We start from the raw sequence: 112,751 nt of genomic DNA on the forward strand, positions 1-112,751 counted from the left end.
TCCCGATAAGGGAGCGCCAGTGGGTCGCGAGGATAATATGACCATCAACCTGAAGATGCCCGACATTCAGGAGCTGAAGCCACGCATTACGGTCTTCGGCGTCGGCGGCGCGGGCGGAAACGCCGTCAATAACATGATCACAGCTGGCCTCCAGGGGTGCGACTTCGTTTGCGCCAATACGGACGCCCAGGCACTGGCCATGAACCAATCCGATCGTCTCGTCCAGATGGGCGTGGCAGTCACGGAAGGTCTTGGCGCAGGTTCTCAGCCAGAGGTCGGCTCTGCCGCGGCTGAAGAAGTGATCGACGAGATCAACGACCACCTCTCCGGTTCGCACATGGTGTTCATTACCGCCGGTATGGGTGGTGGAACCGGAACCGGTGCAGCCCCGGTTATTGCCCGTGCTGCACGCGAACAGGGCATTCTGACGGTTGGGGTTGTCACCAAGCCTTTCCAGTTTGAAGGCGCGCGCCGTATGCGCATTGCCGACAGCGGCATTGAAGAGCTGCAGCGCAACGTCGACACGCTGATCGTCATTCCGAACCAGAACCTGTTCCGGATTGCCAACGCGCAGACCACTTTTGCCGATGCCTTTGCGATGGCTGACCAGGTGCTCTATTCCGGCGTAGCCTGCATCACCGACCTGATGGTCAAGGAAGGCCTCATCAACCTCGACTTTGCCGACGTGCGTTCGGTCATGCGCGGCATGGGCAAGGCGATGATGGGAACCGGCGAAGCCAGCGGTGAAAAGCGTGCGCAGCAGGCAGCTGAAGCGGCCATCGCCAACCCGCTCCTTGACGAATCTTCGATGAAAGGTGCTAGAGGGCTGCTGATCTCCATTACGGGCGGCAACGACCTGACCCTGTTCGAAGTGGACGAGGCTGCTACCCGTATTCGTGAAGAAGTCGACGCCGATGCCAACATCATTCTGGGCGCGACCTTCGACGAAACGCTGGACGGTATCATCCGCGTCTCCGTTGTTGCTACCGGCATCGACAAGGAGGAGGGCGTAGACGCCAATCCGTTTCCCTCACCAGCAGCTCAGTCCCTGAAGGCTGAAAAGCCCGCTGTGCCGCGCACGCCGGAGATCGCCACTGCAAAGCCGGCGGCTATGGCTGAAAAGGCCATCGCACAGGACGCGGCTGCCAAGGCTGTTGCAAGTCTTGAAAAAGAACTTGCGATTCCGGAGCCGCAGCCGGTTGCTGTCGCAAGTGATCCGGCCGTTGAAATCAAGCGGGTGCAACCGGCCAGCGCGACTTTGACCGGCAAGTCACCGATGATCGACCTTGAAGAGGATACGCCGGCTCCGGTCGTTGATGAGACGCCCCTCAGCCAGCCTTACATTCCTCCTGTTGCTGAAGAGCACAGCCCTGCACCGCGTATGCCGCGTGTAGAAGATTTCCCGCCGATCGCTCAGCGTGAAATCCGGGCTCAGCAGGCCTCCACTCCTGCTCAGGCCCAGGCCGCGGCTCCTCAGCCTGCTCCGGCACCTGCGCCTGCACCGGCAGCCGCTCAACCTTCAGCCTCGGCGGCAACGCTTGATGAGCACAGCGAAGATGACCGTCGTCCGATGGGATTGCTGCGCCGTCTCGCAAGCGGACTTGGTCGCCGCGAAGACGAAGAGGAACAGGAAGTCGAAGCTCCGGTCACCCGTGCGCCTCAGCTGCAGCCGGCTCCTGCCGCAGCTCCGCGTGCACCTCAGCAACGGGTCTCCGCTCAAGGCGCAACCGGTCAGCTGGACGGCACCGGACGGGCTGCCCCGAAGCCCGTAAGTGCTTCAGAAGACGATCAATTGGAGATTCCGGCGTTTCTGCGGCGCCAAGCCAACTGATTCGTTTTCGCGATCTTCTTCCCTGATCGCAACGGCCCGGAGCTCACGCTTCGGGCCGTTTCCGTAGGGGAAGCGATTTCGCTTTTCAATTCAGTATCTTGTAAGGCTGTGAATCGTTACAAACCGTAATAAAGCTTTATTTCGCTCTATCCGGGAACGGGACTATGTTCCCCACCGACTGGCAATCGTAAAAAGTCCGTAACCTTTTTAGGGGCAATTGAGGACGATTTCGCGATTGCGAACCGGAAAGGCAAGGCCGAATGACCACATATGTTGACCGACAGACTACACTCGCCGATCAGGTAACCCTGACCGGGATTGGCGTCCATTCGGGCAAACCAGCGTCAATCACCTTGGTGCCTGCCGAAGCTTGCGTGGGGGTTGTGTTCACGCGCACCGATCAGGAAGATGCACCGGAAATTCCTGCTATGTGGGACAAGGTTTCCGCGACGGCGCTCTGCACGGTTCTGGGAGATCCGACCAAGGATGGCGTTGCCACGGTTGAACACCTGATGGCGGCTCTGTTCGGTATGGGTGTCGACAACGTGATTGTCGAGATTGACGGTCCGGAAATGCCGATCATGGATGGCAGCAGCACGGTTTTCGTGGAAGCCATCGAGCAGGTCGGGCTGAAGAAGCTGGACCGTGGACGCCGGTACCTGAAGGTCAAGAAGACCGTGCGCGTCGACAATGGCAGTGCTTGGTGTGAACTCCATCCTCATGATGGCACCAAGTTCGACATCACCATCGACTTCGATACGCCGGTCATCGGGCAGCAGCGTTTCGAATCAGACATGACACCGGAAGTGTTCCGCGATGATCTCGCGCGCGCCCGGACCTTCGGTAATGTGAAGGATGTCGAGCAGCTCTGGAAAATGGGCTTTGCTCTTGGCTCCTCCCTGGAAAATTCCGTCGCGATTTCTGACGACAAGGTTCTGAACCCCGAAGGCACACGCTGGCCGGACGAGTTCGCGCGCCACAAGGCTTTGGACGCTGTTGGCGACCTGGCTCTGGCCGGGCTGCCGATTCTGGGTCTCTACCGTTCCTATAAGGGCGGTCATAAAATGAACCACTCCATCCTGGTCAAGCTTTTTGAAGATCCGAGTGCTTTTGAAATCGTCGAAGCACCGGCCTTCCGCCAGGTTGGGCAAGTCGATAAGGGTGGTTTGGCAGCTTCTGCTGCATTCGGACCGGACGTTTCCTGAATTTGATTGTCGGCCGCTTCCATGTAGCGGCCTTTTTTGTTTCAGCTGATTTCACCACAATTTGGGCCTGTTGCCACAAAATTGCTCAAAAAAACCGTCAGATGGCCGATGAAGGCGTGACGGGGACAGGTGATTTCCGCTAAACACTCCTGTCGATGAATTTCATGAGCCTTGATTATGCAGGGCTGTTTGGGTCGGAGCGGCTCGGGAGTATGGGTGTGAACGGAATTGATACTGGTTCTGAAGTGAGCGGAACCAAGGGTATGAAATTTTTCCTCAAGATGGCTGTTCTGGCTGCACCGCTCGCACTTGCCGCCTGTAGCGGCAAGGACGACTTGGACGAACTTGCACTCAATGATACGCCGCCGGAAGTGCTCTACAATGAAGGCTTGGCACTACGGGCCCAGGGCAAGCTTCGCGATTCGACCGAGAAGTTCGAGGAGCTCGACAAGCTTTATCCCTATTCGGAATATTCGAAGAAATCACTCGTCAACCTGGCGTTCCTGAATTATTCACGCGGCAAATATACTGAAACCGTGACCGCGGCGAAGCGGTTCGTCACACTTTATCCGGGCGATGAGGATTCAGCTTATATGCTCTACCTCGCCGGTCAGAGCTATTTCCGGCAGATGCCGGACATTACTCGCGACCAGGCGGTTACGCGCAAGGCCGGTGCCGCTTTCACCGAACTTATCCAGCGCTTTCCTGAATCCGAATACACACCGGACGCGGAGCAGAAACTCAGGATCATCAAGGATCAGCTCGGCGGCAAGGAAATGCAGGTGGGCCGCTATTATCTGAAAAAGCGCAACTACGTTGCGGCTATCAACCGCTTCAAAACAGTTGTTGTCGATTATCAGACGACCCGGCACGTGGAAGAGGCACTGTTCCGTCTGACCGAAGCCTATTATGCGCTCGGTGTCGTCAACGAAGCGCAGACCGCTGCAGCCGTACTCGGTCACAACTATCCTGATACTCAATGGTACAAGGATGCTTATTCTCTGCTGAATAAAGGCGGATATCAGCCAGCAGAGGACTCTGGCAGCTGGATTAGCCGCGCATTCAGGAGTATCTAACGAGTTCTGGAAAGACGACTCGACCCTCCTATATGGTGGTCGGAAATTTAGTCTAGGGAGCTCGCCTTCATGCTGGTCACGCTGTCTATCCGAGACATCGTTCTGATTGACCGACTTGACCTTGATTTCGCTGCTGGAATGTCGGTGCTTACCGGTGAAACCGGTGCCGGCAAGTCCATACTTCTGGATTCCCTGTCACTGGCCCTCGGGGCTCGTGGGGATGCTGATCTCGTGCGCCACGGCGAATCTCAAGGGCAGGTGACAGCCGTCTTCGATGTTCCGATGAACCATCCGGTGCGTGCGTTCCTGAGGGAAAATGACATCGACGACGACGGCGACGTGATTCTTCGGCGAATTCAGACGTCCGACGGTCGAACCCGTGCCTTCATCAACGACCAGCCAGTCAGTGCAGGTCTGTTGCGGCAGGCAGGCATCCTGCTTGTGGAAATCCACGGACAACATGACGACAGGGCACTGGTGGATCCGGAAAGCCACCGTGCGTTGATCGATGTCTTCGGTGGATTGACGGATCTGGCGTCAGGTGTTGCCAAGGCCTATGCGGGTTTCCGCGCCGCAGAAAAAGCTGTCATCGATCATGAGCGCCGCATTGAGGCTGCCCGTAACGAGGCAGATTTTCTACGTTCTTCCGTTGATGAACTTTCACGATTGAAACCCGAAACCGGTGAAGAGGAAAAACTCGCCCTGCGCCGGACCGACATGATGCAGATCGAGAAGATCGCCGGCGACCTGAACGAAGCCTTCGAGACCCTGAACGGCTCGGCATCACCAATCCCGGAACTGGCCAGTTTGTTGCGCCGCCTGGAGCGAAAGTCCGATCAGGTGCCACAACTGCTGGCCCAGCCCGTACGCACGCTTTCAGAGGCGCTGGATCATCTGGAAGAAACGCGCAGTGGCCTGGAAAGCGCCTTGCGCGAAACCGAGTACGACCCGCGTGAACTGGAAGCCGTTGAAGAACGCCTGTTTGCGCTTCGCGCCGCATCACGCAAATATTCGGTTCCGGTGGACGAGTTGTCTGCACTTTGCGCCCGCATGGCAGGCGATCTTGCCGATCTGGACGCAGGTGAGGACAAGCTTGCTGCTCTCGTCGATGCTGCAGCCAAGGCACGCGCGGATTACGATAAGAAAGCAGCTTCCCTTTCGCAAAAGCGTCAAAAGACCTCGCACCTGCTTGAAAAGGCTGTTGAAAGAGAACTCCCTGATCTGAAACTTGAGCGCGCCCGTTTCATCGTCGAATTGACGAGCGATCCGGAAAATCGGACCCGGTCCGGTATTGATCAGCTGGAGTTTCATGTTCAGACAAATCCGGGGACTCGGCCTGGTCCGATGATGAAAGTTGCCTCAGGCGGCGAACTCTCCCGGTTTCTCCTGGCGCTCAAAGTGTGTCTGGCGGACAAGGGGTCAGCGCCGACGCTCGTCTTCGATGAAATTGATACCGGAGTCGGTGGCGCGGTTGCCGAAGCGATCGGCTTGCGCCTCGCGCGTCTTGCAAGCAGTGTTCAGGTCCTGACAGTCACGCATGCACCTCAGGTGGCTGCGCGGGCGGAGGGGCATTTCCTGATCGCCAAGGAAGCGACGAAGCCGGATCGCGTTGCAACGCGCGTGCAGCAAATCGATCAGGACCATCGCAGCGAGGAAATTGCACGCATGCTGGCGGGCAGTGTCATTACCGAGGAAGCACGGGCCGCAGCCCGCAGACTTCTGACAGCGGCCGAATGAGGGTGGCATGAGCGAGAGCAAGTCGGACGATTCGTCCTTGCCGGCGGTAAGCGTCGACGAGCTGACAGCGGAACAGGCACGGGCGGAACTGAAGCGTCTAGCTGCGGAAATTGCTGAAAACGACAAGCGCTATCATCAGGAAGATGCCCCGACGATTTCGGACGCAGAATATGACGCGCTCCGGCGTCGCAATTCTGCGATCGAGGCACGGTTTCCGGATCTGGTTCTGGCCGACGGTCCGTCGGCCCATGTAGGCGCCGCGCCTGCGTCCGGCTTCGGCAAGATCACCCACAGGGTGCCGATGCTGTCGCTGGACAATGCGTTCAATGACGAAGACGTTCGCGACTTCGTTGGCCGCGTCCGCCGCTTTTTAAAGTTCGATCCCCTGATGGGCGCCCTTGCCGTTACGGCGGAACCGAAGATCGATGGTCTTTCTCTATCTCTTCGATATGAAAACGGCGAGCTGGTCTACGCGGCAACCCGAGGGGACGGTACCACAGGTGAAAACGTCACCGCGAATGCTCGGACCATCAAGGATATTCCCGAACGCCTGACCGGAAGCGTGCCGGAGGTCGTGGAAGTGCGCGGTGAGGTCTATATGGCGCACAAGGACTTCCAGGCGCTGAATGCGCGAATGGAAGCCAATGGTGGCAAGGTGTTCGCCAATCCGCGCAACGCGGCTGCCGGTTCCCTGCGTCAGTTGAAATCGGAAGTAACGGCGTCTCGCCCACTGAAGTTTTTCGCTTACGCATGGGGAGAGATGAGCGAAATGCCGTCTGATACCCAGTCCGGCATGGTGGAGGTTTTCGAGGCCTGGGGCTTCAAGATTAACCCGCTGATGAAGCGGTGCGAAACGGTTGAGGAACTGCTCGGCGTCTATCACGGGATCGAAGAGAACCGTTCCCAACTCGACTACGACATCGACGGCGTCGTCTACAAGGTCGACAGGCTCGACCTGCAGGAACGGCTTGGCTTCGTTTCGAGATCGCCCCGCTGGGCAATCGCGCACAAGTTTCCTGCCGAGCAGGCCTTTACCGTTCTCAACGACATTGAGATTCAGGTTGGCCGTACGGGAGCGTTGACGCCCGTTGCCAAATTGGAGCCCATCACGGTCGGCGGTGTTGTCGTTTCCAATGCCACCCTGCACAACGAAGACTACATCAAGGGCATCGGGCAGGACGGTGAACCGATCCGCGATGGCAAGGATCTTCGTATCGGCGATACCGTCAAGATCCAACGCGCCGGAGATGTCATTCCGCAGATTGTCGATATCGACCTGGACAAGCGTCCAGCCGATGCCGAGATTTTTGTGTTTCCGACTGTGTGTCCGGCATGCGGTAGCCATGCTGTTCGCGAGGAAAACGAAAAGACCGGGCGGGTCGACGCTGTCAGGCGCTGTACCGGTGGTCTCATTTGCCCGGCACAGGCGACGGAAAAACTCAAGCACTTCGTTTCCCGCAATGCCTTCGACATTGAAGGTTTTGGAGAGAAACAGGTCGATGCCTTTTATCAGGACGGGCTGGTCATGTCGCCAGCCGACATTTTCACGCTGGAGGAACGGGACAAGCGGGCACTTACCAAGCTTCGGAATCGTGAAGGTTGGGGGGCTGTCTCCGCCAGAAACCTGTTCGAGGCGATCAATGCCCGTCGGGATATCGATCTTCACCGCTTCATATTTGCTCTGGGCATCCGTCATGTAGGGGAGGGCAATGCCAAGCTTCTTGCCCGTGCCTACGGTTCTTGGATCTCGTTCTATGAAGCGATGCAGGCGGCACATGATGAAGCCGGAGAAGCCTGGGCGGAATTGAACGACATCGACGGGATCGGGCATATTGTTGCCGAAGCGCTGATCGAGTTCTTTGCCGAGGAACACAATCGCGGCCAGCTGGATGCCCTGCTTGAACAGGTTCGCCCGAAAGACGCGGAAAAAATCGATGCGTCCGGTTCACCTGTCGCCGGCAAGACTGTTGTTTTCACCGGATCACTGGAGCGTATGACCCGCGACGAGGCGAAGGCGATGGCTGAACGGTTCGGCGCAAAGGTCTCCGGTTCCGTTTCCAGGAAAACCGATCTGGTTGTTGCAGGACCTGGAGCGGGATCAAAGCTGAAAAAAGCCCAGGAGCTGGATATCGAGGTCATTTCAGAAGACGGTTGGTTCGATCTGGTGGGCGCCTGACGACGGTTCTCCGTCTGGTGCGTCCTGGAATCCAGTTTCATCATCGGCAGGCAGCGCGGTTCTGTTGGAAGAAATTATGTCATAGGCTTCGATGACATGTATCGAGTCGGAGTTCTGATTTGACTGACGTTCTTATCTGCGGGGCCGGCCCTACAGGTCTTGCACTGGCCATTGAACTGGCCCGGCGTGGTATAGAGGCGCGGGTGATCGAGCGTGAACTCATGCCGCCGACCAATCCACGCGCCTTTGTGCTCAAGCCGTCTACTCTGATCGCCGCCGAGCGAATGGGATTTCTGGAACGCCTGCTCGAAGAAGGAATTCGGGTGGATGCCATGTCCTACTTCTTCGAAGGACGTGTCATTGCAACGGCAACCTCGCCAAGCGAGCGCTGGCCCTGGCATCTCAATCTAGGTGAAGACAGGCTTATCCCGATCCTGACATCGCGGCTGGAAAGCCTCGGTGTTGTCATAGAGCGCGGCATCGAACTGACGGCCTTTGAAGAGATGCCGGATGGGGTTCGGATAGAGCTCAAGAACAGAGCAGGGCGGACGGAAAAACTGAAGACGGGCTGGCTTGCCGGGTGTGACGGGATACACAGTTCGATACGGGAAAAAGCAGGAATTGCCTTCAACGGGCACGAACGGTCGCTTCACTGGCACGTTCTCGACGCGCAAATCGAAGGCTGGCCTTACAAGGAAAGCCACGGTGTGCTCTTTTTCGAGTCTCTTATCGTCAGTGTCTATCGGACAAAGGAAGTCTTCAGGGTCTATTCCGCCTCATTTGAACCGAGCAAGGAAAGCTGGTCCAGAGTGCGGGACTTTCTGAAGAAACACGTTCCTTCAGCCAAGCTTGGTCCGGCGCTCAACGACACCGCCTTTCACAGCAAGTCCAAATTAAGTGCCTGTTTTCGTTCCGGCAGAATTGTCCTGGCAGGTGATGCTGCGCATGCAATGTCTCCCAGCGGTGGGCTGGGGTTGAACAGCGGCGTTCAGGATGCGCTGAATGTCGGCTGGAAACTGTCTGCGGTTATCAAGGGACAGGCAGAAGAGGCCCTGCTGGACACCTACGATCTGGAACGGCGCGCTGCAGCACAGGCCGCGCTGACGGTAAGCCAGGGCAACGATGATCTGTTCTCAGTGGCCGACCCTGCCGTGCGAGCGCGTTCCTTCCGCAAGTTCGGGGTCAAGATGGTTCACTACCTGCGCGGCGGGGGATCCGGATATGAAGCCGTCATGGGGCCTTATGAAAGAAGCATCGTCGCGTCTGGTTCCGAGCCTGATTTCGGTCCCGGTCCGGGCGTGCATTTTCCTTCAGACATTCAAGTCGCCCGGGCAGACGGCCAGCTTTGTTATCTCACGGGGGAACTGGGCACGCATTCCCATAACCTTGTGATCTTCATCGCAGATGGCGGCATAGAAGCGAAACTGCTTGTCGAAAGTGCGATCGGTCTTTGCTCGGCTTACGCAGAAGAAATCACGCTGACGGTGGTTGCACGAAGCATAGAAGGCGTGGCGGCTCGAACTGCCCTAGGTGCGGAAGGCGTTACACTGCTGATCGATCAGGAAATGACGGCACACAATCTGCTTGGTGTCGTTGAACGCTGCGCAATGTGGGTTCGGCCGGACGGTTGGATCGGGGCACGGCATGACGACGCCGCAAACGTTGAGGCGCTGAAAGGTGATCTGCAAGATGCTTTGCCCAACCTGTTCTGACGGGCAGGCCCCTTTGCCGGAATACACGCTAAGATATTAGAATCAAAGGATACTCCCGCACAATTTCGTAGTGCAATTGGATCAAATACACCGTAACTATGGGGAAAACTACCGATCACGTCAGGGAAAATTTCACCACCTGAAATTGATTCATTTGGCATTGGTCGGAAATGGTGTCGTATTTTGCCAAGTTTGAAACTGACGTTAAGTAACAAGTAATACGTACGCCCCAGTTTCAGGAGAACGATTGTTATTCTGGAGGGGCAACCGCTATGAAGCGTGTTAAGTTACAAATAGGATTGCTCGCTGCCGTTCCCATGCTCGCGGTGGTCGGGTTTGCTGCGCTCAGCGTTTATGAAAAAGTCGTGGAGCGATCAAACCACGCCTTCATGAAACCGATGACCCGGATTGCGGAAGACTCAGGTAACCTGATTCACGAAATCCAGACAGAGCGTGACAAAACGGTTGCATTCATCAACTCGGATTATTCGGCAGACGCTCGCACTGTGCTTAATGCTCAACGGCCGAAGACAGATGCCAAGCTGAAAGTCTTCGACGAGCATCTCGCTTCTTTGAACCTGAGCGATCAGGAACTTCTTGAGGACCTGCAGCATGTCGCTGAGGAGGTTCACAAGATCGACAAGTTCCGCAAGGCAATTGACGGGCAGAATATGTCCGTCGATGAGGCCATTTCCAACTATTCGAAGGAAATCGAAGAACTCATTCACGTCGTCGGAGTAACGACGGAAGCCAGCCCGTCAAAGGAAATCACTTCCGAACTGCTCCCCTATCTGACCCTGGTTGAAGCAATGGCAACAGGTAGCCTTGAGCGGGCAAACGGTGCTGCTTTGCTGAAGGAGTTCAATGCGACCGGCAAGGTCAATCAAAAGCTCTATGTCAAGACGATTGCCAACTACGGTGCGGAAACCGCTTTCGAAAAAGAATTCGAGTCCATCGCCACCCGTGAGCAGAAGGCGCTTTGGAAAGCAACGCTCAAGGGCCCGGCCGTCAAGCAGGCGCAGGAGATGCGCCTGATCATTCAGAATTTACCTGAAACCGGTGACGCTGCAGGACTGAGCGAGGCAGCCTGGTTTGAAACTGCAACCAATCGCCTCGGCCTCGTCAAAAAGGCTGCGGAGGAGTTCATTCATAGGGCAGAGGCTGCCGCTGATCACGACGTTGCTCGCTTCGATACCCAAATTCTCTGGCTGTTGATCGTTGCCGTCGTCTTTACCGCAATTACTCTAGCAATGGTCGTCTACCAGGTCTTCTCGATCACAAGAACGCTCGGTCGTCAGCGTGACACCATTTCAAGCCTGGCAAAGGGGGAGCTGGAGGTCGAGGTTTCGGATACCGACCGTCCAGATGAAATTGGCGATATCGCACGCGCCTCGGAAGTGTTCCGCGACAAGCTGATCCGCCAGAAGGACCTTGAGGAAGAAGCCGAGCGAGGCCGTGTGTTGCGCCGCCAGCGGGCTGAAAAACTGGAGCGAGCGATTGAGCACTTCCAGATGTCCGTAACTTCCATTCAGGAACAGCTCAACGGCGAAACGGAAGGCATGCGTTACAGCGCCGACGAAATGGTGAAGATCGCCATGCACGCTGATGAAAGTGCACGTGCTGCCAACGCAGCGACCGAAGAAGCGACAACAAACGTTCAAACGGTGGCTTCAGCCGCAGCTGAACTGTCGGCTTCCATCGGGGAGATCTCGCGTCAGGCCGCGACGGCTACGGAGATTTCCTCCACTGCGGCTGAAACAGCTGTGGCCGCGGATCGTGATATCTCGATCCTGGCAGAAACCGCCGACAAGATCGGCGAAGTGGTCGAAATCATCCGGGCAATCGCGGAACAAACCAATCTGTTGGCGCTGAACGCGACCATCGAAGCTGCCAGAGCCGGTGAAGCCGGCAAGGGATTTGCGGTCGTCGCGGCGGAGGTGAAGGAACTTTCGACCCAGACCGCACGGGCGACAGACGAAATTGCCAGCCAGATTTCCGGCGTTCAAAGTTCAACCCAGAAATCCGTGACCGCGATCCGCTCCATCGTCGAGAAGATCGAAGAAGTCCGCTCCGTCAGTGAAACCATCTCAGTTTCGGTAGACGAACAGAATGCCGCCACGAGCGAGATCACGCAGAGCATCACGCTTGCATCCGACGGGGCCTCCTCAGCAGCCTCCAACGTTGCCGGTGTTTCCGGATCGATCGATCAGACACGGCAGCAATCGGAAACAATGAGCACGTCCGCAGAGCAGCTGGGGCAGGTTGCGACCAACCTTTCGGCGTCGGTCAGCCAGTTCCTGAGCGAGGTGCGTGAAGACGAGGCGGCCTGAGGAGCAAAGTTCCGAGTTATTGTTCTTTGGCCGTCCTGGAGGCCGGGGTCCCGCAACCCCGGCCTTTTTCGTGCGGCTTTCAGGGTTCTTGTCCCCACTATTTCCGGGAAATCCGTCTCGCCAAGAACATTTTGTTGCTATATTGTTCTCCGAAAGATCTTTTGACATTCGGACCAGTAAATCATGGCAGACCCGGACGGGTACGACGATCCTTTTGATGATCCCTTTCAGCCGATCGGTACCCGGTCCGATCCTGCCCCTGTCCCGCAGCGGCCGCAGGGAGGGATCGCCGCGCGCGCCATGGCTGCACGCAAGGCACCGGACTATCTCACTGGTCTGAACCCGGAACAGCGGCTTGCAGTCGAGACGACCGAGGGACCGGTGCTGGTGCTTGCAGGTGCCGGGACCGGCAAAACCCGGGTTCTGACCACCCGTATCGCCCACATTCTTGCGACAGGGCTTGCACGTCCGTCTGAGATCCTCGCGGTGACTTTCACCAACAAGGCTGCTCGCGAGATGAAAGATCGCATTGCCGGTTTCGTCGGCGGCAATGTGGAAGGCATGGCGTGGCTCGGAACCTTTCACTCGATCTGCGTCAAGATCCTTCGAAAGCACGCCGAGTTGGTCGGATTGAAATCAAGCTTTTCGATCCTGGACACGGATGATCAGATCAGATTGATCAAGCAGATCATTCAGGCTGAAGGCCTTGATGACAAGCGTTGGACCGCGAAGGCGTTTGCCGGCATTCTGGACGGCTGGAAAAACCGTGCGCTGACGCCGGACATGGTTCCCGAGGGTGAAGTAAGAGCTTTTGCCAATGGCCGGGGACGGAAGCTCTATGAAGAATATCAGGAGCGGCTTTCGATCCTCAATGCGGCCGACTTCGGAGATCTGCTATTACATGTCATCACGCTGTTCAAGACGCGTCCGGATGTCCTGAAGGAGTATCAGCAGCGTTTCCGCTACATGCTGGTGGACGAGTATCAGGACACCAACATTGCGCAGTATCTCTGGTTGCGTCTGCTTGCACAGGGCAATCCGAATGTCTGCTGTGTCGGTGACGACGACCAGTCTATCTACGGTTGGCGCGGTGCGGAAGTCGACAACATCCTGCGCTTCGAACATGACTTCAAAGGAGCTGTCGTCATTCGGCTGGAGCGCAATTACCGCTCCACCAGCCACATTCTGGCAGCGGCCTCACATCTGATCTCGTTCAATGAAGGACGACTGGGCAAGACGCTTTTCACCGATTTTGAAGAGCCCGATCACGATCTTGTCTCTGTAGCCTCCGTCTGGGATTCAGAAGAAGAGGCCCGCACTATCGGCGACGAAATCGAAGCCCTTCAGAACAAAGGGCACAGTCTCAATGAAATGGCGGTTCTGGTCCGTGCTTCCTTTCAGATGCGAGAGTTCGAAGACCGCTTCGTCACCCTCGGTCTCAACTACCGTGTCATTGGCGGTCCGCGCTTCTACGAGCGAATGGAGATCCGTGATGCGATGGCCTACTTCCGCTGTGTCGTTCAGCCTTCTGATGATCTGGCGTTTGAACGGATCGTCAACACACCCAAGCGCGGACTCGGGGACGCCACTTTGAAGCTGGTGCACGGGCTTGCTCGTGCCGAGCGCATTCCGTTGATGCAGGCGGCGAGCCAGCTGATCGACACCGAGGAACTGAAACCGAAACCGCGCAATGCCCTGAAGACCGTGCTTGACAATTTCGAACGCTGGCGGCGGCAGCTTGATCAGCTCAAACATACCGAGCTTGCGGAAATCATTCTGGATGAGAGCGGTTACACCGAGATGTGGCGGCAGGACCGCTCGGCGGAAGCACCGGGACGCCTCGACAACCTCAAGGAACTTGTTCGCTCCATGGACGAGTTCGAGTCTCTGTCGGGCTTCCTGGAACACATCGCCCTGGTGATGGATCGGGACAATGCGGACGCCACTGACGCGGTGTCCATCATGACGTTGCACTCGGCCAAGGGGCTCGAGTTCGACACCGTCTTCCTTCCCGGATGGGAGGAGGGACTGTTTCCGCATCAACGGTCACTTGACGAGAGCGGCCGGGCGGGTTTGGAAGAAGAGCGCCGGCTTGCCTATGTCGGCATCACACGCGCCCGAAAGCGTGCCAAGATCTATTTCGCTTCCAACCGCCGGATCCATGGATTGTGGCAATCGACCGTGCCGTCCAGGTTTCTGGACGAGCTGCCGCCCGATCATGTTGAAATTGGTGAACCTTCCTCCAACTACGGCGGCTATGCCGGAGGAGGGTATGCACCATCGCGTTTCGACAGTGCCGATCCGTTCGAGGGAGGAAGCTACTCGACGCCGGGATGGAAGCGGGCGCAACGTGCCCGTCAGTCCTCCGACGGCTTCTCAGACAGCGGTCGCGGTTATCAGTCCGCACGCATGAAACGCCAGGGGCCTTTGACCATTGAGGGCGAGCTGGTGGCAAAATCGGTCAGCGAAACGCCTTCCGATTACTCCGTCGGCGAACGTGTGTTTCACATCAAGTTCGGCTACGGCGCCATCAAGTCAATTGAAGGCAACAAACTGACGATCGATTTTGAAAAGGCCGGCGTCAAGAAGGTCATCGACAGCTTTGTCGAACGCCATTGACGGTTTGTTGGCACTGATGTTTAGGGGGGAACCGGCCACAGGGGATGAGGCCGGCCGGTTTCCGGTGAACGCTTTAGCTAGGAATGCCGCGGGCAGCTCCTACAGGCTCTTGGGAAACCTGGCCTGACCGGGTGGTGGGCGGTCAGGCTTTCCTGCGCAGCCCGTCAGACCTTGAAATCCGCGAGCAGAGACGAGACGTTTGCTGACGACCGGTCACCGCTGTCATCATAGCCTGAGCTGCCTTGCAGCTGTTCCAGAACAGCGTTCATCAGTTCTTCCATCACGGCGCCGGACTGGCCGGTGGAAGATTGTTCAAAAGGCCCTGCATGTTCTGGTTTGCCCAAGTCACCTTCTTCGAACATCTCTGAAAGATGATCGGCCTGCTCCTGGCTGATTGTGCCGGCGTCAACCTGATCGGACAGCAGGGTTTCGAACCTCGCCTGAACCTCATCACTTGAAGGCGGCCCGGAACTGAAATCAGGTCTTTCCGTTGCCTCGCGCTGTGTTTGAATCGCGTCGAGGGCTTCGATCACCGCTTCCTGGTCATCGGCGGTGATTTCACCTGCCTCGACCTGTGAGCTCAAATTGCTCACCACCTGATCTCGCGGCGATGCTCCTGGCGGCATCATGGGCGTCGAGCCAATGGACGTCATTGAATTTGCTCCCGAATTGACCTTTACGCCGGTACTTCAAGGACCGTTGGATGGTAATGGTTAACAGGTTCTTAACCGGTTGATGAGGTTGATTTCGGGGTGTTTCCGCGCTCCTTGCCAGAAACATTCGGATACACAAAAGCTGAAAAACCGGATGAAAAATTTGAGTTTTCAGGCATAAGTTTCCGCATGCAAAGACAGCATCATATCCTGATTGTCGAAGACGATCCCGAGATCGGTCTGCTGATCAAACGGCATCTGATCGCCAACGAGTTCAAGGTCACCCTCGCACGCGATGCGTTCGAGATGGACCGTCAGCTCGCCAGAGACCGTATCGATCTGATCGTGCTGGATATCATGTTGCCGGGGGAGGACGGTATCAGTATCTGCCGCCGCCTTCGTGCTTCAGGCAATGTTCCGATCATCATCGTTTCGGCCAAGGGAGAAGATATCGACCGGGTAATTGGACTGGAGGTCGGTGCCGACGATTATGTGCCCAAGCCATTCAATTCGCGTGAGCTTGTTGCACGAGTGCGAGCCTTGTTCCGAAGAGTGGAGCTGGACGGAGCGGCATCTCCGGTGGAGAGCGTCCGTTTGCAGTTTGAAGGCTGGCTCATGGATTGCCGCACCCGTCAGCTTTTCAATTCGAATGAGGTTTTGATTTCGCTGACGCCTGCCGAATTTGACCTGCTCAAGGTCATGGTCGAACGGGAAGGACACGTTCTCAGCAGGGATCAGCTTATCGACCTGACCCTTGGACAATTCGGTGCCTCCAACGGGCGGAACATCGATATTCTTGTCAGCCGGTTGCGATCCAAGCTTGAAGCGGGAGGGGCGACCTACAGGTTTATCCGAACTGTTCGGTCAGGAGGCTATGAGTTCGTTGCGCCCGTGGAGCGTGATGGCCAGAATGATTAAGCGATTTTGGCCGGAGACAATGCGCAACCAGATCCTCGTTCTGATGATCTGCGCGAGCCTGTTCATGATCCTTGTCGGGGTTGTCACGCTCTACTTCGTCAAGCAGGCGTTCGAAGGTAATCCGACGATCATGAACAGCCATTTCGTAAGCGTCGCGGTTACGAAGCTGAACGAAACACCTGCGGAAGATCGTGGCGCCGTTCTCATCGAGCTTTCAAAAGAGCTGCCGCAGCTCAAAATAGAACTTGTCGACGAAGAGGTATTGACGACGGCAAAATCGACCACTGAAGGCAAGCGATCGGGTCCCTTTGCGTTGGGCGAAACGGTGTTCGGAATGCGTATTGAGCATGTGATCGGTCCGTTGGAACGAGGTTTCGAACCGCCTCTTGTCTACATGCGTCTGAGCGACGATAGCATCGTCGCCGCTGAGTGGGGGCTTCGTCCGCCACCGGCTTCCATAATCGGCCTGCCATTCTATCTGTTCTTCGGTTTTCTTGCCCTGACGTTTCTGGGGCTGATGATCTGGGCGGCAAAGGGACTTGTGCGTCCTTTGTCTGAACTGGCAGCTTCGGCCAAGACATTTGGGGAAAGCTCGGTAAATCCGATTCCGATCAGGGAACAGGGACCGAGGGAAGTGCGTGTCGCGGCCCAGGCGTTTAACCGCATGCAGCATCGGATCAACGACTTTCTCGAAAAACGCACACGGATGCTGGCTGCCATCAGCCATGATCTTCGTACACCGCTGACCCGGTTGCGGCTGCGGCTCGACCTTCTGGAAGACGGTGATATCCGCAACAGGAGCCTGGAAGATCTGAATGTCATGGAAGAACAGATCGATGCGGCACTCACGTTTTTGCGGGACGGTTCAGGTTCCGGACCGGTGCAGCGAATAGATGTTGCAAGCCTGCTGCAATCCCTGTCCGATCAGTATTCCGATCTCGGGTTTTCCGTCAAACTACGCTGCTTGGGGAGCGCCACGATCGAAGCGTGCAGCAGCGAGATCACGCGCGCGCTATCGAACCTGGTCGACAATGCGGTCCAGTATGCCTCTGGTGTCGAAATCGACTTTGCTGGCGAACATCATGCCGCAAGAATTGAAATCATAGATCACGGACCTGGAATTCCAGCTTCTGAGCGTGCGCGTCTGCTTGAGCCGTTTGAGCGCGGAGATGCAGCTCGGCAGATCCGGAAAGGTACCGGGTTCGGGTTAGGCCTTGCAACGAGCAAGGCGATTGTTGAGGCTGCTTCCGGAACACTGGAACTACAGGACACACCTGGCGGTGGACTGACCGTACGTCTCGTATTTCCAGTCGCATAGCGGGGAACGTATCAAATTCGTTACGGGTAAATGAGGAACGCTTCCGTCAGAGGTCCATGCCCTTTGGCTCGATCAGCAAATTGCGCTCTTTTAGGTAGGGGTGAATCTTGATCGCCTTTCGAAGGACCTTCTGACCCAGCTGCACCCGCCCCATCGTCATGAAGATGATTGCCTTTCCCGACAGAGCTCCGAAGTGACGCGGTTCCAGAGCAAGGGCGCGCTCGATATCCTCCAGGCTGGCTTCATAGTTGCCTTGTAGAAAATAGACGAAGGCACGCTGGTTCCAACCTTCGGAGTAGTCAGGCGCTTGTTCCACGATGTCATCGAGCAGTTCTCTGGCGCCCTGCAGGTCATACATATTGCGCCGTTGCATGGCGGTATCCAGCTTGGATCTGATTTCTTCCGACGGGGCGGCGTCCAGCCAGGACATCCATATGTCATTTTCGATGAGTTGAGCTTCGGCCTCGTTGGGAGCGTTTTTCAAGGCCTCGAAAAGGGCATCCCGATCCTTTGGAGGGGAGGCGGCATGCGCCGGAGAGAAGACGTTGCCAATGGCTGCGAAGACGCAGACGATCATCGCTGCGAGAAAACCCGCAAGAGCTGTTGTCCTGTTGAACTGCCGAACTTCCGTCATGGAACACCTTGCTCAAGTTAGCGGGTGTCATCCCGGAATATGTGGAGCGCGCAGGAAAAAAAGCCAGCTTTCTCCCGCGTGCGAGATCAGATCAAGGTGAACAAGCAGGTCATGTCTCGTTCTTGAAAGACGACATTGCAGCCTTGGTATCCTCCAAAGAACATCTTGCGCCCGTCTGCAGATACTCCATCGCATTCAGGGCAGCGTCATGTGCCTCAATGGAAGAACCGGCGACACAATCCTCGATAACGCGGCAGAAATAGTCATGTTGATGACCGTCCACGAATGTGTAGTGAACACAAACGTCGGTCAGGCCTCCGCAAAGCAGCAGTGTGTCTGTTTTCAATCCCTTGAGCAGGATTTCGAAATCAGTGCCGAAAAACGCGGAATACCGTCTCTTGCGGATGTGCAAGTCGTCGGGACGAAAATCCATTTCCCTGATTGCGAGCTCTGTTCCCGGTTGACCCTCCAGACAATGCACGTCCTCCTGTCCGTCCAGTTCACGGCCGAAGTCGCTAAGATCCGGCCGGTGAACTTCCTGAACGAATATAACCGGAATGTTGCAACTGCGTGCCGCGTCGATTGCCTGGCGGGAATTCAGCATTCGTTGTCTGTAGCCGGGCATATTGTCGATTGACCGGTGCTCGCTGTCATCGATGAACGTACTCGCTTGAATATCGATAACAACGAGTGCCGGGTTGCCTTCGATCAGATTTCTTTTGGTGCGGTTTGTGTTGACCATTTGTTTCCTCGGATACCGGTTTGATCGTGTTATGCAGCCGCTGACAGTTTCATCAGAACGAGACCCGCAACAATCAGCAAGATCGCCAGCAACCGTTCCAGAGTAAGTGCCTCGTTCAAGAACACGACCCCTGCCGTGAATGCGCCGACCGCACCCAGTCCGGTCCACATGGCATAGGCGGTTCCCAGCGGCAGGCTACGCATTGCAAGGGCAAGGAACCAAAAGCTAGCGATCATCGTCGAGACGGTGATGAGGGAAGGGGTCAGGCGCGAAAAACCATCAGAAGCCTTCAGCGAGAAGGCCCAGACGACTTCGAACACGCTGGCGATGAGTAGAAAAATCCAGGACATTTCCGTTTCCTTGGCCCGGGTCGTCCCGGGGAAGGCTGCGCTGCGATCCCTCTGGATCGGCGCCGGAAGTCGTCCACCTGAGGCCACAGATAAGGTCAGGACTATCCGCGGTCAAGGTCCGGGGCGATGCAGGGGGCGGTCAAAACACGTTTTGGATACACTCAGCATGGGGAAAAGCACTGGCTCTTCTCAGTATGTGAAGCTATACCGCTCGCCTTGAGACAACTATCAAAGGCACACAGGGTCATGAAAACCATTCGGGTGCGGATTACTGCCGAAGAACTGGAAGCCAAGCGAATTTCTGATGTTCTGGAACGCGCGTTTGAGGACGACGGCAACCCTGTGACCGTCTACGAAGCGTCACCGGACGGGCTTATCTGGTCTGCAGAGATCCTGTTGTTCGATATGGAACCGGAAGAAGCTGCCGCAACTGTTCGCGATAGGGTGGGAGCAGACGCATTTTCTGCTCCGCTCGAAGCGGAGGAACTTCCGGATATCAACTGGGTAGAGAAGAGCCTTGAAGGTCTGAAACCGGTTCAGGCGGGGCGCTTCATGGTTCACGGCGGGCACGACCGTGATAAGGTTCCCCCTGGTGCCATCGGGCTTGAAATCGAAGCGGCTCTTGCATTCGGAACCGGACATCACGGCACCACTGCAGGATGCCTGGAGGAAATCGACCGGCTCTTGTCGGTACGCGAATACGATAGCATTCTGGACCTTGGAACAGGAACCGGCGTTCTGGCAATTGCGGCGGCTCTCAAGGCCCGCCAGGCGGTACTGGCGACGGATATTGATCCGGTTGCCACAAAAACCGCATTGGAAAACGCAAGTCTGAATGGTGCGCGCCATTTGGTGCGGGGCTTTACGGCCAACGGGATGGAGGATCGGCGGTTCGGGCTTTACGGCCCGTTTGATCTGGTGATCGCCAATATCTTGGCCAGACCTTTGATGAAAATGGCGAAATCCATTGGCGAGCACATGACACAGACGGCCACGCTGGTTCTGTCCGGACTGCGTGTCGAGGACGGTCCCAGGATCTTGTTCGCCTATCGCTGCCAGGGCTTCGTGCTCGATCGGCGGCGGGAAAAGGATGGCTGGTTGACCCTAACGCTTGTCAGGGGGCGCAAAAACGCCTGAGAAGCGTACCCGATATCGAACTGAAAAAAGAAAAGAGCCTGTCAGATCAACTGACAAGCTCTTTTTCCGTGCACAGTACTTTATTATGTATTCTTAGTGCCTGAGCCCCTTAAAACGCGCTCGTGCTTGCGCCTTCACGCTCTAGCTGCTCGCGGTTGTAACCGTGTGCTGCCAGCGTCGCATCATCCAGAGAAAGCAGGTAACCGTTGACGTAACGGCGAGCCTGAACGGAGCGTGCTTCGATCATGCGATCGAGTGCGCGGCGCATGAAACCGGAGCGAGTAGAAGTGCTTGTTGCGATAGTCATCGTAGTCATTCCCGTTTGAAGATTAAGACTTCCCTAGGGAGAAACGTCTTGTTCTTTTGTTGCTCCTTATATGCCGCTAAACCGGCTGTTTCGGTAGGTCTGCAAACGCATGACAGCTTTGCGCTCTTCGCATATGCGAAATGAATGCTGCGATGCGAATTGCGGTGAATATGTTTCTGCGATGGGGTGAAGTCCGGAATAATTATCCGGGTTGATCCGCAGAGGCGGTCAAACTACCGTTCGGCCATGTTTCAGTCATTCGATGATCTAAGTGATCCTTCCTGCGGAGCGCCGCATGCAGCGCTTCTCAGGGCCGAATTGTCCCGCCGTGGTCTCGACGGCTTTCTTGTCCCGCGTGCGGACGCGCACCAGGGAGAGTACGTCCCGCCACATGATTGCAGGCTGCAATGGTTGACCGGCTTTACCGGGTCTGCGGGTGTTGCTGCGGTTCTCGATGATGCGGCAGCGATATTTGTCGACGGCCGCTACACCATTCAGGTGCGCGAGCAGGTCGACATGGAGGTCTTTCCGGCGCAGCATCTGATCAACGAACCGGTGAGCGAATGGTTGGCGGCGCGATTGAAACCGGGACAGAAGCTCGGCATCGACGCCATGCTGCACACGGTACGGGAAGTCCGTCGGCTAAAGGAAATCTGTGAAGAGGCAGGCGCAGAACTGGTGTGTCTTGACGACAATCCCGTCGACAGTGTCTGGTCAGACCGGCCTGAGCCGCCAATCGGGCAGGTTTCTGTTTATCCTGTCGAGCTTGCGGGAAAGGCGGCGCAGGACAAGATTGAAGAAATCCAGGCGGCGATCTCCGACAAGAAAGCCGACGCCTGCGTATTGACCCAACCAGATTCCATCGCCTGGCTGTTCAATATTCGCGGCTCGGATGTCAACCACACGCCGTTACCTCTTTCCTTCGCGACGGTTCCTGCAGAAGGCAAGCCTTCGCTCTATATCGATGGCCGCAAGCTTTCCAATTCTGTTCGAGACGTGCTTGTGGATCTGACGGACCTCGCAGAACCGGGAGACTTCAAGGCTGGTCTTCAGGCTTTTGGTGAAGCGGGCGCAAAAGTCATGATCGACCCGGCGCTGGCTGGGATTGGGATTGCGGACGCCATTACGGATGCCGGCGGTTCGCTGGTGGAAGCACAGGATCCTGTGCTGTTGCCGAAAGCCGTGAAGAACGAAACGGAACTCAAAGGCGCGCGCGTTGCGCATATCCGTGATGCCGCAGCCTATGTACGTTTCCTGTGCTGGTTTGACGAAGAGGCGCCCAAAGGTGAGCTGGATGAAATCAGCGTTGCGCAGAAGCTTGAAGAGTTTCGTCTCGAGACCGGCAAGCTGAAAGACATCTCGTTTGATACGATCTCCGGAGCCGGACCGAACGGCGCCATCTGCCACTACCGTGTCAGCCGGGCCAGCAATCTCAAGATCTCCATGGGCAAGCCATTCCTGATTGATTCAGGTGCCCAGTATGAGGATGGGACAACGGACATCACCAGGACGCTTGCCGTCGGCGAGGTCAGTGCTGAAATGAAGAAGCATTTCACGCTCGTTCTGAAAGGCCATATCGCGATTTCTACGGCTAAGTTTCCTCAAGGGACCTCAGGTGCACAACTGGATACGCTCGCGCGTATTGATCTCTGGAAGGCAGGCCTCGATTTCGATCACGGCACGGGACATGGGGTTGGCGCCTATCTGGGTGTGCATGAAGGACCCCAGAGACTGGCCAAGACGGGAACCACACCGTTGAAACCGGGTATGATCCTCTCCAACGAACCCGGATATTATCCTGCAGGCGAGTATGGCATCAGGCTGGAAAATCTCGAAATCGTTACCGAGGCCAGGGAGATTCCAGGTGGAGACAGACCGGTCCTGGGATTTGAGACCATTACTCTGGTGCCGATGGACCTCAGGCTTGTCGATGTGTCCTTGCTGACTACCGCTGAGCGGGATTGGCTCAACAGCTACCATGAAAAGGTGCGTGAAGAGATCGGCCCGCTCGTCGGTGCAAAAGAGCGAATCTGGCTGGAACACGCAACCAAAGCCATCTAGATTATGCAGGGCCGGTCTTGACCGGCCCTGTTGTTTTCGAAACATTTTTATTGAACTTTTTCATGAGGCTTGGAGATGCGCACAGCGGATATCCTGAAGATGCCCCTGTTTGCTGCCGAACTTGCGACTGGCGCGAAGTCTTTCTGTGACAATCCGATAATCGGCAGTCGTCAGTTGAACGAGGCGGGGCTGCATGTGAAGCGCATCAAGCTGGCGGAAAAAATGGCAGACTCCCGACGCCGCAGACTGAAGCATCTGGTTTGCGAAACCGACCGGACCGCTTACGAACGAGACGGCTTCATCGCCAAACGGAATGTGCTTTCGGACGAAGATCTTGCCGGGCTGCGGCAGGAGATCGAAACGACCCGGTTTGACGCTTGGGACATGCGTCAGGGAAACGCCGTGACGCGGTTCATTCCATTACCACCGAAGGTCCTGAAGAACCTCCCGCACCTGCGTTCCCTCGTGTGGGGCAAACCCTTTCAGAACGGGCTTAGATATGTCGCTTCCACGAATGGAGATCCGCTGGTCTATCTGCACATTGTGATGACCAACCCTGAAGGAAAGCGGAAGGCGGATCCGCAGACTGCGTTCCATTCCGACACGTTTCATCAGACTGCCAAATCCTGGTTCTTTCTTTATGATATCGACGATGCAGAAGGTCCCTTTACCTACATTCCGGGATCACATCGACTGACAGAGGAAAGACTGGCTTGGGAATACGAACAGAGCCTGACTGCCTCGCATGACAAGAACCGGCTTCATGCCCGCGGATCGTTCCGTCTGCCGGCAAACCAGCTCGGCAGACTGAAGTATCCTGAACCCGTCCGATTTGCCGTCCCGGGGAACACGCTGATAGTCGCAGACACACACGGGTTTCATGCGCGTGCAGTCAGTGACAAATCCTCCGTGAGAGTGGGGATCTACGGTTCGTTGCGACGAAATCCCTTCTTGCCATGGGCCGGTTTGGACCCATTCAACCTGCCTGGGCTCAAAGGACAGCAGGCGCGTTTGTTCGTCGCCTTGAAAGACCGGGAGTACCGCCGAAAGGGGAAGGCATCACACAGGTATGCCGGAAAGATAGTGGTGACCGAGCCTTCGAAATTCTGACCGCCCCGTAGCTAGTGGTGCTCTTCCTTTGTCGCCTTGATCAGGGCGGCATTGAAATAGCGCAGGCCCCTGACATGGCGGGCAAGACCGATGATCTTGGTCGCGTCGCCCTTCTGGACAACGGGAAGCGTTGCCTTGCCGCAGGAGTCAAAACTTTTCAAGGCGCTTTCCAGAGTGTCGGTGTCGTGCAGATAAGGTCCGTCCTCTCCCGGGTTGAAGACCCGTTCTTCTTCGTTTTCCGGAGGTGGATCCATGAAATCACTGACCTTGACGGTTTCACTGAGAAACTGGTGAACTCCTTCGTTCACGAAACAGCCACGCATTCCCAGTTGCCAGTGAAAGTAGGATTTGCCGTGTACGGCCTGTGTCAGGCCGGTCGCGATCGAGACGGACAACAATAGTGCAATGGAAAGGGCATAGCCGCCGGTCAGCTCAAACACGATCACGGTGGTGGAAAATGGTGCCCCCAGGACAGCGGCGGCAACTGCGCCCATGCCAAGGATCGCGTAGAGGCCATGGCTGGAAGCCATTTCCGGAAAGACGGAAGCGGCAATGAGGCCAAAGGCACCGCCGGTCATTGCGCCAAGATAAAGGGTGGGGGAGAAAATACCGCCGCCGAAACGCGACGCCAGCGTTATCGCCGTTGCCGCCGTCTTGACCACCAGCAGCGTCAGCATGGTGCTGATCGGCAGGGCATGCTTCAGCGCCAGGTCGGTGGCTTCATATCCAACACCCAGAATTCCCGGAAAGAAAATGCCCAGAGCCCCGACCGCCAGACCGCCAATGACCGGTCGGAACCAGAGTGGCATGGTGATGTTGCGTGCCGTCCAGTCCGTTCCGATCAGAGCGAACTGAAAAATTATGGCGACGGCCGCACATGTCAGGCCGAGAAGTGCGAAGGCAGGAATCTCAAGATAGGATGTGATTTCGTATTGCGGGATCTCAAAGGCTGCCACATTGCCGAACCAGAGCCGCGACAGGAGCGTGCCCATAACAGAGGCCAGAACAATCGGCACGAAGGCGGATACTGCATAATGTCCCAGAACCACTTCGTGCGCGAACAGAACACCGGCAATGGGCGCGTTGAAGGATGCTGACACACCACTGGCGACCGCGCAGGCCAGCAACATGCGGCGGGCGGCATCAGGCAAGTGGAAATATCGGCAGACGGCAGCCCCGAGCGTTGCTCCCAAATGGACGACCGGCCCTTCACGACCGGCGCTTGCGCCGCCTCCAAGCGATATCGCGGTCACGAGAGCCGACCAGAGGCCAGCTTTCAGGGGCAGACCGCGTCCGCCGTAGGCGCGCGCCTCTATGACATCGGCAACACCGCCCGCGCGCTGATACGGGTGAAAGCGATGCAGAATCCAGCCGACGATCAATCCGGCGACTGCCGGAGCCAGCAAGATGACCCACCACGGTTGCTGTGCTGCCGCCTGCATGGTGAGTTCGGTTGTCGTGCGAAGCCAGGGCCATTGAAAAAGACCAATCGCCGTGCGGAATGCAATTGCGGCCAGGGCGACCAGCGCGCCGACAAAAATAGCGACAAACCAGACAAGGTGCAGCCGGTTTGCGCGAAACTGGCGCACGTTCGGGGTAATCCAGCTGATGAGGATTTCTGGAAGTTGACCGGCGGTTTCTATTATTTTGCGCATCAAGCGGGCCGATTGTGAGCAGGCATTGTCTTTGAAGGTTATTTTGCCCGAGTCGCAGAGAAAGAACAGGCCTGCAAACACACTCCAATGCTTAAATCACTCCAATTTGTCCTAACTAGGCTCCGGAAGTGTTCTTTTTGCGGATTGCAATGTGCCTGCCTGCCCGCTCAGGGCGGGGCAGGTTTGCTTGCGCTGCAAACAGAGCCTCGATGTTGGTCAGGATGTCCTGTGGCCAAGGCACCACCTTGCGGGCGTTCATGTCCACGTGAAGGCTCATCTGTTCCGAGGTTGCCGACAGCCAGCCTTCTTCGGCGTGACGCAGTTCCTGGTAAAAGTGAGCGCGCTTTGTGTCAAAGTCGACCAGCTGCAGCGTAACGATAACGGGCATGCCGGCGCTCAGTTCCCTGAGATAGCAGACGTGCACTTCACCGGTGAAGAAGGAAGCATCGCGGGCTTTCACGTAGTCGGGTCCGAGGCCGAGCCGCTCAAAAACCTGATCGACGGCCGTGTCGAAGAGAACATTGTAGTAGGCCATGTTCAGATGGCCATTGTAGTCGATCCAGTCTTCCTTGTCTGTCATGACGTCACTTTCTACCGGTTTTTCCGCCCAGATTTCCGTCATCGTCCATCCTTTGAGTGTTTTCCCGCAAAGTGTTGCCGCCAAAGCCGGATTTGGCTTTGACCTTTTGGGACCGGGCTAACATATTCAGTTTTGACAGCGTGGCCAGAGCCGCGCGCGCGGAGGAAAGATACATGCCGGACCTGGCTGCCCAAACGGAAGCGAAACGAAACACCGGCGAGAGCGGAAACCTCTCAGAACTTGTCGCGAGGCTGAGCGAGCGTTTCGGTGAGCGTTGCTCTACGTCGCAGGCGCTTAGAGAGCAGCACGGACACACGACCACATGGCTTGAGAATCAACCTCCGGATGTCGTTGTTTTTGCAGAGACTTCAGAAGAAGTGGCAGACGTTGTGCGCATGTGCGCCGATCGTAAAGTTCCGGTTATTCCCTTTGGAACAGGCTCTTCCCTTGAAGGGCATGTGAATGCCCCTCACGGAGGAGTTTCGATCGACCTGAGCCGAATGAACCGGATTTTGGAGGTCAACTCGGAGGATCTGGACTGCCGTGTTGAAGCCGGTGTGACACGAAAACAGCTCAACAGCTTTCTGCGGGACACCGGCCTTTTCTTTCCGATCGACCCGGGGGCGGATGCCAGCATAGGTGGCATGGTGGCCACGCGGGCATCGGGAACCAATGCGGTACGCTACGGCACGATGAAGGATGCTGTGCTGGGGCTGACCGTCGTGACGGCTGACGGGCGCATCGTTACAACGGGTGGCCGTGCCCGGAAGTCGTCCGCCGGATACGATCTGACCAGGTTGTTTGTTGGATCCGAGGGGACGCTGGGGGTCATTACCGAAATAACATTGCGTCTTCACGGACAACCTGAAGCAATCTCTGGTGGGGTTTGTCCTTTTCCCGATGTGCACTCCGCCTGCAATGCCGTCATTTCGACCATTCAGATGGGAATTCCCGTCGCTCGCATCGAACTGCTGGACAGTTTGCAGGTAAAGGCCTGCAACACTTATTCGAAACTGCAGCTTGCCGAGACTCCGACCCTGTTTCTTGAGTTTCACGGTTCAGATGCCGGAGTGCGCGAGCAGTCGGAAATGTTCTCGGCAATTGCCGACGAATTTGGCGGCGGTCCGTTCGAATGGGCAACGATTGCCGAAGAACGTACAAAACTCTGGACCGCTCGCCATGATGCCTATTGGGCCGGCAAGACCCTGAAGCCTGAGGCGGACATCATGGTGACGGATGTTTGTGTGCCGATTTCCCGCCTTGCCGAGTGCGTCAGCGAAACCGAACAGGATATCCGCTCCAACGGATTGCTTGCACCGATCGTTGGCCATGTCGGTGACGGTAATTTTCATGTTCAGATCCTGGTCGATCTCGATGATCCTGAGGAAAAGCAGAAAACCGAAGCTTTTGTTGAGCGATTGGCGATCAGAGCAATCGAGCTGGGCGGGACATGCACCGGAGAGCATGGTGTCGGTCAGGGCAAGCAAAAATACCTTCGCCGGGAACACGGTGAAGGGCTTGATCTGATGCAGTCAATCAAGACGGCTCTTGATCCTGACAATGTGATGAATCCAGGCAAGATCCTGCCGCAGTCATGATATTGTATCGAATCAGTTCAATAAGCCTGTTCCTGACGACCGCTGCCTGTTTCAGCAACAACCATTTGCGAAAGATGCCGGAGCTGTGTTTGCAGTGCAGCAAGGATGGGCTAAACCTACCTGGTAGGATTTCCGGTGAACAAGGAGAAAAGGCCTGAACTCCGTCTACATCACTTTGGGAATTTCCGTCATTCTGGTGCTGGTGGCAGCGCTGGTCGGGCCGTTTTTTATCGACTGGACGGTTTATCGCTCCACGTTTGAAACCTATGCGGAACGGGCGCTCGGGCACAAGGTAACCGTGCTTGGTGAAGCGGATCTTCGCCTGTTGCCTGCTCCATCTATCAGTTTCTCCGATGTCCGGGTGGGCGAGGCGGAAGATCCGCTCCTGGTCGTGTCGCAGTTCAAGATCAGGATTGAGCTGCCGCCCCTTCTCAAGGGGGAGATCCGGGTCATCGATATGGAACTCGACCGCCCGCATCTCGCCCTGTCGCTGGATGAAGAGGGCAGGCTTGACTGGTTGACCGCCAGAACATCCGATGGAGCGATTGCAAAGCTGGCGCCCGAAGATGTCGCTTTCGAAAATGTCAGAATCCGTGACGGCGCCCTGTCAATCGTGGATGCCCGTTCAGGTGAAACGCATCGGATCGACAACAGCAATCTATCCGTCAGCGCCCGCACGCTGGAAGGACCTTTCAAGGCGACCGGCAGCCTGACGATCGAGGATGCTCCCTACAATGTCAGTCTGGCAACGGGCCGGGCGCAGAAGGACCTTGGTCTGCGGATCAAAGGAGAGCTGACCCCGACCGACTGGCCGGTCAATTTCGGTTTTGACGGAATGTTGAACCAGTCCGATGCAGCGCCCGCATTTGAAGGCAGTTTCAATATTGCATCGGTGGCCCTTGATGAGGGCGATGAAAACAACTGGGCCGCACAGGGTAAATTTGCCGCGGATATTGCTGAAGTGGCCGTTCCCGAGTTCGAATTCCGCTATGGCCCTGAAGACAAGCGCCTCAGTCTGACCGGTAGCGCGGATCTGGTTTATGCGGGAAACAAACGCTTCGAGGTTCGCGCCCAGTCCAAACAGGTCGACCTGGACCGGTTGCTTGGCGGAGGGCCTCAGGCCCCTGTCGAACTCAACACCGCAAGCAATCAACTGATCACCGCACTGCGCGCCGTGCCGCTACCGCCTGTCGAAGGCGCGATTTCGCTGGATGTCCCGGCTGTCGTCGCCGGTGGCGGTATCGTTCAAAATGTCCGGCTTGATCTGGAAACCATGCTTGGTGGATGGCGTGTCGCGCGCCTTGCCGGAAGATTGCCAGGCCGTACGCTTGTCGCAACACAGGGCGATCTGGGACTTGAGCCCGCTTTGACCTATCGTGGAGCGATCTCCGTCAGCTCCGACCAGCCGGGATCCTTCCTGAGCTGGTGGCAAAAGAAGGATACAGGCGTCAAGACAATCGATCCGGTTTCCCTTGAGGGACGCCTGACCCTGGTGCCTGAAGGCGCGGCACTCGACAACATGCGGCTGACCTTGTCCGGTTCACAAGCGAAAGGCGCACTGGCCTACAGAAAACCGCGTTCCGGCAACGCGGAATTTTCTCTCAATCTTGACGCGGAACAGCTTGACCTGGATCAGATCGAAGGCCTTGCCGCGCTTGTTCAGCCAGAAGATGGCGCAGGCAACCAGGTCGCCGGTCCATCAGATCTGGATGTATCTGTCCGCGTTCGGGCCAAAAAGGTTGTGGCACGGGGTGTCGACGGAAAAGGCCTTGCGCTGGAAGCAGAATATTCCAATGGCGGTGTGCGGATCGATCGTCTGTTTGCAGAGGATCTTGCAGGAGCACGGCTTGATGTAAGTGGTCAGGTGAAGAGCCTGTTTTCAGCTCCCGAAGGTGGGCTGTCGGGAACGCTTGACGCCCGCGATCTGTCAGGTCTTGTCGCTTTGGCCGGAGGGCTTTTCCCGGAAAGCGAAATCACCAGCCGCCTGGAAAAGGCGGCTTCGAGCCTGGTCCCTGCAAAGTTCGATGCCGAGCTGAAGGCAGCTGCCGTCGGCGACGATACGGACATGACCCTTCGCCTTGAAGGGATTGCGGGAGGATTGCAGACAAAGCTTGGTGCATCGCTTCAAGGACGGGTTGATGCATGGCATCAGGCCGGCATCGATCTTTCCGCCGACTTGAAAGGACCCGATGGTGGCAAGCTTCTGCAGCAACTTGGGTTCAGTATCATTCCGGTCGAGACGGTTGGTGCCGGGCAGCTGACCGTTACCGCGAAGGGCATCCCGGAAATCGGCCTTTCCATCGAGATGAATGGTGCGGTCGGTGAGTCAGAACTTCTGGCTCTGGGTTCGATAACCTTGAAAAAGGACGATGAGCCGGAATACCGGATGTCCGTGAACGCAAACACGCAGGATCTTGCGCCGATTGCTTTGATGGCAGGCAAGGTCTTGCCTGTCATGACCGGAACCATCCCGGCGGATCTGACGCTCAATCTGGAAGGCGTTGGCACTGCTGTTGCTGTTACCAGTGCTTCAGGCAGGATTGGCGGGACCGAATTTGACGGTCGACTGGAAGGAGATTTGCAGCCTGCACCTGGTGAACGTAACAGGCGTTTTTCGGGTGAGATTACCCTCAATCAATCCAATCTCAGGGGGCTGTCGGAGCTGGTACTTGGACCTGATCAGTGGTTTTCAGCTGGCGATGGCTCGAGCATCTGGCCAACTGCAACCTTCGGCGCACCGCTACTGGATGACGTTGATCTGACATTACAGTTCAATGCTGATCGTTTGCTCCTGGACGAGACAACGGCGATCCTGAACCCGAGAGCCGAGCTGCGACTGACACCGACACTGCTCAGACTTGATGGACTGAACGGCGCGTTTGCTGGTGGCCAGTTCAGTGGCAGCATGTCCCTTCGACGATCTGATGCCGAAGCGGCGATATCCGGGCGCTTCAAGCTGGATGATGCCGATCTCAGACAAGTCGCGTGGCGGCCTGATACGAGAGCCGTGGCTGCAGGATCACTCGATCTGTTTCTGGAGTTTGAAGGCGCAGGGCGGTCAATTTCGGCAATCGTCACCGGACTTAGCGGAGGCGGGACCTTTTCCATGGAAAAGGGGGACTTCCGCGGACTGAACCCGCAGGCATTTCCACTTGTAATTCGAGCGGTGGATGCGGGCCTTGACCTGCGTGACGAAAAAATCCGCGAGGTTTTCGTGAGCCATATGGCAGCCGGAAACTTGCCGTTTGAGCGGGTAGACGGCACGTTGACACTCGTCGGCGGTCGGTTGAGTGCCCGCAACGTTGTGGTTGATTCTGAAAGGGCCGAGATATTCGGGTCGGCGGAAGTGAACCTTGGCACTTATGATCTTGACGCGGACTTCTCCTTGAAAGTTGATCCTGGAGAAGATGCTGTGACCGGTGCGGAGCCCCAGGTAGGGCTTCTGTTCGAAGGCCAAGTGGAGGCACCTGACCGCCGAGTCGACATCACGCCATTTACCGCTTACCTGACGCTTCGCGCCTTCGAGCAGGAAGTTGAGCGAGTTGAAAAACTGCAGGCTGAGATTCTGGAAAGAGACCGTCTCGCACGCGAGCTCAAAAGGCAGAAAGAAGCAAAAGGGCGCAGAGAACGGGCCGCACAGGCGGCAGCTCTTGCTGCCGAGGAAGAACGGCTCCGTCTTGAGCTGAACCAAACTGAGAACCCGCAACCGGATGCCACTCCGCAAAGCATCATTGAACCGCCACAGGGCACCGGTACGCCGCCTCAGCAGCAAAGTAATGCCGGACAACCTTCTGACACCGGACAACCTTCTGACACCGGACAGCCGTTTGCGGAACGCATCCGCGCTGTCTTGGGAGCAGAGGCGGAAGAGACTGAACCGACCTCAGCGGAAACGACACCGGTCGCTAAACCCTCAGACGGTTTGCCGCCACTTGATCCGCCGGTCTCCATTGAAGATCTGATCACCAGGGAAGTTGGTGGTGGACCTTTGGTTCTTCCCGGAGCAGCGCGGCCGTAGAGCTTATGCTTTCCTACCTTGAAGTCAGACTCGTCCGGGAGACGAGAGCGAGCGCACTTGAGTTGCAATTCGCTGCTTCAACGTATGTCGGGAAAGTACTCGGCCGGTGAAACCTGAACCTGAACCAGATCGGGGCTTGAATTTGTCAGAAGCCGGATCCCGGGTCCGATCAGTTTACCATCCCGCTGGTCAGAACCGGTGGAAGTAACCTGCCTGAGTGCCAGCGCACCCTGCATTGCCGGATCATCGAACGGTGCCGCCAATACACTGCCGTTCATCAATCCACGCAGGACTGTGTGACTGATATAGGTTGAATACAACCGTGGAGAGTTTGAATTTGCACTGGTTTCGAGCAAGCCCATGGCTGCTTCGACGGCCGGTGCGCTTCCGATCAGGTAGTCGACATCCGGATAGCGTTCGAGTGCCGTTTCGACCAGTTCCAGCTGCTGTCGCAAGCCGGTATCCGCTCCCATGACCTCCAGAATCTCAACCGAACTCGAACTCAGAGCTGAACGTAATCCTTCTTCCAGCGGACCTGTCCAACCAGCTTCTCGCGGGCCTGAGACAAGAACCGCCGTCTTTGGTTGTGATCCTTCAGGATGCCTTTCGGACAAATGGAGGCCGACAGCCGACCCCATGTCGCGCCAATCGACACCGATACGGGCATCGAGTGAGGCTGAGTGCAATTCGTTGACCAGACCGATGACAGGCTGACTTCTGGATGCCTCTACCACTGCGCTTGTCAGATCTGGGTGGTCGGATGTGACCGCTCCGATCAGGATCGCGTCCACACCTTGTTTAACACATGTTTTGATCTGTCCGATTTGCTGAACGCGGGCTCGGTATCCTCCTGCCTGATAAAACAAAAGCTCGAGTCTCTGGTGTTCAGCTTCCTGCTCCAGTCCATAACCGACGCTCAACCAATACTCATCCTTGAAATGAGGAACCAGCACGCAGACGGTCTGACCCGGAGCCGCGGTTGCCGCCGTCAACCAAATCATTCCCCCCAGACCAATGGCCGCAATTGTCGGGGCTGGAGACGTTTCGTAATATCTCGACATGCGACGTACGAAATTTGACACGCGGTTGGTCCAGATCATTTCTGCCATGGGAGTGCTTGCAATCCTGATTGGTATAGCTGCCATCGGCGTCAATCGATACTTCGTGAGAATCCATAGTGAGCTGATCCGGACGGATCTGCCTGCGATGGAGTTGGCGAGCCGCATTGGTGCATCCGCTGAAGTTGTCGGCTCACTTGCCGGCACATTCGTTCAGGTGGATACCAGGCAGGACCTCGATGAGGTCTCTTCGGCGTTGATGTTCACGGTCGAAGACATTGAAAGCGGTGCCCGAAATTTGCAGGAGATGACTGGAGGGGATGTCACCTTTCAGGAAACACAAGCAAGCGCAATCGTCGCCAGAATGACCGGAAATGCACAGGAAGAACTTAGACAAAGGGAAAGCGTCGAACAGGAAAAAGCCGAATTCGCAAAACTTGGAGCCCGATTGAGCGCACTGCTTGAAGTTGAAACTGATCTCGCACGCTTGAAAATCACCGCCGGGATCGCCGGAATTTACTCCAGACCGGACGAGAACCCGCAACCTGCACTCGACGAACTAGCCGATCGGCACTTCTTCGCCTTTGAGCGGTTGGCGGAACTCACACGCTTGATCGATGCGGTTCAGTTAAAGCTTCAACAGTTGCCGGGGATCACGTCATCGGAGGAAGTCGACAAGATCCGCTCCGAGGTTTCAGATCAGATAGCCTTGGCTTTGCGTCGCGTGAATTATCTGCCTTCTCCTTCAGCACAGGAAGAAGCGAGGTCACTCCTGCAGCGTTACGAGCAAGCGACTTCATTGAAAGGGTACATTGACCACCAGCAATACAGGATCGCGTTACAGGGGGCGATTGCTGAAGATACCAGCCGGTTGCGGCAAGTCGTTTCGCGGTTGACCGGGCAGGCCTGGAAGGCTCGGGATGCGGTTCAAGCTCGAGGCGTGGCGCGGATCAGCGCCGCAGAGCGGCGGTTCTCGCTCATGAACCTGGTGCTTCTTGCCGTCGTTGTCTCATCACTGCTTATAGGGGCGATGCTCTGGGCTTACGCACGCAGGCAGTTTGTTGAACGCCTTGGCAACCTGTCGCGGCGGATTGTGTCGATAGCAGAAGCCGATTATGGCCAGCCGCTGTCGATTAGCGGACACGACGAGATCGGACGCATGGAAAAAGCGCTGAATGTCTTGCGTCACAGGGCGCGCGAAGCAGTCCGCCTGCGTGAGCATCTGGAACAAACCGTTATTGCCAGGACGGGTGATGTGGTGGCGCAGATGAGGGAATCAGACGCGGCGCGCGCCGAAGCCGAGGCCGCCAACCGCAGCAAGACGGAATTCCTTGCCAGAATGAGCCATGAAATTCGCACGCCGCTCAATGGCATCATAGGAATGCTAAGCCTTCTGGAGAGCGAAACGACTGGCGAAGAAAAAATTGTACGGGTACGTATCGCGCACCGTTCGGCTCGAGAATTGCTGAACATCACCAACGACATCCTGAACTACGCAGGCAGCGAGGATCAGGCGAACCGCGGAAATCCGGTTCATTTCCTGTTGCGTGAACTGGTCGGGCAAATGGGGCAGCAACTGCAGGCACTTGCCGCAGAAAAGGGGATCGAACCCGTCATCGACTTCGTTGACACCGAACCCATGGTTCTGCTGGGCGATGTCGTGAAAATCCGGCAGGTTGTGAGCAACCTGATCTCGAACGCGGTGAAATACACCAGGTACGGAACCGTAACTCTCTCCGTAGACCTTACGATGGCGGACGCAGGCGGGCAGGTTACAGTCAGTTTCACTGTGGCCGATACGGGCCTAGGGATGACCCGCGAAGCAATCGATCGGGCGTTCGATCCCTATATGCGCACCGGCACCGCGATGCGGGCGGGGATCGAAGGGCTTGGTCTGGGACTTGCGATCTCCCGGAACTTGACCGAGGCGTTGGGCGGTACGTTAAGTGTCGACAGTGAGCCTGGTGTCGGCAGCCGCTTTACCCTTACCGTCCCGCTGATGCCGGGCGATATCGAACTGTTTGCAGAAGATGATGTGCTTCCGAACGGAAAGCCACATGAGCATAAGGTCCTGGTCATTGACGATCATGCCGTCAACCGCATGGTTGCACGCGGCTACCTGGAACGGCTTGGGTGCTGCGTTAGTGAAGCAGAGACCGGCGCCGCCGGCCTGAGTGCCAACGGAGAAACACGGTTCGATCTGATCCTGATCGATCTGGACCTGCCTGATATGAGGGGGGAGGAAATCGCAAAACGTATCAGAGCGAGCGGTGATGTTCCTTTGCTGGTGGCTGTGACAGCACATCTGATCGAAGATAACAACGAAAACAGAGCCCGGTTGAACGTAGCTCGAATTTTGCCGAAGCCGATATCACCACGGGGTCTTGCAAACCTGCTTACAAGCTCTGACGCCGTTCCGGAGACCGATGGTGGCAAAGAGGTGCTGGACAGCCTGCGTGAAGACATTTGCGATCTTGGGCAGGAAGCAACGGGGCGGCTTGTCCGGGAGTTTCTTGAAGATCTCCCCGCGGCCGTCGAAACGATCCGTATGTCAACAGCCGATTTGCAAACCAAAGCCGCCCACCGGTTGAAGGGCGCGGCTTCCAATTTCCGGCTCGATGAATTCTGCAAGACGCTGGCAGAGGTTGAGAAACAGCAAGGCGGCGTGAGTGAAGACCTGATTTTCAAAGTGAGCGAAGGCGCAAACATCGCGGCTGAAATGCTGGCGGACGCAGCAGTGAAGGCCGGACTTCAGGACGAATTAGGATCAACAAAGTGATAGCCTTGACCGTGCTCCGTCAGGATCCACTCCGGATTGGCCGGATCTCTTTCAAGTTTCTTGCGCAGACGGCCCACAACGACGTCGATCATCCGGTCGTTGGAGTGCCGGGAGCCGCGACCGAGCAATTCGGACAAGCGAACGCGGGTCAGGGTTTGTCCGGGATGGGCGGCAAGCGCTGACATGACTTCAAATTCCTGGGGTGTCAGCGGCTCAACGCGTGCGGACGAAACAAGTCTTCGGCGAATGCGGTCGAAGCGCCAGGGTCCGAAGGTGTCCACCGCCGGTGCTCCCTGAGGGGCTTGTCCGATATCGGAAATCCGTGCCAGCAGGTTCTTTACCCGGGCGGCCAGTTCGCGTTTGTCGAATGGTTTGGTGACATAATCGTCGGCTCCCATTTCGAGCCCGACAATCTTGTCGACCTGATCGTCCCTGGCCGTGAGAAGAATGATGCCGACCTTTGACCTGGATCGTTGCTCCCGGGTGATGGTCAGGCCATCCTTGCCATCCAGATTGATGTCGACCAGAAGAAGTTCGGCCGGGTCGGAGCCGATAATGTGCTCCATCTCCTCGGCATCTTCGGCCTCGCTGACGCGATAGCCCAGTCCTTTCAGGTAGGCTGAAAGACGCATGCGCGTCGTCCGGTCGTCTTCAACGATAAGGATGTGATGGCTCATATCGCTTCTTTACATTTCTTTACATTTTCGAACAAGCCGGATTGCGGCCGGTCAAGTTCCGAATAGGCCTCGGAGACCTACGGTGCGAAACGTAATCTTCTTCAGGAGGCAATCATGTCTTTCACCTCTCCGAGCCGCCGCGCATTCCTGCAAGGTGGCGCTGCCGTATTCGGTACAACTGCGCTGATGAATTCAACCGCACTGGCTGCGATCGATCCGAACTCCTTCGCCGGCCGTGCGTTCCACGCGACGCATTTTGGTCCGTTCGAGGGTGTTGTTCGCGATGGCAAGCTCGTCGGCATCAACAACATGATGGAGCTTGATGCCAGGCCGACCGAGATGTTGAGCCATGGCATCCTGGACCGCACCTATGACAAGACCCGTATCAACTATCCCATGGTGCGAAAGTCCTATCTGAAGGGTTGGGAGAGCGGCGATATCAAGCCTGAGCTGCGCGGCAAGGAGCCTTATGTTCGCGTCGATTGGGACACCGCATGGAGCCTCACCGCGAAGGCTCTGCTGGACACTGCTGTCAACCACGGCAACGAGTCGATTTTCAGCTCGTCCTATGGTGGCTGGTCAAACGCCGGTGTCTTCCGCCCGAATGTGCTCCAGGGGCGCCTGTTGAATCTGATGGGCGGCTGCACGAACACCCAGGGCGACTGGTCGGCAGGTGCCAGCCAGATTTCGCTTCCGCACATCATCGGCGACATGGAAGTCTATTCGGCTCAGTCGGCGTGGGAGACCATTCGCGACAACACGGAAGTCTTCGTTCTTGTCGGCTGCGACCCGGTCAAGAACAATCGGGTGGAATATCGCGTGGCAGACCATGGAATGTATGCCCATTGGGAGGAAATCCGGGACGCCGGCGTCAAATTCATTTCGATCAACCCGCAACGTACGGCGTCAGACGAATATCTGAACGCGGACTGGGTCAGGATCATCCCGAATACCGATGTCGCCCTGTTCCTGGCAATGGCCTGGCACGTGCTTGAGAAAGGGCTTGAGGACAAGGCCTATCTGAAAAAATACACGGTCGGCGCCGACAAGTGGATCGCCTATGTGAAAGGCGAGACCGACGGGGTGAAGAAAACGCCTGCCTGGGCTTCTGCGATAACAGGCATCGAAGAAACCCAAATCGTCGAACTTGCCGAACTTCTGGCCAATTCGAAAACCGAAATCGCCGGAGCCTGGTCGTTGCAGCGTGCGCAGCACGGCGAGATGACGCACTGGGCGATCATCAATTTCGCTGCTCTGACCGGCAAGATCGGTAAGCCGGGCCAAGGGGTGGGCTTCAGCTGGCACTATGGCAATGGCGGCATGCCGCAAGGCGGAAATGCAACGCCGTCCGGACTGAGCCAGGGCCGGAACTGGGTCAAGGGCATCTGTCCTGCAAGCCGCATCACCGAGATGCTGGAAAATCCCGGCGCTGAAGTTTTCTACAACGGCAACACCTACACCTATCCAGATGTGAAATTGATCTTCAATGCCGGCAACAACTTCATGTCTCACCAGCAGGACACCAACAGGCTGATCCGGGCGCTTCAGAAGGTAGAAGCCATCGTCAGCGTTGATGTCTGGTGGACCGCGGCAACCCGCTGGGCGGATATTGTATTGCCGGCTTCGTCAACGTTGGAGCGTGACGACATCACATCCGGTGGAACCTATTCCAACAACCGTGTCTACGCGATGAAGAAGGTGATTGAACCGCTGGGTGAGAGCAAGTCCGACTACGAGATCTTCGAGGGGTTGGCGGAAAAACTCGGCCTGTGGGCACAGTTCACCGACAGCGAAGATTACATGACACACGTCCAGCGCGCCTATGAAAGGTCGACTGCCGCGAAACACACTCCGTTCGAGGAGTTCTGGGAAAAAGGCTATGCGCTGATGGGGACACCGGAGGAGGCCCGCAAGTGGACCCGTCATGGTGCCTTTTACGAAGATCCGGACGCGAACCCGCTGCACACCAGCTCCGGCAAGATCGAAATGTTCTGCGAGACCATTGCGAAAATGGAAATCGACGATTGCCCGGGCATGCCCATGTGGATGGAAAAGCACGAATACCTCGGCAACGCGGGGGAGGGGCAACTGCACGTGGTCTCGCCACACCCCTGGTTCCGTCTGCACAGCCAGATGGATCAATCTGCCACCTTGCGTGGCCTGTACAAGGTTCAGGGCCGGGAGCCGGTGCGGATAAACAGCGAGGATGCAGCTGCGCGCGGTATCGATGACGGCGATCTGGTCGAACTCTATAACGACCGTGGAACTGTCATTGCCGGGGCGGTTGTCAGCGATGACATCATGCCCGGTGTCATCTCGATCTATGAAGGGTGCTGGCCACAACTTGACAGCAAGGGGCGTTGCAATTCGGGTCTGGTGAATTTTCTGACTTCTACACAGCGCAGCTCCGGGCTGAGTGAAGCGACATCCGTCAATACGGTTCTGGTATCCATGCGCAAGTGTGAGGATCCGGAAGGTCCGAACCTTGCCTACGAAAAGCCGGACATTATCGATGACGTGGCGCTGTCCGCGATCGATGAGGACAAGCTCGGGCTCGATCGTCTCTATGACATCACGGAAAATCTCTATGCGGACATGGAGCCGGGTGAAAAGATTTTCTACGAACGGTGCACGGTTTGCCACGGACCACGCGAAGTCTCTCACTTCACCCGACAGCAGTGGAAAGGCATAACGCCATCCATGTTTCCGCGTGCAGGGCTGGATGACGAGGAAGCTGCGCTCGTCACGGACTTCCTGATGAAAAACGCCGCCGACGCGATGTAGCACAGGCGATCCGGGTGGCCGTCCTGAGCGGCCGCCCGGACGTTCCCGAAGTGTCGGAAGAGCGTACTTGATCTGCGGGGCTAGGTTCCGGCCGCCTTGACCTGATGAAGAGCCCAGACCCTGACGGCGGAGGAAAGCGGGTCATCCGGGTCGCGATTATCGTCTATTTCGGCGATCAGGCTGGCAAGAGAACGCCTTTCGGTGCCGGTAAATCCGTCCACGACTTCCCAGAATTCCGGTTCCAGAGCAAGACTGGTGCGGTGGCCATGTAATGAAAGGGACCGTTTGACAAGTGCCATCTAACGTCAGTCCGGTTCGTTGCCGTCTGGATGATCATTGGTCTCCAAACGGTGACCGTCCACGTGGTTTTCCAACTCGTCGCGGCGGCGACGCGCAGCCTCACGCTCGGCTTTGGTACGACCGAACTTGCGCCGGTTGTCTTCCGCCGCCTTGTCCCTGTCCTGGCGTTTTTTCTGCTTGCGCACCTGGCGCAGATTGATGATCTCCGCGCTCACGAGACACTCCGGTTGTCAGGTCTTCTTGCGGAAGGCGTCCAGAGAGACAACTTCGCCGCCACCATCACCACCGGATGGGGGCGTTTCAGGTTTGTCCTTGCCGTCTTCTTCCTTGGATGTCACCTGGAGAGGTTTGGTCTCCTCTTCCGATTTGGCTTCGCTTTCGGCGTGTTCCTGCTCCACCTTGGCGAGCTCTTCAACGGCTTCAAGCAGTTCCTCGGGAAGTTCCTCAGCCGTCTTGCCCGGATCGAACTCAAGCGCGAATTGCACGGAAGGATCGAAGAAACCTTTGATGGCCGAGAAGGGGACAAGCAGCTTTTCCGGTACACCGCCGAAGGAAAGCCCGACTTCGAATGCGTGTTCTCCGATCGCCAGATCCCAGAACTGGTGCTGGAGAACGATCGTCATTTCCTGCGGGTAGCGTTCCTTCAAACGCTGGGAAATCCGGACCCCGGGCGCGTTCGTGTCGAAAGCGATGTAGAAGTGATGATCCCCGGGAAGGCCGGTACGCCCGACTTCGGCAAGTATTTTCTTAACCGCGCCGCGCAGCGCGTCCTGGATCAGAATGTCGTATCGCAGAAGGTCTTCAGACATCAGTTTTCGTCGAATCTCGCTGGGAATCTTGTCTATCAGGACCAATTTGACGGTCTGGAGCCAAAAAGGAAAGAACCTTTTCCCTCTGATACCGGATTAATACGCCATTCCCGGTTAAGTCACGTCAATTGACCCGTACAGCTTGCATGTTTTCAGGATTGGACACCGGAAACTTTAGTGGAGGCTTCTGTTGCCAGGTGCCTCCGGACCCCGCCTGCCGGTGCTAATCCAGCAGGGCTTTAAAGGACTACCGGCACTGCATTACGCAGCGACAGCGTTGTCCATAGCATAGTTGTCGTTTGCAACTATTAGAACAGCCCGATAACGGTGGTACAATGCCGAGCAAAAGCACAGTCTTTACGCCCTCGTCGATCCTATTTCGCCCCCGCCGAAACCCATGAGAATTCCGTAATCGAGCCCCATGGGCTTGGGTGGAGGCGCCGGGTACCGCCCCCGGGTCCGATAGGTTTATTGCACTGACCATTTATTGCCATAGCTGGCGAACCAGCACCCTCGATATAAGCGCTTTGATGCTGAAAGGAAAGGGGAAGCATCGATTTGCCACGAAAACATAAAGGGAAATTCCGTCGACCCGAAAATGCAAAGACGCATGACTTGACGGCAATCAGATATGAGATTAGTTAGAGTGACTAACTAAATGGATGTTACCTTGGATCTCGCAGGATTTATTGAACTGGTACACAGGCATGCGCACCGTCATTGGAGCGCCATGGCAGCCGATGCCGGAGTGTCATACAGCGAATTTGAGTATCTGAGCGCCATCAAGGACCAGGAATACCGCAAAACGGACAGGCACGATCACGGCCAGCATCTGCAGGATGTTGTCGAGGCGATGGGTGTACGCAAGGCGTCCGCAAGCGTGATGGTCGTCAAACTGGAGGAACGAGGCTGGGTGCGCCGGGTTCCTTGTCAATATGATGCCCGCGCGCAGCATATTCTTCTGACCGGGGAAGGCGAGGCCAGGCTGGAGAAAGGAAGAACCATCTACGCAACCGTCGTGCAGGCGGTTCTGTCTGAACTCAATGAGACGGAACGGCGAGCGCTTGCCGGTGTTTTTGGAGGCACCGTCAATCCTTGAAAGGCGAAAGGCGAAAGGCGAAAGGCGAAAGGTGGCAAAAATTTATCCAAAATAGTCAGTTAAACTAACTAACTATGAAAATTGAACCTCGTGCCGATGTTGCGAGGTGGTGAAGAAACGAAACAACGAAGCGAATTGAAAAGCGAGGACACATGACCTTTGAATTGATGTTGGTAGGCACGGCGATCCACATACTCGTTTGGGAAAAACTCCCCGAATGGGGCACATGGTTCCAGACTCTTTTGCGGCTCCTGCCGCAACCTTTGCAGACGCTTTACGAACAATGGCGATGTCCCTATTGCGCCGGTTTCTGGATCGCTCTGGCGCTGCATGCGGTGACTGGTTTCTGGACCATTCCTGCGCTTGCCGATCTGCCATCTTATCTTGGCCTGTTTCGCGAGCCTGTTGCCTGGACACTTGATGCACTGGCAACCGCTACCTTGATCTATGTGGCTGTTTTGGCGGTCAAGGCAATCGGCCTGCCGGCCATGCGGGCCCACATCATGAAGGAGGAGTTCATGAAAACCGCCTTTCAAGACCAGGCGCCAAATGATGCGAGATGAGGGCTGATTGATGGCTTTCGACTATGACGCGCTTTATCGCAAGGCACCGCATGCGCTTGGCAAACCGACCAAAGCCTTCTGCGAATTTTTCGAGACATACCCGAAAAAGGGCGCCCGCATCCTGGACGTCGGGTGCGGGCAGGGACGGGACGCACTCTTCATCGCCAGATTGGGTCACCTGGTTACGGGCGTGGACCTGGCGCCCGCCGGAATTTTGGATTTGCTGGAAGAGGCAAAGCGCGAAGGGCTTTCGATAAAGGGATTTGTCACCGATATCGTCGACTACGATCCTGTCGGCCTGTTTGATGTGATTGTCATCGACCGCACACTTCACATGCTGGATCGAGAGCCGAGAAGGGAGGTGCTTCGGAAACTGACAAATCAATTGAGCACTGATGGTTATCTGCTGATCGCAGATGAACCCTCCAATCTTCCGGACTTTCGAAATGTGCTTGAAACCGCTCCAGGAACATGGCGCATATGCAAGGCCTCGAAGGGCATCTTGTTCGTTCAAAGACAGTCGGAAGAACGCCCGATTTCCAGGCAAACTGTTGATGTTGATGATGAGACTTGACGTGCCGAACATCCGCGACACTGATGCTTGGATCTGGGGAAAGTCCGGCTGGAGGGGCTGCGTTTTCCTGAAAATCTGCGAAGTTAGCAGTCCCCGCTAGAATTCCCACCGGAAGGTCCGCGCCATGCAGCAATATCTCGATCTCTTGGCAAAAATCCTCGACGAGGGTGTCGATCGGGGCGATCGCACAGGAACAGGCACGCGTTCCATCTTCGGTCACCAGATGCGGTTTGACCTTTCAGAGGGTTTTCCCCTGGTGACCACCAAGAAGCTGCACCTGAGATCGATCATACATGAGCTGCTCTGGTTCCTCGCGGGTGACACCAACATCGCCTACCTGAAGGAAAACGGGGTCAGGATCTGGGACGACTGGGCAGACGAAAACGGCGAGCTTGGCCCGGTCTACGGCTATCAGTGGCGCTCCTGGCCGGCCCCGGACGGGCGGTCCATCGATCAGATTGCCAATCTTCTGAAGATGATCCGCACCAACCCGGAAAGCCGACGGTTGATCGTGTCGGCCTGGAACCCGGCGCTGGTCGATGAAATGGCGCTGCCGCCGTGCCATTCGCTGTTCCAGTTCTACGTTGCCGACGGCAAACTCTCCTGTCAGCTTTACCAGCGTTCAGCGGATGTTTTCCTGGGTGTTCCGTTCAATATCGCTTCTTACGCGCTGTTGACGATGATGGTGGCGCAGGTGACAGGTCTCAAGCCGGGAGATTTCGTCCATACGCTCGGCGATGCTCACCTTTATTCGAACCATTTCGAGCAGAGTCGTGAGCAGCTGAAACGCGCCCCGCGCCCGCTGCCGCAAATGAAGATCAATCCGGACGTAACCGATCTCTTTGCATTCAAATACGAGGACTTCGAGCTGACCGGCTACGATCCGCACCCGCACATTGCGGCGCCGATTGCGGTATAAGCCAAGACCCAAGCTTGAAATTAACTGACCTCAAACCATGTCGTCATTCCCGACGCCGCGTGGCCAAGCATGTGGCAATGGATCAGCCACTTTCCCGGATTGTCGGCAACGAAGGCGATCTTGACGGTCTCGCGCGGCACGGCTGTGAATGTGTCGCGCCAGTCCGGGTGCTCCAGTTTCTTATTGTTTCGCTCCAGAACCCGGAAATGATGGCCATGGATATGCATGGCATGGGCGAAAGCAGTGTCATTGCGGCTGTCAAGAACGATGGTCTCGCCGCGTTTGGCTGAAAACAACGGTTTTTCTTCCATGCCGGCGACCCCGTTGAAGGCCCAGAACAGTCCGGCCTCCATCATCTGGCGCATGTCCATCTCTTTGCCATCCTTCATCAGCGACCGCATGCCGCCCATGGCGCCACCTTCCATGACAAGTGGGAGTGTACGGGCCGAGGCAAGATCCGGCTCCGGCAGCGCATTCGCTGGCGGTACCACAAGTGGCAAGGAGGGAACTTCTGCGTCAACCACCTGGAAATTGGCAAAGGTGAAGGGTTTGCCAGTCATCGTCTCAAACGGAACCGTTCCGGTTTGTTGTGGACGCAGGATCAGGTCCATTCGCTGTGCCGGAGACAGCTGCAGTGTGCCGTCAATCTCGCGAGGGGCAGAAAATGTCTGGCCATCCAGTGCGATCAACTGTGCTCCGAAGCGGGCAGGCGCAAGGTCGAGGATCCGCGAGGCAGAGGTATTGATCAGGCGCAACCGGTGCCAATGACCCTTCTTGAGCGGAATGTCAGGCATGGACTGTCCGTTTATGGTCAGCCAGTTGCCGAGGCGCCCGGCATGGGAGAAATCCATTCGGGCCCCGAAGCTTGCCGTTTCCAGTGCTCCGTTTTCATCCAACCGCCAGTCGTTCAGAACCATCGTGACGTCTGTGCCTTCTGCGAAGAGCGGCTTGTCATCCTCGATGATGAGCGGGCCGGAAAGCCCACGCGGCACCTGGTTCCAGCTCATGTTGTGGGCGTGATACCAGAAGGTTCCGGCATCCGGTGCGACGAAATCGTACTCGAAGCTTTCACCCGGTTGCACGGCAGGTTGGGTCAGACCGGCAACACCGTCCATCGCGTTGTCAATGCGGATGCCGTGCCAGTGAACTGAGGTTGGTTCGTCGAGGTTATTGGTAAAACGGACCCTGACCCGCTCGCCGCGCCGTGCCCGGATCTCAGGCCCTGGCAGTTGGCCGTTGTAAAGCCAGAGATCGGAGGTCGCGCCGTCCTCTCCATAAAGCCGTGCCTTGCCCTTGCTGGCTTCAAGTTCGAATGAACCGTCATCTGCCCGCGCCAGTGAAAGGCGGGGGAGCAACGTCGCGGCGCATGTTGCTGCGGAGGCTTTCAGAAAAGACCGGCGATCCAACGATTGGCTCCTGATGTTCGATTGAGATGAAATCGCTCGTCAGTCCTATGGTGTCTCCAGCCGCTGGAAGGTCAAGAGAGAAGGTGAATATATTGACTTCCTGCGTGGCCGGCATGCGGAGGTTGGTGATCGGGTTTAGCCGGCGTCCAAGCCGTCAGGGTCAGGGCTCAGGATCGGCAGCACTGCCTGCCTGAGGATATCGTTTACCTGATCCGGTGCTTCCAATGGCGCATAGTGTCCGCAATCCGGAATGACGTGAAACGTTCCCTGAGGTGCAGCATGCGCCTGTTCTTCGCTGGTCGCCGGACCCGGAGCAATGTCCTCAGCACCTGAGATGACGGCAATCCCGCGCGGAAAGGTCTGAAGAACAGTGTTACGGCTTGAGCGGGTGTGGAACACCTTCGTGCCACTGGAGAGCTCTGCATCAGTGCGACGACTGAAGATGTCTTTTGCAGTCGCAAGAGCCGACTCAGGTGCGTGCTCGGAGAAGAGAGGCTGCCAATAGGTTTCCCAGGCGGCTTCCGCACCCTGGGTTTCGATGAGGGTCAGAGCAGACGACAGGAAAGCTGGATTCGGTGTGCGCACCGCCTTGGTTCCGATAAGGATCATTGCTTCCACCCTGTCTGGGGAAAGGGCCGCTATTTCCAACGCACACGAACCACCGACCGAGCAACCGACGAGTATCAGACGATCTTCTTCAACGAGGTCCAGTGCGGTCTCCGCCCATGCCTCGATGCTGTCGCCTGATCCGTAGAGCGTAGGGGTGTATGCCGGAACGGGAAACAAGCCTTGCTGATGTCTCCACATTGTTCCGTCCAGCGGAAGCGCGTGGAGAAAAAGCAAGGCAATGGAGTTGGGAGGCGTCACGTGAAGCCAACCTGTCACGCGTCCGAACTCAACGCGACCAGCCAGGACCAGAACGGTAATGTTGGTCTCCAGGCGTCCGCAAGAGAACCCGCCGCATCTTCGCCAGCCAACAGGCCGGTATCATCGATCGTTTTCCAGACCGCGAGGCCCTTGTATCGTGCAAGGTTGGCGTAGGGATGATCCTTTGGAAAACCTCTTGGTGCTTTCACAAGGTCGGGTGCGGATCGTTCAAAATTTCCGGTGGCCAAGGCGTTCAGCAAATCGTCGATTTCGTTGCCTTTTCCGCTTTCGAGGGCTCGCAGATAGATGCCTAGTACCGGCTTCGAAAATGCCATGCAGCCGGTACCCAAACGGATATGGTCCGGTTCCACCGACAAGAAGAAGCTCGGTGGCTGCGCGTCTCTGCCTTCAAATGCGGTTCCCTTTGGCCAAAAGGCCATGCGGATATGAGTATTGTAGGGCGTCTTGTCCTTTGAAAAGCGCAGATCGCGATTGATGCGGAACTGCTTGGAGGCGATTTCATGATCCGTCAGCGTTGAGAGTGCTCTTTCCAATTCAGCTCTGAAGCGGTCAGCCGGTTTTTTGACGGCACGCTGATAGTCGGACTTGTTGGCCTCGAACCACTCTCTCGTGTTGTTGTTGGAAAGATTCTTGAGGAACTCGAATGTCTCAGGCGGGAAACCGTCGGATATCATCTGGCAGCCTTTCCGGTTTTTGCTTTTTTCGGTTTGGCCTGCTTCCGGGGAAGAGCGCAGACATAAGTTCTGGCCATTTCGACCCAGCTCTTCAGGTCTTCGTCTGTTTCAATGCCTTCCGGCTCGATCCTGATGAAGCCGGGCATGGGGCGTCCGGCTGGTTCACAAGGCGAGGCATGGGGTCTTGATAGAGCCTCACTTTCCTGCTCCGCGCCGACCCTGGCCATCAGTCCGCGTTTGGAGGCGCAGACCAGCATGTTGCCGTTGACCATGAAGCAGGTGGAGCCGAACATGCGCTTCTGTTCGACGTTCTCGTCCGGAATCAGGGACCGGGTTCGTTCGATCAGGACAGTTTCCATTAGGTCGGACATGATTTGACAATCTCCAGAATGAAACGGTTCTGTCTGCAAGGACGGTGTGGAACGCTTGAAACCGACAGATGAACGAAAAAGATATCAACCGCGGATTTTCCTCCTGCCTGAAATCCATGCTAGGAGGCGATCTGCAAAATGAAAACCGGATTCGGAGAGAAACTTGCCGGAAATTGTCGTGTTCGCCGCGGTCGCGCGGAACGGAATTATCGGGGCGGAAAACGACATGCCCTGGAAGCTTTCGACCGATCTGAAGCGTTTCAAGAAGCTGACCCTCGGCAAACCTGTGATCATGGGAAGAAAAACTTTCCTGTCCTTCGGTGGACGTCCCTTGCCGGGTCGGCCTCATATCATCATTTCACGCGATCCCGATTATGCACCGCAGGGTGCAGAAGCGGTGACGTCGTTGGAAGCTGCTTTTGAACGCGGCAGGGAACTGGCCGTTGAAATGAATGTCGATGAGATCATCTGCATGGGCGGCGGACAGATTTACGCTCAAGCGATAGAGAATGCCGATCGGCTGGAACTCACCGAAGTCGACGCGGAGCCCGAAGGAGACACCCGCTTTCCTGAAATCGACCCGAAAATATGGCAAGAGGTTTGGCGGGAAACCGGAACGCGGTCAGACAAGGACAGTGCGGATTTCACCTTCGTGACTTACCGCAGAATTGCCTGAAACAGTCGAGCTGAAGTTTCATGAGATTTCCCGACACTTTGTCCGTAACCTGTTCCAATTTCGATCAGCTGACGCCGCATGACGTTCATGATCTCTTGAAGCTTCGCCAGGACGTGTTCGTTCTGGAGCAAGCTGCTCTTTACCCGGATATCGACGGTCAGGATCCGGCTGCGCGGCATGTTTTTATCCGGGAGACGGCATCGGGTAACCTGATCGGCGCGATCAGACTCTTTGTCACGCCTGATGAAGGCACGGCACGTATCGGCAGGGTTGTGATTGCGGAAAGCGCACGCGGATCCGGGTTGGGCCGGATATTGATGCAATCGGGCATCGACAAGGCCGAGGAAATTCTGCCGGGTTGCACAATTCATTTGGGTGCTCAGGCTTATCTTGAAAAATTCTATAAATCACTAGGGTTTACAACGGTTTCTGAAATTTATGTCGAAGATGGCATTCCTCATATCGACATGGTTCGCACCGGTTCAGAAGAGTATTAACCATATGTAATCGGACCGTAACGGTGCTGCCTTGACTCTGCCGCAATTAAACCCCACCTGCGGCACGGGAAAAAATACAGGTTTTACAAGGGCTGCGCACCGGTCTTTTCGTTGAAAGCGATCGGTAACCTCCCTATAACCAACGGTGAGTCAGAACGGGCGTTGAAAGTTTGAAATGCCCTGGTCCGGCAGATGCCGGATATCAAAGAAGGAAGTTTTGATGCCTTGGAGCAATCAGTCAGGCGGCGGTGGCCCCTGGAAGGGTGGCGGTAACAATGGCGGCCCTTGGGGCGGCGGCGGAAACAACAACGGCCCCTGGGGCGGTGGCCCCAACCGGGGCGGCGGCGGAAATCCACCCGACCTGGAAGAGCTGCTGAAGCGTACCCAGGACCGCATGAAAACCGTGCTGCCCGGTGGCGGCGGTGGTGGTCTGGGTTTTGTTGGCATCCTCATCATCATCTGTATCGGTGTCGTCGGTTGGCTCTTCACGGGCATCTACACGGTTGACGAAGGCGAACGCGGCGTCGAGCTCGTGCTCGGCAAGGTTGTCGGTCTGACATCGCCGGGTTTCAACTACAATCTGCCTTACCCGATCGGTGAAGTTTACAAGCCGAAGGTTGAGCTGCAGCGTGAAACCACTGTTGGTGTGGAAGAAACCTACTCCACCTCCGGCGCGGTGCGCGCGCGCGATATTCCAGAGGAAAGCCTGATGCTGACCGGCGACGAAAACATCGTTGATGTCGGCTTCAAGGTTCTCTGGCGGATCCAGAACACAACGGATGGCATTACGGACTACCTGTTCAACATTCAGGATCCCGATGCGACGGTCAAAGCCGTTGCCGAAAGCGCCATGCGTGAAGTGGTCGGTGGATCGAACATCGATGCGATCCTGACCGAAAACCGTGTGTCCATTCAGAACGACGTCGCGTCTTTGATGCAGAAGACACTTGATTCCTACAATGCGGGTATCGAAATCGCCGAAGTGCAGATGCAGCGGGTTGACCCGCCGGCACAGGTCATCGACGCGTTCCGGGATGTTCAGGCGGCTCGCGCCGACCAGGAACGTATCCGCAACGAAGCCCAGGCTTATGCAAACCGGATCGTTCCGGAAGCACGCGGTCAGGCAGCTCGCGTTCTGGAAGCGGCAAACGGTTACAAGGATCAGACCATTGCGGAAGCAACCGGTCAGTCCCAGCGTTTCACCAAGATCTATGAACAGTACAAAAACGCACCGGATGTAACCCGGGAGCGTCTGTATCTCGAAACCCTGGAAAAAGTTTTGGGTTCCAACAACAAGATCATCATCGACAGCGATACCTCGGGTTCCGGCGTGCTGCCGTTCCTGCCGCTGAATGACCTCAACAATCGTGGCACTGTGCCCACGGCACGGACGGGAGGAAACTGATCATGCGTAGCGGTTTTCTTGCTATTGTTCTCGTCGTTGTCGCGGTCGTCGGCTACCTTTCGGTCTATGTCGTCCATCCGACGCAACAGGCGCTCGTGCTGCAGTTCGGTAAGATCATCGAACAACCGAAGACCGAGCCCGGCTTCTATTTCAAGATCCCGTTCGTCCAGAATGTCGTTTATCTGGACAAGCGGGTCCTGAACCTGAACATGCCACCTCTGGAGCCGATTTCCTCGGACAAGAAGCGTCTGGTCGTGGACGCATTCGCCCGGTACCGGATTTCCGACCCGGTTCTGTTCTACCAGCGTGTTCAGAACGTGCTGACGGCAAATCGCCGCCTGTCGACACTTCTGCAATCCTCGCTGCGTTCCGAACTCGGACGGACAAGCTTCGTCGCACTTGTGCGTGATGACCGCTCCGGCGTGATGGACGCGATCCGAAACGATGTCAGCGCCAATGCGAAGGAACTCGGTATTGAGGTTGTTGACGTGAAGATCCGCCGCGCGGACCTTCCGGACGCCAACTCGCAGGCGATTTATGCGCGCATGCAGACCGAACGTCAGCGTGAAGCGACTGAGATCCGTGCACAGGGTGAAGAGCAGTCTCGCCGTATCCGTTCCCGTGCGGATCGTGATGCAACGGTTATCGAGGCTGAGGCGAAGCGTGATGCTGAGATCGTCCGCGGTGACGGTGATGCTGAGCGGAACAAGATCTTTGCTGAAGCGTTTGGTGAAGATCCGGAGTTCTTTGCTTTCTACCGGTCCATGCAAGCCTATGAAGCCGGGCTGCAATCAGGCGATACCAGCCTGGTTCTGTCGCCGGATTCCAGCTTCTTCCGGTTCTTCAAGGATCCGGCCGGGGTAACGCCTCCGGCAGCAGGCAATGACAATGGTGGATCCGGAATTTCGACCGGTGCACCTTCGCTTGCCGCTCAATGAATGATCTGGTGACCGCGCTTGGTCTGGTTCTGGTGTTTGAGGGGGTGCTTTACGCGCTGGTGCCCGGTGGAATGAAATCCATCATGCGCAGTGCTCTTGAAACCCCGGACCAGACCTTGCGTACAACAGGTCTGGTTGTTGCCGCAATCGGACTCATTCTTGTGTGGATCATACGCGGATAACGAAAAGTTTTCGGGCGGGAGGCGCAAAAAACTCCCGCCCGTTCTATATTCTGACTACAAGACTTATGTACCCCATCGACTGTTTCAATTTGGGCTCAAGTCCCGAACGACAGTCCAACCGGCTGGGATGAGGAGAAAGCCCTATGGCTCCAAATTTTGTTCGCCGTCGAATGTCTCGTATCGCTTTTGCGGCTGCGGGCCTCGTACTTGGCGGAATGGTAGCTTTTCAGCCTGTTCAGACCGCTCAAGCGCAGGGACCTGTGTCCGTTGCCGACCTGGCGGAAAATCTTGCTGATGCCGTTGTGAATATTTCGACAGCCCAGACTGTTCAGGGCAGACGTTCCGTTCCGATGCCACAGGTGCCGGACGGATCACCGTTTCAGGAATTTTTTGAAGAATTCTTCAATCGTCAGAACCGCGATAATGAGCAGGCACCGCGCAGGGTCCAGTCGCTGGGTTCCGGCTTTGTCATCGACGGCACGGAAGGCATCATCATCACCAACAATCACGTGATTGAGGGTGCGGACGAAATTACAGCCAATTTCAATGACGGCACAAAACTGAAGGCGGAAATCATCGGAACCGATGAAAAGACCGACCTCGCGGTTTTGAAAGTTGAGCCGGAAACGCCATTGAAAGATGTCAATTTCGGTGATTCCGACTCGATCCGTGTCGGCGACTGGGTGATGGCGATCGGTAACCCGTTCGGCCTCGGTGGAACGGTGACTGTCGGGATTGTTTCTGCTCGCAACCGCGATATCAATTCCGGTCCCTACGACAATTTCATCCAGACCGATGCGTCCATCAACCGCGGGAATTCCGGCGGGCCTCTGTTCGACATGCAGGGTAATGTGATCGGCATCAACACGGCGATTATTTCACCGTCTGGCGGCTCGATTGGCATCGGCTTTGCCATTCCGGCGAAAACCGCGATGCGGGTTATCGATCAGCTGCGTGAATTCGGCGAAACGCGTCGTGGCTGGCTGGGTGTTCGCATTCAGGAAGTTACAGACGAGATCGCGGAAAGCCTGGCCATGGATGAAGCCATGGGTGCGCTGGTTGCCGGCGTCACCGAAGACGGACCTGCCGCCAAGGCAAAGATCGAAGCAGGTGACGTCATCATCAGGTTCGATGGACGGGATGTCGAAGAGATGCGCGAACTGCCGCGTATGGTTGCCGAGACGGCAATCGGCAAGGAAGTTGAAGTCGTTGTTCTGCGCAAGGGCGAGGAAGTCACCATCAGTGTTACCCTTGAGCGCCTTGAGGAAAATGCGGCAACCGAAGCCAGCGCGACCACCGAAGGCCAGCCTGAAGAAGAGCCTGCCGAAAAGAGTGAAGTTCTCGGCATGATGCTGGCAGAACTTGACGATGCCCTTCGCGAGCAATTCTCCATCGATGAAGATGTGACAGGTGTTGTTGTTACCGAAGTGATGCCCGGTTCTTCTGCGGAAGAAAAGCGGGTCACAGTTGGCGATGTTATCAAGGAAGTTGCCCAGGAACCGGTTGAAACCCCGGCTGACGTTGAAGCGGAAATCAAGAAACTGAAGGAAGACGGCCGCCGTTCTGCTCTGCTGCTGCTTGCCAATCCGACCGGCGACGTTCGTTTCGTTCCTGTCAGGATTGAGGACGAATAGACCGCAGACTGGATTGCGACAATGAATGAGAAGGCGCCCTTTGCGGGCGCCTTTTTTCATTTGTAGGTGAAGACTTCTTAGCTCTGTTCGGCGTTGGACGAGTGCCTCTGTCGCTCATCCAGACAGCATTCGCTCTGAAGGAACGCGATGACGTCCCACAAGCGGCCGTATTGCGGTACGCAGCGCAGGACACGACCCTCACGCTGTTGATGAATTAGACCCGCGTCGACCAGGGCAGCGACGTGGTGGGTCATGGAAGAATGCGGGATTTCGAGGTCTTCGCGCAGGATCCCTACCGGCAAACCATCGAAACCGGCTTTTACCAAACGCTTGAAAATTCTCAGCCTCAAGGGGTGTCCGAGATCCTTCAGTACCCTGGCAACTTCTTCGACGTCCATGATCGTGCCACCTTCAAATATTATTTCGATATTACCGGTAATATATTGACATCAGTCTTTGGAATCAATATTTCGACAAAACCGGTAATATAGATTTGAAAGGGTTCCTTATGTCTGCCGAGATATCGTCTGCCCTCATGGAGGCGGGGGGAATGTTCGTGTTTCTTGCTGTGGAGCTGACAGCCTTGTTCCTGCTGATCAGCTATGGTGTCGGCGTGTTGCAGGAATACGTTTCTCCTGAACGAATTCAGGCCGTTCTCACTTCCAGAAACGGACGCGGTTACGTCGTCGCCGCATTGATGGGGGCGATTACCCCGTTTTGCTCCTGCTCAACAATTCCTTTTCTGAAAGGGTTGTTGCGCGCACGCGCCGGATTTGGACCGATGATGGTTTTTCTCTTTTCCAGTCCGCTGCTGAACCCGGTGATCATCGGTTTGTTCGCTGTGACGTTCGGCATAAAGGTTGCAGTTGTCTACTTCCTGATTGCCATGGTGGTTTCAGTGGCAGCTGGTGCGCTTCTGGAGGCACTGGGTTTTGAGCGCCACGTGGAAGCATCTGCTTACGAGACACCGCGTCCAAGTGGCTGCGCAAGTTCCTGCAGTGGCGGGGTTAAACCGGAAAGTCGCTGGATGCGCATCTGGAAAGCAACCTGGAAAGACTTTCGAACCGTGTTGCCCTTTCTTCTCGGCGGTATCGCGATCGGGTCTTTCATTTACGGTTTCATACCAACCGATCTAATCACCCGTTATGCCGGCAGTGACAATCTGACGGCCATTCCGGTGGCAGCGATTATCGGGATCCCGTTATATATCCGTGCCGAAGCCGTCATTCCGCTGTCTGCCGCTTTAGCGGCCAAGGGGATGTCTCTTGGCGCGGTAATGGCTCTGATCATCGGCAGCGCAGGTGCCAGCCTCACAGAAGTCATCCTACTGCGTTCAATCTTCAGACTTCCGATGATCGTGGCCTTTCTGGCCGTCATTCTGACGATGGCTGTCGGTGCGGGCTTTCTCTACGCCCTGACGCCGTTGGGAAATGCTGTAACGGCAATGGGTTGATGACAGCTGCAAACAGGCGTGACCTGTTCGGTAGAAACGGGTCACAGCCTAACTGAGAACAAAGTCTTTTTCGGCATAACCCTGAAGATAGAGCAGGGCGGTCAGGTCTCCGTGGTCGACACGGAAATTGGCCGCCGCGGCAACAGCAGGTTTGGCGCGATAGGCAACACCGGCACCTGAGCGTTCGATCATCGCGAGATCGTTTGCACCGTCACCGACGGCAAGCGTTTCGTCAAAGGACAGGCCTTTTTCGGCCACCAGAGCTTCCAGGCGCTCGCGCTTGGCCTGCCTTCCGAGGATTGGCTCACCAACCTTGCCGGACAGTTTTCCGTCTGTTTCTAGAAGCGTGTTGGCCTGATTTTCATCAAAACCTATCATGTCGGCAACGGCGCTGGTGAAATGGGTGAACCCGCCGGAGACAAGAGCGCAATAGGCGCCGTTCGCCTTCATGGTCTGCACCAGTGTGCGGCCTCCCGGCATCAGCGAGATACGGTTGCTCAGAACCACGTCGATCGAAGAGACCGGCAGGCCGGCCAGAAGAGCGACACGCTCCCGCAACGCCGGCTCGAACTCGATTTCTCCCCGCATGGCCCGTTCGGTGATGTCCGAGATACGATCCTTCAGTCCCAGTTCGGCTGCAAGTTCATCTATGCATTCCTGCCGGATCATGGTGGAATCCATATCCGCGATCAGCAGGCGTTTGCGGCGGCCTTCAACCGGCTGCACGAAGACATCCGCCGGTGCCTGTCCGACAATTTCCCGTAAAAGCGTGTCCGCAGCGCTTGCATTCGGCCCCTCAAAGCGGATATCGGCTGCAACGCCGGGATTGAGTATTCTAGATGTTCCCGTGACACCGAGGGCATCTTCAGCCCGGCGTACCAATTCCGCGTCGACAGCAGGTGCAGTCGGGGTAGATACCAGAGTGGCGACAAGAGACATGAATGATTCCCTGCAAAGCGTGAAGGAGCAAACGGAAGGTAATCGAGCCATCCTGATAGCGGGCCCAACGGCTAGCGGCAAGTCTGCATTGGCGCTGGAACTGGCCAAAGCGCGCAACGGTGTGATCATTAATGCCGATTCCATGCAGCTTTATGAAGACCTCCGGCTTGTGAGCGCCCGCCCAAGCGTGGAAGAGGAAGCGCAGGTTCCTCATCGTCTTTATGGTGTTCTGCCGTCTTCAAGAGCCTTTTCGACGGGTGCCTGGTTACGTTTGGTGGCTGAGGAGCTGGAAGCCGTGCGTGCGCTCGGGCAATTGCCTATCCTCGTCGGCGGAACCGGCCTCTATTTCAAAGGGCTTACGGAGGGCCTTGCCGAAATGCCGGAGATACCGGAAGAGATTCGCACAAAGGCGAGATCGTTGGGCGATCTGGAAGGAGTGAAGGGTCTCAAGGCTGCATTGATTGAGGCTGGCGATGAAGAGGCTGCGGAAGGATTGAACGATCCGCAACGCCTCGCCCGCGCGCTTGAAGTTGTTCTTGCTACGGGCAAAGCCCTTGCAGTCTGGCAGAACGAGCAGCAATCTGTGCCGTTGCTCAATGCTGATGACTGCACACGAATCGTTCTGGCACCGCCACGTCCGTGGCTACACGAGCGGATTGCAATGCGCGCAAGACTTATGCTGGCCGAAGAAGGGCAGCAGGAGGTGAAAGCTCTTCTGGCAAAGGGGCTGTCCTCCAAATTGCCGGCGATGAGAGCTATTGGTGTTGCCGAGATTGATGCCTATCTAAGCGGCAAATGCGATCTGGAACAGACCATCCACAAGCTGACTGTTGCAACGCGGCAATATGCCAAGCGGCAGGAGACCTGGTTCCGTAATCAGATGGCTAACTGGCAACGGGTTGATCCGTCAGCTGAAATCACCCTGAAGGAGATTTATTGACCGAGCAATCAACAACAGGTCAACCTATGGGATGTGCGGTGCAGCGCGCAATATCACCATAACTTGTTGGTAATACGAATATATTTTCGCCACTTTTATTCTTATACTCACGCCTGCCTTCGGGTTGGCACAATTCTGGGTTTCAAGTCTGGCGCGTGAAAAGAAGGAAGCTGAAAGCTTCTTTCCGCAGCCGGACCAAATCCAATTGCATGGGAGGATCACGGTGCAGACGATATTTCTCGAATGCGACTCAGTTCAGCTTGTTCCCTTTTCTCCAACCGATATTAATCTCGTTAAAGACCTTCACGCAGATCCCTACGGAAACCAATGCACTGAATACTCGACCAACTGCACCGTCGCCGACGCGAGCGAGCTGGTCAGGTCCGCATTGCAGAACCAGGCAGACCTTGGATTCGGCAAGTGGAAGGCCGTGGCCGAAGATGGCCGGTTTCTCGGCTGGGCCGGATTTGCACCAGTAAGCGAAACCTCTGAAATCAGTCTGAGTTATTGTCTCTTGAAGGAGGTTTTGGAGCAGGACCGGAACCTTGCAAAGAACCTGTGCTCGGCTTTGGCGAAGTGGTTCTTCAAGAACACTTATTTTTCCCATCTTGTTGCCGTTGTGCGCACCGATAACCGGGATATGCGTGACGTTGTGCAGGAAACGGGCTTCTATCATCGGGAGAGCAAGGTGATTGAGGGCATGCAGGCTGATGTATTCCAGCTGCTCAGTCCCTCGATGCAGTCCTACCTGATGAGTGCTTAGACAAATCCTCTGGAGTGACAGCATACCAGAGACCTTTCCATGGGCCGTGTGATCGCACGGCCCGCTTTTTTTGGATGAAACCGAATTGCCCGAAATCCTTCTGAAGACAGCCCGGTTGCAGATCCTGCCATTTGAAGAAGTTGACTTTCCATTGCTTCTCGATCTCCACTCCGATCCTGAGGTTAACCGCTACCATTCACCCGGGCCCGTGCCCATGGCGCGGCGAGAAGTCCGGGAGCGGTTGAACAACTATGTGCAGATGCATCGGCAATCAGGGATCAGCAAATGGAAGCTGGAAACGCTCGATGGGGAATTTGTCGGGCGCGCTGGTTTTTCCTGGCAACAGGATCCGGCTGGATATGAGCTCGGTTACTGTTTGAAGCGCTCGGCGTGGGGCAGGGGCTATGCCACTGAAATTGCCATAGAGCTTGTCCAGTGGTTCTTTGAAGAAACCGATCAGGACCATCTTCTGGCATATGCAGTTTCAGAAAACAGCGCTTCCTTGCGCGTGATGGAGAAGGCTGGCCTGCGCTATTGGATGGATATGGACAAACATGATTGTCCTTGCAGGTTTTACCGCGTCGACCGTAGCGAGTTTGAACAACTCTGCGATCAGAGCCAGGTTTGACGCTCGGAAGGACGAATGAGGCTCTCATAGGCCTGCACCCGAGGTTCCGGGTTCCGGCGGTCACATCACCCATTCGAAGATGTAGCCGGCCAGAAGAGATCCTGCGAGCGCCAGCGAAAGAAAAAGCAAAAACGGCTTTAGCTTCAGGACCGGAAAAATCGCAAGCGCACCCCAGATGCTGACAACACCGCCGGAGACGAGAAAGGCCAAGGCAGCTCCTTGGGACATGCCCTGATCGAGCAATCCGCGTGCAAGAGGCAAAGCGGCGTAGCCGTCGATATAGGCCGGTGCGCCAACCAGGACGGCTGCAGGAATCGACCACCAATTGTCTTCCCCCATGAAACCGGTAAGGGATCCCGGGGTCAGGGCTGCATTCAGGACGTATTCCATTGTGAATGCCGGAAGCAGGCAAATCACAATGAGCCGGGTTGTTGCCATCAACTGCTTGCGAAACCGATCTAGCCGTTCCTGATCTTGCCAGATACGTCCATTGAAGGTCGCTGAACACCCGCACTGGGCCTTGCTCGACTGCGCGGCCAGTCGATTGTCCCGAAGTGCATTCAAGGACCAGTCGCGACTGGAAAAAGCTGCCGTCGTCAGTCCTCCCAACAATCCCAATGCGAATGCGGCCAATGTCTTGCCGAGTGCAAACGAGGTTCCAAGGGTTGCAGCTGTCGTTGCGAGCATCGCCGGATCCGTGACAGGGGAAGACAGCCAGAACGCCATGATGGGAGCCAGGGGGACTCCGGCCGCCAGAAGGCCAGCCATCAGCGGCAAAACCGTTACACCGCAAACCGGTGTAATTGCGCCGATGGCCGAAGCAGCCAGGACTGCGTGAAACGTCCTCCGTCTGAATGCACCGGCAATGCGGGAATCCGCTCCACTGGCAACGATCCAGGCCGCGAGAAAGATGCCGGGGATTACGAGAGGCGAGACCTCCACCAGGCCCCAAATGGCAAAAGAGATTGCCTGGAATGAATGCACCGGCCAGGTCCACACGAGAGCCAGCACTGTGAGGCCTGCCAGGACGGCAATGAACGGATATCTTGATTTTGCGGTTTCTGCGCCGGAGTGATCGGCCATTCTGGTCTCCTGTCCTTGATTGAAGGGTAGGAGCTACAGTGGTATTAATGAAACAAATAGTTTGAATAACAGAAATTTGAAAATCGAATGGAAAACCTCGACAGTGATCTTCTGAGAACTTTCATTGCGGTGGCTGAAGCCGGCAGTGTTACAGATGGCGCGGAACGGATTTTCCGATCACAGTCGGCAGCCAGCATTCAGATCAAGCGCCTGGAAGAGGTGCTGGGCCGCAAGGTATTCGAGCGGCACGGCCGTGGTGTCGTGCTGACCGAGACCGGCCAGCGCCTGTTACCGGTTGCCCGCACTGTCACGGAACGGCTGGATAGCGCCTTGCGCGAGATTGCATCGGACGGACTGAGTGGAAAGCTGCGGCTGGGCCTGCCCGACGATCATGGCCGCGACAAGCTTGCACGGATTGTCGGAGCCTTCACACAGTCCCACCCGTTGGTCGAACTTGAAGTGACCTGCTCGCTGAGTGCGGGCTTTCCCGAAGCATTGGCAAGGGGACAGCTTGACCTGGCCGTTTATGAGGTCGAGATCCCATCTGCGATCGAGGAACTTCTTTTCGAAGATCCGACTTGCTGGGCAGCCTCCGCGGTTCGCGATTTCAGTTCGGTGGAACCACTACCGGTTGCTCTCTTTGACCATGCCTGCTGGTGGCGGGACGCGGCACTTCACTCGCTGGAGCAAATGGACCGGCCCTACCGCGTGGTCTATTCCAGCCAGAGCGTTGCCGGTGTCATTGCAGCGGTTGAAGCAGGCGTTGGAGTCGGATTGCTCGGACGCTCTTCCCTGAATGACAGAATGAGGGTTTTGGGAGAGGCGGATGGGTTTGGCGCAGCACCGGTTTCAAAACTTGTTCTCGGAGTTTCTGACAAGGCCCGGTCTGAGAGCGTCGAGGCGATGATGTCGGCAATACGGACCGAGTTCCGGCGGTGAGCTATTTGAGGTATGATCGTGTGCTTACCGCTAAGCCCAACCGTCGTTTTGTTACGCAGCCGGCGCTTCCGTCAGTCTTGTGAAACGACATACAGGGCGGCGGCAGACGCTGCTTTGGCGGCCTCCTCTGCCTGTCTTTCGCTTGCCATGGCGCGCGCTGTTGTCAGGGCGCCGATCAGGATGCTCAGGAAAGTCGGGGCAGGAGAACCCTTGAGGATTTCAGCGGAACCTTCAGCAGTTATGGCTTGGTGGACCTGCGAGATCCGGAGGACCTTCAGGGTCTTGTCCGCTATTCCGGGGAACTGTGCAAGTAGACGGGATCACAGAAAAGGGCCGCAAGATGCGGCCCTTCATTTTTACTATGCCGGGAAGTGCGGGGTTGGCTTAAACAGCCTGTAGCGCACCCGGGTTGCTGGTCTGCTGGCGCAGGGCCAGCTTGTTCATGGCCGAGACATAAGCCCGTGCCGATGCGACCAGAGTATCGGTATCGGCACCCTTGCCGGTCGCGATGCGGCCTTCTGCTTCCAGGCGAACAGACACTTCCGCCTGTGCGTCTGTGCCTTCGGTCACAGCGTGAACCTGATACAGCGACAGGGTCGCTTCATGTGGCACGATGGACTTGATTGCGTTGAAAGTCGCATCCACAGGGCCGTCGCCGGTTGCTTCCTTGGTGATGTGTTGACCGTTTACATCCATCGTCAGGATTGCCTTCTGCGGCCCGCCCGTTCCGGCGATGACGGTCAGGGCGATAACCTTGGTGCTTTCGCCCAGGATGTTGATTTCGTCCTCAACCAGCGCTTCGATGTCTTCGTCATAGACGTGCTTCTTGCGGTCGGCCAGGTCCTTGAAACGGCGGAATGCATCCTGCAGGGCATTGTCGCCCAGCTCGAAGCCCAATTCGCGCAGCTTGTCGCGAAAGGCATGGCGGCCTGAGTGTTTGCCCATCACCAGCGAAGTGGCTTTCACGCCGACATCTTCCGGACGCATGATCTCGTAGGTTTCGGCATTCTTCAGCATGCCATCCTGGTGAATGCCGCTCTCATGGGCAAAGGCGTTCTTGCCGACAATGGCCTTGTTGAACTGAACCGCGAAACCGGACGCTCCAGCGACCATCTTGGAGGCGCGTACCAGGTATTTCGGGTCGATCTGGGTTTCGTAGGGCAGGACGTCGCCGCGCGTACGGATTGCCATGACGATCTCTTCCAGCGACGCGTTGCCTGCGCGCTCTCCGAGGCCGTTGATCGTGCATTCGATCTGACGGGCGCCGCCGTCGACACCGGCCAGCGAATTGGCAACCGCCAGGCCCAGATCGTCGTGACAGTGAACGGAGAAGATCGCCTGATCGCTGTTCGGCACCCGCTCGCGGATCTGCTCGAACATGGACTTGTACTCGTCCGGTGTCGCATAGCCGACAGTGTCCGGCAGGTTGATGGTTGTTGCCCCGCATTTGATGGCGGCTTCCACGCAGCGGCACAGATATTCGATCGGTGTGCGGGTGGCGTCCATCGCAGACCATTCGACGTCATCGATCAGATTGCGCGAACGCGTCACGGTATCGGTAATGATATCCAGAACCTGTTCTTCCGTCTTGTTCATCTGGAATTTCAGGTGGATGGGAGAGGTGGAAACGAAAGTATGGATGCGGCCTTTTTCGGCGTGTTTCACCGCTTCGCCGCAGCGGTCGATATCGGCATGGATGGCGCGGGCCAAACCTGCGATTACGGAGTTTCGCGAGCGTTTGGCGATTTCACTGACCGCCTCAAAGTCGCCGTTGGAGGCGATCGGAAAACCGGCTTCGATGATGTCGACGCCCATGTCGTCCAGGATTTCGGCAATCTGCAACTTCTCTTCCAGAGTCATGGACGCGCCAGGCGATTGTTCGCCGTCGCGCAAGGTGGTGTCGAAGATGCGGATCTGGTCCTTCTCGGAGGTGGCAGTCATTTTGTTTCGTCCCTGACTTGGATCGACGGCCTGATGGAAATGCAATGGAGGCGACGCGCGATCCGATTTTCGTGATGCGTTTTTTGAAGTATCTCCCCTAAGTGCCCGTTCCGCCAGTCACAACGCGGATCAGCCGACGCTCAGGGGCATCTAAGAAGGAGGAGATCGCCAAGTAGGATAAGGCCGCCGCGCTTCGCCTGCGCGTCGAGAGAAGAACCAGTTATGCCGCGTGCCGCGATCATGGGTCTGTCTTTGGCCTTTGGTCGTCGTATCCTGATACCCTTCCAAGGTGACGCTAATGCATGACCCGAGGGTTAACGGTTGCTGTTCTTACGGCAGGAATCCGTTTGATGCAATAGGCATTTGAGCTGGGGATGGAATTTACAGGAATGCAACGGAACTCATCTGCGGAGAAATACACGTTTAAGTGCTTCGGGTTAGTCGGCTTTGCTCCTAAACAGATTCAGGGCGCCTTGCCCCGATGGTGCGGAGATGATGGTGCTCAGTAAGTAACTGAGCCGATCTCGGCACAGAACTAGCAGGGCGTTTGAGAGATATTTGCCGGTAAAGAGTGTCAGGTTCCAAATGCCTGTGTTGTGATTTTACATGTGTATGTAGATTTTAGTTATCTCGTAAGTAATTTATAGCGTAGTTTCATTTCTTCGGTGGTTTTGTAAGTAGTTCATCAAATTTCTAAATTGATACAAAAGTTACAATAGAGAAATTGTTGATACAATGTACAAATTGATCGTCTCTTTGTCTGTAGGTACTTAGCTTTCCTTAAGTTTGTTGAGGAAATGGATTGCTGCGGTCTAAGGGGATGTAGATGCTGTGTTATTGTAGACGAAGCCTGAGTTCGGTCTTGCTTCTCGGGACATCATTGTTATCGACAATTGCCATCGCAGAAGATGGTAGCTCTTCCAACTGGTACATAAAGAGCGAAGCCGGTGCCGCATTCAGCAATGATGCGGGAACAACAGACATGTCGTTCACCCACGGTCCGCAAGTTACGGTAAATGACAGTGATCTGGGGGTTAGTCCCGTTTTCGGCATCGGCATCGGTCGGCAAATTTACAAGAATTTTCGTGGCGATGTAACGTTCAATTATCGAGGCGGATTTGAACTCGATACGGAATCTACAGACTCGTTGCCGGCCTCGCCACTTGACGCCGACATCAAAAGCTACAGCCTTATGGCCAACCTCTATTGGGATATTTACAGGTTCGATGCCGGACAATTGGCGATTACACCTTATCTTTCAGGAGGTGCCGGTGTCGCAATAAATCAGACCGATGATATGCTTCTGATCGCAGGTGGGACTAACGCTGCCGAGATCAGCGGTGGAACGAAAACCAACTTTGCATTTCAGGTAGGAGCAGGGGCGGGGATCGAGATGTCTGAGCACCTTACTCTGGATCTCGGGTATCGCTATGTGGATCTTGGTGAATTCCAATCGGGCAAAAACCTCCCTTCAGTGCCTTCTGTGAAACTCAACGATCCGATCAAAGGAGACCTGACCTCCCACGAAATCATGATCGGTCTGAGATACAACTTTTGAGATTTTCAGAATATTTCCCAACGGCTGACACGAAGCCGGATTTTGCCGTTGGGTCTATCTGAAGAAAACCAGACGGCGACGTGAGTTGTGTGGCCGGAACTTCAAGCGGCTTCGAAATCGTAGCCGTGTTATCCACGTTATCTACCCGGCCTCGCGAGATGGACGGCCACCTTCTCCGAGAGTTTGCCTTCCGGGTGCTGTTAGTCGTTTTCCCAAACATGTCCTGCCGCCTGACCCAGGCCATCGAATAGGGTAGACATTCTGCGTGCCGACGCTGGGAAGCTCTTCACTGACCTGTCAAATGAGCAACCGCTTGTGATATTTTCGCAACCAAGTTTGTGTTTCGCATCAATCTTGAAATTACCGGTTGAAATTGAAAGTGCCGCTCGGTAAGTGCTTGTCATCACGCGCCGTGGAATTGGCGCAATGAGGAGAAATGCATTGCAGGTGAGAGACACCCTACCGGGTCTGCGCTTCGTCGCTTTCCAGTCTCTGCCGTAAGCACATCCCATGTGCTGCGGTCGAGGCGAAAGCAGAGTCGGCCGCGCAACCCCCAAACAATTGAAAAACTAGTCGGGAAATCACATTGAGCAAAAGCGCTCTGTGCAAACCCGATTTGGGTCATGGGACAATCATGAACGAATATCAGTTGGTGAAAGCCATGCTGCTCCATGTGAGCCGCGGGCTTTCCGAAGATGCCCCTTTGGCGAAAGCGCTAAAAGACTGGGCACTCGACAATCTGGCCTGGCTCGGTCTGGGCATCCGTAAACGTGACGCGAAGAACTGGGATAGCTTGCAGCAAGCGCTCCAGCGATGGCGGCTGCCTGAAACGCCCGTGCCTTATGTCATGGAAATTTCCGATACGCTGGCCGAACTCCTCGGACTGGATCATGAAAACAGCACCTTGCTGGCGTTGCTCATCGGCTGTGATCGCTTGCCAAAGTTGCAATGCCTTTCGGAAGTTGTAACCGGCAAGGGAGTCGATCTGCCGGTAATGCTTGCCGAACTTTGTGGCGTTTCAACACATGAAGCATTGCGTTTTGTCAGGCGCAGTCCGGTGTTTCGTCTGGGGTTGATCGGATTTGAAGTGTCTCGCTCGGGATCTGTTTCAGTTGAGATCAAATGGGCCCTTGAAAAACTGCTTGATCGTGCTCCGAGCCAGGGCGAGGAGTTTGTTGATGCCCTGATCGGCCCGCGTCACGAGACCAGCTTGTCCATGATGGACTTCGCTGAAGTCAAAGACGCGCCGTTCATCGCAAACCTGCTTGCCGGCGCAGTCAAGGAACGGGCGAGGGGGATCAATGTGCTTGTTTACGGACCGCCCGGCACCGGCAAAACGGAATTGGCGCGCGTGCTCTGCCGCGAAGCAGACTTGCGTCTTCATGCCGTGGGCGAAGTCGATGATGATGGAGAAGAGCCGACGCGTTACGACCGCGTCAGCGCGCTTATGCTTGCGCAGCGCGTTTTGGAGGACAGGAAAGAAGCCGTCATTCTGTTTGATGAAATGGAAGACTTCATCGGTGACGCCCAACGTAGCGCAGGCGACTGGATGATGCGCCGTGACGGGAGCAAGGTTTTTGTCAACCGAATGCTCGAAAGCAACCCGGTTCCTGTCATTTGGACAACCAATGCCGTTGGCAATATCGATGACGCGATCCTCCGCCGGATGAGCTACGTGCTTGAACTGGACTACCCCTCACGCAAGGCAAGGCAGCGCATTGCGCAAACGATCTGCAAAGATGAAAATGTCGTCTTTTCGGAAGAGGTCGCGAAGCTTGTCGAGACCGCTGAAGAAACAACGACGATCTTGCGCAACGCGGCCAGGGCCTCAAGGTTGGCTGGCTACGCAGGAGAGGTCGAGCAAGTAAGCGCGGCGCTTGTCAAAACGCTTCGCGGCGGAGAACTGCCGAGCCGGGCATCGCAAGAGATTGATTTGGGTCTCTATAACACCGAGCCTCCCTTGGGTGCGGTGTTGGAAAGCATTGCGGAGTGCGGTTACAGCGATGTTTCTCTGTTGCTTAGTGGACCTCCCGGTACTGGCAAGACAGCATTTGCCCACCACTTTGCCACGCGTCTCGACAAACCCCTGCTGACCAAACGAGCGTCCGACCTTCTCTCCAAGTGGGTTGGCGGAACCGAGCGCAATATTGCAGAAGCTTTCGCAGATGCGCGGAAGGAACAAGGTGTCTTGTTTTTCGATGAGGCCGACAGCCTGATGTACGACCGAGCGACCGCGAGTGCGAGCTGGGAGGCGGGCCAAGTCAACGAGCTGTTGTCGTGGCTTGATCGTCACGACCAGCCTGTCCTGGCTGCAACCAATTTTGCGTCAAAACTCGATTCGGCCACTCTTCGCCGTTTCGACTTCAAGCTTGAACTAAAACCGCTTGACCGGGCTGGCTTGTGCTACGCGTTTCGTAAGTACTTCGGGACTGACGCTCCCGCAGAGATCACTCAGCTGTGCAACATAACACCTGGGGATTTTTCCGTTGTCAAAAAGCAAATGCGGTTCAAGGAGACCCCGTCGGTGCAAGAGATTGCCTCAGCGTTGATGAGGGAGGCTGAATTGAAGCCCGAGACCAGTATGACGATTGGGTTCCTGTGAAAGTATGAGGCGTTTGCCAACGAAGCGGACTAATTGCGGATTGGTGTCTGGTCTCTGGAACATGTCGCACTGCAGGAACCTGATCTGCGGACCGATCATTTCCAGAGACAGACTTTGGGAGGGCCCGGGAAAGTGCCGGATCACTCCTCCACGCCGTACATGTCCCTCCGGCGGACCCAGGCCATCGGGTAGGAAAGGCCCTCTTCGTGCCGGCCCATCGGGGTGAGGTCGAGCAGGTTATAGGCCATGTTGAGGATGTCGAGACCCCGCCCGTAAGTGGAGTAGCTGTGTCCGATGCGACCGTCATCAAGCTTCAGGAATGTGCTGACACCGGGAAGTTCTTCACTGAACACTTTTCCGGAGTAGTTGTAACCTTGGCCTGTCGGATCTTCCTTGCCGGGAAACGTAACGCCATAGTCGACGTTGAAGCCGTTGCCGTTGGTGGACACCCAGTTGAAGGTCCAGCCCAGGCGCTTTCTGTAGGCCAGCAGCTTTTCGAGCGGTGCGTTGGAGATTGCCAGGAGCGCAGTGTCGCGTGCAGCCAGATGGGCATCAAGTCGCTCGTAATTGTCCGCCCAGAAAGAACAGCTCGGGCACCCTTCTTCCCAGGTCTCTCCGAACATGAAGTGATAGACAACCAGTTGCGGATGAGGACCGAAAAGCTCGGAAAGGGATTTCCTGCCGTTCTCCGTGTCAAAGACATAGTCCTTTTCAACCAGCACCATCGGCAGTTCGCGCCGGGCGGCAGACAGCTCGTCCCGTTCCTTTGTGAAGGCCTTTTCACGCGCGAGCAGTGCCTTGCGGGCGTCGAGCCATTCTTCGTGGCTGACGAATTTTGGAGATGACATGGTCTTCCTCCTGTCGAGTTGGAATTAGTCCGTGACGAAGGCTGCAAGCCGGCCAAAGCAGCCGTCCCATCCACCTCCGACACCCCGGCGCGCATCCTCGGTCTTGATGGCTTCATGGCGAAGCTTCACTTCCGTCGCCTTGCCCATTTGTGTGAAAGTGACGGCAACCTTTGAAGAGTCGGTGGCTTCGCGCGTCCCATCGGCAAATTCCTGCACGTGGCGCCAACTGAACTCGAGTCGGTTCGGGGCGTCGATCACCAGGTACTCGCCTTCAAAATGGATTTGTTTTTCCTGCGTCTTTTCAATGACAAAGCACCACCTGCCACCGACCTTCAGATCGATGTTTACGGAAACGAGGCCTCCCGCTTTGGGAATAAACCAGCAACTGACTTCCTCAGCATCGGTGAACGCCTTGAAAACGCGTGCGGCTTCAGCCCTGAAGAGGCCTTCAACAATAACCGGCTCCTGGCCGGGGCCGGACTTCAGAAATTCCCTGACGGGTTGCTGTGCAGTCATTTTTCTGAATCATCCTTTGCTAAATGGCGGGCAAGGGCGTCGAACCTGTCGATCCAGAAAGTTTCGTACTTGCTGAGCCAGTCGACAGCCTCCTTGATCGGGGCGCCTCGCAAACGGCAGTGTCGCGTGCGTCCGCGCTTCTCGATGTCAACAAGTCCGGCATCGGAAAGCACGCGCAAATGCTTGGAAACTGCCGTCAACGACATGTTGAAAGGTGCGGCAAGGTCCGAAAGGGTGGTTTCACCATCTGCGAGCCGGGAGACGATGGCCCGGCGCGTGCCGTCGCTCAGAGCGGAAAATGTGGCATCGAGTTGTGGCATTTGCTGCACATTCATAAAGTGAACCTTTTGGTTGACTATCATATTGTTTCATTATAGTCAACTAAATGGTTGAGTAAAGAGTCTCCAAAGAGGCAGACCTCGACATTGACCGCACTCGGACTGTCCGGGCGCGCGCTGACAACAGGAGAAGTAGTGATGGAACTTTATGTAACCGACTTGTCCCCAAACAGCCGCCGGGTTCTTGCCGTCATTCATCACCTTGGACTGGAAGGGGAGACCGACATTCGGAAATTCAACATCATGACCGGGGAACACCAGACCGATGCATTCCGGGCGATCAACCCGAACGTGAAGGTTCCCGTACTTGTCGATGGCGATTTCCGTTTGTGGGAAGCCAACCCGATCATGATCTATCTGAGCGATCGTCAGGGTGCGGAGACCTTTTGTCCTTCCGGCAAGCGGGACCGGATCGAAGTCCTGCGATGGCAATCATGGGAAGTCCAGCACTTCAACCGGGCTCTTGGAGACATCGTTTGGGAGACCGTGGCGAAACCGGCATTCGGCATGGGGGCTCCAGATGCCGAGAAGATCGAGACGGGTCAGCAGAATTTCCGTCGTTTCGCCGCCGTATTGGATGACCATCTGAACGGCAGGGACTATGTTCTCGGTAACGACGTGACGGTTGCCGACTTTGCCGTCGGCAGTCATTCCGCCCTGGCGCTTCACCCTCAGTCCCAGGTGCCGCTGCCGGAATTTCCCAACGTGCAGACTTGGCTGCACAGGCTCGAAGGTCTACCCGCCTGGGCAAAGACCGCGCCGCAGGCACCTGCTGACGCCGCCGAATAGGCAATTGGCTGCCGGTGTACTTCACGGCGAGATCAAACGATCACCCGCGGCATGGCCCGGCTTCGCTCAGGTCATGATTGCCGATGACAGGGCTAGCCGCTAGGCTGGCTTCTGTCATGAGGCGTCTTTATGTCATTTCTCTTTGCTTCGGCTTTATCGCCGCATTTCTGATGGGATTGAATGCCGTCTTCGTGAGGTATCTGACAGTAGACATGCATGGTCTGCAGATCGCAGTGTTTCGGCTTTGGATCGCATGCGGTGTCATCTATTGCCTGTTGAAACTGGCGGGTCACAAGTTCAGCTTCTTTCCCTATGGCCGATATCAGTATCTCGCCGTTGCCGGCTTCACGCTGAATTACATCACGTTCCATATCGGTCTGGAAATGGCCAGTGCAACAAATGCAATGGTTCTGGAAAACACCGCACCTTTCTTTGTACTTGTGTTGCTGGTCGTGGCCCGCCTTGAAAAGGTTCGATGGACAGATGGCGTGGCAACCGTCATGGCTCTGACCGGAGTGTATTTTACCGTCCGGCACGATTTTCAGTTTGGCACGTCCGGCCGTATTGGTGACCTGTGGGAACTGGGGGCCGGTCTCAGCTGGGCCATGTTTACAATCGGCAGCACAGCATCAGTAAAACAAACCAGATCGACCATGGACCGAATGGCGGTTCTGCTGAAAATACTGTTGCCATGTGGGCTTGTCTTGACACCGTCTCTGGCGTTTTATCCGCTCAGGGCAGATGTAATGGACATTTCCGTGCTGCTGGCGCTGGGCGTCTTTTCAACGGCCTTCGGGTACTATGCTTGGTATGAAGCAATGGCGGGCATCTCCACGGTCACGGCATCGCTGTTGGTCGTTCTGTCCGTCGTGTTCACGTTTGTTGTCGCTTACTTTGCCTTGGACGAGCAGGTCACGCGCGACATGCTGATCGGTGCAAGCTTGATTGTTGTGGCTGTTATTCTGCCGGGCCTCTTGGAAACCAGGCGGTCAAAGGAAGCCGTCGACAACGCGGAATGACCGACTGGTAGCGATGGAGTTCGTTTGGCATTCCGCGATGGCGGTTTGACGTTGGTATGAGTGCCTGAACCTTGGTCAACAGGTGGCAATCCCTGACCCTTGATCGTTTACGTTGTCGGATCGTATTTCGTCCGGTAGCATCCAACAATGGACGTAACCTCTTCAAAACGAGCGCTCGGGTTCGGGGTTCTTGCCGCTCTGTTGTTCGGCACGCACAGTGTCATTGCCCGTTTCCTGACGAGCGATCTTCACGGCCTGCAGATCGCCGTTCTTCGGCTGTGGATCGCAAGTGCCATTCTTTTCCTGATCCTGAAGGCTCAGGGGCAGCCGGTGTTTCCGATCCGTTTCGACAAGTACAAGCTTTTGGCGATTGCTGGATTTGTTTTCAATTACATCTTCTTTCACGTCGGTCTCGAACAAACCAGCGCGACAAACGGGATGGTGCTTGAAAACACCGCGCCGTTCTTCGTGTTGCTCATGCTGGCGAGTGCCGGCATCGAACGTGTGCGCCGGGTAGACGTGATCGCAACCGTTCTCGTGATGGCCGGCGTTATCCTGACGGTCAGGCACGACTTCGACCCCGGCGCGACGGGATTGTTTGGCGATATCATGATGGTCGTCGCGGGCTTTACCTGGGCAATATTCATCATCGGCAGTACGCAGTCGGTGCAGAACACCAGCAATCCGATGGAACGGCTACAGCTCTTGTTTCAGATCCTGCTGGTCAGTGCAGTCGTCCTGACACCCGGCTTTTTCCTGTTCCCGTTCGAGCCAACGGCCGCCGACTTGATGTGGCTGGTATTCCTGGCCGTGTTTCCGACCGCGATCGGCTATTACCTCTGGTACGAGGCGATGGCGGGTGTTTCGACTGTTACCGCAGCACTGTTGTTCGTTCTGTCGGTGGTCTTCACTTTCATCAACGCCGCCATCTTCCTGGGTGAAGAACTGACGCCCGGAATGATTATCGGCGGTGCGCTGGTAATCGCATCCGTAATCACACCTTCACTTTTTGGCAGCAACGCCGAAAAACAGGAAGACGAAACCGCCTGAGGGCGGTCCACGCCTTTGGTCGATCAGACGTAAAGCTCTCCTCGAGCGACGATCGTCGCCTGTCCGCCGATCCTCACTGCATGCATGCCGCCGTTTTCGATGTCGATTTCCAGGTCAATCAGGGAAGGGCGCCCCATTTCAAACCCCTGCTCGATACGAATGTGGTGAGTGCCGGCGGTCAGGCCGTCATAAAAATGCACGACACCGGCAAATGCAGCTGCTGCCGACCCGGTCGCCGGGTCTTCGGGGATGCCCATTTCAGGGGCGAAAAGACGTGCGTGGAAGGCACTGTCATGTGAGCGGGTTTCACGGCAATAGACATAGGCATCGTTGTGCACGTCCTTGCCAAAACCGGCCTTCCACATGGCTGCGACCGGTTTTGCCCGGGCAAGTGCATCAAGGTCACGGACCGGCACGAAATTGAAGGGAGGCCCTACCTGGAACCGGGAAGGGGCGTGGTTCTCAAAGCCGATATCGGATGGCTCGAGGTCCAGGGCGGCGGCAATAAGCTCGACATTGTGAGTCGGTCCTGCAGGTTTGGGTAGGCTGGGTACGTCAAATTCGGCAAAAGCGGCGGCGTTTTCACGCAGGATCACGGCGCAGCGCACGGTACCAATTTCTTGCTTGAGAACAACCACTGCGTCCTGTTCTCCCGAAACATCGCCAAAGCGTTCCGTCGCCATCAGAATGGCGGTGCCCACGGTCGGATGCCCGGCAAACGGCAGTTCCAGTTTCGGTGTGAAAATACGCATGCTGGCTGACTGCCCGGGATTTTCGGGAGGGAAAACGAACACCGTTTCTGAAAGATTGAATTCGCCTGCAATCTTCTGCATCTGCTCATCACTCAGCCCCTCGGAGTCCAGCACCACGGCCAGTGGATTACCGGCGAGGGACTTATTCGTGAAGACGTCCAAGATCGCGTAGCGGCGGCTCATATTATTCTCTCCCTGGCGATTCATTCGGATGTGATATCCGAGGTGAGCGGACTTTTGCATTTTAAGGCAAGCCCTGCCAGTGGTTAGTGATCTTTCATAGTGAACAAAATATTGTCATCGTCATGAAGGGGGAAAGTCATTCACGCCAGCAGATATTTTCCGATCTCACGGGCGTAGGGAACGATAGCCGGATCGTCCAGATCTTTGACCGACCGAATGACCCTAATGTCGGAAAGTTCCTGCTCTTCACTGGCCATTGAAAACTGCATGATCCTTTCGCGCAGTTCTTCGGCTATCTCGTTTACGTCGAAGATCTGCGAAATCGAAATTCTTGGCCCGTCAAAGGCAACCAGAAAGTCCCCGTGGCGACAGTCATTTGCAGTCAAACCGGTTTCTTCTTCGAGTTCGCGGCAGATCGCGCCGACAACATCTACCTTGCCATCTTCGGTTCTGTCCGTCGGATCCAGGTTGCCGCCGGGAGGGTAGATGAGACCCGCCGTTGCCGTGCGTTCGGACATCACCCCAAATAGGAGTGCTCCATCATTGGAACGGATGATTGCGGAGCCAAACAGGTTGAAGGCCGAGCTGTCCGGAGCTCCCCAATCCCGCCAGGCGAGGAAAGCTGCGAAGGCGCATTCCTTGCAGGTGCCTTTGAATACGCCGTTTTCGAACGCATAACCGGTCAACTTCAGGGTGCGCCCGTTCCAAAGAAGTGCGATGCGTTTTTTCGCTTCTTCGAAATGGTTCTCAATCGCTACCGCGTTTTCAACTTCGAAGGCCCATGGAGCGTCAGACAGCGAAACGTCAATAGAAGAGATCTTGTGGACCGAAGGCGGCAGGATCTTTTCCATCATCGGAATTTCCTTGTCTGGTGACATCTCGCTCGGCCGGGTCGTTAATGTTCGAAATCCGCGTTTTTCGTAAAAGGGACCGGCGTTAGCGTCCGATTCCAGGTAAAGGCGGGACAGATTGTTCTCGCGCGCATGATCCTCAGCCCTCACCAGCAACAGGTCGCCAACACCTTGTCCTTGCGCTTCCGGGGAAACGAACAGAAAGTCGACCAGAAGCGTATCATTGCCTTCGGGTGTCAGGCCGGAAAACCCGACCGGCACACCGTCAATCTCTGCAACCGTCATGTGAAGCGATTTCAGGGTTGCTTCGGAGATACGCCAATGTTCACGAAACTCAGCCATCTTGTCGTCCGGATATCCCCAGGACGCCTTGGCGCGATGGAGAATATCGGTGAGAATGGCGGCATCTTCGATTGTGGCCGGGCGTAGAATGAGGGGCATGGCTGTCCAGTCGCTTGAGTTCAAGACAGCCCTAGCCAGTCATTGTGAAACTTACAAGGCAGAGGTTGCACAAGAATGACAAGGTCACGGCATGAGTGCCGTGACCAGTCAGTGCCCTTTCCGGCGAAAAGGGTCAGCGAATGAACGTACCCTTTTGCAGTTCGTTGAAAGCCTGAACGAGCTCTTCGCGAGTGTTCATCACAATCGGGCCGTGCCAGGCTACCGGTTCCTTGATTGGCGCGCCTGAAACCAGGAGAAAACGGATGCCGTTTTCACCGGCCTGTACGACGATTTCGTCGCCTGACCCGAATATGACCAGCGACCGGTTGCCCGTCTGATCACGAATTTTCAGCTCTTCGCCGCCGAACTCCTTTTCCGTCAGAACTCCGAAGGGATCTGAGGCGCCCTCAAAAGTTCCCGAACCTTCGAAGATATAGGCGAAGGTCTGCTTGTACGTGTCTACCTTGATACGCTTTTTCTGTCCGGCGGGCACATGAATGTCGAGGTATTGGGGATCGGCTGCGATTCCGTCCACCGGACCGCGCTTGCCCCAGAAATCTCCGCAGATAATCCGCGCGGATGCGCCGTCATCGTCAACAACAACCGGGATGTCCCGGGAGGCAACGTCCTGATAGCGCGGCTCGGTCATCTTCAGGGAGGAGGGAAGATTGGCCCAGAGCTGAAATCCGTGCATGCGGCCGCTTTCGTCACCCTTTGGCATCTCCTGGTGCATGATGCCCCGGCCGGCAGTCATCCATTGCACGTCTCCCGCGCCCAGGTTGCCTGTGTTGCCGAGACTGTCGCCATGCTCGACGGTTCCCGCAAGCACGTATGTGATGGTTTCAATGCCCCGGTGCGGGTGCCAGGGAAAGCCGGAAAGATAGTCTTCAGGGTGTTCGTTGCGAAAGTCGTCGAGTAGCAGGAAAGGGTCCAGCATTTCCGGATTCTGGAAGCCGAAAACTCTTTCCAACTTGACGCCCGCGCCTTCCAGCGTGGGCTGTGTCTTGCCGATATGCGTAACCGGGCGGATAGACATTTGGATTTTCCTTCATCGAACGTGTCGTTGTCCGAAAAATAGCGGCGTTTTGCTGAAAACCTATATCGCGGGCCGCAGACGCAGTGTTTCTTGTGATGAAACAATTGGCTTTGAGTCGAAGGTTCCTGACATGGGATGTCAACAATCCACCGGGCTTGCATCTTGCGGGTTGTCTGCCCACATGCGACTGTGGCTCGCTTATTTGGCCGTCTGGTCAAATCACTTTATTCTTTGAACCGGTTGGAACTTCATGGCTCCGATATTGTCCGTCAGGAACCTGGATAAAACCTATGAAGGTGGCTTCCAGGCACTCAAGTCTGTGTCACTGGATATTCAGGAAGGTGAAGTCTTCGCGCTGCTTGGCCCGAACGGTGCCGGCAAGACGACCTTGATCAGCACCATATGCGGATTGGTGCGCCCAACATCGGGCAGTATTTCTGTTGGTGGTCACGACGCTTTGAGGGAATACAGGGCCGCGCGTCAGTTGATCGGTCTCGTGCCTCAGGAAATGCCGACGGCACCGTTTGAAATTGTTGGAGACACGGTCGCCCTGAGCCGGGGACTCTTCGGGTTACGGCCCGATCCTGATCTGGTGGAACGCATCCTGAAGGATCTGACGCTTTGGGAAAAACGCGACAACCCGATCATGGCTTTGTCCGGCGGTATGAAGCGAAGGCTGCTCGTCGCCAAGGCGCTGGTACATGAACCAAAGATCCTGTTCCTGGATGAACCGACCGCGGGTGTCGATGTGGAACTGCGCCATGACATGTGGCGCATTGTGGGAGAACTGAAGGATCGGGGTGTCACGATCATCCTGACCACCCACTACATAGAAGAAGCCGAAGAAATGGCCGACAGGGTCGGGGTCATCAACAAGGGCGAGATCATTCTTGTCGAGGAAAAAGCCGAGCTCATGCGCAAGCTTGGCCGCAAGCTTCTGACCCTGAGCCTGACCGCACCGCTCGCCTGCATACCAGACGGTCTGTCTCAGTATCACCTGATACTCGAGGATGACGGCAACAGCCTTACCTATACCTATGACACCCATGCCGAGCGCACTGGCATCACTTCGCTCTTGACGGACCTTGCCAAGGCAGGTGTGCGGTTCCAGGACCTTCAGACCGATCAGTCTTCGCTCGAAGACATCTTTGTGGATCTGGTCAAACAGGGATAGCTTTCGAAATGGCGAAAGAGTTCATCATACGCAGAGCGAGATTGGCCGACAAAGACGAGCTGACCGATCTTTGCATGCGCTCCAAGCAATCCAACGGGTATGAAGAAGCGTTCATGGAAGCGTGCGTTGAAGAACTGCGGGTCCGCGACAGTTGGATTGAAAATGACGACTTCTGGGTCGCGGAAGCGACCGACGGCCAGCTGATAGGGTGCATCCGTCTGTCGATGGCGCTGGCGAGTGCGGAAGGAGAGCTGGAAGTCTGTTTCGTGGATCCGGATTGGCAGGGACAGAGCATTGGCCGAAAACTGTTCGATGAGCTCTTTGCCAAAGCGAAATCGAGTGGACTGAGGAAGATCGGTGTGGATTCCGATCCGGAGGCAGAACCTTTTTATGCCCGAATGGGCTTTCAGACGATCGGTCGGTCTCCTTCCGGTTCCATACCAGGCAGGACCTTGCCGAGAATGGAACTGGTGCTGAACAACGAGCCGATAGCAAAGCCGAGTGGGGCAGGGGCGAAATGAACTTCGAAGCGGTCAAATCCATCTATATTTCCGAAATGGCGCGTACCAGACGCACAATCATGCAAAGCGTGATTTCGCCGGTCATCTCGACAGTGCTTTATTTCGTGGTCTTCGGCGCGGCGATCGGTTCGCGCATCACGGAAGTGGACGGTGTCAGCTATGGGGCCTTTATCGTGCCTGGGTTGATCATGCTGTCGCTCATGACGCAGAGCTTGTCGAACGCTTCTTTCGGAATCTATTTTCCGCGTTTCACCGGCACCATTTTCGAAGTGCTTTCAGCCCCCGTATCCTTTCTGGAAATTACGATTGCCTATGTCGGTGCCGCAGCCACCAAATCCATTCTGGTTGGGTTGATTATCCTGATCACTGCAAATTTCTTCGTGGATATCGAGATCCAGCATCCGTTCTGGATGGCGGCGTTTTTCATGCTGACGGCAATCACGTTTGCACTGCTTGGCTTCATCATCGGTATCTGGGCGGACAACTTTGAGAAGTTGCAGTTCGTTCCGCTTCTGATTGTCACACCACTGGCTTTTCTGGGCGGGAGCTTTTATTCCATCAACATGCTGCCGGAGTTCTGGCAGACTGTGACGCTGATCAATCCGGTGGTGTATCTCATCTCGGGATTCCGCTGGAGTTTTTATGGCCAGGCGGACGTCAGTTTGTGGCTGTCCCTGTTTGCGACGATGCTCTTTCTCGGAGGTTCGCTCGCGATTGTGCATTGGATTTTCAAGACCGGGTACCGTTTGAAACCTTGAGGCGGTACCGGAGAAAAGCGCGAGATTTGTAATGCGTTTCAACGCTGTTTCAATAAAGGTTTCCGCCCTTCTTCTGGCTCTGTTCCTGGCAGCCTGTCAAACCGCACAGGCGCCCAAGGCTACAGCGCCATCTGCGTCCACAGCTGCGGCCTCGGTTCAAACAGCATCGCTTCCGGTTATCAGCTACGCGCCGCAAACCGCTGTTGAACGCGGGTTTTCAGCGCTTGTTCTCAATGCATCGACAGGCGGGGAACTTTACGCGGTTGATGCGGACTCGCCCCGCTTTCCGGCTTCGCTCACCAAGATGATGACGCTCTATCTTCTGTTCGATGAGGTCTCCAGCGGGCGGTATTCGCTGTCGTCGCCATTGAAGGTCTCTGAAAATGCAGCCTCGCAGCCACCGGCTAAAATCGGGTTGAAAGCGGGCTCGACCATCACGGTCGAGCAGGCGGCAAGGGCTCTGGCAGTGAAATCGGCAAACGATGTCGGCATCGTCGTTGCTGAAAACATTGCCGGAAGCGAAGCTGCCTTCGCCCGGCAGATGACCCGTCAGGCGCGGGCGCTTGGGTTGACCAAGACACGCTTTGTCAACGCAACCGGCCTACCCGATCCGGCCCAGGTGACCACAGCGCGGGATATGGCCAAGCTGGGTCTCGCTCTGAAACGGAGATTCGCGCAATATGCCAGCTACTACCGCGCGAAGTCCTTCACTTATAACGGCCGTACTTTCCGCGCGACCAACAATCTGCTGGGCAAGGTGTCCGGTGTTGATGGGCTCAAGACCGGGTACATTCGCATGGCAGGTTACAACCTTGTGGCAACCGCTCGACGAGGTGGAAAACAGCTGATCGTCGTTGTCATGGGCGGTAAGAGCGAGGCAGCGCGCGACAGGGAAGTCACACGGCTGATTGAAGCTCATTTCTGACTTCCGAGCAGGGTTTCAGGAACGTTTTCAGTCCTGAAGCTGTTTTATTGGGCGCTTCCAAGACTTGGTTCGGCGAAGGTGATGCGGTTGCGGCCACTGTTTTTCGATTCATAGAGGCTCTTGTCGACGGCCTGCAACAGATCTGTCGTGAGCAGCTGGCTGCCGTCTCCATGATAAATTCCGGCCGAGGTGGTGATCCTGAACTCCTCCGGTGCGAATTCAAAGCGGAGCTCGGAAATCTTTTCTCGCAGCCGATCGGCCACCTTGAAGGCATTGTCCCGGGAAATACCTGGCAACAAAACTGCGAACTCCTCGCCGCCGAGGCGGGCAAAGCAGTCGTCCTGTCTGAGGTGCGAGATAACGGTCTTGCTGACCTTTACCAAAGCCTCGTCTCCGGCTGGATGGCCGTATTCGTCATTCACCTGTTTGAAGTGGTCCAGGTCGAAATGGACCAGACCGAAATTGTCCCTGGGGGTCGCCTGAAGCAGTTGTTCCAGCCGAATTTGAAATTCCCTGCGATTGAAAGCTCCGGTCAACGGGTCTCTGCGTGCAGCCTCCCGGTGTTTGTAGGCGACCTGTTCAAAAGAAACAGCCAGTGAAAATGCTCCCGTCAGGCTGACGAAAATGAGGGCGCTCATCAGGTGAATGTCCTGAATCATGTCGTTCATCATGCCGGGGCCGGCAGGACCGCCGAGTGCCAGGCCATGGACGGTTCTAAGAGCACCTTCTGCAGCCAGCAGGAAAAAAGCCAGGATCAGGCCGATTGCCGAGATGAGACCTCTGAAAACTGGTGATGTGTAGGCGCTGATGGTTGTGATGCAGAGTAGAGTGAAGATGACATTGGCCGCGGCATAGGCAAGGGCGAAGTTTGATACCTGGTAGGCGACAACGGCCACCAGCAAATAGGCCGTTGCGGGCGCCAGGACATTGCTTGCCTTGCTGGGCAGATGGGCAAGCTGTCTTGCCGCATGCAGATGGAACCCAAATCCCAACAGCAAAAGCGTGTTAGGAACCAGGTAGGCCACCAGTTCAGGAAGCCAGGCCTCACTTGCAAAAAACAGCAGCGCCGCTGCCAAAAGGGAATTGGCTGCCGCCCAGCTTCGCCAATGACCATGCGGATTGACGCGGAGCGACATGGCCAGAAAGGAAATAGCGAACACCGACAGGACAAGTATGTTGGCCGAAAACAGTGTCGTCAGATCCATTTTTCGCGGACTCCACGGGTTGGTTCGTCAGTGGATGAGGTGAACGTCATGACGATATAAAATCAGGTCTTGCGATCCAGTTAGAGAATAAAACCCGGTTTTTATAAAATTTTATCTTTGCCTATTTGGGACTAATTCTTTCAGGTGGTGTCGCGTTGGTGCACCGACATATTTCGATATTCTTTCTAATTTCCAAGTATTGTTCCGGTTGTATGTTTTTTTGATCAAACTATTGCTTTAACTTCGAATTCTTGACGCAGATTGCCGAGATCGATCGAATTATCGTTCTGCTTTCGCGGTCGGTAGAGCAGGCACTCTTTGTAATGCTGTGGGTCGGTCTGCCTGTTGCGATCGATGAGGGCGTCGTCCAGTTTTCAAGATGCTGCAAGTCCTGGTGGAATGCTGGTGAAGTTTGCAATGGAGTTGTTTATGTGCGGCCCTCGCGATATGAGTTTGAAAGTACTCTGGAGGCTTCCCGAAAGCCGATGGAGGCATAAGGGCAGGACCATGCGAACCCACCGGAAAACAGGTTGAGAGTTGCAGGCAAGTGGAGTTGATCCGGGGGTGTCGATGAGAGTTCTGGGAATAGTTGTTCTTGCCTCCGGCATCGCAATCGGGACAGCAGGTTCTGCGCTCGCCAAGAGCGGTGACTTCAACAAAGCTCAGGGTTGGCAGCTGGATGGTTCGGGGCAATCCTCCGCTTTGGCCGGGCAAACTGAAAAAAGTTACGAGGGAAGCCTGCCGGATGCGCAGGAACTCGAAAGGCTTCTGGCACGGGAAGCTGCAGGTGATCCGGAGGATCTTTTCAGGCTAGGGCTTGCATACGAGAACTCGGATCTCTGGGAACCCGATTACGAAAAAGCCTTTTCCTATTTCAAGCGTTCGGAAGCCATGGGCTTTCCTTGGGCAAAAGCTCAACTTGGCTACTATTACGAAACGGGGCTGGCCGGTCCCAAGGATTACAGAAAGGCAGTCTCCTATTATCAGCAAGGAGCGGATTTCGGCGACAATTGGAGCGGATTGCGTCTTGGGTATCTTTATCTTGAAGGCCAGGGGATCCGGCAAACCGACGATCAGGCATTCTTCTGGATTCAATGGGCAAGCCGTGGAGGACTGCTTGAGGCAACATCAGCGCTCGGCTGGCTTTACGAAAACGGACGCGGGACCGAGGTTGATCTGGAAAAGGCGGCAGAACTGTACCGGAAGTCTGCGGAAGCCGGATATCCGAATGGCTGGGTGAATCTCGGGCTAATGTATGAGCAAGGCGTTCTGGGTGAGCGGGATGAAAAACGTGCTGCCGAACTCTATAGAAAAGCCGCCGAAATGGATTATCCCAGAGGCATCCATCATCTGGGAACCATGTATCACTGGGGTTTGGGTGTAGAGCAGGATCAGGAAATGAGCATTTCTCTCTTTCGCCGCAGCCTCGGTCTTGGTTATGCCTACTCTCATGTATCGCTCGGCCTTGCCCATGAGCAGGGCAAAGGCGTCGAGCAGGACTACGCACAAGCTGCCACACATTATCGACAAGCGATTGAGAAGGCCGGATCATCACGTGCAATGGGCTATCTGGGATGGCTCCATGCAGAAGGTCTTGGTGTTGAGCAGGACTATCGCAAGGCTCTTGAGCTGTATGAAGAAGCTGTTGAAGCCGGCGATGAGTTCGCAGTGACGGAGCTCGGTCTTTTGCTCGTGGATGGAACACCTGTCACAGGACAGGACGTAAACCGCGGACGACGGCTATTGTCGCAAATGGCGGAGAAAGATGACCTTTCAGCAATCCTGTCCCTAGCGAAAATGTATGAACACGGGATTGGTGTAGCACAGGATCCTGTTGACGCGATGTCCTGGTATCGCAAGGCACAAGATCTGGGCAGCTCCAGAGCGCTCATCGCTTTGGGCAACTTCTATGAAGAAGGCGCGGGTGTCGAACAGGATGCCGATCGGGCCAGCGAACTCTACAATCAGGCCCTGAAGCAGGGGGACCAGAACGCGCTGCTGGATCTGGGCGTTTTGTTTTCGAAGGAAGCTTGGAAGAGGCATGATTTTTCCAAGGCTCTGGATTATCTGAAAAGAGCGGTGGACGCAGAAATTGACGGTGCGGCGGCGGTTCTGGGCATTAGCTATTTCGAAGGCGAATGGGTCACGGAAAACCTCGAACTTGCTCGCTCCTACCTGGAAAAAGCAACAGAAAACGGTAATACGGTTGCCGCTGCCTATCTGGGGTACATGGAAGAGGAAGGTCTCGGAGGGCTGAAGGAAATATTCGAAGCCATTCGTCACTATGAGATTGCGGCCGAGGGCGAAAACCTCTACGCAGCCTTGCGTCTCGCAGACCTGTTCACCAAAGGTGAGGCTGTCACACAGAGCCGGAAAAAAGCACTGAGGTGGCAAATTCGCGCCGGCGAGCTCGGCGACACCGACGCTGCATATCAAGCAGCAGAAGTTCTCTACAAAGATCCGCGCCACGAAGACCGTGAAAAGGCATCTGTTCTCTTTCGGGTGGCTGCCAGCGAGGGAAATCTGGACGCATCGGTGAAATGGGCTCGGATGCAGATCCTGGGCGAGGTGAAGGGAGCCGACTATTTCGCTGGCCTGGGTGAACTCACCTCCATTGCGCAATCCCAACCTCTTTCCGCCCTGGGCCCGTTGTCGCAGCTGATTTCGTCAGGCAGCGAGAACGAGGCGAATTCGGTTAGCGGCCAGGAGCGGGCCCTTTTCCTGGGGATCGCCTATACGAACGGCATCGTGGTTCCAAAAGATGTCCGGCAGGCGGAAACGCATCTTCGCAAGCTGATCGAAGCGGATCATTACCCGGATGTGGCACCATTTGCTCTCGCGCAGGCTCTCATGCTTGGGCCGGAAAGCGAGGACACGAGCGAGGAGATTGTCACACTGCTCGAGCGATCGGCCAACAGGGGCGTTGCAAGTGCGCAATTATATCTGGCCTATCTTTGGGATTGGGGAGTCTATCGGCCGAGAGCTATGAAAAAAGCCGCGTTCTGGTATCGGCTTGCCGCGAAAGATCTGGTTGCTGCCGAAAGACGCCTGGCTGAGCTCGAGTTTTACGGACAGATTCCCGACAGCGATACCGACGCAGCATACGAGGTTCTGGTCGACCTGGCGGAGGCCGGTGACGGCGAAGCGGCCCAGATTCTGGCGGCCGGACTTACGCATCCTGATGCGAAGTTGAACTACGCAGAAGCAGAACGGTTCGCAAAAAAGGCGCTTCGTTTCGGCAATATTGATGCCAACTCTACCCTCGGATGGCTGTACCTGAACGGCAAGGTCGAAGGATCGAACTGGCAAACGGCGCTCAGTTACCTTCAGGAGGGGGCCGAAAAAGGCAGTGTCTACGCGATGTATGTGATGGGAGACGGCTATGCCTGGGGAACGATCGGAAAACGGGATTTTGAGCTTGGTCGGCACTGGCTGGAGCAGGCGGCCGAAGCAGGCAGTATCGAGGCTCAGATTTCGCTTGGAAGCCTGCTGCTTTCACCTCCTCAACGCGATGAAACCGTTTTTCAGGATGGCATCCGCTGGCTGACGGAAGCCGCCGCTCAATCAGATGTCTATGCGTCCTACGGTCTCGGAATGGCGATGCTCAGGGGGCAGGGCACGGCAAGGGATACGGCTGGTGCCCTGAAACTTTTCGATAAGGTAAAAACCATCAATCCCGCTTTGGGGGAAGCGGCGATTGGAGACTTCTACTATTACGGTGGCAACGGGCAGCCCGATTACAAACTGGCGACCGAGCACTATCTGCGGGGTGCCGAACTTGGAGAGAACTTTGCGTGTCTTTATGCGGCGTGGCAGCTCCAGTACGGTATCGGTGTCCCTGTTGATGTTGCACATGCCGCCAGACTGCACCAGGCCTCGTCCCGGAACGGCTTTCACTACGGGACGATTGAACTGGCCAAGCTATACCGGGATGGAACCGGTGTCAGGAAAGATCCGGAAATGGCAGTGAGCCTGCTGCGGCAGATCAGTCAGTATGGTTCGGTTCAGGCAAAGGCCAACCTGGGCTGGATGACACTTCTGGGTCTGGGCACCGAGCAGGATGTCGAGAAGGGACTGGCCCAAATTGAGGAAACCGCCGAGCAAGGCGACGTGGATGGCATGTTCTACCTGGCGTCGATACTGGAAGAGGGGCGCTTCCTGCCAAAAGATCTTGACCGGGCAATCATCCTTTACAAGCGTGCCGCCGACTATGAAAGCTACCCGGCTTTTGCGGCCCTGAAGCGCTTGAATGTAGCGCATACGATACCCGGAGGCGGAGTGCCCGAGAAATTCAGGGTCGTTTCCAACTGAGATCGCCGGAGTTTCCGGTAGGCAACAAAAAACCCGGCTGTGAAGCCGGGTTTTCTTTTCAACGATAAGCGGGAAGCTTAGTTCTTGGTCTTGTCGACCAGAGCGTTGGACTTGATCCACGGCATCATGCCGCGCAGCTTTTCGCCGACTTCTTCGATCTGGTGAGCGTCGTTCAGACGGCGGGTTGCCTTGAACTTGGCTGCGCCTGCACGGTATTCCTGCATCCAGTCGGAAGTGAACTTGCCGTTCTGGATGTCGGTCAGGACGCGCTTCATTTCAGCCTTGGTTTCAGGCGTCACGATGCGCGGACCGGTGACGTACTCGCCCCACTCAGCAGTGTTGGAGATGGAGTAGTTCATGTTGGCGATGCCGCCTTCGTAGATCAGGTCCACGATCAGCTTAACTTCGTGCAGGCACTCGAAATATGCCATTTCCGGAGCGTAGCCGGCTTCCACCAGGGTCTCGAAACCAGCACGGATCAGCTCGACAAGGCCACCGCACAGAACAGCCTGTTCGCCGAAGAGGTCGGTCTCACACTCTTCCTTGAAGGTTGTTTCGATGATGCCGGAACGACCGCCGCCGACGCCACATGCGTAGGACAGGCCGAGGTCGTGAGCGTTGCCGGAAGCGTCCTGGTGAACGGCGATCAGGCACGGTACGCCGCCACCCTTCTGGTATTCGCCGCGCACGGTGTGGCCCGGGCCCTTCGGCGCGACCATCAGAACGTCAACGGTGGACTTGGGCTCGATCAGGCCGAAATGAACGTTGAGGCCGTGAGCGAATGCGATTGCTGCACCGTCACGGATGTTGCCTGCAATGTGGTCCTTGTAGATGTCGGCCTGCAGCTCGTCCGGCGTTGCCATCATCATCAGGTCGGCCCAGGCAGCAGCTTCTGCCACGGTCATGACCTTGAAGCCGTCAGCTTCAGCCTTCAGGGCAGTGGTGGAACCTTCGCGCAAAGCAACGGCGAGTTCGGTGCAACCGCTGTCTTTCAGGTTCATGGCATGGGCGCGGCCCTGGGAGCCGTAGCCGATGATGGCGACTTTTTTGGATTTGATCAGGTTGAGATCAGCATCACGATCGTAATAAACGCGCATGGGTTCCTTTCTCCCGTTTGCATTCCGTTGTTCTTCAAAAAGCCGGTCTTCATTGCCGGTCTTTGTTGTTTCTGGTGGTTCCCAGTTTATCCAGCGCCGGTTTTTATGCCCCGAACAACTGGTAAAAGCGGTCGACGGCCGTTTCGGCCTGTGATTTCAGATCCTGTTCGGCGGGGCTGGCAGCTTCGCCGAGAAGTAGCCGGACGTGAACGTCGCGGATTGCAAGGCCATAAAGCACCTGGTAGGCGTCCTCGGCCTTGTCGAATTTCAAGAGCCCGTGCCGGCGGCCACTTTCCAGCATGGTACGCGCACGTGACGAAATCATGTGCTTGCCGCGCATCAGCAGGAGCTGGCCGAGCCGGTTGGAATTTGTGTTGGACTGACCGATGGATAGCCGGTTCAGCGCCAGCGATGTTTCGGAAAAGAGAACTCCCAGCAGGGCTTCGACGAAGGCAGCGACATGCGCGCGGAACGTTTCCGCGTCTGCTGTTGCCCCTGCCTCGGAGGGAAACTGAACCTGGCTGGCCTGGTAGGCAACGACCGCAGCCAAAAGGCCATCCCGGTCACCGAACCACTTGTAGAGGCTTTCCTTGGAGCAACTGGCAGTGCGTGCAAGCCCTGCTGTCGTCAGCGCTTTTTCGCCTCCTTCCACCAGCAATGTCAACGCATGCTGCAATACCACCTGCTGGCGCGGCGAAAACTCGGGCGCTGCGTCCGGGCGGGAAGTGGCAATGTCAAAAGCGGCTGCTGGCATGTCTTCAGGTGTCGGTCAGAGTGTAGTGGAGACGAATGTCTTTAGCGGGTGAACCGTACCGTACGGTTCGGATTGTGTTATGGCACCGGCGTGCGGGCAGGTCAAGAGGGGAGAAGAAGAAAAAACGATGGTGGTTGCGGTCTGTCCGTCTTGAAACCCAAAGAGGTCATTGCAATATGAAATTGGCAGGTGGTTGGGGAGTGGAATTGTACGACCACAAAGAAAAAATCGCTTGGTGGATGCGCGCTGATTTCCTTCTAAGGGAGTTAATTCTACCTGGCTTGGTGCTGACTTTGGTGGTTGGCTCCAACGTTCTTTATCGAATTGATACTGTTGAGGTTCTCGCTGTCGCAACACGCGTTGAGCAAAGGTGCACTGCCAGTAAAACTCACTGGGACAGGCGATCGGTGCTGTTCAGAAAAACCGATACCCGTTCGATAGATTGTGCGCTTATTGGTACTTCGGTCGCCGAGCAGTTGGAGGATGATGGTTTCCGCCTCGCCGAAACAACTCGGGTCTGGTTCAGCTATCGATCACCAGAGGACAGCAAGATGCAGCAGGGACTTTCCGAGGTGAATACGTCGGACTTTTCAGTTGGCGATGTCATCAAGATTGAGGTGTCTCACAAGTGGCCGCATGTTGTCGACATTGTCCAGTAAACCCTTCGACTGACCGGAATTGACAAGGTTCCGACAGGATCCACTTCAGCCAGGGCATAGCGGAAGAAGGGTCTCGCTTGACATCCCTTCACTATGGTTTTTCGCTAAAGATTGATGCGCGAAGCCGAATACGGCTATCGGTTTGGAAAATTTCTGGAATGGGAAAATGAGAACAGCTGCCTTCCATGATTGTGCGTTGGATCCAAGAAAATCAGGTGTCAGCTGTCGGTTGTGTAGTTTCTGAAGCGAGTTGAATTTTCTGGCACTGGTTCCGGAGTTTCACTTTGTGCTGTCATCCTCATCCAGTCGATTACCACCTGCGCCGTTTCCACGTTTCGGCTACGGTGCGACAGGGTTATGTAGAACCGGCTCTTTGGCCGCATGACAGGGAGGCCGATCGGTACCAGCAGGCCCTTCTGGACATGATCACCGTTGGTCGAACGCCAGCCAAGCATGATGCCGTGGCCGGACAGGGCTGCCTGTGCGGCCTGGACGTAGTTGGAAAACTTGAGACCCTTTGAGGTGCCTGCGGGTTTCTGACCGGTCTGAACGAAGTAGTCGGACCATGTCACCCAGTTGGGGTCCGGAAACTCCACATGGATGAGCTGGGCCGAGGCGAGATTTCGATCTTCCTTGCGAAGACGTTCTGCCAGCACAGGAGCGCAGACCGGTTCAATGATCTCATCAAAAAGATGCTGCATGTCGCCGTCGTTCCAGCGCCCGTCACCAAAGCGCATCGCGATGTCTGTGCCGGCAGGCATGTGCGGCACTTCCTGCGGCGTTGTCTGCACGTTTACGGCAATGTCCGGATGATCGAGATAAAAGGCCTCCAGCCTCGGCATCAGCCAATAGGTGGCAAAGCCGACCGTGCAGGCGACGGTCACGGAGGCCCCCGATTGCGTGGTCAGCGCCTGAATCTCACTCAAGGCTTCTGTCAGGCGGTCGCGGTTTTCGATGACTGCCTTCAGCAGTATTTCGCCGGCCTCGTTCAGCCTTGCGGGGCGTGTGCTGCGGTCGAACAAAGATGTGCCGATATGCTCTTCCAGCTGCCGAAGTGCCTGGCTGACTGCGGATAGAGAGACATTGAGCTCACCGGCTGCCCGCTTGGCGCTACCTGCGCTGTGCACGGTTTCGAAAACATGGAGCAACCTGAGGGGCGGAAGACGGTTCATGTGGCGCTTAAGTTTAGCCTCAAATTAAGTTAACTTCTGTTTTTATCACCTTTTCAAATCGTGCACACAAGCGCATTTTCCCGAAACTGACCGCAGATCGAGTGGGTTGGCGAAATTGTGCCCGTCGTCTGCAGAATTCGAGCAGGTTAAGTTATTTGGAGGGAATGATGCTCGGAACTGGTGAAGCCGGTGTGTTGTTGGGTGAGAACGGCATGGATGTGCCGCTGACCAGCGGCGAAACGGCCTATTTCAATTATTACTGGCTTAGGGACAATTGTCCGTCGTCTTTCGACACTGAAACCCGCGAACGCGTCTACGATATTTTTGCCGAAGAAGGTGCACCCAAGGCAGTGTCCGCGTCGATTTCAGCAGGGCATCTGGAAATTGCCTGGGCCGGGTCTGAACATTTGACGCGCATGCCCCTGGAAACTCTGGCCGGTTACGCCAAGGGCGCCAAACGTTCCGACAGCGCCAATCTTTCGCGCAAACCCTGGTATTCCGATCACTACGAGGAGATCGGGCGGTTCTCCTACGCGGATCTGACGACGGACAAGACCCATATCAGGAATTGGGTCAAATCCATGCTGACAGATGGCGTTGCCTTGCTGACCGGATTGCCGGACACCGATGAGGCGCTTCTGGACGTTGCCAATATGATCGGTCACGTGCGCCCCAGCTATTTCGGCCGGGTGTTCGAAGTCAAAACCCATATCAAGCCAACAAACCTGGCGTTTACCTCCAAGGCGCTGGAGCTGCACACCGACCTGCCGTCGGAAGATGCGGCTCCCGGTGTTCAGTTTTTGCATTGCCGGGCAAATTCGGTTGACGGCGGCGACAGCCTCTTTGTCGACGGTTTGGCGGTGGCCGAAGATTTCCGCAAACTTTATCCGGATGAATTCGAGCTGCTGGTCAATACGGATGTTCCCTATTACTGCGAGCACGATACGTTCGATATGCGTGCCCGCCAGCGGGTGATCGAGCTCGATGAATACGGCAACATCTCCGGCGTGACCATCAGCCAGCATCAGGCCGACATTTTCGATCTGCCGCAAAGGGATCTTGATCGCTACTATCCGGCATTCTGCCGCTTCGGGCGCCTGATGCAGGACGACAAGTACCTGATGCAGTTCCGGCTCAATGCAGGAGAATGTATCGTTTTCGACAATCATCGGATCGTACATGGACGCGCCGCCTATTCCGCCACGAGCGGTGACCGGCATCTGCGCGGCTGTTATATCGACAGAGGGGAAATGCGTTCAACCTTCCGGGTCCTGTCCGGGGAAGGACGCTTCAAATAGGAGGAGAGACGGTCATGACCATTGCAGAAGCGCAGACCCGGAACGAGCAGGAGCTGCGCGAGGACCTGGCGGCTGCATTCCGTCTTGCGGTGAAGTTCGGCTGGCATGAATCTGTCGGCAATCACTTCAGTGTTGCCGTGTCGGATGACGGTTCCAAGTTTCTGATGAACCCGAAATGGCGGCACTTTTCCGAAATCAAGGCCAGCGATTTGTTACTGCTGGATGCGAAAGATGATGCCGTGATGGAGCGCGAGGATGCTCCGGACCCGTCCGCATGGTGCATTCATGGCACGGTTCACCGGACCAACCCGGCGGCGCGTGTTCTGTTCCATTGCCATGCGCCCAACGCGACCGCGCTTGCGACACTTCAGGACCCGACGCTGAAGCCGATCGACCTCAACACGGCGCGATTTTACGGCAAGGTTGCCATCGATCTGGGTTTCGGCGGAATGGCCGATGAAGCCGAAGAGGGGCGGCGGATTGCCGAAACCCTCGGCAACAAGCCGATCCTGGTCATGGGCAATCACGGTGTCTCTGTTGCCGCAGCCACGGTCGCGGAAGCGTTTGAGCACCTTTATTTCTTCGAACGTGCCGCCGAGACGCTTCTGAAAGCCTATTCGACCGGGCAGCCGCTTGCCGTCATGTCGGACAATCTTGCCGCCAAGACCGCGGCGGAGTGGGAGCCGTATGTCGGTATGGGCTATGCGCATTTCGCTCATTTGCGGCGCGAACTGGATGCGACGCAGCCGGATTACAAGGACTAGCCGCGCTTGAGTATTTGTCATCCCGGTTTGACACGTTAGTGGCAAGACCGGGGTCCAGTGATCCGGAGTGTTGGCTGTAAAAAATGCCAGTTCAGAGGATTACTGGATCCCTGCCTTCGCAGGGATGACAATTGGGGCGGTTACCTGTCCTCCGAACGTTGGTTGCCGGACATGAACCGCCTTTCGTCAAACAAAATGCACTTGTAGTACTCGCTTATTACCCGCTCAAACACTTCGCCTGCTAGCGTCCCCTCATCGCGACATTCTGATGGGAGGACAAGGCGTGAGCGCAAAGATCCTGATGATCACCGGTGACTTCACCGAAGACTATGAAACCATGGTGCCGTTCCAGACACTGCTTGCCATGGGGCATGAGGTTGATGCGGTTTGCCCGGGCAAGAAGAGCGGCGAGACTGTTGCAACCTGCATCCATGACTTTGAAGGTGACCAGACTTACACCGAAAAGCGCGGTCATAACTTTACGCTGAATGCGAGCTTCGCCGACATCGATGTTGCCTCCTATGATGCGCTGCTTATCCCGGGTGGCCGAGCACCTGAGTATCTGCGTCTGGATGCCGAAGTTCTGGCTGCCGTGAAGCATTTCATGGACGAGGGCAAGCCGGTGGCGGCGATTTGCCATGGAGCTCAGATCCTGACCGCTGCGCAGGTTGTCGATGGTCGGACTGTTTCAGCCTATCCGGCTTGCCGGCCGGAAGTGGAACAGGCTGGTGCAACCTACGCGGAGATCGCCATAGATGCTGCAGTGACCGACGGCAATCTGGTGACGGCTCCCGCCTGGCCCGCGCATCCTGCCTGGCTGGCGCAGTTCAATAATGTGCTCAAGGGTAAGGATGCCGGCGCGCTGGCTGCCTGATGGCGCTCATCCAATTTTTGGGATGAGAGCAGCTAGCCGAGCGCTAACGGCATGAACGATCGGGCAGGCCCGCTTTGGCACGTAGGACAAAGTCCTTACCTGTCATTGCCGGGCTTGATCCTGCAATCCATGCCGTGGATTATTCAGGCAATCGGGAGGGGAAACTTATGTGCAAACTCTTCATTGAGGCTGATCCCAAGCTTTGGGAGAGTACGACGAAATCCCTGCGTATCGATGGCATGGTCACATCGGTGCGGCTTGAGGCGTTCTTCTGGAACGCACTGGAAGAAATCGCCGCACGAGACGGCATGAATGTCGTGCAGCTGATCACCCGTCTGCATCATGAAAGCATCGATGCGGGCCATGACCTCGGTAATTTCACCAGTTTCCTGAGAGTGTGCTGTGGCCGCTACCTCGCCTTGCAGCTTTCCGGCGACGTGCCGACCGACAAGCGCCTGCCGATTGCGGGTCTGGACGCCGATGGGATTTTGGAGAATGAGAGCGGTCGGGTGCACTGAGGCCTTCGAAAGAATGACTTCCAATTGGACGGCTTCAGCGCGTTTATGATTTTGCAGGCCGTTAGAGGTGTTCAAATCAGAACGTCAAAGTGGTCAAGCGAAGCGCAAGCCGGAGATGAAGCGCTTCAAACCTGCAATTTATTTGCTCCTGTCCGAAGACTTCAGGCTCGGCAGTTCCAAGCTTCTCAACTTAAACGCCCGGCAACCTCATCACCAATCGCCAGCGCTGATGTCAGGCCAGGTGACTCAATGCCGTAAAGTGCGACCAGTCCGGTGAGGCCGTGTGCTTCCGGACCGTCGATGCGGAAGTCGGCTGCTGGTTCGCCGGGGCCGACGATCTTGGGGCGGATGCCGGAATAGTCGGGGATGAGAGACGCATCCGGCAGGTCAGGCCAGTAGTTCCGGATAGCGGCGTAGAACTTTTCGCCGCGTGTCGGATCGACCCTGTAGTCGAAGCTTTCCACCCACTCCACGTCCGGTCCGAAGCGCGCCTGATGCTGAAGGTCCAGCGTCAGGTGAACGCCAAGCCCGCCTGGTTCGGGAACCGGATAGATCAGAGTGGAGAAGGGCGCCTTTCCCTGCAGCTTGAAATAGTTTCCCTTGGCGAGATAGGCCTTTGGCGGATTTGCCTCAGGAAAGGCCGACATCAGGGCGGGGGCCCCATGACCGGCCGAAACGATCAGCTCCCGGCAGGTAATGGCGTAGTTTTCCGCTCCATCAGTTTCGACCTGAACGCGGTAGCCACCCTCAGGCAGCGCCTCGATCTTCTCAACCTTGGTGTTCAATACGACTTGCCCGCCATGTGCCTCGAGCCCACCTTGCAGAGCCAGCATGAAGCCATGACTGTCGACGATGCCGGTTGATGGCGACCAGAGCGCCCCGGCACAATTCAGGGCCGGTTCCCGCTCACGCAGTTCGTTGCGGTTGACAAAGACAAGATCCGTGACGCCGTTTTCGGCTGCTTTCCGTTTGATTTTCTGAAGTTCGTCGAGCTGTGCATCATGTGCGGCAACGATCAGCTTGCCGATATGTTCGTGACCAACGCCGTTTTCGGCGCAGAACCTGTAAAGCTGGTGCTTTCCGTCCACGCAAAGACGCGCTTTCAGGCTGCCGGTCGGGTAGTAGATACCGGCATGTATGACTTCGGAATTGCGGGCACTGGTCTCGGAGCCGATCAGATCATGCTGCTCCAGCACCATGACCTCGCGGCCGGAGAGGGCCAATGCGCGCGCGCAGGCCAGACCAATGACACCGGCACCAATGACGAGGGTTTCAATGTCGTGCATGGCAGGTCTCCGGTCCAGGTCAGGGATCGCTGGGGCGGTCGCCTGGTACGGCGTCCGATTCTAGTGGATCTTCAAATAAGCAGACGGGCGGAGGAGATTGCCGGGCCCCTGGTGATGCAAGGGCCCGGACGAGGGGGCGTTAGCCCCACCAGTTTTCCGGTTCGAAGGAACCCGCGGCGTCCTCGATTACCTGGCCGACCTGGAAAAGCGTGCTTTCATCGAACGGTTTTCCGATCAGCTGCAAACCAAGCGGCAGTCCGGACTTGTCGAGGCCGGCTGGAACGGAGATGCCCGGAAGACCGGCCATGTTCACCGTGACTGTGAAGATGTCGTTCAGGTACATCTTGACCGGATCGGAATGCAGGTCCTGATCGGCAACGCCGAAGGCTGCCGACGGCGTTGCCGGGGTCAGGATTGCATCGACACCGTTCGCCCAGGCCAGATCGAAGTCTCGCTTGATCAGGGTGCGGACCTTCTGAGCCTTGAGGTAATAGGCGTCATAGTAACCTGCAGAAAGCACATAGGTGCCGATCAGCACACGGCGCTTCACCTCTTCGCCGAAGCCTTCGGCGCGGGTGTTTTCGTACATCTCGACAATGTCCTTGCCCGGAACGCGCAGGCCGTAGCGGACACCGTCATAGCGGGCGAGGTTGGACGAGGCTTCGGCCGGAGCAACGATATAATACGCGGGCAGGGCGTATTTGGTGTGCGGCATGGAAATGTCGACGATTTCCGCGCCGGCATCCTTCAGCCACTCGATGCCCTGTTGCCACAGTTCCTCGATCTCGCCGGGCATGCCATCCATGCGGTATTCCGCAGGAATGCCGATCTTCAGGCCTTTGACGGATTTTCCGATCGCGGCTTCATAATCCGGCACTTCGACGTCGACAGAGGTTGTGTCCTTGGGATCAACGGAAGCCATTGATTTCAGCAGGATGGCGCTGTCGCGCACAGTGTGAGCGATCGGGCCTGCCTGGTCGAGCGAGGAGGCAAAGGCGACGACGCCCCAGCGAGAGCAGCGGCCATAGGTCGGCTTGATGCCGACGGTGCCGGTGAAGGCGGCTGGCTGACGAATGGAGCCGCCGGTGTCCGTCGCCGTGGCACCCATGCACATGCGGGCAGCAACTGCCGCGGCCGAACCGCCCGAAGAGCCGCCTGGAACCAGATCCTGGTTGGAGCCCTTTTTGCGCCACGGGTTGATCACATCGCCGTAATAGGAAGTTTCGTTGGAAGAGCCCATCGCGAACTCGTCCATGTTGAGCTTGCCGAGCATGACGGCCCCATCCGCCCACAGGTTGGACGTGACAGTGGATTCGTATGCCGGTTTGAAGCCGTCCAGAATGTGGCTGCAGGCCTGGGTGTGCACGCCCTTGGTGGCGAACAGGTCCTTGATGCCGAGAGGAATACCCTCAAGCGAACCGGCGTCGCCCGTTCCGAGCTTTTCGTCGGACGCCTTGGCCATGTCACGGGCCTGATCGGCGGTAACGGCCACATAGGCGTTCAGCGAGCTGTTGGCTGCTTCAATGTTTTTCAGGAACGCCTCGGTCAGTTCAAGCGAGGTGTAGTCCTTGTTCTTCAGGCCCTCGCGGGCTTCGGCGATGGTAAGTTTTGTGAGGTCAGTCATGACTTTGTCTCTCGAGCGGTCCCAAGGGACCGGGAATAGAAAACGGAATAGGGGCTTTCGGGATAATCGAGCACCGGGCCGCATTCGTTGAACCCGGCCTTTTCGTAGAGGCGTCTGGCGGCCTTGTAGTTGTGGCCGGTTTCGAGAACCAGCTCGGTGAAGCCTTCTTCGATTGCACGCTCGGTGATCGCGCTCAGGATCTGACGGGCCAGTCCGTGTCTGCGATAGGACGGACGCGAATAGAACCGCTTCAACTCGCCTATGGCATCGCCGTGGCGGTGCAAGGCGCCGCAAGCAGCGGCTTTGCCGTCAACTCTTGCAACGAAGAGTGTCGTCTCAGAGCCGGCCATTTCTTCTGCGGTCATGCTGTAGTTGGCTTCTTCCGGCGTCAGCGAACGCAGGATGGCGTTCAATTCACCGATCATCGCGCGCATGTCGTCGCTCAGCGGACTCTCAATCGCAATGGAGGTGGAAGCGGCGGTCATCCCGATGGAAATCCCTGTTATTCGACCACTTTCGGAACCATGAAGAAGTTGTCTTCAGAGGCCGGGGCGTTGAGCGTGATGTCATCCGCCTTGTTGCCGTCAGTGATGCCGTCGGCGCGCTTTTTCATCGTCTGTTCAACGACGGATGTCAGCGGCTCGACACCTTCAATGTTGACTTCGTCCAGTTGCTCGACAAAGCCGAGAATGGCATTGAGCTCTCCGGTCATCCGGGTGGCATCGTCTTCGCTCACCTTGATGCGGGCAAGCCGGGCAACGCGTTTTACCGTTTCGGTATCAACAGACATGTTTTTCCTCGTCAATTCGGTCTGCCGGCGTCAGGCCGCAGCCTGAAGGCAGGTCGACGTCTGTGTGCTCCCTCGCGGCCGGAAAAACAAGAAAGGTGGTTTGATTTCAGGTCTCAAATTTACTATTACGGAACCGAGTGGTACCGTAATTCAAGTAAGTGTTTTCGATACGATGAGCACGGCAAAGTCGAATGCAGGCCGTCCCAGGGATGACAGGGTGACAGAGGCCCTTTACGCGGCGACGCTCACCGAACTTTCCCTCCATGGCCTCGAAAAAACGACTGTATCGGCTGTTGCCACCCGTGCCAGAACCAGCAAGCAGGCGGTCTACCGGCGCTTTAAAGACAAGACGGACATGATTGCCGCGGCTGTTGAGAATGCGACCGCTGCAATGGAACCCGTCGCGCCGCAACGCGGAAACGTTGCTTCGGATCTCAGGCGATGCCTGACCGGTATGGTTGAAGCCTTCCAGAACACTGACCTTGGCCGCGCGCTCCAGACCTTGATCGCATGTCCTGATATTTCACCGTTTCACCGGATTCTTGAGGATATTGAGGAAAACCAGCGGCTGGTCCTGCGCCAGATTTTCATTGCAACGCCGTTCGAGGCCGATATGGAAACCCGCATCGATCTGTTGCTTGGTCTTGTCTATTACCGGGTGCTTTTCCGAAAGGAGGATGTCACCGAACCGGAGATCGAGGCAGCAATCTATCTGGTGCTTGGACTGGTCGCACCGCGCGACCCGACACCCGATTCAGGTGCCGGTTCCGGTCTGCCAGGACTGTGAAAACCAGCTCTTCACAATTTTCTAGCGACCTGCTGTCGGCTCTGTGATCAAGGGTGATTGGATATCCGCTGCGTCAGGAGACATTTTCCAACCAGTGCGGTGCATTCGCGCACCGCTCAGGAAAACGCCTTCTCACATCCTCTATGGAGTCGTCCATGCCGCTTTATACGTCCAAGTCCGTTCTTCTGGGTCTGACGGCCCTTTTTTCAGCCGCCGCCTTTACTGCTTCTGCAGATGAAATCACCACGTTCACCAAATCCGGCGTGGCGATTGGAGGCACGGATCCGGTTGCTTATTTCACCCAAGGAAAGCCGGTGGAAGGAAGCGCGGATTACACCGCTCAATACGATGATGTGACCTGGCAGTTCTCTTCCGCGGAAAACAGGGACAAGTTCGTCGCTGATCCGGCCAAGTATGCCCCGCAATATGGCGGTTTCTGCGCATTTGGCGCAGCCATGGGCTTCAAGGTCCCGGTTGTCCCGGAGGCCTGGTCGATCGTTGACGGCAAACTCTACCTCAACAATTCGCTGAAGGTTCAGGAACGCTTCGAGCAGGACGTTCCCGGCCACATCAACAACGCTACGCTGAACTGGGAAATCATCAAGGACAAGCGGCCTGAAGATCTGAAAGAGCCGATCATCCGTAACTGATGAGCTGACTTCTCCTCCCAACTGACATAGCCCGCCACTCGGCGGGCTTTTTTTTAGGTCTCGACGGCCGGGCAAGTGCCCGGAGACAGACTGTTTCCGAAAAATGGTCAGTCCGGGTCTTCAAAAACGGCGTCTTCACTGTTAAATCTTGAGAAAATGTCTCAACTTTTGTGAGGTGCCTCGTGGCCAGCAAACTCAAACGCCGTCCAAGATTTCTGACCGTCCGCCGGACCAGGTATCTCAGTCCTCACATGATACGCGTCACATTTGCCGGTCCGGAGCTGGAAGGATTTCCGCTTGGCCACGAAGGGGCGAACTGCAAACTGGTTCTACCCCGGGACGGCGAGAGCCGGGAAGCGTTCGAGGCCTATTTTGCGCCCGATGCGCCTGAAGAAAAGATCCATCCGGTTCGCACCTACACCATTCGTTCCTATCGCCCGGATAGTCTTGAACTTGATATCGACTTCGTTGCCCATGGCGACGAAGGCCCGGCAACACGCTGGGCGCAGCGGGCAAAGGAGGGCAGCTTCCTGGGGTTGTTCGGACCGAGCCAGCCGAAGGTGACCGAGTTCTATGCAGAATGGTATCTGGTCGCAGCCGACCTTTCCGCGATGCCGGTGGCCGAGGCGACGCTCGAAGCCATGCCTGCTGAGGCAAAAGGGGTGGCTGTTTTTGAGGTGCCGTCACAAGAAGATATTCGGGAGATCAATGCGCCTGCAGGGATCGAGCTGCGCTGGCTTGTTCATGAAAACGTCTACCAGCCATCTGTTGCTCAACTCGATTTTGTCACGTCCATGAGTTGGCCGACCGGTGTCGTCCAAACCTGCATCGCAGGGGAAAGCTCGGTGATCAAGGCATTGCGCGGTTATCTTCACAACGAACGGAACCTGCCGAAGAAAGACACCTACATTTCAGGTTACTGGAAAATCGGCCTCGTTGAGGACGAACATCAGAAAATGAAGCGGGCAGAGGCGGCCTGAGGCAGCAAACCGTTACACAGCCGTGTTTCGTCTGCCGAATTGCGGCTCGCCACCGCGGGGATGTATCGGTGTGAGGTTGGTTCGCGGTGAAAGTTGTTTCTTCTGCATATTTGGTGGGACGTTGCGATTGGCTGTGAAGTCACTGCGTTCAATGCCGCAGAAATAAATCATCAGACCGGTGCCAACGGTTGGCAGTAAGAAAGTCAGATACCAGATCCAGCTTCGTCCGCTGTCGCGAAGTCGGTTCAGGCAGGTGCAGAAATTGGCGTAAATGAAAAAGAGACACGCCGTGGCAATGCCAAGGATTTCGAGACCATTGCGACTGCCTTTGGGAGCGTCAGGATCACCGAACAAAAGCGCGGTTAATATCAATGTTGCGATTGCGCCAAATAAAATGACGAGCTGATACAGCCACCACTGGAGGCGGTTTATTCGACGGTAAACAGGATTGAACAATGCAGCCATGAGCGTCTCCAATTCATGGCTCTTTTAAATCAGTGGTTGTAATTTGGGCTTAACAAGATTTCTAAAAGTTTAACCGAAAGCAGACCGCAAAATGAACGGTGGGGGTATTTGACCCCCGCCTTGTAAATCCTGAAGCAGCTCGCGCGCTGCATCCTGTGATTATCGTCGGCTGCCTAGCCGTCCTTGTAGTAATAGCTGTAACCGTTGACTGCCGGGGCCCCTCCCAAATGGGCATAAAGGACCCTGGAGCCTTCCGGGATGCGGCCTTTCCTTATGAGGTCGATCATGCCTTGCATGGATTTACCTTCATAGACCGGATCCGTGATCATTGCCTCCGTTTGAGCTGCCAGCCGTATGGCAGCATTGGTTTCTTCCGAGGGAACACCGTAGGCCGGATAGGCATAATCCGGATTGATGACAATCTCATCGTCGCGGACAATCCTGCCCAGCTCCACCAGCTCGGCAGTCGTATCGACGATCTGGCGGACCTGTCTGCGGGTCTGATCAAGTGTTCCGGAGGCATCAATGCCGATAACCCGGTCCGCCCGGTTCTGTTCCGCAAATCCGACAATCATTCCGGCCTGGGTCGAACCGGTCACTACGCACACGATGATATAGTCGAAACTGAAGCCAAGCTCTTCTTCCTGAGACCGAACTTCCTCAGCAAACCGGGCGTATCCAAGTCCTCCGTATTTGTGGACGGATGCACCCGCCGGAATGCCATAAGGCACACCGCCATTGTCGCGAACGGATTGCATGGCTTCTTCCCAGCTTTGTCGAATACCGATATCAAATCCGTCTTCGACAAGACGGGAGTCCGCACCCATCAGGCGTGTCAGCAGGATGTTGCCGACGCGGTCGTAAACCGCATCGTAGTGCGGGACCCATTTTTCCTGCACCACAACGCATTTCATGCCGATCTTGGCGGCGGTCGCCGCAACCATGCGCGTGTGGTTGGATTGCACGCCACCGATGGAAACCAGCGTGTCGGCTCCCGAGGCGATTGCGTCCGGGACAATGTACTCCAGTTTGCGAAGCTTGTTTCCACCAAGGGCAAGGCCCGAATTGCAATCCTCCCGTTTTGCATAGACTTCCACCTTTCCGCCGAGTGCGTCGGAAAGACGTGGCAGGTGTTCAATCGGTGTCGGCCCGAAAGTGAGGGGATAGCGTTCAAATTTCTGAAGGTTCATGAAGATCACCTTTGTTCGAAGGACCCTGGAAGCGTCTCAGGAATCCATCGAAAGGTGCTCTCTAATTTTTGGGTATTCTTGATCGTATTTTCTTTAATCGCAACAATAATTTTGGCAAAGTGATCGAGATGGATGGGAGTTGCGGAAGAATCTTTCATGACGGAAGCGCTGGACAAGGTTGATCGCAGAATTCTCAAACTCTTGCAGGCGGACGGGCGGCTCAGCAATGCCGAGCTGGCGGGCAAGGTAAATGTCAGTCCGGCAACCTGCCACAGGCGGACGCAACGATTGTTTGAGGAAGGGTATATCTCCGGCGTGCGAGCCCAGATCGATCCTGAACGCGTCGACCGGTCAGCGCTAGTGATCGTCGGAGTGGTGCTGGACCGATCTACGCCGGAAAGCTTTGCCGAGTTCGAAGACGTGGTGCGCAAGGCAGACTACATTCTGGACTGCCATCTGGTTGCGGGAGACTTCGATTACTTCCTGAAAATCCGCACGAGAGACATGGCGGACTTCAACAGGCTTCATGGGAAGGAGCTGATTGCGCTTCCGGGCGTGCGCCAGACAAGAACCTTCTTTGTGATGAAAGAGGTGACGGACAATGCGCCACTTCAATTTTAGCCGCGAGCTGGTTTCCGTAGTCTCTATCGGGTCGCGGTCGCCAGGGCCGTGCCGAAGCCGACAAACAGACCGCCGGTGACACGCCGGACCCAACGCATCCGTCTTGCCGATGTCAGGAGCTTGCGCAGGTGGTTACCGGCAAACGCGATCAGGGCGTGATTTGCGAAACAAAGCGCAGCATAGGTGATGGAGAGGATCGAAATCTCGAGCATGTCGACACCGTCGGCGCGCATGAACTGGGGGAACAGGGCCGTGATGACCAGGATCGCCTTCGGATTGGTGACTGAGACGAGAAAGGCCTCCAGAAACAGTTTCCGGCTGCTCTTGCGGTTGGCGGGGATGGAAGACGCGACCTGAAAACTCGACTTGTCACGCCAGACCTTCAAGCCAAGGTAAATCAGGTAGGCGGCACCTATGAACTTCAGCACTGTGAATGCAAGCGCGGAGGTGGCCATCAAGGCGCCGAAGCCAAAGGCCACGGCGTAGCCAATGACGACGAGACCGGCTGCGTTGCCGGTCGCCGAGGCGAGGGTGGCATTGCGGCCGAAACGCAGCGTGTTGGAAATCGCCAGCATGACACCCGGACCGGGGCTGATGGCAGGCAAAAGGGAAACGGCCACGAAGACGAGCCAGAGATCGAATGACATTTTCAAATATTCCTGTCAGCCGGGGTTCGGCGGGTCCGGGAGTGAATCAGGGCAACAGTTTGTGCTCGGCAACAGCCTGCTCAAGCAGATCCTGAGCGTAGGACCAAAGTCCGGGAAAAGGAGAAAGGCGCGCTTCCTTTGCAAGACGCATGTCTGCAGCAGATAACGGTTCGTGTGTTGGGGTTTCCATTCCTGAAGCAAAGACCAGCAACATCGGATGCAGCGCATCCATGGCATTGGCAAACTGAGCTTCAGGAGTTTCGTTTGCTTCGAATTCCAGCCAAAGGTTCTTGAATTCCGTCGCCTGGTCATCCGGTAGGAGTGCGAACAAGCGTTTGGCTGCGGCGTGCTCCTTGCTGGATATCTCTGCCGCATTTTCCGCAGTCACCCAATGATCTCCCGCGTCGATTTCAACGAGGTCATGCACGACCAGTAGCCGCACGACGTGATTGATGTCGGTTCCTTCGTGAGCATGGTGCGCAAGTGTCAGGGTCTGCAGAATGACGTGCCAGCAGTGCTCCGCCGTGCTTTCCGTGCGTGCGCCGCCGGAGAGCAGGTTCAGGCGGAAAACCTCCTTGAGTTTGTCCGTTTCCAGGAGGAAATTGACCTGCTTTTGTAGCGTGGTCTGCATTCAGAGCTCACCCATTGCACTGCGAAACCGGATGACGCTTTCCTTGAAGCCGTAAATCAGCGCATCGGCCGTGAAACCATGTCCGATGGACATCTCGCGAATGAAGGGGGCCTTGGCGATCAGTGCTGGAATATTCTCGACCGTAAGGTCGTGGCCGGCATTGACCCCCAGACCGTTCTTCTGCGCATTTTCGGCAGTCTCGGCGATCAGATCCAGTTCCTTCACCGCTCTTTCCGGATTGTCGTAACAGGCTCCGTAAGGGCCGGTGTAGATTTCGATCCGCTCCGCGCCCAATCGAGCTGCGTGTTCCGGATCGGCAGGGTCGGGATCGCAGAAAAGGGATACTGTAATGGCCCATTCCTTGGCAGCTGCGATGGCTGTTTCCAGCGCGCCGGTGTCCTTGGAAAAGTCCCAGCCGTGATCGGAGGTTGTCTGGTCCGGGTCGTCGGGAACAAACAGCACTTGTTCCGGCCTGGCCTCCTCGACGAGTTTCAGAAAATCCGGAGAGGGGTATCCTTCAAGGCAAAGCTCCTTGTTGGGAAAACGATCCTCGATCAGTTCCGCAAGCTCAAAGACATCCGTCTTGCGAATATGGCGCTCGTCCGGACGGGGGTGAACGGTGATCCCCTTGGCGCCGGTCTCCATGGCAATTGCGGCCAGGCCGGTGACGCTAGGCCAGGGCAGGTCACGGCGATTGCGCAACATGGCGATAGCGTTGACGTTGACGGACAGGCGCGAGACGGCAGGCATGGTTTGCATTCCGGTTGAGGCGGTTGACAGTTTGATTCAAGAAGTTTGATAGCCGTTGAAAGATTGTTGCAAAAACCCTTGAAGTCAAACAAGAAATTGTCACTAGGGACAATGTTTTGGCGACCGGACTTTGAACTTTGAGCGCATTTGAAGTGTGGCAAGATGAATGGCGCAAAGACAGATGCACCAGGCAAGCAAGGCAATCGGCGTTACAAAAAGCAGCAAGGGCATGAAGGCTCCAAGCAGGGTGCCTATTCCCGGTGCGATGAATGTCCCTACGACAGCGCCGCCCAGCATCGGGCACAAGATGGAGGCCAGACCGGCGAAGAACAGTCCTCTTCGTCCGGGCCGTCCGTACCAGCCGGAGAAGATCAATCCTCCGATGGCGCCGGACGCCAGTCCGATCAAGATGAGGTCCTTATGATCCGGAGAGGTTACGTAGTTGTTCAATGCGAAGATCAGTACGGAGCTTACCAGAGATCCCGCCAGCGCGGATTGGAGCGCTACCAGTATCCTGAGTTTGTCGTGCCGCAACCAAATGATTGGTGTCGTTCTGTTTTCCATCAGGTTTCTCAATCCTTTCACGAGACATCAGGTCTGGCGAAACGTCTCATCGCGCCTTGAATGGTGGAAGATTTGCTTAGGCTCGAATTTCAAAGCTTCTGAGCACGTCGCGTGCAGATTTGCAGCAGATGCTCAGCCGTCATCTTCACGTTGACCGAATGTTCCGGGCGGACCGATTTCGTGAGGACTGTTATCGCGCGGACGTCGTGGCTTTGAGATCTGCTTTTTGAACGCAATCAGTGTCAGCGCGGGCGGCCTGCAGCCATCCTTGATAGTGGACAAGCATGCCAATACCAGGAAGGGAAATTTTTACATCGAAGTTGAAAATGCCGTTCGCCGACGTTTCAGTGGCTTCGCTCACCGGCAAGAGCCATTTGGGCAAGGGGGTACCAAAAAGAGTGCCTCGGCTGACCGGAAAGTGGAGCCCTTCGTCATCAACCAGAAGATTGATGTCAAAACTCATAAAGCCAAACCGTTCCCGGATATGGCCTACTCCGTCGTTATCCCGCAGGGACATGACCGATTGGAACGCTTTCGCGCCGAAGCACCTTCGCCAGATTTCCTTGTTTCCACGGCGCTCGATCGTCACGGTTAGCGGCGTTTCGTCACTTTCTGCCGGAAAGCCGAAGGTGCGACACAGCAGAAGGCTTAAACTTGAACGTCCTCTGGTAACCTTCGCGCGACCGGTCCAGGTGCGCCGGTCAAACACAGTATGGAGGGACTGAATGGCGGCGGGCAATGCCCTGAAATCCAGACCGAGCGCCTGCTGGAAAAGAGTAGGGGACAGCTCTTCTTGTCGATCGGTTGTGACCGACAGATGCCGTGTCGCGTCTTCGATCTCGTTAAGGCTGAATTCACCCAGGCAGGCCCGGGCGCCCGGTTGAACCGATTGGGTGAGAAGTCGCTTACATAAGATTGTTGCGGCAACGGCGGGAATATGCGGGCCGTCTCCAGCTTCGGCAATGAGCGCCCAGCTCCGGCTGACCGGCCGAGAGGATTTGTCCAATCCGGCCACTCTGACTTCCATGCCTCCACGATCCGTGCCGAACGGCTCCAGCCAGCCGGCGATTGTCCGTAACAGTCGGGACGCCGGTTCCAGCGACCGGACCATGCGAAGCCTGACCGGCCAGGCAAGGAGCCACAGTCCCAGATGCAGGATCGATAGTTCCAGTCCGGCGCGAAACAGTACAGTTCGGGCGCCGTAGTGTTTCGGGAACAAGGTAAGATCGGGCGCGCCGATGAAGCTGGACCAGCGCCGGGGTAAGTTGCCTGGATTTTTCCCGCCGATCGCGTCACGCCGCAACCCGGACCAACCGATCACATGATCCGGGTTGCCATCGCGGGTAATCGGTATCCTTTTTCCAGCCTGCATCAGGATCGCCCGAATGACCGAAAGGCCTCGGGGAGCCCGGTTGCCCGGCAAGATGGTGCTTTCGATCAGGTCTATCTGGTCGAAATCGTCCTTGAGGGTTGCAACCGCCGCAGACGACAGGGCCGGTACACTTGAAACACCTGATAAAAGCACAACACCCGCCTGTTGGGCGCGTTCGTTGAGGCAGACGATGCCTTTGGTAAGCTCCGCATCATCGGACAGGTCCAGGTAATGCGATTTCAAGTCAATTGCGGTCTCGGCAACACAATATTTGCCAGCGCCATAGTCCTGAAACGGACCGGCTGCATCCACGATGATTGCCGGGATCAGCTTGGCAAGTTCTGTCGCGAAATTCCGAGCATTCCTGTCCAGGCAGACCGGGCTGCCACCATGTTGCCTGCAAAAGGCTTGTGCCTTTTCCGTGTCACGCCCTGCTATCAGAACGTGGAAATTCGGATCGCGCAGCAAGGCCTGTGACAGTTTCCCGCCAAAAACACCGTAGCCGCCCAAGATGACGACCGGACTTGGGCTGGTGTGATCAATCGACAACGCGGCCCCTCAGGTCTTGTGAAGGAAGGGGGCAATTGCGTCTGCCAAACCTGTATCGGTTTCGGGCTATTTGACCGTAGAGCCAGTCTGCAGGTTTCTGGGGTAGTAAATCGAGGAGGCAGAGAACCCGCCAGGGCCAACCGAGGCTTCTCATGGCTACTGTGAAGGAGGCCATTCTGGTGAAGGCCTTGCCTTCAAGAATGACGATGTTCGTGTCCATGAGATCCGGATCGAGACTAAACTGGCGGTAGAGCCTTTGTCCCGTCTCTGAATGGGCGTTGACGAACCTGAAATACGCGTGCCTGTCGTGCCTTGCCATGAAACGTGCAAATCCCGAACAAAGGATACAGTTCGCGTCAAAGACGATCAGGTTTTCCAGCAACGCAGCAGGTCCGGACGCGCCGGTCAGCGTGGAATAAAGTTCATTGTTTCTCATGACTTCATTTGCATGGATCATTGGAAAAACGTCTTCCCGGGAACAGTGAAACACCTGGGTTGGCTCGGTGCGATACACCATATGGTCGCAGCTGATGTGTTGGCCGTCCGAGGCGCCGGAAAGTTTTGTTGGATTTCGAAAGGGACGACGGAACCAAAAAAATCTTGCAAGGGCCAATTCTGAAGATATATATGTAACGTAATAACATTACATATTTTCAGGAGCCCGATGTGTCCGATACGCGTCTTCCAGTCACTGTCCTGTCCGGATTTCTCGGTGCGGGAAAAACCACCTTGCTGAACCGTATTCTGAATAATCGAGATGGTTTGAAGGTGGCCGTCATCGTCAACGACATGTCTGAAGTCAACATTGATGCCGACCTGGTACGAGCCGGTGGAGGAGAACTCAGTCAGACTGACGAGACTCTCGTGGAAATGTCCAACGGCTGCATTTGCTGCACCTTGCGCGATGACCTCCTGCAGGAAGTCCGGCGTCTCTCGCAGGAAAAGCGGTTTGACTATCTCCTGATTGAATCAACGGGTATCGCCGAACCTCTGCCCGTAGCAGCAACGTTCGAATTCCGGGATGAGGCGGGAGAAAGTCTGTCGGACGTTGCACGGCTCGACACGATGGTGACTGTCGTGGATGCGGTCAATCTCCTGAAGGACTATTCCAGCCATGACTTTCTGCAGGACCGCGGGGAGACGCTCGGTGAGGATGACGAACGCACGCTGGTGCATTTGCTGACCGACCAGATAGAGTTTGCCGATGTGATCGTGCTGAACAAGGTCAGCGTCGCGCAGGATGGTCAGGTGGATGCAGCACGAAAGATCATTCGCAGTCTCAATGCCGATGCGAAGATCCTTGAGACGGATTTTTCGGAAATTCCTGCCTCCGAGGTGTTGAACACCGGTCTTTTCGATTTTCAGAAGGCCCATGAACACCCGCTCTGGGCGAAAGAACTCTATGGCTTTGCCGATCATGTTCCCGAGACAGATGAGTATGGGGTTGCTTCCTTCGTCTATCGGGCTCGCCGACCGTTCGTGCCACAGAAAATCCATTCGGTTCTCAACGGCGCCTTGCCGGGAGTGATCCGGGCAAAGGGGCATTTCTGGGTTGCCACACGGCCAGAATGGGTGGCGGAATTTTCCTTGGCTGGCGCACTATCCAGCGTCGCACCGATCGGGATCTGGTGGGCTTCCGTTCCCAGGAAACGATGGCCGGAAGATCCCCGCACTCAAGCCTATGCAAATTCCCATTGGCTGGAGCCATTTGGAGACCGCCGTCAGGAAATTGTCTTCATCGGTTCGGGAATTGACTGGCCGCAGCTCAGAGCCCGTCTCGATGCATGCCTTGTTGAAGAATCGGCAGGCAACGACCTGAAGGCGTTCCAGGACATGCCGGATCCCTTTCCGGCCTGGCGCAGGGCGGAGCAGGCAGCATGATCCTGGAGCAGACGACTTCGCGGCAGGCTGATTACAAGGCGCAGGACGTTTTGCTGGCGGCGGAACCGGATATCCTTGAAGACATCGGCCTGCAGGGAGTGGCTGCCGCCATCTGGCAGCGAAGGCCCAAGTCTTCCTTTCAAACGTGGCTGGATAGTCTTCCGGCAAGAGAACTCCCGACGATGAGAGTTGTCACGCCGCCCGAGCATGTCCAAACGCTGGTAACTGGCGCTTGCGAGCAGGCGAAGATGCCTGACTGTGAGGAGCGGAACATGCTGATTGAAGACATTGCCGCTCTCGCGCTGATGGTCGGAAATGTTCTCGCCAGCAGCAGTTTGCGCATTCGCCTCGATCTTGCTGCAGAGACCATGTGCCCGAAGTTTCATCTGGATGCGGTCCCGGCAAGACTTTTGTGCACCTATCGGGGAACTGGAACGGAATACTGTCTCGAAGGGCAAACCTCGGACAGTCGGCGCATTCGAAAAGTCAGGACCGGGTCTGCAGCACTGTTTCGGGGAGCAAATTGGCCTTCGAAGGAAAGAACGGCACTCTTGCACCGCTCGCCGGCTGTGCGTGACAACGATGTAACCCGGTTGTTGCTGGTAATCGATCCTGTCGACGCTTAAGTCCTGAACTCAAATGAAGCGAGCGGGCAGGTGAGGTGGTGCTCTGGCCACCTTGCCGGTTCTGTTCCGGCTTGGGTGTTTCCGAACAAGGCCTGCCGGCAACCCGTCTGGTCATTTTCAGTTCAGGATTTTTTGCCTGATTTCGCAGATTCCGGGAATCGTTGCATAGATGGACGTTGCAACTGAGATCCAGCGACGACCGGGAAATGACCACGTTCAACGCATTCCTTCTGTTTGCCCAGGCTGCGGTTTACTTCACCGTCATGATGGGCCTGCTGCGCGCCCGCAAGGCGATCGGCGTCGGCGTTTTCCTGTGCGCGCTTGGTGTGATGCATTTTCTGGAAACGTACCTGGCCAGCGTCTTCTATATCGAGTTGCCGTTCGGGATCATTTCTCCCGGCTCGACCGTGCTTTTTTCCGGAAAGCTCTTGATGATCCTGTTGCTCTACATCCGCGAGGATGCGCTTGTCGTGCGACAGGCGATTTATGGGCTTTTGATTGGCAACTTCCTGATCGTCGCGCTGGTCATGATCCTGAGAAACCACGAAACGATCGTCATCACCGAAGGCCGGCTGCCGGACATTGCCTTCATCGATGAAATAGGCAGCCTCATGGTCTGGGGCACGTTGCTGCTCTTTGTCGATGCAATTGCGATCATCGTTCTTTATGAGCGCATTGGCGATTGGTTCGGCAGGCATCTTGGACTGAGGTTTCTGGTTTGCGGGGCTGCCGTGCTGACATTTGATCAGGCAGGGTTCTTTCTCGCACTTCACTATGTGTCCGGTGCCCCGTGGCATGTGTTCTTTGGCGGTCTTGTTGCCAAGCTTGTCGCAACGGTGGTCTACACGGTGCTGTTCATCGCCTATCTGAAATACTTTGACGACGAAGCGGCGTGGCTGACCAACAGGCCCTTCAAGGACGTATTTCAGGTGCTCACCTACCGGGAGCGATATCATCAGCTTCTGGAGGCATCGACGAGGGATCACCTGACGGGAACCCTGCACCGGCGGCAATATGATCACAATGCGCCCAAGATCCTTGAAAAGAGCCTCAATGACAGCAAGCCGCTGTCGTTGCTGGTGATCGACATCGATCACTTCAAGGCGGTGAACGACCGTCACGGCCATCAGGCAGGTGATCAGGTGCTGGCAAAGATTGCCCGGATGTTGAGCGAAAATCTGCGATCAGACGATCATCTCTATCGCTTTGGCGGCGAGGAATTCGTACTTATTTGCGAAAGGCTTCCTGCGGAAGCAGCCATGTCGCTTGCGACCAGACTGCGCAAGGCAATCGAGCGGTTCAGTGTGATCTACTTCCCGGAGAAGATTACCGTGAGCATCGGTGTCGCGACAGCACCGGAAGATGGCACCACGCTGGAAACGCTCTTTCAGGCGGCGGACATGCGTCTCTACGATGCCAAACGGGCAGGACGTAACCGGGTTTGCGGACCGGCCGTTCAGGAATGATTGCATTCCGCTCCTGACCGGCACCACATAGGCGTTTGTTCAGTAATTACCGCGGCAATCGTCAGACCCTGTTGAGAAGGCGCGCCCGGATCGTGTTCGGAAGGCTGCGGATTTCCTCAAGAATGTCCACCGGGTCCTGAACAAGGCTGTCCACGTCCAGAACCACGTAACCGATGTCCTGATGCGATTGCATGTACTGTGCGTGGATGTTGAGGTCATGCCGGGTGAAAAGATCGTTCAGCGTGCGCATCGCTCCCGGCGCGTTGTGGTGAACCTGAATGAACCGGGTCATCTCGGTTCCCTTGGGCAGCTGGACCTGCGGGAATGAGACCGCACCGATTGTCGAGCCGACATCCGAGTATTCAACCAGACGCTTGGAGACTTCCTCGCCGATCCGGTCCTGGGCTTCTTCGGTCGAGCCGCCGACATGCGGCGTCAGGATGACATTGTCCAGACCGCGCAACGGTGAGATGAATTCATCCTTGTTGGACTTGGGTTCAACGGGAAACACATCAATTGCCGCCCCAGCCAGGTGCCCTGATTTCAGGGCCTCGGCGAGCGCTTCGATGTCGACGACCTTGCCGCGGGCGTTGTTGATGAGGAACGCGCCCTTTTTCATTTTCGAAATCTGCTCGGCGCCGAACATGTCGCGCGTTCCGGCCGTGTCGGGCACGTGCAGGGAAACAACATCGGAAGCGGCAAGCAGTGCGTCCAGGCTTTCCGTCGGCAGGACATTGCCGTGCTGAAGTTTGTCGACCAGATCAAAGTAGATCACCCTGAGACCCATTGCTTCGGCAAGGTTCGACAGCTGCGTGCCGATATTGCCGTAGCCGACAATGCCGAGTGTCTTGCCGCGCACTTCGTGGGAGCCGACTGCACTCTTCATCCAGCGGCCCTCATGGGCAGCGGACGACTTGGTGAAGACACCGCGCATCAGCATGACGATTTCGGCGATCGTCAATTCCGCAACGGAACGGGTATTGGAGAAGGGAGCGTTGAAGACCGGGATGCCGCGAGTCAGCGTGCCGCTAAGATCAACCTGGTTGGTGCCCACCGAAAAACAACCAACGGCAACAAGGCTATTGGCGGCTTCCAGAACTTCTTCCGTCACCTGGGTTCTGGACCGAATGCCGAGGACCTGAACGCCTTGCAGTTTTTCGATCAGGGCGTCCTTGTCCAGAGCACCTGGCAGGACTTCCACATTGGTGTAACCGTTCTTTTCCAGAACCGCGCGCGCGGTCGGCGAAATGCCTTCCAGCAGCAGCCAGCGAATCTGATTTTTCGGCCGGGACAGACCGTGGATCATGGGCTTGAAGCCTTTTCTTGAGCGTTTAGTCGTCTGAATCGGGAAGAGCGCGTCAGCAATGATACTGAGTGCTGGTGTCGTATACGCGCTGATCCGCGTCGCGTCTAGGCTGGAAAACGTCAAAGGAGGTGACGTTCCGCGCGCAATTCGACAAAGTATCAATTGCTGGGCGTTTCGAGGTCATCCTTGAGGCGAGCCAGCAAGTTTACCGCACCGGTGGCATAGTCACCGATCCATCTGTCGTAAATATCCTTGATCGGCAGCGCGTTGAGGTGGTTCCAACGCTCTCGGCCTTTTCGTTGTGCAATGAGGAGATTGGCGGCTTCCAGAACCCTCATGTGCTGCATGACGGTGCAGCGGTCGATTTCCGGAAATGCGTCGCATAGCGCGCCGGTCGTCTTGGGTCCGTCTTTCAACAGATCAAGTAGTCGTCTCCTGCGACCATCGGCCAGAGCCTTGAATATCCTGTCTGAATCCTCTTCACTTGACATGTTATAAAATTATAACATGATTGATGTCCAGGCAAGGGCCATCTTGGAGATCGGTGATATGTGCGCAGTACAGATCGACCTGGAAAGAGAATGCAGTGCTTCGGTGCAACAGCTGTGGGAGGTTCTGCTTCAGCCGTCGCTCTGGTGGGGCAAGAGCGTGACGTTGGACCCGGTTCCTGGCGGCGTATTTTATGAGCCGTGGCAGGATGCCAACGGAGTGCATCACACCCACGGAAGGGTGACCGCGATTGAGCCACCGCAGCTGCTTGTCATGAGCTGGTGGGACGACGACTGGCCTTTCAAGACCGAAGTCACGGTTCAAGTGAAGAACCTGAGAGATCGCAGCCGGATCAGTCTCGTCCATAAGGGGTGGGAGGCGGCTCCTGAAGGTCGGCAGCGTGGCCTGGTAGACGCTCATTCTCAGGGCTGGAGCTATCACCTTGGCAATCTCGTTACTTGTGCCGAGCAACGAAGGTAGAACGAAGGGAACAGAAAATCATGTTGTCGTTCAGTGTGTCCGGCAGGATCGGTAAACCGGTTTCCGAAGTCTTCGAGGCCGTGGTCAATCCGGACCGATTGTCGGGCTATTTCACCACCGGTGGTGCAGAAGGCCGGATCGAGAGCGGTGCCACCGTCTTCTGGAGCTTCGCCGATTTTCCAGGACGTTTTCCGGTCAAGGTGAACGAAGTCGTCAAGGATCGGAAAATCGTCCTGCACTGGGTGTCAGACGACCAGACCGACGATGACGCCGAAACCATGGTGACAATGGAGTTCGAGGCACTCGAGGATGGCCGGACGTTGGTCACCATCAGCGAAGAAGGGTGGCGCGATACGGCCAAGGGCAGCAAGGCGTCCTACGGCAATTGCGAAGGCTGGACGCAGATGCTGTGTTGCCTGAAAGCCTTTGTCGAGCACGGCATCAATCTGCGCGAAGGCTACTACCAGTGAAGTCCTGAAGGTCCATCGGAGCCGGGCCGTCAGTTGGCGGGGGCAGGCATTGGCATGGACGCGAGACGCCCGGCAATCGCATCGATATCCGCATCGCCATAACCGAGTCTCAAGTCGTTGCGCATGAACCGGGTAAGATCGTTTTGCTTCACAATGGTGCGAGTGGTTTTGATGCCATTCTCGGTAAAGCCTGCGAGCCCGTTCTGGAAGCTGATCCAGCCGTTATCCGTCAAACGATAGAATTTCATGCTGGATGAGAAGGATATCTCCGACCATTTGGCGCAGAGATAGTTGGCAGCTTCAATGTCGACCCACTTTGGTGGCATGCGGTCAAAGCCGTACAAGGGAATCCAGCCATCTTCCGACTTGCGCTCCAGAACCTCTTCATTCTCCGCATCATCGAAACGGATACGGTAGATCTGATCGCGAATCTGCTGCTCGCCCGTCGTCGTCAGGTTCACCGGATAGGCAGGAGCCTGTCCTCCGAAGCCGGTATCTACCAGCCATTCCGTTCCATCAATCGAGACGATATGAGCCAGATGGGATCTGACGCCTCCTTCTGGTGCTCCCATTCGAACACGGGCCATGACTTTCCGGCTGGAAAAGCCGAGCGCCTGCAGAGCCATCTCCAGAAGAGTGTTCAGCTCGAAGCAGTATCCGCCACAGCGATCCAGCACCATCTTTTGCCAAAGACTGTTCCCGTCCAGCCTGGGAACCCGCCCAAGGAAGGGCAAGACGTTCTCGAACGGAATGGCGGTTATCTGCGCCGATTGCAGCTGTTTCAGACCTTCCGGGGAGACCGGGCAATGCTGCAGGTTGATACGGGCGAGGTAGGTGTCGAGATCAAAGGGCATGAAGTATTCCGAAACAGAAAAGGGCCTGCAGCATATAAGCAGCAGACCCTTGTTGTTAAAGTCTTTCCAGAGCGCCTTACAGCCCTTCCGGTCCCCGCTGGACGGCGGCGACACCGGTGCGGGACACTTCGACAAGGCCAAGCGGTTTCATAATCGCGATGAACTGCTCGATCTTGGAGGTGCGTCCGGTGATTTCGAAAACGAAATGCTCGGTGGTTGCATCAATGACCGTGGCGCGGAAAGCATCGCCGAGGCGCAGGGCTTCCAGACGCTTGTCGCCATCGCCCTTGACCTTGACCAGCGCAAGTTCGCGCTCCAGCGGCTTGTCCTGATTGGCGCGGCGCGCCCGGACTGTGAGGTCGGTCACGCGATGCACCGGAACCAGACGGTCGAGCTGATGGCGGATCTGCTCGATGATCATCGGGGTTCCCGTCGTCACGATGGTAATGCGGGACAGGTGTTTTTCGTGTTCGGTTTCCGACACGGTCAGGCTGTCGATGTTGTAACCACGGCCGGAGAAAAGGCCGATAACGCGGGCGAGAACGCCCGGCTCGTTGTCGACGAGTAGCGATAGGGTGTGGGTCTCGATCTCGTCGCTGACTTCAGCCAGGAAGTAGGCTGAAGGCGCATCTACATTCTGTGCGTTCATTTTCTAAAATCCTTGTGCCTGACCATTAAACGAGGGATTTGCCTTCGGCGCCGATCGCGTTGGCAACCGCTTCGTCATTGGCTTCATCCGGCAGCAGCATTTCGTTATGGGCTTTGCCCGATGGGATCATCGGGAAACAGTTGGCGAGGTTGGCCACACGGCAATCAAACAGCACCGGCTTGTCGACTGCGATCATTTCCTCGATCGCACCATCCAGATCTCCAGGTTTTTCCACCCGGAAGCCGACACCGCCATAGGCTTCGGCCAGTTTGACGAAGTCCGGCAGGCTTTCGGTGTATGAGTGGGACAGGCGGTTGCCGTGCAGCAGCTGCTGCCACTGACGCACCATACCCATGTACTGGTTGTTCAGAATGAACACCTTGACCGGCAGGCCGAACTGAACCGCCGTCGACATTTCCTGAATGTTCATGAGGATCGACGCATCGCCAGCAATGTCGACACACAGTGCATCGCGATGGGCCACCTGCGCGCCAATGGCTGCCGGCAAACCGTAGCCCATGGTGCCGAGGCCCCCGGAAGTGAGCCAGCGGTTCGGCTCTTCGAAGCCGTAGAACTGCGCCGCCCACATCTGGTGCTGGCCGACTTCGGTGGAGATGAACGTCTTGCGGTCCTTGGTCAGTTCATACAGCCGCTGGATTGCGTATTGCGGCATGATGATGTCTTCGTTCGGCCGGTAGGCGAGCGAATTGCGGCCGCGCCAGGCATTGATCTGGGACCACCAGGACTTCATCGCCTTCGGATCGGCCTTCAGCGATGAAGAACGCCAGATCCGGACCATGTCTTCCAGAACGTGGCCGACATCGCCGATGATCGGCAGATCTACATTGACGGTCTTGTTGATGGAAGATGGATCGATGTCGATATGGATCTTGATCGAATTCGGTGAGAACGCGTCGGTGCGCCCGGTGATGCGGTCGTCGAAGCGCGCGCCGATGCAGACCATCAGGTCACAGTCATGCATGGTCATGTTGGCTTCGTAGGTGCCATGCATGCCCAGCATGCCCAGCCAGTTGTCACCGGAAGCCGGGTATGCGCCGAGGCCCATCAGCGTTGAGGTGATCGGGAAGCCGGTGAGGGACACCAGTTCGCGCAGCAGCTGGCAGGCCTGCGGGCCGGAGTTGATAACGCCGCCGCCGGTATAGAGAATCGGCTTCTTGGCCTTGGCCATCAGCTCGACGGCTGTGCGAATGCCGGAGGCATCGCCCTTGACCTGAGGGCGGTAGCTCTTGTGTGCAGCTGCCGGGTTCGGTGTCGGACCTTCATAGGTGCCGGTGGCGAACTGGACGTCCTTCGGAATGTCGACGACAACCGGGCCCGGACGCCCGGATGTGGCAACATAGAATGCCTCGTGAAGAATGCGCGGCAGGTCTTCGACATTGCGCACCAGCCAGTTGTGCTTGGTGCAGGGGCGGGTGATGCCGACCGTGTCACATTCCTGGAAGGCATCATTGCCGATCAGGTGCGTTGGAACCTGGCCGGAAATGCAGACCAGTGGAATGGAATCAAGCATGGCGTCGGTCAGCGCGGTGACCATGTTGGTCGCGCCGGGGCCGGAGGTGACCAGCGCAACGCCGGGCTTGCCGGTGGAGCGGGCATAGCCTTCCGCAGCGTGGCCTGCGCCCTGTTCGTGACGCACGAGAATGTGCTCCAGACCTTCCTGCTGAATGATCTCGTCATAAATGGGAAGCACAGCACCGCCCGGGTAGCCGAAGATGGTATCAACTCCCTGGTCTTTCAGCGCCTGGATGACCATTTCGGCGCCGGTCATTTCCCGTGTCATTCTCTTATCGTCCTTGCATTTCAGGGCCTGAAGTTCAGGCTTTGGCTCTCAATTACTTACTTTAACGCTTCAAACCTGTCGGTGTCGAAGACTCGGGCGCTTGAAGGAAATGGCACTTTCAGGAGGCGGGTACAAAAAAAGGCCCCTTCGGGAGCCTTGGTCGCGCGCCATCCTGTCCAGACGGGGTCTTCCCGCTAGGAGGCGCGCTTTCCTACCACTACTAGAATGAGCGACATCATCATGTCGTCCCGGTCCTTCGATACTGCAGGTCATGAAGACCCTGGTCGGACATGCGTTGCCGGATGTTTCCGCCAGAACCCTTGCACCATTTCAATGACTTATCAGGTTATCTGGTTCAAGCCAGTCATGTCCGCCCGGTCTTGACGCGGTGCACACTAGTGAGAGCGGTATGGCGGGTCAACCCCAAATTTCGATTATTGCGCGAAAGTTGCCCAATGTTTTTAAAAGTTTCCTTTTGCGAGTGATCTTGTTGCAATCATTCCGCAAATGCCTTGAGGGGGGAGGTGGTCGGTTTTTGCACAGCAGAAATGACAAAAAAATGCCATGAAACCATTGCGTCCCGAAAAGCTGCGCTATATACACCCTCACTCCGGCGCGCCGCTTCACATTGCGGCCTGCATTGGATGGGTGTGTAGCTCAGATGGTAGAGCAGCTGACTCTTAATCAGCGGGTCTAGGGTTCGAGTCCCTACTCACCCACCATTCTCTCAGTTCTTCTCAGACTTCTGTTTATTGGGTAGTTGCCCGGTTTGTGGCTATTCGGCGGGTTTTCGGCAGCTTTCGCGCCAGATGATTTCCGAACCGAGAATGACCCGTTTTGTGGTGAGCCGTCCTTCGGCGCGCTCCTGAAGCAGCTCGACAGCCGTTTTGCCGATGAGTTCGGCCGGAAGCTTGACGGTGGTCAGGGGCGGGACGAGGTGGCGTGCTGCGGGAATATCGTTGAAGGCCGCGACGGCAATGTCGGCGGAAATCTGTTTGCCTGCCTCCTTGAGGGCCATATAGGCGCCAATGGCAAGACTGTCGGTCGCGGCAACGATGACGTCCGGTTGCTTGTCCTGATCAAGGAGATCGCGGGTCAGCTGGTAGCCGTTTTGCGGTGTCTTG

General features: G+C 56.2%; 104 protein-coding genes, 1 tRNA gene and 1 other RNA gene (1 of these 106 cut by a window edge). 57 read left to right on the forward strand and 49 right to left on the reverse strand.

The genetic code is table 11. The features are described 5' to 3' along the window. Nucleotides 1-37 precede the first annotated feature (37 nt). The 8 genes from ftsZ to ABLQ08_RS17290 all read left to right on the forward strand — a co-directional run bounded on the left by ftsZ (nt 38) and on the right by ABLQ08_RS17290 (nt 14,686). Complete coding sequence (ftsZ, locus tag ABLQ08_RS17255; RefSeq protein WP_352945580.1) at nt 38-1,831, forward strand: cell division protein FtsZ; 1,794 nt, start codon at nt 38-40, stop codon at nt 1,829-1,831. Between the two features lie 260 nt (nt 1,832-2,091). Next, nucleotides 2,092-3,036 (forward strand): UDP-3-O-acyl-N-acetylglucosamine deacetylase, encoded by a 945-nt coding sequence (lpxC, locus tag ABLQ08_RS17260; RefSeq protein ID WP_352944533.1) that lies wholly within the window; start codon nt 2,092-2,094, stop codon nt 3,034-3,036. A gap of 263 nt (nt 3,037-3,299) precedes the next feature. Continuing rightward, nucleotides 3,300-4,112: an outer membrane protein assembly factor BamD gene (locus ABLQ08_RS17265; RefSeq protein ID WP_352945582.1), complete on the forward strand. Its 813-nt coding sequence runs from the start codon at nt 3,300-3,302 to the stop codon at nt 4,110-4,112. A 69-nt stretch (nt 4,113-4,181) separates the two neighbouring features. Then, nucleotides 4,182-5,849, forward strand: a complete 1,668-nt coding sequence (gene recN / locus ABLQ08_RS17270; RefSeq protein ID WP_352944535.1) for a DNA repair protein RecN — start codon at nt 4,182-4,184, stop codon at nt 5,847-5,849. Nucleotides 5,850-5,856: 7 nt separating this feature from the next. Next, nucleotides 5,857-8,025, forward strand: a complete 2,169-nt coding sequence (ligA, locus tag ABLQ08_RS17275; RefSeq protein WP_352944537.1) for an NAD-dependent DNA ligase LigA — start codon at nt 5,857-5,859, stop codon at nt 8,023-8,025. A gap of 119 nt (nt 8,026-8,144) precedes the next feature. Further along, a complete protein-coding gene (locus tag ABLQ08_RS17280) occupies nt 8,145-9,737 on the forward strand; it encodes an FAD-dependent monooxygenase (protein ID WP_352944539.1) in 1,593 nt (530 codons plus the stop codon). Between the two features lie 272 nt (nt 9,738-10,009). Beyond that, entirely contained in the window at nt 10,010-12,067 is a 2,058-nt protein-coding gene (locus tag ABLQ08_RS17285) for a methyl-accepting chemotaxis protein (protein ID WP_352944541.1), read from the forward strand. Nucleotides 12,068-12,250: 183 nt separating this feature from the next. Next, nucleotides 12,251-14,686 (forward strand): ATP-dependent helicase, encoded by a 2,436-nt coding sequence (locus ABLQ08_RS17290; protein WP_352944543.1) that lies wholly within the window; start codon nt 12,251-12,253, stop codon nt 14,684-14,686. A 164-nt stretch (nt 14,687-14,850) separates the two neighbouring features. On the opposite strand, the gene ABLQ08_RS17295 is transcribed toward ABLQ08_RS17290, so the two are convergent. Beyond that, nucleotides 14,851-15,339, reverse strand: a complete 489-nt coding sequence (locus tag ABLQ08_RS17295) for a hypothetical protein (RefSeq protein WP_352944545.1) — start codon at nt 15,337-15,339, stop codon at nt 14,851-14,853. A 189-nt stretch (nt 15,340-15,528) separates the two neighbouring features. On the opposite strand from ABLQ08_RS17295, the gene ABLQ08_RS17300 reads away from it, so the two are divergent. Both ABLQ08_RS17300 and ABLQ08_RS17305 read left to right on the forward strand, forming a co-directional pair. Further along, a complete protein-coding gene (locus tag ABLQ08_RS17300; protein ID WP_352944547.1) occupies nt 15,529-16,257 on the forward strand; it encodes a response regulator in 729 nt (242 codons plus the stop codon). Further along, complete coding sequence (locus ABLQ08_RS17305; RefSeq protein ID WP_352944549.1) at nt 16,250-17,575, forward strand: ATP-binding protein; 1,326 nt, start codon at nt 16,250-16,252, stop codon at nt 17,573-17,575. The genes ABLQ08_RS17300 and ABLQ08_RS17305 overlap by 8 nt, the downstream gene beginning before the upstream one ends. A gap of 46 nt (nt 17,576-17,621) precedes the next feature. On the opposite strand, the gene ABLQ08_RS17310 is transcribed toward ABLQ08_RS17305, so the two are convergent. The 3 genes from ABLQ08_RS17310 to ABLQ08_RS17320 all read right to left on the reverse strand — a co-directional run bounded on the left by ABLQ08_RS17310 (nt 17,622) and on the right by ABLQ08_RS17320 (nt 19,301). Then, the gene (locus ABLQ08_RS17310; RefSeq protein WP_352944551.1) at nt 17,622-18,209 is read right to left on the reverse strand and encodes a tetratricopeptide repeat protein; all 588 of its coding nucleotides are present in this window, start codon (nt 18,207-18,209) and stop codon (nt 17,622-17,624) included. 109 nt (nt 18,210-18,318) lie between these two features. Beyond that, entirely contained in the window at nt 18,319-18,951 is a 633-nt protein-coding gene (locus ABLQ08_RS17315; RefSeq protein WP_352944553.1) for a cysteine hydrolase, read from the reverse strand. A 29-nt stretch (nt 18,952-18,980) separates the two neighbouring features. Continuing rightward, complete coding sequence (locus tag ABLQ08_RS17320; RefSeq protein ID WP_352944555.1) at nt 18,981-19,301, reverse strand: DMT family transporter; 321 nt, start codon at nt 19,299-19,301, stop codon at nt 18,981-18,983. A gap of 246 nt (nt 19,302-19,547) precedes the next feature. Between ABLQ08_RS17320 and ABLQ08_RS17325 the strand changes: the two genes are divergently transcribed. Then, nucleotides 19,548-20,438 (forward strand): 50S ribosomal protein L11 methyltransferase, encoded by an 891-nt coding sequence (locus ABLQ08_RS17325; RefSeq protein ID WP_352944556.1) that lies wholly within the window; start codon nt 19,548-19,550, stop codon nt 20,436-20,438. Nucleotides 20,439-20,547: 109 nt separating this feature from the next. On the opposite strand, the gene ABLQ08_RS17330 is transcribed toward ABLQ08_RS17325, so the two are convergent. Further along, nucleotides 20,548-20,745 (reverse strand): hypothetical protein, encoded by a 198-nt coding sequence (locus tag ABLQ08_RS17330; RefSeq protein WP_352944558.1) that lies wholly within the window; start codon nt 20,743-20,745, stop codon nt 20,548-20,550. A gap of 246 nt (nt 20,746-20,991) precedes the next feature. On the opposite strand from ABLQ08_RS17330, the gene ABLQ08_RS17335 reads away from it, so the two are divergent. Together ABLQ08_RS17335 and ABLQ08_RS17340 are read left to right on the forward strand one after the other, a co-directional pair. Further along, nucleotides 20,992-22,806 (forward strand): aminopeptidase P family protein, encoded by a 1,815-nt coding sequence (locus tag ABLQ08_RS17335; protein ID WP_352944560.1) that lies wholly within the window; start codon nt 20,992-20,994, stop codon nt 22,804-22,806. 75 nt (nt 22,807-22,881) lie between these two features. Next, on the forward strand, nt 22,882-23,916 hold the full coding sequence (locus tag ABLQ08_RS17340) for a phytanoyl-CoA dioxygenase family protein (protein ID WP_352944562.1): 1,035 nt from the start codon (nt 22,882-22,884) through the stop codon (nt 23,914-23,916). Between the two features lie 11 nt (nt 23,917-23,927). Here the strand turns inward: ABLQ08_RS17340 and ABLQ08_RS17345 are convergent, their stop codons facing one another. Further along, complete coding sequence (locus ABLQ08_RS17345) at nt 23,928-25,571, reverse strand: chloride channel protein (RefSeq protein ID WP_352944564.1); 1,644 nt, start codon at nt 25,569-25,571, stop codon at nt 23,928-23,930. Between the two features lie 115 nt (nt 25,572-25,686). Next, entirely contained in the window at nt 25,687-26,193 is a 507-nt protein-coding gene (locus ABLQ08_RS17350; RefSeq protein ID WP_352944566.1) for a thioesterase family protein, read from the reverse strand. 131 nt (nt 26,194-26,324) lie between these two features. On the opposite strand from ABLQ08_RS17350, the gene ABLQ08_RS17355 reads away from it, so the two are divergent. Together ABLQ08_RS17355 and ABLQ08_RS17360 are read left to right on the forward strand one after the other, a co-directional pair. After that, nucleotides 26,325-27,749 (forward strand): FAD-binding oxidoreductase, encoded by a 1,425-nt coding sequence (locus ABLQ08_RS17355; RefSeq protein WP_352944568.1) that lies wholly within the window; start codon nt 26,325-26,327, stop codon nt 27,747-27,749. A gap of 175 nt (nt 27,750-27,924) precedes the next feature. Next, nucleotides 27,925-31,767, forward strand: a complete 3,843-nt coding sequence (locus ABLQ08_RS17360) for an AsmA-like C-terminal region-containing protein (protein ID WP_352944570.1) — start codon at nt 27,925-27,927, stop codon at nt 31,765-31,767. A gap of 77 nt (nt 31,768-31,844) precedes the next feature. Here ABLQ08_RS17360 and torT read toward each other — a convergent pair whose 3' ends face one another. Then, entirely contained in the window at nt 31,845-32,849 is a 1,005-nt protein-coding gene (torT, locus tag ABLQ08_RS17365; RefSeq protein WP_352944572.1) for a TMAO reductase system periplasmic protein TorT, read from the reverse strand. Between torT and ABLQ08_RS17370 the strand changes: the two genes are divergently transcribed. Next, nucleotides 32,827-35,604, forward strand: a complete 2,778-nt coding sequence (locus ABLQ08_RS17370; RefSeq protein ID WP_352944574.1) for an ATP-binding protein — start codon at nt 32,827-32,829, stop codon at nt 35,602-35,604. The genes torT and ABLQ08_RS17370 overlap by 23 nt on opposite strands. Here ABLQ08_RS17370 and ABLQ08_RS17375 read toward each other — a convergent pair. Continuing rightward, the gene (locus ABLQ08_RS17375; protein WP_352944576.1) at nt 35,577-36,281 is read right to left on the reverse strand and encodes a response regulator; all 705 of its coding nucleotides are present in this window, start codon (nt 36,279-36,281) and stop codon (nt 35,577-35,579) included. The two genes, ABLQ08_RS17370 and ABLQ08_RS17375, sit on opposite strands and share 28 nt — an antisense overlap. Before the next feature lie 114 nt (nt 36,282-36,395). Here ABLQ08_RS17375 and ABLQ08_RS17380 point away from each other — a divergent pair, with 114 nt between their 5' ends. Then, on the forward strand, nt 36,396-39,065 hold the full coding sequence (locus ABLQ08_RS17380; protein WP_352944578.1) for a molybdopterin-dependent oxidoreductase: 2,670 nt from the start codon (nt 36,396-36,398) through the stop codon (nt 39,063-39,065). An 80-nt stretch (nt 39,066-39,145) separates the two neighbouring features. Here the strand turns inward: ABLQ08_RS17380 and ABLQ08_RS17385 are convergent, their stop codons facing one another. From ABLQ08_RS17385 to ssrA, 4 genes are all read right to left on the reverse strand, one after another. Further along, nucleotides 39,146-39,364 (reverse strand): ribbon-helix-helix domain-containing protein, encoded by a 219-nt coding sequence (locus ABLQ08_RS17385; protein ID WP_352944579.1) that lies wholly within the window; start codon nt 39,362-39,364, stop codon nt 39,146-39,148. Between the two features lie 6 nt (nt 39,365-39,370). Next, entirely contained in the window at nt 39,371-39,580 is a 210-nt protein-coding gene (locus tag ABLQ08_RS17390; RefSeq protein WP_352944581.1) for a DUF4169 family protein, read from the reverse strand. 15 nt (nt 39,581-39,595) lie between these two features. Beyond that, a complete protein-coding gene (locus tag ABLQ08_RS17395; RefSeq protein ID WP_352944583.1) occupies nt 39,596-40,174 on the reverse strand; it encodes an SspB family protein in 579 nt (192 codons plus the stop codon). A 176-nt stretch (nt 40,175-40,350) separates the two neighbouring features. After that, nucleotides 40,351-40,722: a transfer-messenger RNA gene (gene ssrA, locus ABLQ08_RS17400) on the reverse strand. A gap of 110 nt (nt 40,723-40,832) precedes the next feature. Between ssrA and ABLQ08_RS17405 the strand changes: the two genes are divergently transcribed. From ABLQ08_RS17405 to ABLQ08_RS17420, 4 genes are all read left to right on the forward strand, one after another. Beyond that, entirely contained in the window at nt 40,833-41,273 is a 441-nt protein-coding gene (locus tag ABLQ08_RS17405) for a MarR family winged helix-turn-helix transcriptional regulator (protein WP_352944585.1), read from the forward strand. 152 nt (nt 41,274-41,425) lie between these two features. Beyond that, on the forward strand, nt 41,426-41,836 hold the full coding sequence (locus ABLQ08_RS17410; protein WP_352944587.1) for a hypothetical protein: 411 nt from the start codon (nt 41,426-41,428) through the stop codon (nt 41,834-41,836). A gap of 10 nt (nt 41,837-41,846) precedes the next feature. Beyond that, a complete protein-coding gene (locus tag ABLQ08_RS17415; protein WP_352944589.1) occupies nt 41,847-42,410 on the forward strand; it encodes a class I SAM-dependent methyltransferase in 564 nt (187 codons plus the stop codon). A gap of 124 nt (nt 42,411-42,534) precedes the next feature. Next, nucleotides 42,535-43,329, forward strand: coding sequence for a thymidylate synthase (locus tag ABLQ08_RS17420; RefSeq protein ID WP_352944590.1), 795 nt, complete (start codon nt 42,535-42,537; stop codon nt 43,327-43,329). 20 nt (nt 43,330-43,349) lie between these two features. Here ABLQ08_RS17420 and ABLQ08_RS17425 read toward each other — a convergent pair whose 3' ends face one another. The 4 genes from ABLQ08_RS17425 to ABLQ08_RS17440 all read right to left on the reverse strand — a co-directional run bounded on the left by ABLQ08_RS17425 (nt 43,350) and on the right by ABLQ08_RS17440 (nt 46,668). Beyond that, nucleotides 43,350-44,735, reverse strand: coding sequence for a multicopper oxidase family protein (locus ABLQ08_RS17425; protein ID WP_352944592.1), 1,386 nt, complete (start codon nt 44,733-44,735; stop codon nt 43,350-43,352). 135 nt (nt 44,736-44,870) lie between these two features. Continuing rightward, the gene (locus ABLQ08_RS17430; RefSeq protein ID WP_352944594.1) at nt 44,871-45,620 is read right to left on the reverse strand and encodes an alpha/beta fold hydrolase; all 750 of its coding nucleotides are present in this window, start codon (nt 45,618-45,620) and stop codon (nt 44,871-44,873) included. Next, nucleotides 45,617-46,297, reverse strand: coding sequence for a DUF2461 domain-containing protein (locus ABLQ08_RS17435; RefSeq protein WP_352944596.1), 681 nt, complete (start codon nt 46,295-46,297; stop codon nt 45,617-45,619). The genes ABLQ08_RS17430 and ABLQ08_RS17435 overlap by 4 nt, the downstream gene beginning before the upstream one ends. Further along, complete coding sequence (locus ABLQ08_RS17440; RefSeq protein WP_352944598.1) at nt 46,294-46,668, reverse strand: TfoX/Sxy family protein; 375 nt, start codon at nt 46,666-46,668, stop codon at nt 46,294-46,296. The genes ABLQ08_RS17435 and ABLQ08_RS17440 overlap by 4 nt, the downstream gene beginning before the upstream one ends. 163 nt (nt 46,669-46,831) lie before the next feature. Here ABLQ08_RS17440 and ABLQ08_RS17445 point away from each other — a divergent pair, with 163 nt between their 5' ends. The 6 genes from ABLQ08_RS17445 to ABLQ08_RS17470 all read left to right on the forward strand — a co-directional run bounded on the left by ABLQ08_RS17445 (nt 46,832) and on the right by ABLQ08_RS17470 (nt 52,000). Continuing rightward, nucleotides 46,832-47,344, forward strand: a complete 513-nt coding sequence (locus ABLQ08_RS17445; RefSeq protein ID WP_352944600.1) for a dihydrofolate reductase — start codon at nt 46,832-46,834, stop codon at nt 47,342-47,344. A gap of 20 nt (nt 47,345-47,364) precedes the next feature. Continuing rightward, complete coding sequence (locus ABLQ08_RS17450; RefSeq protein WP_352944602.1) at nt 47,365-47,841, forward strand: GNAT family N-acetyltransferase; 477 nt, start codon at nt 47,365-47,367, stop codon at nt 47,839-47,841. 220 nt (nt 47,842-48,061) lie between these two features. After that, on the forward strand, nt 48,062-49,246 hold the full coding sequence (hflK, locus tag ABLQ08_RS17455; protein WP_352944603.1) for an FtsH protease activity modulator HflK: 1,185 nt from the start codon (nt 48,062-48,064) through the stop codon (nt 49,244-49,246). A 2-nt stretch (nt 49,247-49,248) separates the two neighbouring features. Further along, nucleotides 49,249-50,184 (forward strand): protease modulator HflC, encoded by a 936-nt coding sequence (hflC, locus tag ABLQ08_RS17460; protein WP_352944605.1) that lies wholly within the window; start codon nt 49,249-49,251, stop codon nt 50,182-50,184. Further along, nucleotides 50,181-50,366: a DUF2065 domain-containing protein gene (locus ABLQ08_RS17465; protein ID WP_352944607.1), complete on the forward strand. Its 186-nt coding sequence runs from the start codon at nt 50,181-50,183 to the stop codon at nt 50,364-50,366. Before hflC ends, ABLQ08_RS17465 begins: the two co-directional genes overlap by 4 nt. A 143-nt stretch (nt 50,367-50,509) precedes the next feature. Then, nucleotides 50,510-52,000 carry a DegQ family serine endoprotease gene (locus tag ABLQ08_RS17470; RefSeq protein ID WP_352944608.1) on the forward strand — a complete coding sequence of 497 codons (1,491 nt, stop codon included), beginning with the start codon at nt 50,510-50,512 and terminating at the stop codon, nt 51,998-52,000. A 77-nt stretch (nt 52,001-52,077) separates the two neighbouring features. On the opposite strand, the gene ABLQ08_RS17475 is transcribed toward ABLQ08_RS17470, so the two are convergent. Further along, nucleotides 52,078-52,398 (reverse strand): ArsR/SmtB family transcription factor, encoded by a 321-nt coding sequence (locus tag ABLQ08_RS17475; protein WP_352944610.1) that lies wholly within the window; start codon nt 52,396-52,398, stop codon nt 52,078-52,080. A 152-nt stretch (nt 52,399-52,550) separates the two neighbouring features. Here ABLQ08_RS17475 and ABLQ08_RS17480 point away from each other — a divergent pair, with 152 nt between their 5' ends. Then, complete coding sequence (locus ABLQ08_RS17480) at nt 52,551-53,453, forward strand: permease (RefSeq protein ID WP_352944612.1); 903 nt, start codon at nt 52,551-52,553, stop codon at nt 53,451-53,453. A 48-nt stretch (nt 53,454-53,501) separates the two neighbouring features. On the opposite strand, the gene serB is transcribed toward ABLQ08_RS17480, so the two are convergent. After that, entirely contained in the window at nt 53,502-54,392 is an 891-nt protein-coding gene (gene serB, locus ABLQ08_RS17485; RefSeq protein ID WP_352944614.1) for a phosphoserine phosphatase SerB, read from the reverse strand. Between serB and miaA the strand changes: the two genes are divergently transcribed. The 3 genes from miaA (at nt 54,391) to ABLQ08_RS17500 (ending at nt 56,723) form a co-directional block, all read left to right on the forward strand. Next, a complete protein-coding gene (gene miaA, locus ABLQ08_RS17490; protein ID WP_352944615.1) occupies nt 54,391-55,332 on the forward strand; it encodes a tRNA (adenosine(37)-N6)-dimethylallyltransferase MiaA in 942 nt (313 codons plus the stop codon). The two genes, serB and miaA, sit on opposite strands and share 2 nt — an antisense overlap. Before the next feature lie 223 nt (nt 55,333-55,555). Then, the gene (locus ABLQ08_RS17495) at nt 55,556-56,095 is read left to right on the forward strand and encodes a GNAT family N-acetyltransferase (protein ID WP_352944617.1); all 540 of its coding nucleotides are present in this window, start codon (nt 55,556-55,558) and stop codon (nt 56,093-56,095) included. 85 nt (nt 56,096-56,180) lie between these two features. Then, the gene (locus ABLQ08_RS17500) at nt 56,181-56,723 is read left to right on the forward strand and encodes a GNAT family N-acetyltransferase (protein WP_352944619.1); all 543 of its coding nucleotides are present in this window, start codon (nt 56,181-56,183) and stop codon (nt 56,721-56,723) included. Nucleotides 56,724-56,783: 60 nt separating this feature from the next. Here the strand turns inward: ABLQ08_RS17500 and ABLQ08_RS17505 are convergent, their stop codons facing one another. Further along, entirely contained in the window at nt 56,784-57,806 is a 1,023-nt protein-coding gene (locus ABLQ08_RS17505) for a permease (RefSeq protein ID WP_352944621.1), read from the reverse strand. A gap of 87 nt (nt 57,807-57,893) precedes the next feature. Here ABLQ08_RS17505 and ABLQ08_RS17510 point away from each other — a divergent pair, with 87 nt between their 5' ends. Continuing rightward, entirely contained in the window at nt 57,894-58,745 is an 852-nt protein-coding gene (locus tag ABLQ08_RS17510) for a LysR substrate-binding domain-containing protein (protein ID WP_352944622.1), read from the forward strand. Between the two features lie 384 nt (nt 58,746-59,129). On the opposite strand, the gene ABLQ08_RS17515 is transcribed toward ABLQ08_RS17510, so the two are convergent. Then, nucleotides 59,130-60,686: a 2-isopropylmalate synthase gene (locus ABLQ08_RS17515; RefSeq protein WP_352944624.1), complete on the reverse strand. Its 1,557-nt coding sequence runs from the start codon at nt 60,684-60,686 to the stop codon at nt 59,130-59,132. Nucleotides 60,687-61,548: 862 nt separating this feature from the next. On the opposite strand from ABLQ08_RS17515, the gene ABLQ08_RS17520 reads away from it, so the two are divergent. Both ABLQ08_RS17520 and ABLQ08_RS17525 read left to right on the forward strand, forming a co-directional pair. Then, entirely contained in the window at nt 61,549-62,244 is a 696-nt protein-coding gene (locus ABLQ08_RS17520; protein ID WP_352944626.1) for an outer membrane protein, read from the forward strand. A gap of 634 nt (nt 62,245-62,878) precedes the next feature. Further along, nucleotides 62,879-64,846 (forward strand): AAA family ATPase, encoded by a 1,968-nt coding sequence (locus tag ABLQ08_RS17525; protein ID WP_352944628.1) that lies wholly within the window; start codon nt 62,879-62,881, stop codon nt 64,844-64,846. Between the two features lie 140 nt (nt 64,847-64,986). Here ABLQ08_RS17525 and ABLQ08_RS17530 read toward each other — a convergent pair whose 3' ends face one another. From ABLQ08_RS17530 to ABLQ08_RS17540, 3 genes are read right to left on the reverse strand one after another with little or no spacing between them, the layout of a single operon-like run. Further along, entirely contained in the window at nt 64,987-65,694 is a 708-nt protein-coding gene (locus tag ABLQ08_RS17530) for a DUF899 domain-containing protein (protein ID WP_352944630.1), read from the reverse strand. A 24-nt stretch (nt 65,695-65,718) separates the two neighbouring features. After that, a complete protein-coding gene (locus tag ABLQ08_RS17535) occupies nt 65,719-66,210 on the reverse strand; it encodes an SRPBCC family protein (RefSeq protein ID WP_352944631.1) in 492 nt (163 codons plus the stop codon). Beyond that, entirely contained in the window at nt 66,207-66,530 is a 324-nt protein-coding gene (locus ABLQ08_RS17540; protein WP_352944633.1) for an ArsR/SmtB family transcription factor, read from the reverse strand. Before ABLQ08_RS17540 ends, ABLQ08_RS17535 begins: the two co-directional genes overlap by 4 nt. A 156-nt stretch (nt 66,531-66,686) precedes the next feature. On the opposite strand from ABLQ08_RS17540, the gene ABLQ08_RS17545 reads away from it, so the two are divergent. The 3 genes from ABLQ08_RS17545 (at nt 66,687) to ABLQ08_RS17555 (ending at nt 69,406) form a co-directional block, all read left to right on the forward strand. Beyond that, nucleotides 66,687-67,337, forward strand: coding sequence for a glutathione S-transferase family protein (locus ABLQ08_RS17545; RefSeq protein WP_352944635.1), 651 nt, complete (start codon nt 66,687-66,689; stop codon nt 67,335-67,337). 116 nt (nt 67,338-67,453) lie between these two features. After that, on the forward strand, nt 67,454-68,356 hold the full coding sequence (locus ABLQ08_RS17550; protein WP_352944636.1) for a DMT family transporter: 903 nt from the start codon (nt 67,454-67,456) through the stop codon (nt 68,354-68,356). A 147-nt stretch (nt 68,357-68,503) separates the two neighbouring features. After that, on the forward strand, nt 68,504-69,406 hold the full coding sequence (locus tag ABLQ08_RS17555) for a DMT family transporter (RefSeq protein ID WP_352944638.1): 903 nt from the start codon (nt 68,504-68,506) through the stop codon (nt 69,404-69,406). A 23-nt stretch (nt 69,407-69,429) separates the two neighbouring features. Here the strand turns inward: ABLQ08_RS17555 and ABLQ08_RS17560 are convergent, their stop codons facing one another. The 3 genes from ABLQ08_RS17560 to ABLQ08_RS17570 all read right to left on the reverse strand — a co-directional run bounded on the left by ABLQ08_RS17560 (nt 69,430) and on the right by ABLQ08_RS17570 (nt 72,669). Further along, the gene (locus tag ABLQ08_RS17560) at nt 69,430-70,341 is read right to left on the reverse strand and encodes a PhzF family phenazine biosynthesis protein (protein WP_352944640.1); all 912 of its coding nucleotides are present in this window, start codon (nt 70,339-70,341) and stop codon (nt 69,430-69,432) included. Between the two features lie 140 nt (nt 70,342-70,481). After that, on the reverse strand, nt 70,482-71,633 hold the full coding sequence (locus ABLQ08_RS17565) for a GNAT family N-acetyltransferase (protein ID WP_352944642.1): 1,152 nt from the start codon (nt 71,631-71,633) through the stop codon (nt 70,482-70,484). 133 nt (nt 71,634-71,766) lie between these two features. Beyond that, nucleotides 71,767-72,669 carry a pirin family protein gene (locus ABLQ08_RS17570; RefSeq protein ID WP_352944643.1) on the reverse strand — a complete coding sequence of 301 codons (903 nt, stop codon included), beginning with the start codon at nt 72,667-72,669 and terminating at the stop codon, nt 71,767-71,769. A 250-nt stretch (nt 72,670-72,919) separates the two neighbouring features. Here ABLQ08_RS17570 and ABLQ08_RS17575 point away from each other — a divergent pair, with 250 nt between their 5' ends. Genes ABLQ08_RS17575 through ABLQ08_RS17590 form a run of 4 tightly spaced genes read left to right on the forward strand, consistent with a single transcriptional unit; the run spans nt 72,920 to nt 76,047 of the window. Then, nucleotides 72,920-73,843, forward strand: a complete 924-nt coding sequence (locus ABLQ08_RS17575; protein WP_352944645.1) for an ABC transporter ATP-binding protein — start codon at nt 72,920-72,922, stop codon at nt 73,841-73,843. 8 nt (nt 73,844-73,851) lie between these two features. Further along, the gene (locus ABLQ08_RS17580; protein WP_352944647.1) at nt 73,852-74,364 is read left to right on the forward strand and encodes a GNAT family N-acetyltransferase; all 513 of its coding nucleotides are present in this window, start codon (nt 73,852-73,854) and stop codon (nt 74,362-74,364) included. Next, the gene (locus ABLQ08_RS17585; protein WP_352944648.1) at nt 74,361-75,122 is read left to right on the forward strand and encodes an ABC transporter permease; all 762 of its coding nucleotides are present in this window, start codon (nt 74,361-74,363) and stop codon (nt 75,120-75,122) included. Before ABLQ08_RS17580 ends, ABLQ08_RS17585 begins: the two co-directional genes overlap by 4 nt. A gap of 31 nt (nt 75,123-75,153) precedes the next feature. Next, the gene (locus tag ABLQ08_RS17590) at nt 75,154-76,047 is read left to right on the forward strand and encodes a D-alanyl-D-alanine carboxypeptidase family protein (RefSeq protein WP_352944650.1); all 894 of its coding nucleotides are present in this window, start codon (nt 75,154-75,156) and stop codon (nt 76,045-76,047) included. A 44-nt stretch (nt 76,048-76,091) separates the two neighbouring features. Here ABLQ08_RS17590 and ABLQ08_RS17595 read toward each other — a convergent pair whose 3' ends face one another. Further along, nucleotides 76,092-77,252, reverse strand: coding sequence for a GGDEF domain-containing protein (locus ABLQ08_RS17595; protein ID WP_352944652.1), 1,161 nt, complete (start codon nt 77,250-77,252; stop codon nt 76,092-76,094). 570 nt (nt 77,253-77,822) lie between these two features. Here ABLQ08_RS17595 and ABLQ08_RS17600 point away from each other — a divergent pair. Continuing rightward, nucleotides 77,823-81,563, forward strand: a complete 3,741-nt coding sequence (locus tag ABLQ08_RS17600) for a tetratricopeptide repeat protein (protein WP_352944654.1) — start codon at nt 77,823-77,825, stop codon at nt 81,561-81,563. Nucleotides 81,564-81,640: 77 nt separating this feature from the next. Here the strand turns inward: ABLQ08_RS17600 and ilvC are convergent, their stop codons facing one another. Next, nucleotides 81,641-82,660 carry a ketol-acid reductoisomerase gene (ilvC, locus tag ABLQ08_RS17605; protein WP_352944656.1) on the reverse strand — a complete coding sequence of 340 codons (1,020 nt, stop codon included), beginning with the start codon at nt 82,658-82,660 and terminating at the stop codon, nt 81,641-81,643. Nucleotides 82,661-82,763: 103 nt separating this feature from the next. Beyond that, nucleotides 82,764-83,414, reverse strand: a complete 651-nt coding sequence (locus tag ABLQ08_RS17610) for a TetR/AcrR family transcriptional regulator (protein WP_352944657.1) — start codon at nt 83,412-83,414, stop codon at nt 82,764-82,766. A gap of 176 nt (nt 83,415-83,590) precedes the next feature. Between ABLQ08_RS17610 and ABLQ08_RS17615 the strand changes: the two genes are divergently transcribed. Continuing rightward, nucleotides 83,591-84,073 (forward strand): hypothetical protein, encoded by a 483-nt coding sequence (locus tag ABLQ08_RS17615; RefSeq protein WP_352944659.1) that lies wholly within the window; start codon nt 83,591-83,593, stop codon nt 84,071-84,073. A 218-nt stretch (nt 84,074-84,291) separates the two neighbouring features. On the opposite strand, the gene ABLQ08_RS17620 is transcribed toward ABLQ08_RS17615, so the two are convergent. Continuing rightward, nucleotides 84,292-85,245 carry a LysR substrate-binding domain-containing protein gene (locus ABLQ08_RS17620; RefSeq protein WP_352944660.1) on the reverse strand — a complete coding sequence of 318 codons (954 nt, stop codon included), beginning with the start codon at nt 85,243-85,245 and terminating at the stop codon, nt 84,292-84,294. 167 nt (nt 85,246-85,412) lie between these two features. Between ABLQ08_RS17620 and ABLQ08_RS17625 the strand changes: the two genes are divergently transcribed. The 4 genes from ABLQ08_RS17625 to ABLQ08_RS17640 all read left to right on the forward strand — a co-directional run bounded on the left by ABLQ08_RS17625 (nt 85,413) and on the right by ABLQ08_RS17640 (nt 88,699). After that, entirely contained in the window at nt 85,413-86,543 is a 1,131-nt protein-coding gene (locus tag ABLQ08_RS17625; RefSeq protein WP_352944661.1) for a TauD/TfdA family dioxygenase, read from the forward strand. A gap of 14 nt (nt 86,544-86,557) precedes the next feature. Further along, entirely contained in the window at nt 86,558-87,307 is a 750-nt protein-coding gene (locus ABLQ08_RS17630; protein ID WP_352944662.1) for a class II aldolase/adducin family protein, read from the forward strand. Between the two features lie 268 nt (nt 87,308-87,575). Continuing rightward, nucleotides 87,576-88,181 carry a DJ-1/PfpI family protein gene (locus ABLQ08_RS17635; protein WP_352944663.1) on the forward strand — a complete coding sequence of 202 codons (606 nt, stop codon included), beginning with the start codon at nt 87,576-87,578 and terminating at the stop codon, nt 88,179-88,181. Between the two features lie 167 nt (nt 88,182-88,348). Next, complete coding sequence (locus tag ABLQ08_RS17640) at nt 88,349-88,699, forward strand: ribbon-helix-helix domain-containing protein (RefSeq protein WP_352944665.1); 351 nt, start codon at nt 88,349-88,351, stop codon at nt 88,697-88,699. A gap of 185 nt (nt 88,700-88,884) precedes the next feature. Here ABLQ08_RS17640 and ABLQ08_RS17645 read toward each other — a convergent pair whose 3' ends face one another. The 4 genes from ABLQ08_RS17645 to gatC all read right to left on the reverse strand — a co-directional run bounded on the left by ABLQ08_RS17645 (nt 88,885) and on the right by gatC (nt 92,399). Further along, nucleotides 88,885-89,985 carry an NAD(P)/FAD-dependent oxidoreductase gene (locus tag ABLQ08_RS17645; protein WP_352944667.1) on the reverse strand — a complete coding sequence of 367 codons (1,101 nt, stop codon included), beginning with the start codon at nt 89,983-89,985 and terminating at the stop codon, nt 88,885-88,887. Nucleotides 89,986-90,124: 139 nt separating this feature from the next. After that, nucleotides 90,125-91,609: an Asp-tRNA(Asn)/Glu-tRNA(Gln) amidotransferase subunit GatA gene (gatA, locus tag ABLQ08_RS17650; RefSeq protein WP_352944668.1), complete on the reverse strand. Its 1,485-nt coding sequence runs from the start codon at nt 91,607-91,609 to the stop codon at nt 90,125-90,127. Beyond that, entirely contained in the window at nt 91,606-92,094 is a 489-nt protein-coding gene (locus tag ABLQ08_RS17655; RefSeq protein WP_352944670.1) for a GNAT family N-acetyltransferase, read from the reverse strand. Before ABLQ08_RS17655 ends, gatA begins: the two co-directional genes overlap by 4 nt. Nucleotides 92,095-92,111: 17 nt before the next feature. Further along, entirely contained in the window at nt 92,112-92,399 is a 288-nt protein-coding gene (gatC, locus tag ABLQ08_RS17660) for an Asp-tRNA(Asn)/Glu-tRNA(Gln) amidotransferase subunit GatC (RefSeq protein ID WP_352944671.1), read from the reverse strand. Nucleotides 92,400-92,571: 172 nt separating this feature from the next. Here gatC and ABLQ08_RS17665 point away from each other — a divergent pair, with 172 nt between their 5' ends. From ABLQ08_RS17665 to ABLQ08_RS17675, 3 genes are all read left to right on the forward strand, one after another. Next, on the forward strand, nt 92,572-93,186 hold the full coding sequence (locus tag ABLQ08_RS17665) for a TetR/AcrR family transcriptional regulator (RefSeq protein ID WP_352944673.1): 615 nt from the start codon (nt 92,572-92,574) through the stop codon (nt 93,184-93,186). A gap of 155 nt (nt 93,187-93,341) precedes the next feature. Continuing rightward, nucleotides 93,342-93,836 carry a YHS domain-containing (seleno)protein gene (locus tag ABLQ08_RS17670; protein ID WP_352944675.1) on the forward strand — a complete coding sequence of 165 codons (495 nt, stop codon included), beginning with the start codon at nt 93,342-93,344 and terminating at the stop codon, nt 93,834-93,836. 182 nt (nt 93,837-94,018) lie between these two features. Then, the gene (locus ABLQ08_RS17675) at nt 94,019-94,816 is read left to right on the forward strand and encodes a siderophore-interacting protein (protein ID WP_352944677.1); all 798 of its coding nucleotides are present in this window, start codon (nt 94,019-94,021) and stop codon (nt 94,814-94,816) included. 12 nt (nt 94,817-94,828) lie between these two features. On the opposite strand, the gene ABLQ08_RS17680 is transcribed toward ABLQ08_RS17675, so the two are convergent. Then, nucleotides 94,829-95,281 (reverse strand): DUF805 domain-containing protein, encoded by a 453-nt coding sequence (locus ABLQ08_RS17680; protein ID WP_352944679.1) that lies wholly within the window; start codon nt 95,279-95,281, stop codon nt 94,829-94,831. Between the two features lie 173 nt (nt 95,282-95,454). Next, on the reverse strand, nt 95,455-96,471 hold the full coding sequence (locus ABLQ08_RS17685; protein WP_352944681.1) for a 1-aminocyclopropane-1-carboxylate deaminase: 1,017 nt from the start codon (nt 96,469-96,471) through the stop codon (nt 95,455-95,457). A 156-nt stretch (nt 96,472-96,627) separates the two neighbouring features. On the opposite strand from ABLQ08_RS17685, the gene ABLQ08_RS17690 reads away from it, so the two are divergent. Then, nucleotides 96,628-97,092: an Lrp/AsnC family transcriptional regulator gene (locus tag ABLQ08_RS17690; RefSeq protein WP_352944682.1), complete on the forward strand. Its 465-nt coding sequence runs from the start codon at nt 96,628-96,630 to the stop codon at nt 97,090-97,092. Between the two features lie 23 nt (nt 97,093-97,115). Here ABLQ08_RS17690 and ABLQ08_RS17695 read toward each other — a convergent pair whose 3' ends face one another. From ABLQ08_RS17695 to ABLQ08_RS17720, 6 genes are all read right to left on the reverse strand, one after another. Further along, nucleotides 97,116-97,739 (reverse strand): LysE family translocator, encoded by a 624-nt coding sequence (locus tag ABLQ08_RS17695; RefSeq protein WP_352944684.1) that lies wholly within the window; start codon nt 97,737-97,739, stop codon nt 97,116-97,118. 46 nt (nt 97,740-97,785) lie between these two features. Next, nucleotides 97,786-98,370 carry an HD domain-containing protein gene (locus tag ABLQ08_RS17700; protein WP_352944686.1) on the reverse strand — a complete coding sequence of 195 codons (585 nt, stop codon included), beginning with the start codon at nt 98,368-98,370 and terminating at the stop codon, nt 97,786-97,788. Then, complete coding sequence (locus ABLQ08_RS17705) at nt 98,371-99,120, reverse strand: pyridoxine 5'-phosphate synthase (RefSeq protein ID WP_352944688.1); 750 nt, start codon at nt 99,118-99,120, stop codon at nt 98,371-98,373. A gap of 102 nt (nt 99,121-99,222) precedes the next feature. Next, entirely contained in the window at nt 99,223-99,684 is a 462-nt protein-coding gene (locus ABLQ08_RS17710; RefSeq protein ID WP_352944690.1) for a hypothetical protein, read from the reverse strand. Between the two features lie 190 nt (nt 99,685-99,874). After that, nucleotides 99,875-101,605: a DUF4166 domain-containing protein gene (locus ABLQ08_RS17715; RefSeq protein WP_352944691.1), complete on the reverse strand. Its 1,731-nt coding sequence runs from the start codon at nt 101,603-101,605 to the stop codon at nt 99,875-99,877. After that, complete coding sequence (locus tag ABLQ08_RS17720) at nt 101,595-102,062, reverse strand: thiol-disulfide oxidoreductase DCC family protein (protein ID WP_352944693.1); 468 nt, start codon at nt 102,060-102,062, stop codon at nt 101,595-101,597. The genes ABLQ08_RS17715 and ABLQ08_RS17720 overlap by 11 nt, the downstream gene beginning before the upstream one ends. Nucleotides 102,063-102,271: 209 nt before the next feature. On the opposite strand from ABLQ08_RS17720, the gene ABLQ08_RS17725 reads away from it, so the two are divergent. From ABLQ08_RS17725 to ABLQ08_RS17735, 3 genes are all read left to right on the forward strand, one after another. Beyond that, a complete protein-coding gene (locus ABLQ08_RS17725; RefSeq protein ID WP_352944695.1) occupies nt 102,272-103,486 on the forward strand; it encodes a GTP-binding protein in 1,215 nt (404 codons plus the stop codon). After that, the gene (locus ABLQ08_RS17730) at nt 103,483-104,112 is read left to right on the forward strand and encodes a DUF1826 domain-containing protein (RefSeq protein ID WP_352944696.1); all 630 of its coding nucleotides are present in this window, start codon (nt 103,483-103,485) and stop codon (nt 104,110-104,112) included. The genes ABLQ08_RS17725 and ABLQ08_RS17730 overlap by 4 nt, the downstream gene beginning before the upstream one ends. A 206-nt stretch (nt 104,113-104,318) precedes the next feature. Then, complete coding sequence (locus ABLQ08_RS17735; RefSeq protein WP_352944698.1) at nt 104,319-105,578, forward strand: GGDEF domain-containing protein; 1,260 nt, start codon at nt 104,319-104,321, stop codon at nt 105,576-105,578. Nucleotides 105,579-105,639: 61 nt separating this feature from the next. Here ABLQ08_RS17735 and serA read toward each other — a convergent pair whose 3' ends face one another. Continuing rightward, nucleotides 105,640-106,884 (reverse strand): phosphoglycerate dehydrogenase, encoded by a 1,245-nt coding sequence (serA, locus tag ABLQ08_RS17740; RefSeq protein WP_352944700.1) that lies wholly within the window; start codon nt 106,882-106,884, stop codon nt 105,640-105,642. 158 nt (nt 106,885-107,042) lie between these two features. Further along, a complete protein-coding gene (locus tag ABLQ08_RS17745) occupies nt 107,043-107,375 on the reverse strand; it encodes an ArsR/SmtB family transcription factor (protein WP_352944702.1) in 333 nt (110 codons plus the stop codon). A 58-nt stretch (nt 107,376-107,433) separates the two neighbouring features. On the opposite strand from ABLQ08_RS17745, the gene ABLQ08_RS17750 reads away from it, so the two are divergent. Continuing rightward, nucleotides 107,434-107,853 (forward strand): SRPBCC family protein, encoded by a 420-nt coding sequence (locus tag ABLQ08_RS17750; protein WP_352944704.1) that lies wholly within the window; start codon nt 107,434-107,436, stop codon nt 107,851-107,853. A gap of 17 nt (nt 107,854-107,870) precedes the next feature. After that, a complete protein-coding gene (locus ABLQ08_RS17755) occupies nt 107,871-108,323 on the forward strand; it encodes an SRPBCC family protein (protein ID WP_352945584.1) in 453 nt (150 codons plus the stop codon). 29 nt (nt 108,324-108,352) lie between these two features. Here the strand turns inward: ABLQ08_RS17755 and ABLQ08_RS17760 are convergent, their stop codons facing one another. The 3 genes from ABLQ08_RS17760 to ABLQ08_RS17770 all read right to left on the reverse strand — a co-directional run bounded on the left by ABLQ08_RS17760 (nt 108,353) and on the right by ABLQ08_RS17770 (nt 111,627). Further along, a complete protein-coding gene (locus ABLQ08_RS17760) occupies nt 108,353-109,177 on the reverse strand; it encodes an arylamine N-acetyltransferase family protein (protein WP_352944706.1) in 825 nt (274 codons plus the stop codon). Between the two features lie 76 nt (nt 109,178-109,253). Continuing rightward, entirely contained in the window at nt 109,254-109,826 is a 573-nt protein-coding gene (gene ilvN, locus ABLQ08_RS17765; RefSeq protein WP_352944708.1) for an acetolactate synthase small subunit, read from the reverse strand. 25 nt (nt 109,827-109,851) lie between these two features. Further along, entirely contained in the window at nt 109,852-111,627 is a 1,776-nt protein-coding gene (locus ABLQ08_RS17770) for an acetolactate synthase 3 large subunit (RefSeq protein ID WP_352944710.1), read from the reverse strand. Nucleotides 111,628-112,273: 646 nt separating this feature from the next. Between ABLQ08_RS17770 and ABLQ08_RS17775 the strand changes: the two genes are divergently transcribed. Then, nucleotides 112,274-112,349, forward strand: a tRNA-Lys gene (locus tag ABLQ08_RS17775). Nucleotides 112,350-112,402: 53 nt separating this feature from the next. Here ABLQ08_RS17775 and ABLQ08_RS17780 read toward each other — a convergent pair. After that, nucleotides 112,403-112,751, reverse strand: the 3' end of a protein-coding gene (locus ABLQ08_RS17780) for a LacI family DNA-binding transcriptional regulator (protein WP_352944712.1). It continues 677 nt past the right edge of the window; the window shows 349 of its 1,026 coding nt (coding positions 678-1,026); its start codon lies beyond the right edge, outside the window — the gene reads right to left on this strand; its stop codon occupies nt 112,403-112,405.

The organism is Roseibium sp. SCP14, assembly GCF_040329475.1.
Classification (GTDB): domain Bacteria; phylum Pseudomonadota; class Alphaproteobacteria; order Rhizobiales; family Stappiaceae; genus Roseibium.

Bases quoted from the DNA above. Each gene is read 5' to 3' on its own strand.
- ftsZ (WP_352945580.1), top strand. From the start codon at position 38: ATGACCATCAACCTGAAGATGCCCGACATTCAGGAGCTGAAGCCACGC.
- lpxC (WP_352944533.1), top strand. From the start codon at position 2,092: ATGACCACATATGTTGACCGACAGACTACACTCGCCGATCAGGTAACC.
- ABLQ08_RS17265 (WP_352945582.1), top strand. From the start codon at position 3,300: ATGAAATTTTTCCTCAAGATGGCTGTTCTGGCTGCACCGCTCGCACTT.
- recN (WP_352944535.1), top strand. From the start codon at position 4,182: ATGCTGGTCACGCTGTCTATCCGAGACATCGTTCTGATTGACCGACTT.
- ligA (WP_352944537.1), top strand. From the start codon at position 5,857: ATGAGCGAGAGCAAGTCGGACGATTCGTCCTTGCCGGCGGTAAGCGTC.
- ABLQ08_RS17285 (WP_352944541.1), top strand. From the start codon at position 10,010: ATGAAGCGTGTTAAGTTACAAATAGGATTGCTCGCTGCCGTTCCCATG.
- ABLQ08_RS17290 (WP_352944543.1), top strand. From the start codon at position 12,251: ATGGCAGACCCGGACGGGTACGACGATCCTTTTGATGATCCCTTTCAG.
- ABLQ08_RS17295 (WP_352944545.1), bottom strand. From the start codon at position 15,339: ATGACGTCCATTGGCTCGACGCCCATGATGCCGCCAGGAGCATCGCCG.
- ABLQ08_RS17300 (WP_352944547.1), top strand. From the start codon at position 15,529: ATGCAAAGACAGCATCATATCCTGATTGTCGAAGACGATCCCGAGATC.
- ABLQ08_RS17305 (WP_352944549.1), top strand. From the start codon at position 16,250: ATGATTAAGCGATTTTGGCCGGAGACAATGCGCAACCAGATCCTCGTT.
- ABLQ08_RS17310 (WP_352944551.1), bottom strand. From the start codon at position 18,209: ATGACGGAAGTTCGGCAGTTCAACAGGACAACAGCTCTTGCGGGTTTT.
- ABLQ08_RS17315 (WP_352944553.1), bottom strand. From the start codon at position 18,951: ATGGTCAACACAAACCGCACCAAAAGAAATCTGATCGAAGGCAACCCG.
- ABLQ08_RS17320 (WP_352944555.1), bottom strand. From the start codon at position 19,301: ATGTCCTGGATTTTTCTACTCATCGCCAGCGTGTTCGAAGTCGTCTGG.
- ABLQ08_RS17325 (WP_352944556.1), top strand. From the start codon at position 19,548: ATGAAAACCATTCGGGTGCGGATTACTGCCGAAGAACTGGAAGCCAAG.
- ABLQ08_RS17330 (WP_352944558.1), bottom strand. From the start codon at position 20,745: ATGACTATCGCAACAAGCACTTCTACTCGCTCCGGTTTCATGCGCCGC.
- ABLQ08_RS17335 (WP_352944560.1), top strand. From the start codon at position 20,992: ATGTTTCAGTCATTCGATGATCTAAGTGATCCTTCCTGCGGAGCGCCG.
- ABLQ08_RS17340 (WP_352944562.1), top strand. From the start codon at position 22,882: ATGCGCACAGCGGATATCCTGAAGATGCCCCTGTTTGCTGCCGAACTT.
- ABLQ08_RS17345 (WP_352944564.1), bottom strand. From the start codon at position 25,571: ATGCGCAAAATAATAGAAACCGCCGGTCAACTTCCAGAAATCCTCATC.
- ABLQ08_RS17350 (WP_352944566.1), bottom strand. From the start codon at position 26,193: ATGACGGAAATCTGGGCGGAAAAACCGGTAGAAAGTGACGTCATGACA.
- ABLQ08_RS17355 (WP_352944568.1), top strand. From the start codon at position 26,325: ATGCCGGACCTGGCTGCCCAAACGGAAGCGAAACGAAACACCGGCGAG.
- ABLQ08_RS17370 (WP_352944574.1), top strand. From the start codon at position 32,827: ATGCGACGTACGAAATTTGACACGCGGTTGGTCCAGATCATTTCTGCC.
- ABLQ08_RS17375 (WP_352944576.1), bottom strand. From the start codon at position 36,281: ATGAGCCATCACATCCTTATCGTTGAAGACGACCGGACGACGCGCATG.
- ABLQ08_RS17380 (WP_352944578.1), top strand. From the start codon at position 36,396: ATGTCTTTCACCTCTCCGAGCCGCCGCGCATTCCTGCAAGGTGGCGCT.
- ABLQ08_RS17385 (WP_352944579.1), bottom strand. From the start codon at position 39,364: ATGGCACTTGTCAAACGGTCCCTTTCATTACATGGCCACCGCACCAGT.
- ABLQ08_RS17395 (WP_352944583.1), bottom strand. From the start codon at position 40,174: ATGTCTGAAGACCTTCTGCGATACGACATTCTGATCCAGGACGCGCTG.
- ABLQ08_RS17405 (WP_352944585.1), top strand. From the start codon at position 40,833: ATGGATGTTACCTTGGATCTCGCAGGATTTATTGAACTGGTACACAGG.
- ABLQ08_RS17410 (WP_352944587.1), top strand. From the start codon at position 41,426: ATGACCTTTGAATTGATGTTGGTAGGCACGGCGATCCACATACTCGTT.
- ABLQ08_RS17415 (WP_352944589.1), top strand. From the start codon at position 41,847: ATGGCTTTCGACTATGACGCGCTTTATCGCAAGGCACCGCATGCGCTT.
- ABLQ08_RS17420 (WP_352944590.1), top strand. From the start codon at position 42,535: ATGCAGCAATATCTCGATCTCTTGGCAAAAATCCTCGACGAGGGTGTC.
- ABLQ08_RS17435 (WP_352944596.1), bottom strand. From the start codon at position 46,297: ATGATATCCGACGGTTTCCCGCCTGAGACATTCGAGTTCCTCAAGAAT.
- ABLQ08_RS17440 (WP_352944598.1), bottom strand. From the start codon at position 46,668: ATGTCCGACCTAATGGAAACTGTCCTGATCGAACGAACCCGGTCCCTG.
- ABLQ08_RS17450 (WP_352944602.1), top strand. From the start codon at position 47,365: ATGAGATTTCCCGACACTTTGTCCGTAACCTGTTCCAATTTCGATCAG.
- hflK (WP_352944603.1), top strand. From the start codon at position 48,062: ATGCCTTGGAGCAATCAGTCAGGCGGCGGTGGCCCCTGGAAGGGTGGC.
- hflC (WP_352944605.1), top strand. From the start codon at position 49,249: ATGCGTAGCGGTTTTCTTGCTATTGTTCTCGTCGTTGTCGCGGTCGTC.
- ABLQ08_RS17465 (WP_352944607.1), top strand. From the start codon at position 50,181: ATGAATGATCTGGTGACCGCGCTTGGTCTGGTTCTGGTGTTTGAGGGG.
- ABLQ08_RS17470 (WP_352944608.1), top strand. From the start codon at position 50,510: ATGGCTCCAAATTTTGTTCGCCGTCGAATGTCTCGTATCGCTTTTGCG.
- ABLQ08_RS17475 (WP_352944610.1), bottom strand. From the start codon at position 52,398: ATGGACGTCGAAGAAGTTGCCAGGGTACTGAAGGATCTCGGACACCCC.
- ABLQ08_RS17480 (WP_352944612.1), top strand. From the start codon at position 52,551: ATGTTCGTGTTTCTTGCTGTGGAGCTGACAGCCTTGTTCCTGCTGATC.
- miaA (WP_352944615.1), top strand. From the start codon at position 54,391: ATGAATGATTCCCTGCAAAGCGTGAAGGAGCAAACGGAAGGTAATCGA.
- serB (WP_352944614.1), bottom strand. From the start codon at position 54,392: ATGTCTCTTGTCGCCACTCTGGTATCTACCCCGACTGCACCTGCTGTC.
- ABLQ08_RS17505 (WP_352944621.1), bottom strand. From the start codon at position 57,806: ATGGCCGATCACTCCGGCGCAGAAACCGCAAAATCAAGATATCCGTTC.
- ABLQ08_RS17510 (WP_352944622.1), top strand. From the start codon at position 57,894: ATGGAAAACCTCGACAGTGATCTTCTGAGAACTTTCATTGCGGTGGCT.
- ABLQ08_RS17515 (WP_352944624.1), bottom strand. From the start codon at position 60,686: ATGACTGCCACCTCCGAGAAGGACCAGATCCGCATCTTCGACACCACC.
- ABLQ08_RS17525 (WP_352944628.1), top strand. From the start codon at position 62,879: ATGAACGAATATCAGTTGGTGAAAGCCATGCTGCTCCATGTGAGCCGC.
- ABLQ08_RS17530 (WP_352944630.1), bottom strand. From the start codon at position 65,694: ATGTCATCTCCAAAATTCGTCAGCCACGAAGAATGGCTCGACGCCCGC.
- ABLQ08_RS17535 (WP_352944631.1), bottom strand. From the start codon at position 66,210: ATGACTGCACAGCAACCCGTCAGGGAATTTCTGAAGTCCGGCCCCGGC.
- ABLQ08_RS17540 (WP_352944633.1), bottom strand. From the start codon at position 66,530: ATGCCACAACTCGATGCCACATTTTCCGCTCTGAGCGACGGCACGCGC.
- ABLQ08_RS17545 (WP_352944635.1), top strand. From the start codon at position 66,687: ATGGAACTTTATGTAACCGACTTGTCCCCAAACAGCCGCCGGGTTCTT.
- ABLQ08_RS17550 (WP_352944636.1), top strand. From the start codon at position 67,454: ATGAGGCGTCTTTATGTCATTTCTCTTTGCTTCGGCTTTATCGCCGCA.
- ABLQ08_RS17555 (WP_352944638.1), top strand. From the start codon at position 68,504: ATGGACGTAACCTCTTCAAAACGAGCGCTCGGGTTCGGGGTTCTTGCC.
- ABLQ08_RS17560 (WP_352944640.1), bottom strand. From the start codon at position 70,341: ATGAGCCGCCGCTACGCGATCTTGGACGTCTTCACGAATAAGTCCCTC.
- ABLQ08_RS17565 (WP_352944642.1), bottom strand. From the start codon at position 71,633: ATGCCCCTCATTCTACGCCCGGCCACAATCGAAGATGCCGCCATTCTC.
- ABLQ08_RS17570 (WP_352944643.1), bottom strand. From the start codon at position 72,669: ATGTCTATCCGCCCGGTTACGCATATCGGCAAGACACAGCCCACGCTG.
- ABLQ08_RS17575 (WP_352944645.1), top strand. From the start codon at position 72,920: ATGGCTCCGATATTGTCCGTCAGGAACCTGGATAAAACCTATGAAGGT.
- ABLQ08_RS17580 (WP_352944647.1), top strand. From the start codon at position 73,852: ATGGCGAAAGAGTTCATCATACGCAGAGCGAGATTGGCCGACAAAGAC.
- ABLQ08_RS17585 (WP_352944648.1), top strand. From the start codon at position 74,361: ATGAACTTCGAAGCGGTCAAATCCATCTATATTTCCGAAATGGCGCGT.
- ABLQ08_RS17590 (WP_352944650.1), top strand. From the start codon at position 75,154: ATGCGTTTCAACGCTGTTTCAATAAAGGTTTCCGCCCTTCTTCTGGCT.
- ABLQ08_RS17595 (WP_352944652.1), bottom strand. From the start codon at position 77,252: ATGGATCTGACGACACTGTTTTCGGCCAACATACTTGTCCTGTCGGTG.
- ABLQ08_RS17600 (WP_352944654.1), top strand. From the start codon at position 77,823: ATGAGAGTTCTGGGAATAGTTGTTCTTGCCTCCGGCATCGCAATCGGG.
- ilvC (WP_352944656.1), bottom strand. From the start codon at position 82,660: ATGCGCGTTTATTACGATCGTGATGCTGATCTCAACCTGATCAAATCC.
- ABLQ08_RS17610 (WP_352944657.1), bottom strand. From the start codon at position 83,414: ATGCCAGCAGCCGCTTTTGACATTGCCACTTCCCGCCCGGACGCAGCG.
- ABLQ08_RS17615 (WP_352944659.1), top strand. From the start codon at position 83,591: ATGAAATTGGCAGGTGGTTGGGGAGTGGAATTGTACGACCACAAAGAA.
- ABLQ08_RS17620 (WP_352944660.1), bottom strand. From the start codon at position 85,245: ATGAACCGTCTTCCGCCCCTCAGGTTGCTCCATGTTTTCGAAACCGTG.
- ABLQ08_RS17625 (WP_352944661.1), top strand. From the start codon at position 85,413: ATGCTCGGAACTGGTGAAGCCGGTGTGTTGTTGGGTGAGAACGGCATG.
- ABLQ08_RS17630 (WP_352944662.1), top strand. From the start codon at position 86,558: ATGACCATTGCAGAAGCGCAGACCCGGAACGAGCAGGAGCTGCGCGAG.
- ABLQ08_RS17635 (WP_352944663.1), top strand. From the start codon at position 87,576: ATGGGAGGACAAGGCGTGAGCGCAAAGATCCTGATGATCACCGGTGAC.
- ABLQ08_RS17640 (WP_352944665.1), top strand. From the start codon at position 88,349: ATGTGCAAACTCTTCATTGAGGCTGATCCCAAGCTTTGGGAGAGTACG.
- ABLQ08_RS17645 (WP_352944667.1), bottom strand. From the start codon at position 89,985: ATGCACGACATTGAAACCCTCGTCATTGGTGCCGGTGTCATTGGTCTG.
- gatA (WP_352944668.1), bottom strand. From the start codon at position 91,609: ATGACTGACCTCACAAAACTTACCATCGCCGAAGCCCGCGAGGGCCTG.
- ABLQ08_RS17655 (WP_352944670.1), bottom strand. From the start codon at position 92,094: ATGACCGCCGCTTCCACCTCCATTGCGATTGAGAGTCCGCTGAGCGAC.
- gatC (WP_352944671.1), bottom strand. From the start codon at position 92,399: ATGTCTGTTGATACCGAAACGGTAAAACGCGTTGCCCGGCTTGCCCGC.
- ABLQ08_RS17665 (WP_352944673.1), top strand. From the start codon at position 92,572: ATGAGCACGGCAAAGTCGAATGCAGGCCGTCCCAGGGATGACAGGGTG.
- ABLQ08_RS17670 (WP_352944675.1), top strand. From the start codon at position 93,342: ATGCCGCTTTATACGTCCAAGTCCGTTCTTCTGGGTCTGACGGCCCTT.
- ABLQ08_RS17680 (WP_352944679.1), bottom strand. From the start codon at position 95,281: ATGGCTGCATTGTTCAATCCTGTTTACCGTCGAATAAACCGCCTCCAG.
- ABLQ08_RS17685 (WP_352944681.1), bottom strand. From the start codon at position 96,471: ATGAACCTTCAGAAATTTGAACGCTATCCCCTCACTTTCGGGCCGACA.
- ABLQ08_RS17690 (WP_352944682.1), top strand. From the start codon at position 96,628: ATGACGGAAGCGCTGGACAAGGTTGATCGCAGAATTCTCAAACTCTTG.
- ABLQ08_RS17695 (WP_352944684.1), bottom strand. From the start codon at position 97,739: ATGTCATTCGATCTCTGGCTCGTCTTCGTGGCCGTTTCCCTTTTGCCT.
- ABLQ08_RS17700 (WP_352944686.1), bottom strand. From the start codon at position 98,370: ATGCAGACCACGCTACAAAAGCAGGTCAATTTCCTCCTGGAAACGGAC.
- ABLQ08_RS17705 (WP_352944688.1), bottom strand. From the start codon at position 99,120: ATGCCTGCCGTCTCGCGCCTGTCCGTCAACGTCAACGCTATCGCCATG.
- ABLQ08_RS17710 (WP_352944690.1), bottom strand. From the start codon at position 99,684: ATGGAAAACAGAACGACACCAATCATTTGGTTGCGGCACGACAAACTC.
- ABLQ08_RS17720 (WP_352944693.1), bottom strand. From the start codon at position 102,062: ATGATCCATGCAAATGAAGTCATGAGAAACAATGAACTTTATTCCACG.
- ABLQ08_RS17730 (WP_352944696.1), top strand. From the start codon at position 103,483: ATGATCCTGGAGCAGACGACTTCGCGGCAGGCTGATTACAAGGCGCAG.
- ABLQ08_RS17735 (WP_352944698.1), top strand. From the start codon at position 104,319: ATGACCACGTTCAACGCATTCCTTCTGTTTGCCCAGGCTGCGGTTTAC.
- serA (WP_352944700.1), bottom strand. From the start codon at position 106,884: ATGATCCACGGTCTGTCCCGGCCGAAAAATCAGATTCGCTGGCTGCTG.
- ABLQ08_RS17745 (WP_352944702.1), bottom strand. From the start codon at position 107,375: ATGTCAAGTGAAGAGGATTCAGACAGGATATTCAAGGCTCTGGCCGAT.
- ABLQ08_RS17750 (WP_352944704.1), top strand. From the start codon at position 107,434: ATGTGCGCAGTACAGATCGACCTGGAAAGAGAATGCAGTGCTTCGGTG.
- ABLQ08_RS17760 (WP_352944706.1), bottom strand. From the start codon at position 109,177: ATGCCCTTTGATCTCGACACCTACCTCGCCCGTATCAACCTGCAGCAT.
- ilvN (WP_352944708.1), bottom strand. From the start codon at position 109,826: ATGAACGCACAGAATGTAGATGCGCCTTCAGCCTACTTCCTGGCTGAA.
- ABLQ08_RS17770 (WP_352944710.1), bottom strand. From the start codon at position 111,627: ATGACACGGGAAATGACCGGCGCCGAAATGGTCATCCAGGCGCTGAAA.